At 71.1% G+C, this 114,574-nt stretch carries 100 protein-coding genes, 3 tRNA genes, 1 pseudogene and 1 riboswitch (2 of these 105 only partly in view); of the genes and pseudogenes, 70 read left to right on the top strand and 34 right to left on the bottom strand.

Annotation, left to right across the window (positions count from 1 at the left end):
• From AB0K67_RS15325 to AB0K67_RS15305, 5 genes are all read left to right on the top strand, one after another.
• Positions 1–1,285, top strand: partial view of a protein kinase gene (locus AB0K67_RS15325; RefSeq protein WP_364059129.1) — the 3' portion only. Its footprint begins 938 nt before the window's first position; the window shows 1,285 of its 2,223 coding nt (coding positions 939–2,223); the start codon falls outside the window, past its left edge; the stop codon is at positions 1,283–1,285.
• 16 nt (positions 1,286–1,301) lie between these two features.
• Positions 1,302–3,116, top strand: coding sequence for a serine/threonine-protein kinase (locus AB0K67_RS15320; RefSeq protein ID WP_364059126.1), 1,815 nt, complete (start codon positions 1,302–1,304; stop codon positions 3,114–3,116).
• A 35-nt stretch (positions 3,117–3,151) separates the two neighbouring features.
• Entirely contained in the window at positions 3,152–4,369 is a 1,218-nt protein-coding gene (locus AB0K67_RS15315) for a serine/threonine-protein kinase (RefSeq protein WP_364059123.1), read from the top strand.
• A gap of 216 nt (positions 4,370–4,585) precedes the next feature.
• Entirely contained in the window at positions 4,586–5,365 is a 780-nt protein-coding gene (locus tag AB0K67_RS15310) for an electron transfer flavoprotein subunit beta/FixA family protein (protein ID WP_364059120.1), read from the top strand.
• Positions 5,366–5,385: 20 nt separating this feature from the next.
• Positions 5,386–6,339, top strand: coding sequence for an electron transfer flavoprotein subunit alpha/FixB family protein (locus tag AB0K67_RS15305; RefSeq protein WP_364059117.1), 954 nt, complete (start codon positions 5,386–5,388; stop codon positions 6,337–6,339).
• Positions 6,340–6,742: 403 nt separating this feature from the next.
• On the opposite strand, the gene AB0K67_RS15300 is transcribed toward AB0K67_RS15305, so the two are convergent.
• The 6 genes from AB0K67_RS15300 to AB0K67_RS15275 all read right to left on the bottom strand — a co-directional run bounded on the left by AB0K67_RS15300 (position 6,743) and on the right by AB0K67_RS15275 (position 12,689).
• Complete coding sequence (locus tag AB0K67_RS15300) at positions 6,743–8,191, bottom strand: HAMP domain-containing sensor histidine kinase (protein WP_364059114.1); 1,449 nt, start codon at positions 8,189–8,191, stop codon at positions 6,743–6,745.
• A complete protein-coding gene (locus AB0K67_RS15295) occupies positions 8,188–8,892 on the bottom strand; it encodes a response regulator transcription factor (RefSeq protein WP_364059111.1) in 705 nt (234 codons plus the stop codon). Before AB0K67_RS15295 ends, AB0K67_RS15300 begins: the two co-directional genes overlap by 4 nt.
• Positions 8,893–8,919: 27 nt before the next feature.
• Positions 8,920–9,684 (bottom strand): hypothetical protein, encoded by a 765-nt coding sequence (locus tag AB0K67_RS15290; protein ID WP_364059108.1) that lies wholly within the window; start codon positions 9,682–9,684, stop codon positions 8,920–8,922.
• On the bottom strand, positions 9,681–10,580 hold the full coding sequence (locus AB0K67_RS15285; RefSeq protein ID WP_364059105.1) for an ATP-binding cassette domain-containing protein: 900 nt from the start codon (positions 10,578–10,580) through the stop codon (positions 9,681–9,683). Before AB0K67_RS15285 ends, AB0K67_RS15290 begins: the two co-directional genes overlap by 4 nt.
• 119 nt (positions 10,581–10,699) lie before the next feature.
• Complete coding sequence (locus AB0K67_RS15280) at positions 10,700–11,905, bottom strand: MFS transporter (RefSeq protein ID WP_364059102.1); 1,206 nt, start codon at positions 11,903–11,905, stop codon at positions 10,700–10,702.
• 274 nt (positions 11,906–12,179) lie between these two features.
• Positions 12,180–12,689: a TetR/AcrR family transcriptional regulator gene (locus tag AB0K67_RS15275; RefSeq protein ID WP_364059099.1), complete on the bottom strand. Its 510-nt coding sequence runs from the start codon at positions 12,687–12,689 to the stop codon at positions 12,180–12,182.
• A 53-nt stretch (positions 12,690–12,742) separates the two neighbouring features.
• On the opposite strand from AB0K67_RS15275, the gene AB0K67_RS15270 reads away from it, so the two are divergent.
• Positions 12,743–13,906, top strand: coding sequence for a cysteine desulfurase family protein (locus AB0K67_RS15270; protein WP_364059096.1), 1,164 nt, complete (start codon positions 12,743–12,745; stop codon positions 13,904–13,906).
• 214 nt (positions 13,907–14,120) lie between these two features.
• On the opposite strand, the gene AB0K67_RS15265 is transcribed toward AB0K67_RS15270, so the two are convergent.
• Positions 14,121–15,170: a DUF695 domain-containing protein gene (locus tag AB0K67_RS15265; RefSeq protein ID WP_364059093.1), complete on the bottom strand. Its 1,050-nt coding sequence runs from the start codon at positions 15,168–15,170 to the stop codon at positions 14,121–14,123.
• 66 nt (positions 15,171–15,236) lie between these two features.
• Here AB0K67_RS15265 and mnmA point away from each other — a divergent pair, with 66 nt between their 5' ends.
• Positions 15,237–16,295, top strand: coding sequence for a tRNA 2-thiouridine(34) synthase MnmA (gene mnmA, locus AB0K67_RS15260; RefSeq protein WP_364059090.1), 1,059 nt, complete (start codon positions 15,237–15,239; stop codon positions 16,293–16,295).
• 16 nt (positions 16,296–16,311) lie between these two features.
• Here the strand turns inward: mnmA and AB0K67_RS15255 are convergent, their stop codons facing one another.
• Positions 16,312–16,944, bottom strand: a complete 633-nt coding sequence (locus tag AB0K67_RS15255; protein WP_364059087.1) for an MBL fold metallo-hydrolase — start codon at positions 16,942–16,944, stop codon at positions 16,312–16,314.
• Between the two features lie 24 nt (positions 16,945–16,968).
• Between AB0K67_RS15255 and AB0K67_RS15250 the strand changes: the two genes are divergently transcribed.
• From AB0K67_RS15250 to gatB, 6 genes are all read left to right on the top strand, one after another.
• Positions 16,969–17,955 (top strand): methionine synthase, encoded by a 987-nt coding sequence (locus tag AB0K67_RS15250; protein ID WP_364059084.1) that lies wholly within the window; start codon positions 16,969–16,971, stop codon positions 17,953–17,955.
• A gap of 65 nt (positions 17,956–18,020) precedes the next feature.
• Positions 18,021–20,210 carry an NAD-dependent DNA ligase LigA gene (gene ligA, locus AB0K67_RS15245; protein ID WP_364059081.1) on the top strand — a complete coding sequence of 730 codons (2,190 nt, stop codon included), beginning with the start codon at positions 18,021–18,023 and terminating at the stop codon, positions 20,208–20,210.
• Between the two features lie 614 nt (positions 20,211–20,824).
• Complete coding sequence (locus AB0K67_RS15240; protein ID WP_364059078.1) at positions 20,825–22,888, top strand: EAL domain-containing protein; 2,064 nt, start codon at positions 20,825–20,827, stop codon at positions 22,886–22,888.
• Between the two features lie 87 nt (positions 22,889–22,975).
• Entirely contained in the window at positions 22,976–23,275 is a 300-nt protein-coding gene (gene gatC, locus AB0K67_RS15235) for an Asp-tRNA(Asn)/Glu-tRNA(Gln) amidotransferase subunit GatC (RefSeq protein ID WP_364059075.1), read from the top strand.
• Positions 23,272–24,765 carry an Asp-tRNA(Asn)/Glu-tRNA(Gln) amidotransferase subunit GatA gene (gatA, locus tag AB0K67_RS15230; protein WP_364059072.1) on the top strand — a complete coding sequence of 498 codons (1,494 nt, stop codon included), beginning with the start codon at positions 23,272–23,274 and terminating at the stop codon, positions 24,763–24,765. The genes gatC and gatA overlap by 4 nt, the downstream gene beginning before the upstream one ends.
• Positions 24,766–24,796: 31 nt before the next feature.
• Entirely contained in the window at positions 24,797–26,302 is a 1,506-nt protein-coding gene (gatB, locus tag AB0K67_RS15225; protein WP_364059069.1) for an Asp-tRNA(Asn)/Glu-tRNA(Gln) amidotransferase subunit GatB, read from the top strand.
• Positions 26,303–26,395: 93 nt separating this feature from the next.
• Here gatB and AB0K67_RS15220 read toward each other — a convergent pair whose 3' ends face one another.
• The 3 genes from AB0K67_RS15220 to AB0K67_RS15210 are packed head-to-tail and all read right to left on the bottom strand — an operon-like array spanning position 26,396 to position 29,392.
• Positions 26,396–27,931, bottom strand: coding sequence for a tripartite tricarboxylate transporter permease (locus AB0K67_RS15220; protein WP_364059066.1), 1,536 nt, complete (start codon positions 27,929–27,931; stop codon positions 26,396–26,398).
• A gap of 1 nt (position 27,932) precedes the next feature.
• Positions 27,933–28,418: a tripartite tricarboxylate transporter TctB family protein gene (locus AB0K67_RS15215; protein WP_364059063.1), complete on the bottom strand. Its 486-nt coding sequence runs from the start codon at positions 28,416–28,418 to the stop codon at positions 27,933–27,935.
• Positions 28,418–29,392, bottom strand: a complete 975-nt coding sequence (locus AB0K67_RS15210) for a tripartite tricarboxylate transporter substrate binding protein (protein ID WP_364059060.1) — start codon at positions 29,390–29,392, stop codon at positions 28,418–28,420. The genes AB0K67_RS15215 and AB0K67_RS15210 overlap by 1 nt, the downstream gene beginning before the upstream one ends.
• 150 nt (positions 29,393–29,542) lie before the next feature.
• Between AB0K67_RS15210 and AB0K67_RS15205 the strand changes: the two genes are divergently transcribed.
• The 3 genes from AB0K67_RS15205 to AB0K67_RS15195 all read left to right on the top strand — a co-directional run bounded on the left by AB0K67_RS15205 (position 29,543) and on the right by AB0K67_RS15195 (position 33,890).
• On the top strand, positions 29,543–31,117 hold the full coding sequence (locus tag AB0K67_RS15205) for a sensor histidine kinase (protein ID WP_364059057.1): 1,575 nt from the start codon (positions 29,543–29,545) through the stop codon (positions 31,115–31,117).
• A complete protein-coding gene (locus AB0K67_RS15200) occupies positions 31,114–31,800 on the top strand; it encodes a response regulator (RefSeq protein ID WP_364059054.1) in 687 nt (228 codons plus the stop codon). The genes AB0K67_RS15205 and AB0K67_RS15200 overlap by 4 nt, the downstream gene beginning before the upstream one ends.
• A gap of 92 nt (positions 31,801–31,892) precedes the next feature.
• Positions 31,893–33,890, top strand: coding sequence for a VanW family protein (locus AB0K67_RS15195; RefSeq protein WP_364059051.1), 1,998 nt, complete (start codon positions 31,893–31,895; stop codon positions 33,888–33,890).
• A gap of 168 nt (positions 33,891–34,058) precedes the next feature.
• Here the strand turns inward: AB0K67_RS15195 and AB0K67_RS15190 are convergent, their stop codons facing one another.
• Positions 34,059–35,126 (bottom strand): PQQ-dependent sugar dehydrogenase, encoded by a 1,068-nt coding sequence (locus AB0K67_RS15190; RefSeq protein WP_364059048.1) that lies wholly within the window; start codon positions 35,124–35,126, stop codon positions 34,059–34,061.
• A gap of 65 nt (positions 35,127–35,191) precedes the next feature.
• On the opposite strand from AB0K67_RS15190, the gene AB0K67_RS15185 reads away from it, so the two are divergent.
• From AB0K67_RS15185 to AB0K67_RS15135, 11 genes and pseudogenes are all read left to right on the top strand, one after another.
• Positions 35,192–36,073, top strand: a complete 882-nt coding sequence (locus AB0K67_RS15185; RefSeq protein WP_364059045.1) for a 2-hydroxyacid dehydrogenase — start codon at positions 35,192–35,194, stop codon at positions 36,071–36,073.
• Positions 36,074–36,300: 227 nt separating this feature from the next.
• The gene (locus AB0K67_RS15180) at positions 36,301–38,934 is read left to right on the top strand and encodes a GGDEF domain-containing protein (protein WP_364059042.1); all 2,634 of its coding nucleotides are present in this window, start codon (positions 36,301–36,303) and stop codon (positions 38,932–38,934) included.
• Between the two features lie 198 nt (positions 38,935–39,132).
• Positions 39,133–40,878 (top strand): annotated as a pseudogene (locus AB0K67_RS15175) (acetolactate synthase large subunit); the annotation flags it as partial.
• 60 nt (positions 40,879–40,938) lie between these two features.
• On the top strand, positions 40,939–41,463 hold the full coding sequence (ilvN, locus tag AB0K67_RS15170) for an acetolactate synthase small subunit (RefSeq protein ID WP_364059039.1): 525 nt from the start codon (positions 40,939–40,941) through the stop codon (positions 41,461–41,463).
• A 23-nt stretch (positions 41,464–41,486) separates the two neighbouring features.
• A complete protein-coding gene (gene ilvC / locus AB0K67_RS15165) occupies positions 41,487–42,470 on the top strand; it encodes a ketol-acid reductoisomerase (protein ID WP_364059576.1) in 984 nt (327 codons plus the stop codon).
• 269 nt (positions 42,471–42,739) lie between these two features.
• A complete protein-coding gene (locus AB0K67_RS15160) occupies positions 42,740–43,132 on the top strand; it encodes a hypothetical protein (protein WP_364059036.1) in 393 nt (130 codons plus the stop codon).
• Complete coding sequence (locus AB0K67_RS15155; protein WP_364059573.1) at positions 43,129–43,440, top strand: zinc-binding dehydrogenase; 312 nt, start codon at positions 43,129–43,131, stop codon at positions 43,438–43,440. Before AB0K67_RS15160 ends, AB0K67_RS15155 begins: the two co-directional genes overlap by 4 nt.
• 10 nt (positions 43,441–43,450) lie before the next feature.
• Positions 43,451–43,981 carry a PadR family transcriptional regulator gene (locus AB0K67_RS15150; RefSeq protein WP_364059033.1) on the top strand — a complete coding sequence of 177 codons (531 nt, stop codon included), beginning with the start codon at positions 43,451–43,453 and terminating at the stop codon, positions 43,979–43,981.
• Between the two features lie 46 nt (positions 43,982–44,027).
• Positions 44,028–44,750 (top strand): siderophore-interacting protein, encoded by a 723-nt coding sequence (locus AB0K67_RS15145; protein ID WP_364059030.1) that lies wholly within the window; start codon positions 44,028–44,030, stop codon positions 44,748–44,750.
• A gap of 81 nt (positions 44,751–44,831) precedes the next feature.
• Positions 44,832–45,599, top strand: coding sequence for a type I methionyl aminopeptidase (gene map / locus AB0K67_RS15140; protein ID WP_364059027.1), 768 nt, complete (start codon positions 44,832–44,834; stop codon positions 45,597–45,599).
• Positions 45,600–45,844: 245 nt separating this feature from the next.
• Positions 45,845–46,087, top strand: a complete 243-nt coding sequence (locus AB0K67_RS15135; RefSeq protein ID WP_364059024.1) for a hypothetical protein — start codon at positions 45,845–45,847, stop codon at positions 46,085–46,087.
• 69 nt (positions 46,088–46,156) lie between these two features.
• Here the strand turns inward: AB0K67_RS15135 and AB0K67_RS15130 are convergent, their stop codons facing one another.
• Positions 46,157–47,083, bottom strand: a complete 927-nt coding sequence (locus AB0K67_RS15130; RefSeq protein WP_364059021.1) for an adenosine deaminase — start codon at positions 47,081–47,083, stop codon at positions 46,157–46,159.
• 88 nt (positions 47,084–47,171) lie between these two features.
• On the opposite strand from AB0K67_RS15130, the gene AB0K67_RS15125 reads away from it, so the two are divergent.
• Positions 47,172–48,326, top strand: a complete 1,155-nt coding sequence (locus AB0K67_RS15125) for a helix-turn-helix domain-containing protein (RefSeq protein WP_364059018.1) — start codon at positions 47,172–47,174, stop codon at positions 48,324–48,326.
• On the opposite strand, the gene AB0K67_RS15120 is transcribed toward AB0K67_RS15125, so the two are convergent.
• The gene (locus AB0K67_RS15120; RefSeq protein WP_364059015.1) at positions 48,291–49,478 is read right to left on the bottom strand and encodes an amidohydrolase family protein; all 1,188 of its coding nucleotides are present in this window, start codon (positions 49,476–49,478) and stop codon (positions 48,291–48,293) included. The two genes, AB0K67_RS15125 and AB0K67_RS15120, sit on opposite strands and share 36 nt — an antisense overlap.
• Positions 49,479–49,695: 217 nt before the next feature.
• On the opposite strand from AB0K67_RS15120, the gene AB0K67_RS15115 reads away from it, so the two are divergent.
• Genes AB0K67_RS15115 through AB0K67_RS15100 form a run of 4 tightly spaced genes read left to right on the top strand, consistent with a single transcriptional unit; the run spans position 49,696 to position 53,039 of the window.
• Positions 49,696–50,751 carry an ABC transporter substrate-binding protein gene (locus AB0K67_RS15115; RefSeq protein ID WP_364059013.1) on the top strand — a complete coding sequence of 352 codons (1,056 nt, stop codon included), beginning with the start codon at positions 49,696–49,698 and terminating at the stop codon, positions 50,749–50,751.
• Complete coding sequence (locus AB0K67_RS15110; RefSeq protein WP_364059010.1) at positions 50,748–51,497, top strand: ABC transporter ATP-binding protein; 750 nt, start codon at positions 50,748–50,750, stop codon at positions 51,495–51,497. Before AB0K67_RS15115 ends, AB0K67_RS15110 begins: the two co-directional genes overlap by 4 nt.
• A gap of 13 nt (positions 51,498–51,510) precedes the next feature.
• A complete protein-coding gene (locus AB0K67_RS15105; protein WP_364059007.1) occupies positions 51,511–52,263 on the top strand; it encodes an ABC transporter permease subunit in 753 nt (250 codons plus the stop codon).
• Positions 52,260–53,039, top strand: a complete 780-nt coding sequence (locus AB0K67_RS15100; protein ID WP_364059004.1) for an ABC transporter permease subunit — start codon at positions 52,260–52,262, stop codon at positions 53,037–53,039. Before AB0K67_RS15105 ends, AB0K67_RS15100 begins: the two co-directional genes overlap by 4 nt.
• Before the next feature lie 429 nt (positions 53,040–53,468).
• On the opposite strand, the gene dacB is transcribed toward AB0K67_RS15100, so the two are convergent.
• The 4 genes from dacB to AB0K67_RS15080 all read right to left on the bottom strand — a co-directional run bounded on the left by dacB (position 53,469) and on the right by AB0K67_RS15080 (position 58,196).
• Positions 53,469–55,013, bottom strand: coding sequence for a D-alanyl-D-alanine carboxypeptidase/D-alanyl-D-alanine-endopeptidase (dacB, locus tag AB0K67_RS15095; protein ID WP_364059001.1), 1,545 nt, complete (start codon positions 55,011–55,013; stop codon positions 53,469–53,471).
• A gap of 190 nt (positions 55,014–55,203) precedes the next feature.
• On the bottom strand, positions 55,204–55,752 hold the full coding sequence (locus tag AB0K67_RS15090; protein ID WP_364058998.1) for a DUF1707 and FHA domain-containing protein: 549 nt from the start codon (positions 55,750–55,752) through the stop codon (positions 55,204–55,206).
• Between the two features lie 129 nt (positions 55,753–55,881).
• Positions 55,882–57,243, bottom strand: coding sequence for an MFS transporter (locus AB0K67_RS15085; RefSeq protein WP_364058995.1), 1,362 nt, complete (start codon positions 57,241–57,243; stop codon positions 55,882–55,884).
• Positions 57,244–57,458: 215 nt separating this feature from the next.
• Positions 57,459–58,196, bottom strand: coding sequence for a hypothetical protein (locus AB0K67_RS15080; RefSeq protein ID WP_364058992.1), 738 nt, complete (start codon positions 58,194–58,196; stop codon positions 57,459–57,461).
• 360 nt (positions 58,197–58,556) lie between these two features.
• Here AB0K67_RS15080 and serA point away from each other — a divergent pair, with 360 nt between their 5' ends.
• Positions 58,557–60,146 (top strand): phosphoglycerate dehydrogenase, encoded by a 1,590-nt coding sequence (gene serA, locus AB0K67_RS15075; protein ID WP_364058989.1) that lies wholly within the window; start codon positions 58,557–58,559, stop codon positions 60,144–60,146.
• A 670-nt stretch (positions 60,147–60,816) separates the two neighbouring features.
• Here the strand turns inward: serA and AB0K67_RS15070 are convergent.
• Positions 60,817–61,221 carry a C40 family peptidase gene (locus AB0K67_RS15070; protein ID WP_364058986.1) on the bottom strand — a complete coding sequence of 135 codons (405 nt, stop codon included), beginning with the start codon at positions 61,219–61,221 and terminating at the stop codon, positions 60,817–60,819.
• 213 nt (positions 61,222–61,434) lie between these two features.
• A riboswitch (cyclic di-AMP (ydaO/yuaA leader) is annotated at positions 61,435–61,576 on the bottom strand.
• Between the two features lie 99 nt (positions 61,577–61,675).
• On the opposite strand from AB0K67_RS15070, the gene AB0K67_RS15065 reads away from it, so the two are divergent.
• Both AB0K67_RS15065 and AB0K67_RS15060 read left to right on the top strand, forming a co-directional pair.
• Positions 61,676–62,722, top strand: a complete 1,047-nt coding sequence (locus AB0K67_RS15065) for a 3-isopropylmalate dehydrogenase (protein WP_364058983.1) — start codon at positions 61,676–61,678, stop codon at positions 62,720–62,722.
• A gap of 245 nt (positions 62,723–62,967) precedes the next feature.
• The gene (locus AB0K67_RS15060; protein ID WP_364058980.1) at positions 62,968–64,065 is read left to right on the top strand and encodes a branched-chain amino acid aminotransferase; all 1,098 of its coding nucleotides are present in this window, start codon (positions 62,968–62,970) and stop codon (positions 64,063–64,065) included.
• Between the two features lie 83 nt (positions 64,066–64,148).
• On the opposite strand, the gene AB0K67_RS15055 is transcribed toward AB0K67_RS15060, so the two are convergent.
• Positions 64,149–65,132, bottom strand: a complete 984-nt coding sequence (locus tag AB0K67_RS15055; protein WP_364058977.1) for an aldo/keto reductase — start codon at positions 65,130–65,132, stop codon at positions 64,149–64,151.
• A 146-nt stretch (positions 65,133–65,278) separates the two neighbouring features.
• On the opposite strand from AB0K67_RS15055, the gene AB0K67_RS15050 reads away from it, so the two are divergent.
• Together AB0K67_RS15050 and cimA are read left to right on the top strand one after the other, a co-directional pair.
• Complete coding sequence (locus AB0K67_RS15050; protein WP_364058974.1) at positions 65,279–65,923, top strand: thioredoxin domain-containing protein; 645 nt, start codon at positions 65,279–65,281, stop codon at positions 65,921–65,923.
• Between the two features lie 235 nt (positions 65,924–66,158).
• Entirely contained in the window at positions 66,159–67,733 is a 1,575-nt protein-coding gene (gene cimA / locus AB0K67_RS15045) for a citramalate synthase (protein WP_364058971.1), read from the top strand.
• Between the two features lie 148 nt (positions 67,734–67,881).
• On the opposite strand, the gene AB0K67_RS15040 is transcribed toward cimA, so the two are convergent.
• Positions 67,882–69,438 (bottom strand): heparinase II/III family protein, encoded by a 1,557-nt coding sequence (locus AB0K67_RS15040; RefSeq protein WP_364058968.1) that lies wholly within the window; start codon positions 69,436–69,438, stop codon positions 67,882–67,884.
• 281 nt (positions 69,439–69,719) lie between these two features.
• On the opposite strand from AB0K67_RS15040, the gene AB0K67_RS15035 reads away from it, so the two are divergent.
• Complete coding sequence (locus AB0K67_RS15035) at positions 69,720–70,316, top strand: HD domain-containing protein (protein WP_364058965.1); 597 nt, start codon at positions 69,720–69,722, stop codon at positions 70,314–70,316.
• A gap of 211 nt (positions 70,317–70,527) precedes the next feature.
• On the opposite strand, the gene AB0K67_RS15030 is transcribed toward AB0K67_RS15035, so the two are convergent.
• The gene (locus AB0K67_RS15030) at positions 70,528–70,911 is read right to left on the bottom strand and encodes an antibiotic biosynthesis monooxygenase (protein ID WP_364058962.1); all 384 of its coding nucleotides are present in this window, start codon (positions 70,909–70,911) and stop codon (positions 70,528–70,530) included.
• A gap of 265 nt (positions 70,912–71,176) precedes the next feature.
• Here AB0K67_RS15030 and AB0K67_RS15025 point away from each other — a divergent pair, with 265 nt between their 5' ends.
• The gene (locus AB0K67_RS15025; protein WP_364058959.1) at positions 71,177–71,953 is read left to right on the top strand and encodes a fumarylacetoacetate hydrolase family protein; all 777 of its coding nucleotides are present in this window, start codon (positions 71,177–71,179) and stop codon (positions 71,951–71,953) included.
• Positions 71,946–73,319, top strand: a complete 1,374-nt coding sequence (gene gltX / locus AB0K67_RS15020; protein ID WP_364058956.1) for a glutamate--tRNA ligase — start codon at positions 71,946–71,948, stop codon at positions 73,317–73,319. Before AB0K67_RS15025 ends, gltX begins: the two co-directional genes overlap by 8 nt.
• A gap of 88 nt (positions 73,320–73,407) precedes the next feature.
• On the opposite strand, the gene AB0K67_RS15015 is transcribed toward gltX, so the two are convergent.
• A complete protein-coding gene (locus AB0K67_RS15015) occupies positions 73,408–75,378 on the bottom strand; it encodes a M3 family metallopeptidase (RefSeq protein ID WP_364058953.1) in 1,971 nt (656 codons plus the stop codon).
• A 164-nt stretch (positions 75,379–75,542) separates the two neighbouring features.
• Here AB0K67_RS15015 and AB0K67_RS15010 point away from each other — a divergent pair.
• Positions 75,543–75,614 (top strand) — tRNA-Gln (locus AB0K67_RS15010).
• 38 nt (positions 75,615–75,652) lie between these two features.
• Here AB0K67_RS15010 and AB0K67_RS15005 read toward each other — a convergent pair.
• Positions 75,653–76,579: an alpha/beta hydrolase gene (locus tag AB0K67_RS15005; RefSeq protein ID WP_364058950.1), complete on the bottom strand. Its 927-nt coding sequence runs from the start codon at positions 76,577–76,579 to the stop codon at positions 75,653–75,655.
• A 284-nt stretch (positions 76,580–76,863) separates the two neighbouring features.
• On the opposite strand from AB0K67_RS15005, the gene AB0K67_RS15000 reads away from it, so the two are divergent.
• The 5 genes from AB0K67_RS15000 (at position 76,864) to AB0K67_RS14980 (ending at position 79,748) form a co-directional block, all read left to right on the top strand.
• Complete coding sequence (locus AB0K67_RS15000; RefSeq protein ID WP_364058947.1) at positions 76,864–78,147, top strand: sensor histidine kinase; 1,284 nt, start codon at positions 76,864–76,866, stop codon at positions 78,145–78,147.
• A gap of 40 nt (positions 78,148–78,187) precedes the next feature.
• Positions 78,188–78,808 carry a response regulator transcription factor gene (locus AB0K67_RS14995; RefSeq protein WP_364058944.1) on the top strand — a complete coding sequence of 207 codons (621 nt, stop codon included), beginning with the start codon at positions 78,188–78,190 and terminating at the stop codon, positions 78,806–78,808.
• 540 nt (positions 78,809–79,348) lie between these two features.
• A complete protein-coding gene (locus tag AB0K67_RS14990; protein ID WP_364058941.1) occupies positions 79,349–79,498 on the top strand; it encodes a hypothetical protein in 150 nt (49 codons plus the stop codon).
• A gap of 82 nt (positions 79,499–79,580) precedes the next feature.
• Positions 79,581–79,656 (top strand) — tRNA-Glu (locus AB0K67_RS14985).
• Positions 79,657–79,675: 19 nt separating this feature from the next.
• Positions 79,676–79,748: transfer RNA gene (locus AB0K67_RS14980), tRNA-Glu, on the top strand.
• 405 nt (positions 79,749–80,153) lie between these two features.
• Here the strand turns inward: AB0K67_RS14980 and AB0K67_RS14975 are convergent.
• Both AB0K67_RS14975 and AB0K67_RS14970 read right to left on the bottom strand, forming a co-directional pair.
• Positions 80,154–81,869, bottom strand: a complete 1,716-nt coding sequence (locus AB0K67_RS14975; RefSeq protein ID WP_364058939.1) for a hypothetical protein — start codon at positions 81,867–81,869, stop codon at positions 80,154–80,156.
• Between the two features lie 58 nt (positions 81,870–81,927).
• Entirely contained in the window at positions 81,928–82,644 is a 717-nt protein-coding gene (locus AB0K67_RS14970) for an IclR family transcriptional regulator (protein WP_364058936.1), read from the bottom strand.
• A 61-nt stretch (positions 82,645–82,705) separates the two neighbouring features.
• Here AB0K67_RS14970 and leuC point away from each other — a divergent pair, with 61 nt between their 5' ends.
• The 4 genes from leuC to AB0K67_RS14950 all read left to right on the top strand — a co-directional run bounded on the left by leuC (position 82,706) and on the right by AB0K67_RS14950 (position 85,312).
• Complete coding sequence (leuC, locus tag AB0K67_RS14965; RefSeq protein ID WP_364058933.1) at positions 82,706–84,091, top strand: 3-isopropylmalate dehydratase large subunit; 1,386 nt, start codon at positions 82,706–82,708, stop codon at positions 84,089–84,091.
• 15 nt (positions 84,092–84,106) lie between these two features.
• Positions 84,107–84,694: a 3-isopropylmalate dehydratase small subunit gene (gene leuD / locus AB0K67_RS14960; RefSeq protein WP_364058930.1), complete on the top strand. Its 588-nt coding sequence runs from the start codon at positions 84,107–84,109 to the stop codon at positions 84,692–84,694.
• A complete protein-coding gene (locus AB0K67_RS14955) occupies positions 84,673–84,912 on the top strand; it encodes a hypothetical protein (RefSeq protein ID WP_364058927.1) in 240 nt (79 codons plus the stop codon). The genes leuD and AB0K67_RS14955 overlap by 22 nt, the downstream gene beginning before the upstream one ends.
• Positions 84,913–85,012: 100 nt before the next feature.
• A complete protein-coding gene (locus tag AB0K67_RS14950; protein ID WP_364058924.1) occupies positions 85,013–85,312 on the top strand; it encodes an HU family DNA-binding protein in 300 nt (99 codons plus the stop codon).
• Positions 85,313–85,402: 90 nt separating this feature from the next.
• Here the strand turns inward: AB0K67_RS14950 and AB0K67_RS14945 are convergent, their stop codons facing one another.
• Both AB0K67_RS14945 and cofC read right to left on the bottom strand, forming a co-directional pair.
• Positions 85,403–85,618 (bottom strand): hypothetical protein, encoded by a 216-nt coding sequence (locus AB0K67_RS14945; RefSeq protein ID WP_364058921.1) that lies wholly within the window; start codon positions 85,616–85,618, stop codon positions 85,403–85,405.
• Positions 85,619–85,663: 45 nt separating this feature from the next.
• Complete coding sequence (gene cofC, locus AB0K67_RS14940) at positions 85,664–86,314, bottom strand: 2-phospho-L-lactate guanylyltransferase (protein WP_364058918.1); 651 nt, start codon at positions 86,312–86,314, stop codon at positions 85,664–85,666.
• A gap of 131 nt (positions 86,315–86,445) precedes the next feature.
• On the opposite strand from cofC, the gene AB0K67_RS14935 reads away from it, so the two are divergent.
• The 3 genes from AB0K67_RS14935 (at position 86,446) to AB0K67_RS14925 (ending at position 89,281) form a co-directional block, all read left to right on the top strand.
• The gene (locus AB0K67_RS14935; protein ID WP_364058915.1) at positions 86,446–87,105 is read left to right on the top strand and encodes a lysophospholipid acyltransferase family protein; all 660 of its coding nucleotides are present in this window, start codon (positions 86,446–86,448) and stop codon (positions 87,103–87,105) included.
• A gap of 4 nt (positions 87,106–87,109) precedes the next feature.
• Positions 87,110–88,120, top strand: coding sequence for an NAD(P)H-dependent glycerol-3-phosphate dehydrogenase (locus tag AB0K67_RS14930; protein WP_364058912.1), 1,011 nt, complete (start codon positions 87,110–87,112; stop codon positions 88,118–88,120).
• A 63-nt stretch (positions 88,121–88,183) separates the two neighbouring features.
• Positions 88,184–89,281: a D-alanine--D-alanine ligase family protein gene (locus AB0K67_RS14925; RefSeq protein WP_364058909.1), complete on the top strand. Its 1,098-nt coding sequence runs from the start codon at positions 88,184–88,186 to the stop codon at positions 89,279–89,281.
• Between the two features lie 10 nt (positions 89,282–89,291).
• On the opposite strand, the gene AB0K67_RS14920 is transcribed toward AB0K67_RS14925, so the two are convergent.
• Positions 89,292–89,723 carry a DUF3515 family protein gene (locus tag AB0K67_RS14920; protein WP_364058906.1) on the bottom strand — a complete coding sequence of 144 codons (432 nt, stop codon included), beginning with the start codon at positions 89,721–89,723 and terminating at the stop codon, positions 89,292–89,294.
• 80 nt (positions 89,724–89,803) lie between these two features.
• Positions 89,804–90,037: an Lrp/AsnC ligand binding domain-containing protein gene (locus AB0K67_RS14915; protein ID WP_364058903.1), complete on the bottom strand. Its 234-nt coding sequence runs from the start codon at positions 90,035–90,037 to the stop codon at positions 89,804–89,806.
• 47 nt (positions 90,038–90,084) lie between these two features.
• On the opposite strand from AB0K67_RS14915, the gene AB0K67_RS14910 reads away from it, so the two are divergent.
• Both AB0K67_RS14910 and AB0K67_RS14905 read left to right on the top strand, forming a co-directional pair.
• Positions 90,085–91,062 carry a thiamine-phosphate kinase gene (locus AB0K67_RS14910; protein ID WP_364058900.1) on the top strand — a complete coding sequence of 326 codons (978 nt, stop codon included), beginning with the start codon at positions 90,085–90,087 and terminating at the stop codon, positions 91,060–91,062.
• A 267-nt stretch (positions 91,063–91,329) separates the two neighbouring features.
• Positions 91,330–92,946, top strand: a complete 1,617-nt coding sequence (locus tag AB0K67_RS14905) for a hypothetical protein (protein ID WP_364058897.1) — start codon at positions 91,330–91,332, stop codon at positions 92,944–92,946.
• A 783-nt stretch (positions 92,947–93,729) separates the two neighbouring features.
• Here the strand turns inward: AB0K67_RS14905 and rpmB are convergent.
• Positions 93,730–93,915, bottom strand: coding sequence for a 50S ribosomal protein L28 (gene rpmB / locus AB0K67_RS14900; protein ID WP_043618345.1), 186 nt, complete (start codon positions 93,913–93,915; stop codon positions 93,730–93,732).
• A gap of 277 nt (positions 93,916–94,192) precedes the next feature.
• Between rpmB and AB0K67_RS14895 the strand changes: the two genes are divergently transcribed.
• The 9 genes from AB0K67_RS14895 to mutM all read left to right on the top strand — a co-directional run bounded on the left by AB0K67_RS14895 (position 94,193) and on the right by mutM (position 103,149).
• A complete protein-coding gene (locus AB0K67_RS14895) occupies positions 94,193–95,737 on the top strand; it encodes a DAK2 domain-containing protein (RefSeq protein ID WP_364058894.1) in 1,545 nt (514 codons plus the stop codon).
• A gap of 121 nt (positions 95,738–95,858) precedes the next feature.
• Positions 95,859–98,033, top strand: a complete 2,175-nt coding sequence (gene recG, locus AB0K67_RS14890; RefSeq protein ID WP_364058891.1) for an ATP-dependent DNA helicase RecG — start codon at positions 95,859–95,861, stop codon at positions 98,031–98,033.
• A gap of 238 nt (positions 98,034–98,271) precedes the next feature.
• A complete protein-coding gene (locus AB0K67_RS14885) occupies positions 98,272–98,487 on the top strand; it encodes a hypothetical protein (RefSeq protein WP_364058888.1) in 216 nt (71 codons plus the stop codon).
• A 427-nt stretch (positions 98,488–98,914) separates the two neighbouring features.
• Complete coding sequence (gene rsmD / locus AB0K67_RS14880) at positions 98,915–99,481, top strand: 16S rRNA (guanine(966)-N(2))-methyltransferase RsmD (protein ID WP_364058885.1); 567 nt, start codon at positions 98,915–98,917, stop codon at positions 99,479–99,481.
• 14 nt (positions 99,482–99,495) lie between these two features.
• Entirely contained in the window at positions 99,496–99,972 is a 477-nt protein-coding gene (gene coaD, locus AB0K67_RS14875; RefSeq protein WP_364058882.1) for a pantetheine-phosphate adenylyltransferase, read from the top strand.
• Between the two features lie 72 nt (positions 99,973–100,044).
• The gene (locus AB0K67_RS14870; RefSeq protein WP_364058879.1) at positions 100,045–100,596 is read left to right on the top strand and encodes a YceD family protein; all 552 of its coding nucleotides are present in this window, start codon (positions 100,045–100,047) and stop codon (positions 100,594–100,596) included.
• A 1-nt stretch (position 100,597) separates the two neighbouring features.
• A complete protein-coding gene (gene rpmF / locus AB0K67_RS14865; protein ID WP_082535183.1) occupies positions 100,598–100,777 on the top strand; it encodes a 50S ribosomal protein L32 in 180 nt (59 codons plus the stop codon).
• Between the two features lie 243 nt (positions 100,778–101,020).
• The gene (rnc, locus tag AB0K67_RS14860; protein ID WP_364059570.1) at positions 101,021–101,713 is read left to right on the top strand and encodes a ribonuclease III; all 693 of its coding nucleotides are present in this window, start codon (positions 101,021–101,023) and stop codon (positions 101,711–101,713) included.
• Between the two features lie 590 nt (positions 101,714–102,303).
• Positions 102,304–103,149 (top strand): bifunctional DNA-formamidopyrimidine glycosylase/DNA-(apurinic or apyrimidinic site) lyase, encoded by an 846-nt coding sequence (gene mutM / locus AB0K67_RS14855; protein WP_364058875.1) that lies wholly within the window; start codon positions 102,304–102,306, stop codon positions 103,147–103,149.
• Here mutM and AB0K67_RS14850 read toward each other — a convergent pair.
• Positions 103,097–104,272 carry an MFS transporter gene (locus AB0K67_RS14850; protein ID WP_364058872.1) on the bottom strand — a complete coding sequence of 392 codons (1,176 nt, stop codon included), beginning with the start codon at positions 104,270–104,272 and terminating at the stop codon, positions 103,097–103,099. The genes mutM and AB0K67_RS14850 overlap by 53 nt on opposite strands.
• Before the next feature lie 93 nt (positions 104,273–104,365).
• Between AB0K67_RS14850 and AB0K67_RS14845 the strand changes: the two genes are divergently transcribed.
• From AB0K67_RS14845 to AB0K67_RS14820, 6 genes are all read left to right on the top strand, one after another.
• Positions 104,366–105,268 carry a LysR family transcriptional regulator gene (locus AB0K67_RS14845; RefSeq protein WP_364058869.1) on the top strand — a complete coding sequence of 301 codons (903 nt, stop codon included), beginning with the start codon at positions 104,366–104,368 and terminating at the stop codon, positions 105,266–105,268.
• Between the two features lie 34 nt (positions 105,269–105,302).
• Positions 105,303–105,590 carry an acylphosphatase gene (locus AB0K67_RS14840; RefSeq protein WP_364058866.1) on the top strand — a complete coding sequence of 96 codons (288 nt, stop codon included), beginning with the start codon at positions 105,303–105,305 and terminating at the stop codon, positions 105,588–105,590.
• 190 nt (positions 105,591–105,780) lie between these two features.
• Positions 105,781–105,975, top strand: coding sequence for a hypothetical protein (locus tag AB0K67_RS14835; protein WP_090938435.1), 195 nt, complete (start codon positions 105,781–105,783; stop codon positions 105,973–105,975).
• 175 nt (positions 105,976–106,150) lie between these two features.
• On the top strand, positions 106,151–109,831 hold the full coding sequence (gene smc, locus AB0K67_RS14830; RefSeq protein WP_364058863.1) for a chromosome segregation protein SMC: 3,681 nt from the start codon (positions 106,151–106,153) through the stop codon (positions 109,829–109,831).
• A 234-nt stretch (positions 109,832–110,065) separates the two neighbouring features.
• Positions 110,066–111,241 carry a signal recognition particle-docking protein FtsY gene (gene ftsY / locus AB0K67_RS14825; RefSeq protein WP_364058860.1) on the top strand — a complete coding sequence of 392 codons (1,176 nt, stop codon included), beginning with the start codon at positions 110,066–110,068 and terminating at the stop codon, positions 111,239–111,241.
• Between the two features lie 258 nt (positions 111,242–111,499).
• Positions 111,500–113,185, top strand: coding sequence for a tetratricopeptide repeat protein (locus AB0K67_RS14820; RefSeq protein WP_364058857.1), 1,686 nt, complete (start codon positions 111,500–111,502; stop codon positions 113,183–113,185).
• 60 nt (positions 113,186–113,245) lie between these two features.
• On the opposite strand, the gene AB0K67_RS14815 is transcribed toward AB0K67_RS14820, so the two are convergent.
• Entirely contained in the window at positions 113,246–114,037 is a 792-nt protein-coding gene (locus AB0K67_RS14815; RefSeq protein WP_364058854.1) for an ABC transporter ATP-binding protein, read from the bottom strand.
• A protein-coding gene (locus AB0K67_RS14810; protein ID WP_364058851.1) for an iron chelate uptake ABC transporter family permease subunit crosses the window boundary here: on the bottom strand, positions 114,034–114,574 show its 3' portion. It continues 503 nt past the right edge of the window; 541 of the gene's 1,044 nt are visible here — the last part of the coding sequence; its start codon lies off the right edge, out of view — the gene reads right to left on this strand; its stop codon occupies positions 114,034–114,036. Before AB0K67_RS14810 ends, AB0K67_RS14815 begins: the two co-directional genes overlap by 4 nt.

Below are 114,574 nucleotides of genomic sequence, written 5' to 3'. Positions count from 1 at the left end.
GGCGGGCACGCCCGCGCCGTCGCAGCCCGAGCAGCAGTACGTCTCGCTGCTGCCCGACCAGGGCGACCCGTGGCCGACCCGCCGGGTCTCGCCCGAGGAGCTGCGGCGCATCCAGCGCGAGGCGGCCGCCCAGCCGCCGCAGGGCGCCGCCGCGCCATCGCAGAGCGGGCCGTCCCAGGGCGTGCCGCAGCAGGGCTTCCAGCAGAGCCCGCCCGTGCCGCCGCCGAGCGAGGGCGACGTGCCCACCCGGCGCGTACGCCCCGACTCGCCCGAGTTCCGGCGGCTGCTGCAGCCGCCGGCGTCCGGCACGAGCCAGCCCAACGCGCTTCCCCACGCCGGGCCGCCCGGCCCGCCTCCCGTCGCGCCGCCGGCCACGAGCGGCCCCCACGCGGTGCCCCCGCGCACCAGCGGGCCCAACGCCCTGCCTGCGAGCGCGAGCGGGCCCAACGCCGTGCCTCCACAGGCGGGGCCTTTTCCGCACGCCGCGGCGGCGCCCCACGGGAGCCGGCCCGACCTGAGCAGGCCCAACGCGGGCCCGCCCGAGTACGCGCGGCCCAACCCGGTGCCGCTGCAGCCGCCGCCCTACATCCCGGCGCAGCAGCCACCGTATGTGCCGCCGCAGTCCGACCCGAGCACCATGCGGGAGCCGTACGTCCCGAGCGTGCCGCCGGGCAAGGTGCTGCAGCGCTCCCGCGCGTACGGCATCTCCGCGGCCATGCTGCTGGTCCTGATGATCGTGGCGGCCGTGCTCGCGCCCGTCATCGTGGCGGCCGTCGCGCTGCCCGCGGTGATCCTGCTGCGCGCGGCCGACCTGGCGCAGCCGCAGCTCGTGGCCCGCAGGGCCGCGGGAGCGGCGGCGCTCGACGTGGTCAGGGTGCTCGCCTTCCCCGCCGTGCTCGCCAAGTCGGCGGGCATCACGCTGGCGCTCACGCTCTACGCGCTGATACTCGGGCTGCCGGTGACGCTGCTGCTCACCGTGGTGGTCCACATGAGTCCCTACTACGCCCTGTCCTGGGGTGCCTCCATCGCCCTGTGGACCCTCTGCGCGGGCCCCGGAGTCGAAGGTCCGGGCAAACAGATGCGCAGAACGCTCTCATCGCTCGTACCCTCGAGAACAGCGGCGATGGTGATGGCAGGGGTGCTGGTGGTCGCGGCCGCGCTCTCGCTGATCCTCGCCTACGGCACGTTCGGGGACAAGCCAGAGGGGGCTGGGGTATGGACTCCACTGAACGTCGATTTCGTGGTGGAGCAACTGGAAGGACTGAGGGGGAATTCGGGGGGATGACGCGGGGAAGGTGGCGATGAACACCCAAGCACCAGAACGCCTCGGGCCCTACCGCCTGGTCAGGAAGATCGGCGAAGGTGGCATGGGGGTCGTCCACCTCGGTCTCGACGGCGAGGGCCGGGAAGTCGCCATCAAAGTCCTGCATCCCCACGTCGCCGCCGACCTCAAGGCGCGCGACCGGCTCACCCGCGAGGTCGAGACCATGCGGCGGGTGCGCAGCCCTTACGTCGCCGAGGTCATCGACGCCGAGCTGGTGGGCGGCCAGCCGTACATCGTCACCCGGTTCGCGCCCGGCCGCACGCTCGAGGACACCGTCCTGACCGAGGGGCCGCTGGAGGCCCGCCAGGTCATCAGGCTCGCCCAGGGGCTGTGCCAGGCGCTCGTGGCCATCCACGCCGCCGACGTGATCCACCGCGACTTCAAGCCGTCCAACGTCATGCTGGTCGACGGCGAGCCGCTGGTCATCGACTTCGGCATCGCCCACCTGGTCAACGCCACCCGGCTGACCCAGACCGGCATGTTCGTCGGCACGCCCGGCTACCTCGCCCCCGAGATCATCCGCGACTCCGACATCACCCAGGCGGCCGACGTGCACGCGCTGGCCTCCACCGTGTTCTTCGCCGCCACGGGGGCGCCGCCGTTCGGCACGGGGACGTTCGAGTCGGTCTGCTTCAACATCATGGAAGGGCGGGCGCAGCTCGACAAGGCGCCGGTCTGGCTGCGCGGCTGGCTCAGCAAGGCGCTGCAGGTCGACGCCGCGGCCCGGCCCACCGCGCCCGAGCTGCTGCGCATGGCCAACCAGCTCGACCCGTCGGTGACGACGTTCAACGAGGCGTCCTTCGACGGCCCGACGGGCACCAAGCGGCTGACCGACCGCACCCGCACCATGGACACCTTCTCCGACCTGCTGCCGCCGGTCGAGTACGGCGAGCCCGCACCGCCGCCCGCGCCGTCACCGACGCCGACCAGGCGCGAGGAGCGCCCGCCGCTGACGCCCACGAGGCGTGAAGAGCGTCCGCCTCCCTACATCCCCGCGCCGGCGGCGGCCAGGCCGCCCGCGCCGCGCCCCGACCAGCGCGTGGCCGGCTACCCCGCGCCGCCGCAGAGCGCCCCGGCGCAGGCCAGGCCCTACCCGCCGCCGCCGCAGTACACCCCGCCCGCCGAGCGCAAGCGCTACCTGTTCGGTGCCCAGGTCACGGGGCTGCTGCTGCTGGTCACGCTGGTGGCGCTGTCGGTGGTGATGCCGGTCGTGGCGGGCGCCATCGCCGTCGCGCTCGCGCTCGTGCTGCGCATCGGCGAATACCTGTTCGGCGACATGGTCAAGCGGCGGCAGATACGCGGCAGCAGCGCCGCCGACCCGCTGCTCGTCCTCGTCGGCACGCCATGGGCGCTGATCAAATCGGCGCTCGTCACGGTCGTCCACGTGCCGCTCGCGCTGCTGTTCGGCGTGTGCGTCTGGGGCGTGCTCTATTGGGCCGGGTCGATGACCGTCAACGAGGCGGCCGCGTACGCCGCGGGCGCCTTCGCCGCCGGCCTGTTCGTGCTGCCCGGCGGCGGCGCGCCGCGCAGGGCCGTCACCCGCTCGCTCACCGGCATGCTGCGCAGCCCCGGCGCGGCGCTCGTCGCGGTCCTGCTGGTGGGCACCGCGGCGCTGTTCGCGGTGATGTTCGCGATGGGGCAGCCGACCGACTGGTACCCGTGGCGGGCGCCCGAGTCGGTCATCGACGACCTCGCCAGCGACGCGAGGCAGAGCACCATCGGTCTGATCACGGGCCTGATCGGCAGCCTGATGGACGGTCTGGGGCTGAGCTTCCTGAACTTCTGGTCCTGAGTGTCCGCCTGGTCCCACGGGGGGAGAGAGGAAGTATGAGCGAGCACCTCGGCCCGTACGAGCTTCTCTCCCGTCTCGGGTCAGGCGGCTTCGGCGAGGTGCACCTGGCGCTTGACCCCGAGGGGCGCACGGTCGCGGTCAAGGTCCTGCACCCCCACGTCGCCGCCGACAGCGCGGCGCTGGCGCGGCTGGCCCGCGAGGTCGAGACCATGCGCAGGGTCGGCGGGGCGCACATCGCCGAGGTGCTCGACGCCTCACTCGAAGGCGATCGCCCGTACATCGTCACCCGCTACGTGCAGGGCCGCCCGCTCAGCGCGGTGCCCGTGCCGGTCGCCGACCTGCGGCGGCTGGCCGCCGGGCTGGCCGACGCGCTGCAGGCCATGCACCAGGCGGGCGTGATCCACCGCGACCTCAAGCCGGCCAACGTGATCGTGACCGAGGGCGAGCCGGTCGTCATCGACTTCGGCATCGCCAGCGCGCTCGACTCGCTGTCCGTCACCGCCTCGGGGGCGGTCGTCGGCACGCCCGGCTACCTCGCGCCCGAGGTGCTGGAAGGGCGGCCCGCCGGGATGGAGGCCGACGTGTTCTCCTTCGGCGCGACGCTCGCGTACGCGGCCACCGGGCGGCAGCCGTACGGACAGGGGCCCGCCTCCGCCGTCGCCTACCGCGTCGTGCACCACCCGCCCGACCTGGAGGGCGTGCCCGACTGGCTGGAGCCGCTGTTACGCGCGTGCCTGTCCACCGATCCGGCCAAGCGGCCCACGGCCGCGGAGATCTGCGACCGGCTCGGTGTGGAGCCCGTCGCCCAGATGCCCTCGCCCCGCCCGATGCCCGCACGGTCCCGTGCGTCCGAGCAGGACGAAATGGCCACCAGGGAGTGGCGGCCGGGCAAGGAGCAGTACCGGCGGTCGGTGGAGGAGTCCAGGGCCAGGCACCGGGAGAAGGTGCGCAGGTGGTGGCTGACCGGGTCGGCGCTGTTCGTGGCGCTGCTGGCCGCCGCGGCGCGGGAGCCGCTGCCCGAGGTGTCGCTGTTCCTGCTGGCGGCGTACTCGCTGGCCGTGGTGATCGACGCGGGCGTGGCGCTGTTGTCGAAGAGTCCCTACCGGCGCGGCCGGATGATCGCCGATCTGGTCGCCGTGGCGGGGACGGTGGGGCTGTGCTTCGGGCTCGCGGCGTGGTTCAGCACGTTCACGCTGGCCCTGTTCGGGGTCACGGCGCTGGTGGTCGGGATCGTCTTCCTGCTGTCGGCGTAAGAGATGTCACAGGTGCTGACCGAATAAAGTTCGGTATGGTGGGGAGAGCTTTCGTGCCGGTTTGCGCGAAAGCTACCCATGGGTAACATAACGGCGAAACCACGGCAGACCCTCTGTCGGATGCCCCCGGGGCACCTGGCAGTCTGGACAGATGGATTCGGCGCCGCCGCAACGAGGCGGAGGCGCACGCGAACTACGGGAGGTCGGCCACCGGCCATGAACATCGTCGTCTGCGTGAAGCAGGTCCCCGACACGGCGACCGAGCGCAAGCTGCGGTCCGATGACAACACGCTCGACCGGGACGCCGCCGACGGCGTGGTCAACGAGCTTGACGAGTATGCGGTCGAGGAGGCGCTGAGGATCAAGGAGGCCCACGGCGGTGAGGTCACCGTCCTGACCATGGGCCCCGCCAAGGCCACCGAGACCATCCGCAAGGCCCTGGCCATGGGCGCCGACAAGGCCGTCCACCTCAGCGACGACGCGCTGCACGGCTCCGACGCGCTGTCCACCTCGTACGCGATGGCCCAGGTGCTCAAGAAGATCGGGTTCGACCTGGTCATCCTGGGCTCCGAGTCGACCGACGCCCGCACCGGCATGCTGCCCGCCATGCTCGCCGAGCGGCTCGGCGCGCCGCAGCTCACGCTCGCCAACAAGGTCGACATCCAGGACGGCACCATCACGGTGCAGCGGCTGGCCGACTACGGCTACGACCGGGTCGAGGCCACGCTGCCCGCCGTGGTCTCCGTGGTCGAGAAGATCAACGAGCCTCGCTACCCGTCGTTCAAGGGCATCATGGCGGCCAAGAAGAAGCCGGTCGAGACGCTGGCCATCGGCGACGCCTCCATCGACCCCGGCCAGGTGGGCCTGGGTGCCGCCTGGTCCGAGGTGGTCGACTTCGCCCCCGCCCCGCCGCGCGCGGCCGGCACGATCGTCAAGGACGAGGGCGACGGCGGCGTGAAGACGGCCGACTTCCTGGCATCCAAGAAGTTCATCTGAGAACGGGGGGTTTAACTGATATGTCGGACGTTCTCGTTCTCGTCGAGCAGGTCGACGGTGAGGTCAAGAAGGTCACGCTCGAACTGCTGACCCTGGCCCGCACCCTCGGCACGCCCGCCGCCGTCTGGGCCGGCCCCGGCTTCACGCCCGAGGCCAAGGCCCGCCTCGCCGAATATGGCGCAGAAAAGATCTACGTGGCCGCTTCCGGCGACCTCGTCGACCACGTCGTCGCCCCCAAGGCCGAGCTGCTCGCCAAGCTCGTCACGGAGAAGTCGGCGGCCGGCGTGCTCATCGCCGCCACCGCCGAGGGCAAGGAGATCGCCGGCCGGCTGGCCATCAAGACCGACTCCGGCGTCATCACCGACGCCGTCGGGGTCGGCGAGGGCTTCGTCGCCGACCAGTCGATCTTCGGTGGCGGTATCAACGTGCACTCCAGGGTCCGCAAGGGTACGCCGATCATCGCCGTACGTCCCAACTCCACCGCTCCCGTCCCGTCCGCCGGCGCGGGCGCGGAGGAGGAGGTCACGGTCGCACTCTCCGACGCCGCCAAGGCCGCCCGCGTCGTCGAGCGCGTCAAGCAGGAGAAGGGCGCCCGTCCCGAGCTGACCGAGGCCGCCATCGTCGTCTCCGGCGGTCGCGGCGTCGGCTCCGCCGAGAACTTCGCCGTCATCGAAGAGCTCGCCGACGCGCTCGGCGCCGCCGTCGGCGCCTCCCGCGCCGCCACCGACGCCGGCTGGTACCCGCACCAGTTCCAGGTGGGCCAGACGGGCAAGACCGTCTCGCCGCAGCTCTACATCGCGGCCGGCATCTCCGGCGCCATCCAGCACCGGGCCGGCATGCAGACGGCCAAGACGATCGTCGCCATCAACAAGGACCCGGAGGCGCCGATCTTCGAGCTGGCCGACTACGGCGTGGTGGGCGACCTCCACCAGGTGGTCCCGCAGCTCACGGAAGAGATCAAGAAGCGCAAGTAGCGCACGTGGAAAGGGCCGGGGCCTGTCACCCCGGCCCTTTCGCTTGCCCGGTAGTGGGACCCCTCGCTGCTCGGTGGTGGGTCTGGCCCGATGGTGGTGGGTCCGGCCCGCTGCTCGGTGGTGGGTCCGGCTCGCTGCTCGGAGGTGGTCCAGCTCGGTGGCGGGTCCGCTTCAAGCGCCCGATGAGTGCCTGCTGCCGGCGGCCGGCAGGGGCCCGCTTTCGCCGTCCGGCGGTGTGCCCACGCTCCGAGCCCGGGCCGGATGTGCCCGCGTCGCGGCCACGCCGCTGGTGGTCGCGTTGCGGTGCGCGCCTGGCCGCGTGGCCGCCTGCCCGGGGGTAGTGGTGCGAGCGTCCCGGCGGGTCCTCAGCCGGGAGGGTGGCGCTCGTGTGCGGAGCGAGGGGTCAGGGGGTGGTGGTGGGGAGGCGGATGGTGAAGGCGGCGCCTTGGCCGGGGGCGGTGCGGAGGTCGACACGGCCTCCGTGGGCGGCCACGATCGAGCGGACGATCGCCAGCCCCAGCCCCGCGCCGCCCGTCGCGCGGGCGCGGGAGGCGTCGGCGCGGTAGAAGCGGTCGAAGACCCGGGCCGCCTCCTCGGGGGCGAGCCCGGGGCCTTGGTCCTCGATGATCAGCACCGAGTCGCCGCCCTCCGTGCCCACCCCGATTCTGACCGGTGTGCCGGCGGGGGTGTGGGTGACGGCGTTGCCGACGAGGTTGCTGACGACCTGCCGCAGCCGGGCCTCGTCGCCCAGGACGGGTGCGGTGGCGGCGGGCCCGCCGGAGGGGCCGGTGAAGGTGATGGGGCGGGTGGGGTCGAGGGCGGTGAGGTCGTGGCGGGCGTCGGCGGCGAGCGTACGGAGGTCCATGGGGGTCAGCTCAAGCCCGGGCCCGTCGTCCTCTTCGATGCCGGCCAGGAGCAGCAGGTCGTTGACCAGCTTGGCGAGCCGCCCCGACTCGCTCTCGATGCGGGCGAGCGCGGTCGCGGCCTCGATACCGCCCATGCGGTACAGCTCGGAGAAGCCCTTGATGCCGAAGAGCGGCGTGCGCAGCTCGTGGCTGACGTCCGCGACGAACCTGCGCATGCGCGCTTCGGAGTCGACCTTGGCGGCGACGCCCTGCTCGATCTGGGCGAGCATCGTGTTGAGCGAGCGGGCCAGGCGGCCGACCTCGGTGGTGGGCGGTCCCGGCTCGGGTACGCGTCTGGACAGGTCGCCGCCGGCGATGGCGGCCGCGGTCTCCTCCACCCGCCGCAGCGGGGCGAGCCCGGCGCGGATGGCCAGGCCGCCCGCCAGGGCGAGTACGGCGAGCAGGATCGCCCCGGCGACGAGGCAGACGGCCCGCATGCGATCGACGGTGGAGCGCAGGCCGTCCAGCGACACCGCCGCCACCACGCCCGTGTACGCGAACTCGGCGCTGGCCCGCCGGGCCGGCAGCGCCACCGCCCGCCACTCCGTGCCGTCCGCGTCCCGCACGGTGAACGGCCGCCCGTCGCGCTGGGCGATGCCGGCCGTGTCGAGGCGGGGCCAGGCGATGCCGGCGGCGCCGCCGTACGCGCGCAGCACGCGGCCGTCGGGCGCGAGGTAGGCCGCGTACCCCTGGGTGGCGAGGTCGAGGCCGGTGAAGACGGTCCCCGCCCCGCCGAGCCGGGAGCCGAGCGCGGAGGCCAGCTCGGGCGGCACCATCGACATGGCCGTGCCCATGGGCGTGAGCTGGGCGTCCGTGCGGGCCATGAGCTGCGTTTCGAGCTGCCGTACGAACACCGAACCGATCAGCGCCAGCCCCGCGACCAGCAGCAGGACCGTGATGGCGAGCAGCCGCGCGCGCAGCGAGAGCCCGCGCAGAAGCCCTCTCACGGCTTCGGCCGCCGCAGGACGTAGCCGACCCCGTGCACGGTGTGGATCAGCTTGGGCGAGTCGCCGGTGTCGAGCTTGCGGCGCAGGTAACTGATGTAGGTGTCGACGATGCTGGTGTCGCCCGCGAAGTCGTAGCGCCACACGGCGTCGAGGATGGACGCCTTCGGCAGTACGCGGCCCGCGTTGAGCATCAGGTGGTGCAGGAGCCGGTATTCGGTGGGCGACAGGCGTACCGGACGTCCTGCCCTGGTGACCTGGTGGCCCTCGGGGTCGAGCTCCAGGTCGCCGACCACCAGCGTGTGATCGTCGGGGGTCCCGCCGGTGCGCCGCAGGATGGCGCGGATCCTGGCCAGCAGCTCTTCCAGGTCGAACGGCTTGGTGACGTAGTCGTCGCCGCCCAGCCGCAGCCCGTTGACCTTGTCGGCCTTGGCGTCGCGCGCGGTCAGGAACAGCACCGGCACGGGGCCGGGACGACCGCCGGCCCTGGGCAGGGCACGCAGCCTGCGCAGCACCTCGAAGCCGTCGAGGTCGGGCAGCATCACGTCGAGCAGCACCAGGTCGGGCGGGTCGCGCCGGGCCTCGTCCAGCGCCTGCAGGCCGTCGGCGGCCGAGCTCACGGTGAAGCCCGCGAAGCGCAGCGTCGCCGAGAGCAGCTCTCTGACGGTGGGCTCGTCATCGACCACCAGCAGCCGCTCGGCCATGTGAGCCACCTCCCGATCTCACACTAATCAGGCGTCCTTCCGGGTGAACCGGACGTAGGCCGCTGCCAGCATGACCACGACAAACGCCACAATAAGCCCATATCCCAACAAATCAGGCACGTTCTCCGCTCCGTACATGGCCTGGAACGGCGCCGCGTTGGGCCAGAAGAACCTGACGACCACCTGCAGGAAGCCCGGCATCACGCCCGACAGGATGGGCAACAGCAGGAAGACGACGGAGAAGTTGACCGCGGCGGCCGTGCTGCGCAGCAGCACGCCGAGTGTCAGCCCGAACAGCGAGATCAGCGTCAGCACGATCGGCCCGCCGAGCAGCAGCTGAATCGCCGTCGTATCGCCCGGGGTCGCGGCCGGGGCGCCGCCCGCCGCCAGCGTGCTCTGGCTGACCGTGAACATCAGGACGATGGAGGCCACGCTCACCGGCAGGGCGCTCAGCACCGTCATGCCGGCCTTGGCGGCCAGCAGCCGGCCGCGCCTGCCGACGGCGGCCATGCTCGCGGTGATGGTGCCCGAGCCGTACTCGGTGGAGACGATCAGCGCCCCCAGGCCCGCGAGCAGCACCTGGACCAGGAAGATGCCGCGCATGCCCAGCTCGACGGGGTTGAAGCCGAGCCGCTCCTGCGGGGTGAGCGTGGCGTACTCGGCGGCGGCGGCGTTGGAGAACATCCAGCCGAACAGGCCCGACACCAGCACCGCCGCCACCGACAGCGCCATGGTCGCCCGGAGGCTGCTGAACTTGGTCCACTCGGCCTTGAGCGCTCCTGCGTCGATCATCGGGCCGCACCCCACTCGACGGCGTCGCGGGTCAGTTCCATGAATGCCTCCTCCAGTGAGGGCTCTCGGATGCTCAGCTCGTAGAGCGTGACGTTCTCGGCCGCGGCCAGCCTGCCGACATCGGGCGGTGACATGCCTTTGACGAGCAGTTCGCCGGTCTCTCCCGGCTCGACGAAGGCGCCCGCGAGCGCGAGCCGCCGGGCGAAGTGACCGGCGTCGGGCGTACGGACGACCACGACCGACCCCCTCGCGGTGAAGTCCGCGATGTCGCCTTCGGCGAGCAGCCGTCCCCTGCCGATCACCACCAGCCGGTCGGCGGTCAGCGCCATCTCGCTCATGAGATGGCTGGAGACCAGCACGGTGCGTCCCTCGGCGCCCCACCCGCGCATGAGGTTGCGCGCCCACAGCACGCCCTCGGGGTCCAGCCCGTTGATCGGCTCGTCGAGCAGCAGCACCGGAGGGTCGCCGAGCATGGCGGCGGCGATGCCCAGCCGCTGGCCCATCCCGAGGGAGAATCCGCCGGCCGGCCGGTCCGCCGCGTCCGCCAGGCCGACCAGCTCCAGCACCTCGCCGACGCGGGATTCCGGGATGCCGTTCGACTGCGCCAGGTAGAGCAGGTGCTTGTACGCGCTCCGCCGCGGGTGCACGGCCCGCGCATCCAGCATGGCGCCGATCGTGCGCAACGGGTGCCGCAGCTCGTGGTAGCGCCGGCCGGTGATCGTGACCGTGCCGGACGTGGGCAGGTCGAGGCCCATGATCATCCGCATGGTCGTGCTCTTGCCGGCGCCGTTGGGACCGAGGAAGCCGGTGACCAGGCCCGGCTGCACGGTGAAGGTGAGGTGGTCCACAGCGACGGTCTCGCCGTAGCGCTTGGTCAGTCCATTGAGCTGGATCATGCGATCCAGCCTGAAGCGGCTGATTGGAGGCGCTCTGAGGGTTTCTGTGAGTTCTCTGTGAGCGCGGGCGGCGCATGTGGCGAGATGCCAGGCCGCCCGCGCCGATCCACAGAGAACTCTCAGGCGGCGGCCCTGACCGGCTCGGGCTCAGGCTCGGGCTCGGGCTCCGGCAGGCGGGTCACCTGGGCCGGCTCGCCGTGCGGGAGCAGGCGCGCGGCCAGCGCGATCAGCACGCCGAGACCCACGCCGATGCTCAGCGCCGTACGCAGGCCGGCCGCGTCCGACAGGAACCCGATCACCACGGGGCCGAGCAGCAGCCCCGCGTAGCCCATGGCGCCGGCCTGCGCGATCGCCGGGCCGGGCGCGTCGGTCGCGGTGCCCGCAAGCGACAGCGTCAGCGGCGAGATCGTCGCCACGCCGAGCCCGACGAAGAACATCGCCGGCACGGCGACCATCGCGGCGGGGGCGAGCAGCACGACCGAGAAGAACCCGGCCGTCGCGACGCCCGACACGGTGAGCATGCCGCGCACCCCGAACCTGACCCGCAGCCGGTCACCGGTCACGCGGGCGATGAGCATGCCCACCTCGAACACCGGGTAGCCGAGCGCCGCGACGGCCTCGGGCGCGCCGAGCTCGTTGCGCATGTAGAGGCCGTTCCAGTCGGCCACGGTGCCCTCGACCATGAACGCGAAGAACATGATCGCGCCCAGCAGGTAGACGACCGGCGGCATGCGGCGCCGCCCCTGCGCCGCCGTGGCCACGGCGGGCCGCTCCGGCAGGTACGTACGGCCGAGCAGCGCGATGACCGGCAGCGCGAGCAGCGCGATCAGCGTGACGTGCGTGGTGAACGGCAGTCCTGCGGCGATCGCGAGGCTGCCGAGCGCGCCCGCCGAGATGGCGCCCACGCACCAGCCGGCGTGCATGCCGTTCATCAGTGGCCGCCGGTAGGCCTGCTCGACGGCCGAGCCCTGGGCGTTCATGGCGACGTCCATGACGCCGAACGCCATGCCGAACAACACCACGGCCGTCAGCAGCAGCGGCAGGTCGGGAGCGAGGCCCACGCCGAGGAGGCTCAGCGCCGTCAGTGGACCACCTGCCCGCAACACCGCCCGGCTGCCCACGCGCGCCATGACGCGCCGCATGGACTGCATCGTCACCAGGGCGCCCAGGCCCCATGCCAGCAGGATCGTCCCGACCATGGCCTCGGAGAGGCCGAGCTTGTCGGTCAGGGCGGGGATGCGCACGGTCATCGTGCCCACCATCAGGCCGGCAAGGACAAAGGTGAGGACCGCCCCGTAACGGGCACTCCTCAGCTCGCGGGTCATAAGGCCACACCTCACTGAAGTCGTCGTACGTGTACGTCTTGGGTCACTGCTTGCGGGCATGCCGGAGCCGCAGGCCCGGCAGCAGGCAGGGGCCGCGTTTCGGCATGCCGAGCGCCGCACCGGAATCCGGCACGGCGCACGTCAAAGCGGGCGCCCCTGAAGGCGCCCTTGGGGGGATGAAGGGGGTGAAGGGGGGTGAAGGGGGATGAGCCGGCGGCGCCCGCCACGAGGGCACGACGAGGCGTCAGTCGTGGCGGCGCGCCGGGGCGGCGGGTCAGCTCGGAGCGAGCATCGCCGTCAGGCGGCGCTCCAGGGCCTGAAGGTCCTCTTCGCTGTAGAGCTCGGGGTCGTGGCTGGCGACGTCCCACAGCCCTTCACACGCCAGCCGGACGACCTGGGAGGCCAGCGGATCGGGCTCGTCGTCCAGCCCCTCGCGGTGCCAGCGGGCCATCGCCTCGCGGAGCGGAGCGAGCAGCAGCACGTTGCCCGACGCCCCCGTGACGACGGCCCAGCGTCGCAGGCGGCCGGAGCGCACGGCGGCCAGCGTGGCGGCCAGGTAGCGCTCGGTGTAGGTCGCGCCCGTCTGGGCGGCCACCAGCTCGTCGAAGTCGTCGATCAGCCGCTCCACCATGCCCTTGATCAGGGCTTCCTTGGAGCCGTAGTGATACAGCAGGCCACCTTTGCTGACGCCCGCCCGTTCGGCCACCGCGGCCAGGGTGAGCGCGGTCGAGCCCTGGTCGCAGAGGATCTCCTCCGCCGCGTCCAAAAGCTCGTCCCTTCGCATACCTCTACTGTACCGTCCGGACGGTACAGTCGCAAACGAGATACCCTGAACGGGTGACCAGACCGTCGGCCTATCTTGATCACGCGGCGACCACCCCCATGCTGCCCGAAGCGATCGAGGCCATGACGGTTCAACTCAAACGCGTGGGAAATGCTTCCTCGCTGCACGCGGCCGGTCGTCAGGCACGCAGGGTGGTCGAGGAGTCACGGGAAACGATAGCCGACGCGCTCGGCGCGCGGCCGAGCGAGGTCGTCTTCACCTCGGGCGGCACCGAGGCCGACAACCTCGCGGTCAAGGGCCTCTACTGGGCGCGCCGCCCGCGCCGCCGCGTGCTCATCAGCTCCGTCGAGCACCACGCCGTGCTCGACCCCGCCCACTGGCTGGCCGGCAGCCAGGGCGCCGAGGTCGAGCTGCTCGAGGTCGACGAGCTCGGCCGGGTCCACCCCGAGACGCTGCGCGCCGCCATCGAGCGCGACCCCGACGACGTCGCCATGATCAGCGTCATGTGGGCCAACAACGAGGTCGGCACCGTTCAGCCCGTCCAGGTGCTGGCCGCCATCGCCCACGACCACGGCATCCCGTTCCACAGCGACGCCGTGCAGGCCGTCGGGCAGCTTCCGGTGTCGTTCTCCGGCTCGGGCGCCGATGCGATCACCATCAGCGGCCACAAGGTCGGCGGTCCTGTCGGGGTCGGCGCGCTGCTGCTGGCCAGGGGGCTGACGCCGGTGTCCGTGCAGCACGGCGGCGGTCAGGAGCGCGACGTGCGCTCCGGCACGCTCGACGTGCCCGGCATCGCCGCGTTCGCCGCCGCGGTCAGCGTCGCCGTACGCGAGCAGGAGGCGCTCGCCCGCCGCCTGTCGGAGCTGCGCGACGAGCTGATCAGACGGGTACGCGAGGTCGTGCCCGACGCCGTGCTCAACGGCGACCCAGACGACCGGCTGCCCGGCAACGCCCACTTCTCCTTCCCCGGCTGCGAGGGCGACGCGCTGCTCATGCTGCTCGACGCCAAGGGCGTGGAGTGCTCCACCGGGTCGGCCTGCTCGGCCGGGGTCGCGCAGCCGTCCCACGTGCTGCTCGCCATGGGCGCCGACGCGGCCGCCGCGCGCGGCTCGCTGCGCTTCACGCTGGGCCACACCTCCACGCGCGACGACATCGACCGCCTCATCGAGGTGCTGCCGGCCGCCGTGGAGCGCGCCCGCCGCGCCGGCCTCGGCTGACCCGCGCGGCCGTGGGCGGCCCGTCATGAGGGTCACATGCAGGGCCGGCTCCACATGAGGCGGTGAGGGGCGGCTCCGCATGAGGCGGCCGGGACCGGCTCCGCATGAGGTGGTCAGGGGTGGCTCCGCATGAGGCCGCCTCAGCCGGGCCGGCACGGGGGCGCTCATGAGACCGCCTCAGCCGGGCCGGCACCGGGGCGGACGTCAGCGGACGTCAGGTGAGGAACGGGGCGACGGCCGTCCAGGCCGGGTCGCGTGAGACGTCCACCAGCGCCTTGCCCTCCCGCCAGCCCGAGGCCAGCTCCTTGGCGATCGCGGCGGCGCCGGCGTCCGGGTCGGCGTAGACGTGGATGACGCGGTGGCCGTCGGCGCTCAGGTGCACCGCGAGCAGCGCGTCGGCGGGGTGCTCGCCCAGGCGTGCGGTCAGCCGTTCCTCCAGGTCGCGCAGCGCCTCCAGCGAGCCGCCCGCGGGCAGGTCCTGCTCGTCGCGCTCGGCGTACGGGAGCGTGATGGCGATGTGCTCGTCGCACAGCGGATGATCGACCGGCCGCAGCGGGTAGCGGGCGGTGGCCGCCAGTGGCTTGCCGCCGGCCTGCCCCTCCAGCAGCACCCACTCGTCCTCGCCGATCCCCGAGGCCACGTCGGCGACCACGGCGGGCAGGTGGACGGCCGCGACGGCGTCGATCGGCTCGAACGCGACCGCCGTGATCTCGCCCACCCACCGGGCCACCTCGTCCTCGCCGAGCAGCGCGTCGAGGGCGCGCAGCGCGGTCTGCATCCGGTCTTCGGGGTCGAGCTCGCCGAAGACCGGATGGTAGGCGGCCACGTCGACCCTGGCCTGATTGCGCGGCACGCGCAGCCCGAGCGTCATCCTGTCGATCCCGACCGTGTACTCGCCGACGTCGATCGTGCGCTCGGCGGCGCGCGGGTCGGCCTGGCGCGACGGGTGGAACTCCCACAGCAGGTCGGCCGGCGGCGCCGCCTTGGCCCAGCGGTGGGCGAGCGGGCGCAGCTCGGCGTCGCCCTCCGCGGTCACCACGAGGGCGTGCGCGGCCTCCTTGCCCGGCGCCACCTCACAGACCAGCGCCGGATCCATCGCGGCGACCGGGGCCGCCAGCAGCTCCTCCAGCTCGCCGGTCTCGCCGGAGGCCATCATCGCCTCCAGCCGCGGCCTGTTCTCCTGCCACCAGGTCCAGAATCCGGCGATGGCCGCTTCCCCCTGGCCCGCCCTTTCGTCTGCGTCTTTGCGCCCGAACAGTCGCATGGACGAATCCTTCCAGACCCATGCCATGGTCGCGCACTCCCGCCCGGACAGTACGCTGGATGAGTCATGGGATTGCGTGTGCTTGCCGCCATGTCGGGCGGCGTCGATTCAGCGGTGGCCGCCGCCCGCATCGCCGAGGCCGGCCACGACGTCACCGGTGTGCATCTCGCGCTGTCGGCCAACCCCCAATCCCACCGCACCGGCGCCAGAGGCTGCTGCACGATCGAGGACTCGCGTGACGCGCGCCGCGCCGCCGACGTCATCGGCATCCCGTTCTACATCTGGGACATGGCCGAGCGCTTCCAGCGTGACGTGGTGGAGGACTTCGTCTCCGAGTACGCCGCGGGCCGCACGCCCAACCCGTGCCTGCGCTGCAACGAGAAGATCAAGTTCGCGGCGGTGCTCGACAGGGCGCTCGCGCTCGGCTTCGACGCGGTCGCCACGGGCCACCACGCCAGGCTGGTCGACGGCGTGCTGTCGCGCAGCGTCGATCAGAGCAAGGACCAGTCGTACGTGCTGGGCGTGCTCACCCGCGAGCAGCTCAGCCACGCGATGTTCCCGCTGGGCGACTCCACCAAGGCAGAGGTGCGCGAGGAGGCCGCGCGGCGCGGCTTGACCGTGGCCGACAAGCCCGACAGCCATGACATCTGCTTCATCGCCGACGGCGACACCCGCGGCTTCCTGGCCAAGCGGCTCGGCTCCGCCGAGGGCCCGATCGTCGACCAGAACGGCGAGGTCGTCGGCACCCACCAGGGCGCTCACGGGTTCACCGTGGGCCAGCGCAAGGGCCTGCGCATCGACCGTCCCGCGCCCGACGGACGTCCCCGCTACGTGCTGTCCATCGAGCCGGTCTCCAACACGGTCACGGTCGGCCCGCGCTCGGCGCTCGAGGTCACCACGATCACCTGCGGCCGCCCTGTCTGGAACGGCCCGTCCCGCTACGACGACCTGACCGTGCAGCTCAGGGCGCACGGCGAGGTCTATCCGTGCCGGTTCGAAGAGACCGGCGACGGCCTGACGATCGAGCTCGACCGGCCCGCCACGGGCGTCGCCGCCGGGCAGGCGGCCGTGCTCTACTCGGGCGACACCGTCATCGGGTCGGCCACCATCGTGTCCGCCGGCTGATCTTCTAGCTGATCGGCTAGCCGATCGTCACCGACTCGCCGACCGGGATGCGGCGGATGTCGGCCTGCTGCTTGTCGGCCTCCATGCGCAGCCAGTTGTCCACCAGGCCGAGGCCGATCTCGCCGTAGAGGCCGTCGTGCGTCGAGTACGCCCGCGCCGGGCGGAGCTTGCGCAGATACTCCACGGTCTCGGCGAGCTTGAGCCACGGCGCGCCGGTCGGCACCAGCAGCGTCGGCACCTCCACACCCGGGTCGGTCAGCGCGTCGCCCGGGTAGAAGACCTCGTCGTCGATCAGGAAACCGACGTTCTGCACGACCGCCATGTCGGGGTGGTTGTAGGCGTGCCACTCGCCGAACACCCTGACACGGAAGCCCGCCACGTCGAAGCCGTCGCCCTGGCGTACCACCTGGACCTTGCCCGGCACCTCGGTCAAGAGGGCCGCGACGCCCTCGCACGTGTAGATCTCCAAGTCGGGCGATGCGGCCTTGAGCCGGTCGACGTCCACATGGTCGGCGTGCTCGTGGGTGATGAGCACCGCGTCGGCGCCGTCGAGCACCGGGCCCCTGGTGAACGCGCCCGGGTCGATGACCAGCACCTTGCCGTTCTTCTCCACGCGGACGCAGGCGTGATCGTGCTTCGTGAGCTTCATGCGGCAGAGCCTACGCTTGTGCCCATGTCTATGTGGGAGGCCACCGGGGTCGGCTCGCACCCCGGTTCCGATCATCTTGAGGCGATCAGGGTCGTGTTCGGCGAGGTGCCGGGGCTGCCGTACCTTCCCGAGCTGCCCGCGCGGGGCGTCGGCGCCGACATGGTGGGGCGCAGCGCGGGGCTGCTGATCGACCTGCCGGTGGAGGTGCAGCCCTCGGGATGGCGGCTGACCGACCGGCCCGGACGCGACCACCAGCGCGCCGTCGATCACCTGCGCCGCGACCTCGACGGCCTCGAGGAGGTCGGCCACGACTACGCGGGGCCGCTGAAGCTGCAGGTCTGCGGGCCGTGGACGCTGGCGGCGTCGATCGAGCTCAAGCACGGCGACAAGATGCTGTCCGACGCGGGCGCCGTACGCGACCTGATCGCCTCGCTGGCGCAGGGCGTGGCCGACCACTGCGCCGAGGTGCGCAGGCGGCTGCCCGGGGTGACGGAGATCGTGCTGCAGCTCGACGAGCCGGGGCTGCCCGGCGTGCTGGCCGGTACGGTGCCGACCGCGTCCGGGTTCGGGCGGCTGCCCGCGGTCGAGGAGTGGCGGGTCGAGGAGTCGCTGCGCCACTTCGAGTCGCCGGTGGTGCACTGCTGCGCGCCGGATGTGCCGTTCGCGCTGCTGCGCCGGGCCGGCGTGCGCGGCGTGTCGGTGGACGCCTCGCTGCTGCGGCGGCGCGACGAGGACGAGCTGGGCGAGCTGTTCGAGGCGGGGCTGACGCTGTTCATGGGCATCGTGCCGGGCGTGGACACCCGGCTGCCGGACATCGGCGTGGTGGCCAAGCCCGCGCTGGAGCTGTGGCGGCGGCTGGGGTTCCCGGCCGACCGGCTGACCGAGCAGGTCGTGCTCACCCCGGCGTGCGGGCTGGCGGGCGCCTCTCCCGCCTACGCGCGCCAGGCGCTAGGCGCGTGCACGAAGGCGGCCCAGGTGCTCAGGGACGATCCCGCGGGCGAGGGCGGCTGAGACATGGTTTTGTCGGTGGCCGGCGGTAGCGTTTGCTCAGGTCGTCGTACGGAAGGAGACGTCGCGTGAGTGAGCCGGGCGGCGAGGTCGAGGGTGTGCCGGTGACCGCGCTCAAGCGGCATGCCGAGCTGAGTGAGCTGGTCAAGGAGGCGCGCTGGCGCTACTACGTGCTCGACCAGCCCACGGTGAGCGATGCCCAGTTCGACGAGTGGTTCAAAGAGCTGCTCGCGCTGGAGGAGCAATATCCCTCGCTGCAGACGCCCGAATCGCCCACGCAACAGGTGGGCGCGCCGGTGTCGGGCGACTTCGCCAAGGTTCAGCATCTCAACCGGATGGAGAGCCTCGACAACGCGTTCAACGCCGACGACATGGCCGCCTGGGCGTCGCGGGCCGAGCGTCTTGCCGAGGGCCACCCCGGTCCCTTCCTGTGCGAGCTGAAGATCGACGGGCTCGCCGTCGCGCTGGTCTACCGCGACGGCAAGCTGGAGCGGGCCGCCACCCGCGGCGACGGCCGCACCGGCGACGACGTCACCGACAACGTCCGCACGATCAAGGGCGTCCCGCACCGGCTCGAGGGCGACGACGTGCCGAGCCTGGTCGAGGTGCGCGGCGAGGTCTACATCCCGGTCGAAGACTTCAAAAAGCTCAACGAGCAGCTCGTCGAGCAGGGCAAGGCGCCGTTCGCCAACCCGCGTAACTCCGCGGCCGGCACGCTGCGGCAGAAAGACCCGCGCATCACCGCCCAGCGGCCGCTGCGCATGCTGGTGCACGGCATCGGCGTGTGGGAGGGGTCCGAGGAGCCGCGCGCGCAGTCGGAGTGCTACGAGCGGCTGCGCGAGTTCGGGCTGCCGGTCAGCGACCTCTACAAGGTGGTGCCGACGCTCGACGAGGTCAACGAGTTCATCGAGCACTACCGCGTGCACCGCCACGACCCGCCCTACGAGATCGACGGCGTCGTGGTGAAGGTCGACGACTTCCGCACCCAGCGGGAGCTGGGCTCCACCTCGCGGGCGCCGCGCTGGGCGATCGCGTACAAGTACCCGCCGGAAGAGGTCAACACCAAGCTGCTCGACATCCAGGTCGGGGTGGGGCGCACCGGGCGGGTGACGCCGTTCGGGGTGATGGAGCCGGTCTCGGTGTCGGGCTCGACGGTCGAGCGGGCCACGCTCCACAACGCCGCGATCGTCAAGAAGAAGGGCGTGCTCATCGGCGACACCGTGGTGCTGCGCAAGGCGGGCGACGTCATCCCGGAGATCGTCGGGCCGGTCGTGCCGCTGCGCGACGGGTCCGAGCGCGAGTTCGTGATGCCGACCCACTGTCCCGAGTGCGGCACCGAGCTGGCGTACGAGCAGGAGGGCGACGCCGACCTGCGCTGCCCCAACGCGCGCGGCTGCCCCGCGCAGATCCGCGAACGCCTGTTCTTCGCCGCCGGGCGGCGCGCGCTCGACATCGACGGGCTCGGCTACGTCGCGGCCACCGCGCTCACCCAGCCGCTGCCGCCGCAGGAGCCGGTCGTGCGCACCGAGGCCGACCTGTTCGACATCACCCTCGACCGGCTCATCCCGATCAAGTCGGTGGTCCGCGACCAGGAGACCGGGCTGCCCAAGATCGACCCGAAGACCGGCAAGGAGAAGGTCGTCACGTTCTTCTCCAACGTCAACGGCGAGCCCAGCCAGAACGCGCTGCGCCTGATGGAGGAGCTCGAGCGGGCCAAGCAGTCCTCGCTCGCGCAGGTGCTGGTCGCGCTCTCCATCCGCCACGTCGGCCCGCCCACCGCCCGCGCGCTCGCCGACGCCATGCGCTCGATCGACGCGATCATGAACGCCTCCGAGGAGGAGCTGGCCGCCGTCGAAGGCATCGGGCCCAAGGTGGCGGCCACGATCAAGGAGTGGTTCGAGGTCGACTGGCACCGCGAGATCATCGATCGGTGGCGGGCCGCCGGGGTCCGCATGGAGGACGAGCCCGCGCCCGAGAAGGGGCCGCAGACGCTGCAGGGCCTGACGTTCGTGGTGACCGGCACGCTCGACGGCTACACCCGCGACTCGGCCGCCGCTGAGCTCACCGGCCGGGGCGGCAAGGTGTCGAGCTCGGTGTCGAAGAAGACGTCGTTCCTGATCGCGGGGGAGAACGCGGGGTCGAAGTACGACAAGGCGGTGGACCTCAAGGTGCCGATCCTGGACCGGGCCGGCTTCGAGGTGCTGCTGAACGAAGGCCCCGAGGCGGCGGCCCAGGTGGCGACCACACCGGAGGACTGAACCGGGGGTCAGTTGAAGGGGGCGGCTCGCGGGCGCGGGCGGCCCCCTTCCGCGTTATCGCGCTCGTGCGCTCCCGCTGTGTCTGGCGGGTTGCTGCGGGATGCGCTCATGCTGCCCGTTGTAGGCCCGTCCTGGTCTGGCCGTTGCGGGCGCGAGCTGTCGCTCGAACCGCCGAGTGACCCGAGCGCCCCCTGGTTTCCGCCCTCACATCGGGGGAGTGCCGTCTGCGCGTCATCTCCTTCGACATCTCCTTCGAAGGAGGTGTCCGCTCTTCGATGGAGTTCGTGGGAGTCCGTGGACGTGACCGGGAGCGGCCCCGACGGTCGTGCTCCGGCCCCTCCGAGAACGGGGAGTGCGGATCTTCTTACGGGTTGTTTGCGGGGGTGGCAAACCGTTTGCGGGGGTTGGTCGTCTTCTATGCGAGCCGTGTGGGCGCTGCCAGGGTTCCGGCTGCTTCGGCGTAGGTTGGGGTCGCTGTGTGCTCGGTTTGCTACACAGGGTGCTTTTTGGGTATATGTCGGAAAGGAGAAGTGACGGAACGTACGCGCTTGGTTTCGCGAAGTGGGGTGAAGGTCGTACCCTCCCATAGTGACCTAATGGGGGTTCTGTTACCGATGACTGACCCAACCGACACCCGCGACAAAGGGCCACGCGTCGGCACGCCGTTGTGGGGTTATCTCGCGGGCGTCACCGTGATCGGCTTCACCGGTCTGGTGGTGGCCATGCTGCGGCTGGACCCGTCCGGTCTGGTGGAGCTCGCCCGCACCCCGCTGTTCTGGGTGCTGGCGGTGCTGGTGATCCTGGGCGAGCTGCGGCCCGTCATGGTGTCGTCGGCCACCGCCGTGGGCGGCACGTACCCGTCCACCATGTTCACCTTCGCGGTGCTGCTGCACCTCGGATTGCCCGTCGCGGTGCTCATGCAGGCCGTGGCGGTGGCGATGAACGGCGTGGTGACGCGCAAGGCGTGGCATCGGGTCATGTTCAACATCGCGCAGTCCTCCCTGGCGCTGATCGCGGCTGCCGTGGTGCTGAGCCTGTTCGGCATCGTGCCGAGCCCGGCCGCGCCCTGGGTGCCCGCGGGTGACGACCTGCTGGCCATCGCGCTGGCGGGGATCGCGTACTTCCTGGTCAGAGGCGCGCTGGTGTGCGGCGCGGTGGCGCTGCACGAGCGGCGCTCGCTGGTACGCGTGCTCAGGGCCAGCGTCGGCCCCCAAGCACTGGTGTACATCGGCCTGCTGGGCCTCGCGCCCCTGGTGGTGGTCGTCATGGACCACTCGCCGGGGCTGGTGCCGCTGTTCGTGGCCCCGCTGGCCGCCGTCTACTTCACCGCCACTCTCTCCTTGCGCCGCGACCACCAGGCCATGCACGACGAGCTGACCGGCCTGCCCAACAGGAAGATGCTCGTGGTCAGCACCGAGGAGGCGCTGGCCGAGGTGCGCCAGGACGAGCGGGTGGGGCTGTTCCTCCTCGACCTCGACCGGTTCAAGGAGGTCAACGACACGATGGGCCACCCGGTCGGCGACCGGCTGCTGCAGCTCGTCGCCCACCGGCTCACTCATGCCGTACGCCCGGGAGACGTCGTGGCGCGGCTCGGCGGCGACGAGTTCGCCGTGCTGCTGCCCTCGATCAGGGACGCCCACGCGGCCAGGGAGGTCGCAGCGAGGCTGCGCGCGGCGCTCACCGAGCCGGTGCGCCTGGAGGGCATGACGTTCGACCTCGACGCCTCGGTGGGCATCGCGCTCTATCCCGACCACGCGCCCGACTTCGAGCTGCTGCTCCAGCGGGCCGACGTGGCGATGTACCTGGCCAAGGAGGGGCGTACGGGCGTCGAGCTCTACCAGCCCGACAAAGACCGCAATTCTCCCGAACGCCTGACCCTGCTCGGCGACCTGCGCCGCGCCATCGACAACCGCGAGCTGCGCCTGCACTACCAGCCCAAGGTGGCGCTCGGCACCGGCGACGTGCAGGGCGTAGAGGCGCTGCTGCGCTGGCGGCACCCCGTGCACGGGCCCGTGGCGCCGGCCGACTTCGTGCCGCTGGCCGAGCAGTCGTACCTGATGCGGCAGCTCACCGCCTACGTGATCGAGGAGGCGATGCGACAGGCCGCCGCCTGGTGGCACACGGGGCTGCGGGTGCAGATCTCGGTCAACATCTCGGCCCGCGACCTGCTCGGCTCCGCCCTGCCCGAGCAGCTCGGGGTGGGCCTGGCCAAGTACGCGCTGCCGCCCGCCGCCATCCAGCTCGAGGTCACCGAGCGCATCCTGACCGGCGATCAGGCGTACACGCAGGAGACCATCAAGGCGCTGGCCGCGCTCGGCGTGCCGCTCGCGATCGACGACTTCGGCACCGGCTACTCCTCGCTGATCCGGCTCCAGCGGCTGGCCGTCTCGGAGGTCAAGATCGACGCCTCGTTCGTCCGCAGGATCGCCGAGTCGGAGGACGACTACCGCATCGTCCGCTCCATCGTCGACCTCGTACGGAGCCTGGGCCTGCGCTCGGTCGCCGAGGGCGTCGAGTCGGAGGAGGTCGCGATGCGCCTCGTCGAGCTGGGCTGCGACGCCGGGCAGGGCTGGCTGTTCTGCGAGCCGATGCCCGCCGAGGAGGCCGCGGTCTGGCTGCGCGACCGCACGGGCGGCTCGGTGGAGTACGAGTACCAGCCCGAAGTCAGCTCCGCCTGAGCGGATAATGCGTTCGGGGCTGCTACGTCAAGACCCCTAGGATGGCAGTGTCCAAAGACTCCATCCACGAAACGGGTTCAACGACTCATGTCCGCCATAACCCGCGACGAGGTCGCACACCTGGCCCGGTTGTCCAGGCTGGCGCTCAGCGACGACGAACTCGATCACTACGCCACCCAGCTCGATGCGATCATCGAGTCGGTCGCGAAGGTGGCCGAGGTCGCCGCCGAGGATGTGCCGCCTTCGTCGCACGCGCTTCCGCTGACCAATGTCTTCCGTGCCGACGAGGTGCGACAGTCTCTGACGCCCGACCAGGCGCTCGCCGGCGCGCCCGCCGTCGAGGACGACCGCTTCCGGGTGCCGCGCATCCTCGGGGAGGAGGCATGAGCCTGATCCGCAAGACCGCCGCCGAGCTCGGCGCGATGATCGCCGCGGGCGAGGTGTCGGCCGTCGAGGTGGCCGAGGCGCACCTCGACCGCATGGCCGAGGTCGAGCCGAAGGTGCAGGCGTTCCTCCACGTCGATCGGGAGACCACGCTGGAGCAGGCCCGCGCGGTGGACGCCCGGCTGCGGGCGGGGGAGAAGCTGGGCCCGCTGGCCGGTGTGCCGGTCGCCCACAAGGACATCTTCACCACGCGCGACATGCCGACGACGGCCGCGTCCAAGATCCTCGAAGGCTGGCGGCCGCCGTACGACGCCACCGTCACCGCCCGCCTGCGCGAGGCCGGCCTGGTCATCCTGGGCAAGACGAACCTCGACGAGTTCGCCATGGGCTCATCGACGGAGAACTCCGCCTACCAGGTCACCCGCAACCCGTGGGACCTGAGCAGGGTGCCCGGCGGTTCGTCCGGCGGGTCGAGCGCCGCCGTGGCCGCCTACGAGGCGCCGCTGTCCACCGGCACCGACACCGGCGGCTCCATCCGGCAGCCCGCCGCCGTCACCGGCATCGTCGGCATGAAGCCCACCTACGGCGGCTCGTCCCGCTACGGCCTGATCGCGTTCGCCAGCTCGCTGGACACGCCTGGCCCGTTCGCGCGTAACGTGCTCGACGCGGCGCTGCTGCACGAGGCGTTCTCCGGCTACGACCCGATGGACTCCACCTCCATCGACGCGCCGGTGCCCTCGGTGGTCGAGGCCGCCAAGCACCCCGACGTCGCCGGCATGCGCATCGGCGTGGTCAAGGAGTTCTCCGGCGAGGGCTACCAGCCGGGCGTGCTGGCCCGCTACAACGAGGCCGTGCAACTGCTGGAGTCGCTCGGGGCCAAGGTCGTCGAGGTCTCCTGCCCGTCGTTCAAGACCGCGCTGCCCGCCTACTACCTGATCGCGCCGTCGGAGTGCTCGTCCAACCTGGCCCGCTTCGACGCCATGCGCTACGGCCTGCGCGTCGGCGACGACGGCACCCGCAGCGCCGAGGAGGTCATGGCGCTGACCAGGGCGGCCGGGTTCGGTCCGGAGGTCAAGCGGCGCATCATGCTCGGCACGTACGCGCTGTCCAGCGGCTACTACGACGCCTACTACGGCCAGGCCCAGAAGGTGCGCACGGTCATCGCCCGGGAGTTCGAGGCCGCCTACCAGCAGGTCGACGTCCTGGTCTCGCCCACCACGCCGACCACGGCGTTCCCGATCGGCGAGCGCACCGACGACCCGATGTCGATGTACCTCGCCGACCTGTGCACCATCCCGTCCAACCTGGCGGGCAACGCGGCCATCTCCGTGCCGGTGGGTCTGGCCGACGAGGACAACCTGCCGGTCGGCCTGCAGATCATGGCCCCGGTCCTGGCCGACGACCGCTGCTACCGCGTCGGCGCGGCCGTGGAGCAGGCCCTGGAGAGCCGCTGGGGCGGCAGCCTGCTGTCCAAGGCACCGGAGCTGGCGTGACACGCAACGAGCTGAAACTGAGGACCTCACCATGACTGCCGGTACGCTCATGCCGTACGACGAAGCGCTCGAGCGCTTCGAGCCGGTGCTCGGCCTCGAGACGCATGTCGAGCTGGGCACCAAGTCGAAGATGTTCTGCGGTTGCAAGACGACCTTCGGCGCGCCGCCCAACACGCAGGTCTGCCCCACCTGCCTGGCGCTCCCCGGGGCGCTGCCGGTGGCCAACCAGAAGGCCATCGAGTCGACGATCCGCATCGGCCTGGCGCTGAACTGCTCGATCGCCGAATGGTGCCGCTTCGCCCGGAAGAACTACTTCTATCCGGACATGCCGAAGAACTACCAGATCTCCCAGTACGACGAGCCGCTCTGCTACGACGGCTACATCGATGTGGAGGTCGAGGGCAAGACGGTCAGGATCGGCATCGAGCGGGTGCACCTGGAGGAGGACACCGGCAAGTCCACCCACGTGGGCGGTGCCACCGGCCGCATCCACGGCGCCGACTACTCGATCGTCGACTACAACCGCGCCGGCATCCCGCTGGTCGAGATCGTGACCAAGCCCATCCCGGGCGCCGACCGGCTCGCGCCGGAGGTGGCCAGGGCCTACGTCACCGAGCTGCGCGAGATCATGCGTTCGCTGGGCGTCTCCGACGTGCGCATGGAGGAGGGCTCGCTGCGGTGTGACGTCAACGTCTCGCTGATGCCGCGCGGGTCGTCGGAGTGGGGCACCCGTACGGAGACCAAGAACGTCAACTCCCTGCGCAGTGTCGAGCGCGCCGTGCGCAGCGAGATCGAGCGGCAGGCGGCGGTGCTGGCCGGGGGCGGGAAGGTCATCCAGGAGACCCGCCACTTCCACGAGGACACCGGCACCACCACCTCCGGCCGGTCCAAGGAGGAGGCGCAGGACTACCGCTACTTCCCCGAGCCCGACCTGGTGCCGATCGCGCCCGACAAGGCGTGGGTGGCCGAGCTGAAGGCCGCGCTGCCCGAGCTGCCGTCGGTCAAGCGCAAGCGGCTGCAGGCCGAGTGGGGCCTGTCCGACCTCGACATGCAGGCCATGCACAACGCCGACGCGATCGACCTGGTCGAGGCCACGGTCGCGGCCGGTGCCCCGCCGGCCGACGCCCGCAAGTGGTGGATGGGCGAGCTGGCGCGGCGGGCCAACGAGACCGGCGTGGCGCTGGCCGACCTGCCGATCACGCCCGAGCAGATCGCCCGGGTGACCGAGCTGGTCGCCTCCGGCGCGCTCAACGACAAGCTGGCGCGCGAGGTGCTCGAAGGCGTGCTGGCCGGCGAGGGCACGCCGGACGAGGTCGTCGAGCGGCGCGGCCTGCGCATCGTCAACGACGAGGGCGAGCTGTCCGCGCTCATCGACCAGGTGCTGGCCGAGAACGCCGACGCGGCCGAGAAGGTCCGCTCCGGGAAGATCGCCGCGGCCGGTGCGCTGGTCGGCGGCGTGATGCGGGCCAGCAAGGGCAAGGCCGACGCGGCCAGGGCCCGCCAGCTCATCCTGGAGAAGCTCGGCGTCCAGGAGTGACCGCGGCGAAGACGGCCCCTCCCCGCGGGTGAGGCCGTCTTGGCGAAAGGCCGTCAAGGAGGGTCCCGCGTGGGCGGGGCCCTCCTTTCGCGTTCAGATGCCTGCGGGCGCCTTCCTTTCCGGCTCCGTACGTGCGGGCGCGTTGCGCCGGGCGTACCACCGCCTGATCAGCGGGCTGAGCAGGGCGAGCAGGGACAGCGCGAGCAGGACGACCGCGACCGGGCTGCGCACGAGCACGGTCACGTCGCCCGCCCCGATGGCCAGTGCCCGGCGGAGCTGGATCTCGGCCATCGGCCCCAGGATCATCCCGATCACGGCGGGCGCGATCGGCAGGCCGAAGCGGCGCATGGCGTAGCCGAGCAGGCCCAGGACGTACAGGACGAACAGGTCAACGACGGTGCCGTTGAGCGCGTAGACGCCGAGCGCGGCGAACAGCACGATCCCGGCGTACAGGTACGGGCGGGGGATGCGCAGCATGCGCGCCCACACCGGGGCCAGCGGCAGGTTGAGCACCAGCAGCATCGTGTTGCCGAGGAACAGCGACGCGATCATGCCCCAGACCAGCGCCGGGTTGTGGTCGAAGAGCTGCGGGCCGGGCTGCAGGCCGTACTGCTGGAACGCGGCCAGCATGATCGCGGCCGTGGCCGAGGTCGGCAGGCCCAGCGTGAGCAGCGGGACCAGGGTGCCGGCCGCGGAGGCGTTGTTGGCCGCCTCGGGACCGGCCACGCCCTCGATGGCGCCCTTGCCGTACTCCTCCTTGGCCACGCCCTTGGCCAGGCGCTTCTCGGCCGCGTACGACAGGAACGTCGGGATCTCGGCCCCGCCGCCGGGCAGCGCGCCGAACGGGAAGCCCAGGGCCGTGCCGCGCAGCCATGGTTTCCACGAGCGCCGCCAGTCGGAGCGCCCCATCCAGGCCCGGCCCACCGGTACCACCTCGGGAGGCGCGTGCCGCAGGCGGCTGGCGACGTACAGGGACTCGCCGAGCGCGAACAGGCCGACCGCGACGATCACCACGTCGATGCCGTCGAGCAGCTGCGGGATGCCGAGCGTGAGCCGCGCCTGCCCGGTCTGCTGGTCGATGCCGATCAGCCCGATCACCAGGCCGAGCCCCAGCGATGCCAGGCCGCGCACGATCGAGCGCGACAGCACCGAGGAGACGGCGGTGAAGGCGAGGATGGCGAGCGCGAAGTAGTCCTCGGGACCGAACGAGATCGCGAAGCTCACCACCGCGGGCGCGGCCACCACGAGCAGCGCCGTGGCGATCGTGCCGGCCACGAACGAGCCGATGGCGGCCGTGGCGAGGGCCTGCGCCGCCCGCCCGCGCCTGGCCATCTTGTTGCCCTCAAGCGCCGTGATCATCGACGATGACTCGCCGGGCGTGTTGAGCAGGATCGAAGTGGTCGAGCCGCCGTACATGCCGCCGTAGTAGATGCCGGCGAACATGATGAACGCGCTGGTCGGCGGCACGGTGAAGGTGATCGGCAGCAGCAGCGCCACGGTCATCGCGGGCCCGATGCCGGGCAGCACGCCGACGAGCGTGCCGAGCGTGACGCCGACGAGCGCGTACAGGAGGTTGACGGGGGTCAGCGCGGCGGCGAAGCCGTCGAGCAGGAGCTGGAACGAGGTCACCTCAGATCAGCCCCTCCAGCGGCCCGGCGGGCAGCGAGACGCCGAGCCCCTTCACGAACAGCAGGTACGTCACCACGCCCATGACCACCGCGATCCCGGCCGCGCGCAGCCGGTGCCCGGCCCCCAGCACGACGGCCAGGCCGAAGAACAGCAGGCTCGCGCCGATGATCCAGCCGAGCAGGTCGAGCAGCGCGGCGAAGGCCAGGAAGACGCCGCTGACCAGGCTCAGCGTGCGCCAGTCCGTGGGCGCGTCGGCGTCGACGTCCTCGCTCTCCTCAGGGTCGGCGCGGCCGCCGCGCAGCACGTCGGCCACGTAGAACAGGCCGATGAGCACCATCGCGCCGCCCACCAGCATGGGGAAGAACCGCGGCCCGAGGCCGAGCTGGGAGGCCGCGGCCGACACGTCGAGCGTGCCGACCACGACGAGCACGCCCAGCAGCAGCACCACGAGCGCCAGCCCGAGCTCGGGCCGCCACCAGCGAGCCATCAGGACACGAGCCCCATCTCGGCGATGATGCCCTTGACCCTGGTCTGCTCGGCGGCGAGGAAGTCGGCGAACTCCTGCCCGGTCTGGAACGAGTCGATCCAGCCGTTCTTGGCCACCGCGTCCTTCCACGGCTGCGCGTCGTGCATCTTGGTGACCAGGTCGGTCAGGGCCTTCTTGTCGGCGTCGGAGAGCCCGCCGGGGGCCACGAAGCCGCGCCAGTTGGACAGCTCGACGTCCAGCCCGGCCTCCTTCAGGGTGGGCGCGTCGAGGTCGGGCAGCCGCTCGCCGGAGGTGACGCCCAGCGCGCGGAGCTTGCCGGACTTCACGTGCTCGGCGAACTCGCCCACCCCCGAGATGCCGGCGCTGACCTTGTTGCCGAGCAGCTCGTTCAGCGCCTCGCCGCCGCCCGAGTGCGCGATGTAGTTGACCTGCTTGGGGTCCACGCCTGCGGCCTTGGCCATCAGCCCGGCCACGATGTGGTCGGTGCCGCCCGCCGAGCCGCCCGAGATCGACACCTTCGCCGGGTCGGCCTTCCAGGCGGCGACCAGGTCGGCCAGCGTCTTGAACGGCGACTCGGCCGGGACGACGACGATCTCGTACTCCTCGGTCAGCTTGGCGATGGGCGTGGTCTCGGCCAGCGTGACCTTCGACTTGTTCTGCTCGATGGCGCCCACCATGACCAGGCCCATGGTCATCAGCAGGTTGCCGTTGCCCTTCTCGCCGGCGAGCTGGGCCAGGCCGATCGTCCCGCCGGCGCCGGGCACGTTGTACACCTCGACCTTGCGGTCCGGCACGGCGGCCTTGAACGCCTGCTCGGCCACGCGGGAGGTCTGGTCCCAGCCGCCGCCGGGCGAGGCGGGGGCCATGATGCGCAGGGTGGCGTTCGCGGACGCGCCGCCTCCGCCGGCGCCGCCGCAGGCCGTCAACGCGCCCAGGGTGAGTGCCGCGAGGGCGGCGAATACGCGCAAGCGCATGTTCACTCCAAGGTGGGGGAATTCACAGTCGTCGGGAGTGGCATGGTGAGGTCCTATTCCCCGCCACGTCGAGGCTTTGCGTGGTTGCCGTCGTAGTGGTCGTATTGGTCGCGACCCGGACGTGACCTGCTTTTGTTTCGATGAGCCTCGATGAACAGGCTGAGAAGGGTTCGTGACGCCTCGCTCGGCACGCAGCTCTTCGCGCTCCAGATGGTGATCGTGCTGCTGGCCGCCGGCGGCACGGCCGCCGTGTGGGCGGAGCACACCCGCGACCAGCTCGACTCGCTGCACCAGCAGCGGGCGCTGGCGATCGCCCAGTCGGTGGCCGCGCTGCCGCAGGTACGCGAGGCGTTCAAGCTGGAGCACCCGGAGAGCGTGCTGCAGCCGCTGGCGCTGAGCGTCCAGGCCGAGACCGGCGCCGACTACGTGGTCATCGCCAACACCGAGCAGCGGCGTTACGCCCACCCCAACGCCTCGCTGATCGGCGAGAAGCTGTCCACCGACGGCAGCACGGTCCTGCGTACCGGCCGGAGCTGGGTCGGCATCGAGACCGGCACGATCGGCACCACGCTCAGGGGCAAGACGCCCATCAGAGACGAATACGGCGAGGTCATCGGCCTGGTCTCCGTCGGCGTGCTGGCGACCACCGTCACCGGCCAGCTCTTCGACGCCCTGCCGCCGCTCATCTGGACCGCGCTCGCGGTGCTGCTCGCGGGGCTGGCGCTGGCGGCGTTCATCACGGCGCGGGTGCGCAGGCAGACGTTCGGGCTGGAGCCGCGGGAGATCGCCGCGCTGCTGGAGCAGCGCGAGGGCGTGCTGCACGGAGTGAAGGAGGGCCTGATCGCCTTCGACATGGAGGGCAGGGTCACGCTCGTCAACGACGCCGCCCGCGAGCTGCTCGGCGACGTCGGCGAGGACCTCGCCACGATGCCGGTCTCCGAGCGCATGCGCGACGTGCTCGGCGGCGCCGACCCGGGCGAGGACCGCATCGTGCTGCACGGAGAACGGGTGCTGGTGCTCAACCGCACCCCCGTCTGGGTACGCGGCCGCCAGCTCGGCTGGGTGGTCACCCTGCGCGACCGTACCGAGCTGGTCCGCCTGGCCCGTGAGCTGGACGACACCAGCAGCGCCACGGAGGCGCTGCGGGCGCAGGCGCACGAGTTCGCCAACCGCATGCACACCGTGGTCGGCCTGCTCGAACTCGGCGAGCACGAGGCCGCGATCGGCTTCATCACCCGCACCACCCACGACACCAACGCCACCGACCTGCGCGAACGCGTCCAGGATCCGACGCTGGCCGCGCTGCTCATGGCCAAGTCGGCCGAGGCGGCCGAGCGCGGGGCCAGGCTGGTGCTCTCCGACGACTCCTCGGTGCCCGAGGGCGCGCTCGGCGACCCGCGCGATGCGGTGCTGGTGGTCGGCAACCTCGTCGCCAACGCCATCGACGCGCTCGACGGCGCGGAGGGCACGATCGAGGTGTCGGTACGCGCCGACGCCGACGGGCTGCACGTACGGGTCGGCGACTCCGGCCCCGGCATCGCACCCGAGCTGGTGGAGGAGGTCTTCAGGGAGGGTTTCACCACCAAGGCCGCGCATTCGGGGCCGCGCGGGCTGGGGCTCGCGCTCACCCGGCAGGCGTGCCTGCGCAGGGGCGGCTGGGTGCGCGTACGCAACGACGGCGGCGCCGTCTTCACCGCACTGCTCCCCGCGAGGGCCGCCACATGACCGCGACCGAGGGCCGCAACGACGCCGCGATCCGGGTGCTGGTCGTGGACGACGACTTCATGGTGGCCCGCATCCACAGCGGCTACGTGGCGAGGGTGCCCGGCTTCGAGGTCGTCTCGGTCGCGCACACCGGCGCCGAGGCGCTCGCCGCCGTGGCCGAGCTGCGGCCCGATCTGGTGCTGCTCGACATCTATCTGCCCGACATGTCGGGCCTGGAGGTGCTCAAGGCGCTGCACGACGTGGACGTCCTCATGATCAGCGCCGCCCGTGACGTGCCCACCGTCAGGGAGGCCATGCGCGGCGGGGCGGTCAACTACCTCATCAAGCCGTTCACCGCCGCCGCGCTCACCGAACGCCTGCGCCAGTACGCCGACACCCGCGAGCGCCTGACCGCCATCGGCCCCGAGGCGCGCCAGGACGACGTGGACCGGCTCTTCGGAGTCCTGCCGTCCGCCGCTCCCATGCCCAAGGGGCTGTCGGCGGCCACCTGTGCGCTGGTCGCAGACACGCTGCGGGAGGCCGGGCGCGACCTGTCCGCGGCCGAGGCCGCCGAGCTCACGGGCCTGTCGCGGGTGAGCGCCCGCCGCTATCTGGAGTACCTGTGCGCGGTCGGCCAGGCCGAGCTGAGGCCCCGTTACGGGACCGCCGGACGGCCCGAACATCGCTACCGGTGGCTAGGTTGACACACTTCCGTAGCCATTTCCCGTGACATATGCCGATCTGCGTGCCTTACTGTTGCCTGAGACTTGGCTGCGGACCGGGAGGAGATTGAGGCGTGCGAAACGCCGGACCGATCGAATCACCGACCGACCCGTTCGCCTCGGTGCCTCTACCCACGTCGAAGGTCTCCAGGAAGCCGCGGATCGAAGGGCTGCCCCCCGGGGTCTCCCGGGACATCTTCGGCCCGCCGGACCGTCAGGAGACCCGACCGGCCCAAGGCCCGAGCGCCGCGGGCGGCACGGCGGGCAAGGGCGGGGCGCTGCCACCGGCCGCTCCGCCCGCGCAACCCTGGCCCATGGCCTCCGAGAAGGAGCCCGCGCAACCCGCGCCCGTCTTCGGGACGCCGGAACGCCCGTCGTCCTTCGAAGAGCCCGAGCCGCCACGGCGCCGTCGGCTGCTGCCCGCGATCGTCTCGCTGGTCGTGATCCTGGCCGCGCTCGCGTACGTGGTGCCTGCCGTGCTCATGTCCGGCTCCGTGCTGCGCGGCACCCGGGTGGCCGGGGTGGACATCGGCGGCCTGACGGTGACCAAGGCCGCCGACAAGCTGCGTACCGAGCTGGCCACCAAGCTCAGCAAGCCCGTCATCGCGGACATCGGCGGCAAGAAGGAGACGATCCAGGCCGACGAGGCCGGGCTCGAACTCGACGTCGTCGGCACCATCGGGCAGGCGCCCAGCGGGTTCCCCACCCCTGAGGAGGTCTGGCGGGGGCTCACCGGCACCACCGAGCTCACCCCCAAGATCACCCTCGACGCCGCCCAGCTCGCCAGGACCGTCGAAGGGCTCGCCGGCACCGTCGACAAGCCCGCCCGCGAGGGCCGCATCGTCTTCAACGGGCTCCAGCCGCGCGCCCGCATGCCCGAGAACGGCGTGCTGCTCGACCGCGACGACGCCATCCGCAGGATCAGCAAGGCCTTCCTCAACGGCGGCGGCAACGTCGTGCTCACCCTCAGGCCCGCCAAGCCCGCCACCACCCCGGGGGCCGTCGAAGAGGCGCTGACCAAGGCCAGGGCCGCCGTCTCCGCGCCGCTGACGCTCACCCTCGGGCCCAAGCAGGTGCAGATCCCGCCGGCCATGATCGCGGCGAACCTCACGTACCAGGTGGACGGCGAAGGGCGGCTCGTGCCGCGGTTCAACGCCAAGGCCGTGCTGCGGCAGGTCGAGAACAACCTGGTGGACGAGGCGCAGCAGCCCAGGGACGCGACGTACGAGATCGTCAACGGCAAGCCCGTCCTCGTGCCCTCGCGGCCCGGACGCGGCGTCAACGACAAGCTGCTCGCCAGGGACGCCGAGAAGGTGTTCGACCAGGGCGGCAGCCGGGTCATCCCGGTACGCCTCGGCACCGTCGCCCCCACCGTCGAGACCTCCCGCATCCAGGGGCTCGGCATCAAGGAGATCGCGGCCTCGTTCACCACGACCTTCGACTGCTGCCAGCCGCGCGTCACCAACATCAAGCGCATGGCCGAGAAGCTCGACGGTTACGTGGTGCGGCCCGGCGAGACGTTCTCGCTCAACGAGGCGCTCGGCGAGCGGACCGTCGAGGAGGGGTACGTCCAGGCCGGTCAGGTCGTCGGCGGGCGCACGGTCAACGTCGTCGGCGGCGGTGGCGGGCAGTTCGCGACCACGCTGTACAACGCGGCGTACTTCGCCGGGTTCGAGGACGTCGAGCACCAGCCCATGGACTACTACTCCGCCCGCTACCCCGCCGGGCGCGACGCGACGCTCCTCTGGCCGGACCCCGACCTCAAGTGGCGCAACGACTCGGAGAACGGCGTGCTCATCAAGACCGCCTCCACCCCGACGTCGGTCACCGTCACGCTGTGGGGGGTCAAGCGGTACGACAAAATCGAGGCGGTGGAGTCGGAGCGGCGGGACTTCACCCCGTTCCGGCGCGAGGTCAGCACCGCGCCCGACTGCGTACCGACGACGGGGGAGCAGGGCTTCACCATCGACGTGACCCGCGTCTTCCACAAGGACGGCAAGGTGGTCAAGAAGGACAAGAAGGTCACCACCAAGTACCGCCCCCGCCCCCAAACGGTCTGCACCGGCCGCTGACGCGCGGACGGAGGAATCTCAGCCAGGGCCCTCCGTTCCGCCGGAAGGGCCTCAGCCGCCGCCCCTTCTCCCCACCGGAAAGGACCTCCGCCGATCACCCCGAAGTCACGCGTTCGACGAACGCCCCGAGCGGGAAGGACGGGCCGGGTTCCCACAGGGAGGGTGCGGTCAGGACGGGGTGACGGTGAGGAGGCGGTCGTCGCCGGGACGGGGGGAGCCGCGGCCGTCCTTGTTGCTGGTCCCCACCCACAGCGACCCGTCGGGGGCGGTGGCCACGGCGCGCAGGCGGCCGTAGCGGTCGGTGAAGTGGGCGACCGGCGACCCGGCGGATCCATCGGCGCCCAGCGGGATCTGCCAGAGCCGCTCGCCGCGCAGCGCGCCGACCCACAGGGAACCGCCGGCGTACGCCATCCCGGACGGCGACGCCTCCGACGTGGGCCAGGTGAGGATGGGGTTGACGTAGCGGGGATCGTCGCCGCGTCCCTCGACCTCGGGCCACCCGTAGTTGCCCCCTGGCTTGATCAGGTTCACCTCGTCGTAGGTGTTGGCGCCGAACTCGGAGGCGTACAGGCGCCCGGACGGGTCCCAGGCGAGGCCCTGGACGTTGCGGTGGCCGTAGCTGTAGACGAGGGTGCCGAACGGGTTGCCGGGCGCGGGCGCGCCGTCCGCGGTCATGCGCAGGATCTTGCCGCCGAGGGAGTCGCGCTGCTGGGCGAGGTCCTGGTCGCCGGTCTCGCCGGTGGTGGCGTACAGGAAGCCGTCGGGGCCGAAGGCGAGCCGGCCGCCGTTGTGGATGCCGCCCTTGGGGATGTCGCGGACGAGCAGCCGCTCGTCGGTGAGCGCGTCGCCGGCGAGGCGGTAGCGCACGATGCGGTTGTCGTTCTCGGCGGTGTAGTAGAGGAAGACCTGCTGGTCCTTGACGGCGACGCCCATGAGGCCGCCTTCGCCGTCGGGCCGCGCCTCCCTGATGGTGGCCAGCTCGGTGACCTGGCCCGCGGGGGTGACGCGCAGCAGCCGGGCGGTGTCGCGTTCGGTGACGAGCGCGTCGCCGCCGGGCAGGAACGCGATCCCCCACGGCACGGAAAGCCCGGTCGCGACGTCCTTCGGCTCGCCCGGGGCGGCATCGGCTTGCACGGCCGCGGTGGGCTTGACCGCGCCGCCGCTCGCCGAGCACGCTGTGAGAGCCGGGCACGCCGTCAGAACGGCCAGCAGCATGATCGTCCAGAGCCTCCTCATGTGTTCCATCCTGCCCCCGCAGTCGTAAGGTTCTCGGCATGAAGACCTGGGTTCCGTCCGAATCGGTGGCAGCTGCACTTTCCGACCTTCCCGGCATCGAATGTGCCGTCTACAACAGCACGACTCCGATGCCCGAGGGGGTGGAGGAGGTCGAGGTCTGGGTTCCGCCGCTGGTCACGGTGCCCGACGTGCCGGGGACGCTGGCCAGGATGACCTCGTTGCGGCTGGTGCAGACGGTGACGGCCGGTGTGGAGCCGTACCGTCCGCACATGCCGGAGGGCGCGGTGCTGTGCAACGCGCGCGGCGTGCACGACGCGGGCACCGCCGAGTGGGCGGTGGGCGCGATGATCGCGGTGCTCAGGGAGTTCCCCGGTTTCGTGGACGCGCAGCGCAGGGGCGAGTGGACCTACCACCACACCGACGTGCTGGCCGACTCGCGCGTGCTGATCGTCGGTTACGGCTCGATCGGGTCGGCGCTCGAGCGCCGGCTGGAGGGGTTCGAGGTGGAGGTCGTCCGGGTGGCGAGGAGGGCGCGCGACGGCGTGCACGCCATGGACGAGCTGCCCGCCCTGCTGCCGGACGCCGACGTGGTGGTGCTGCTGGTGCCGGCCACCCCCGACACCGCCGGCATGGTGGACGCCGCGTTCCTCGCGCGCATGAAGGACGGAGCCGTGCTGGTCAACGCGGCCAGGGGCACGATCGTCGACACCGACGCCCTGGTCGCCGAGCTGAAGACGGGCAGGCTGCGCGCGGCGCTCGACGTGACCGCGCCGGAGCCGCTGCCGGAGGGCCACCCCCTCTGGAGCGCGCCCAACGTGCTGATCACGCCGCACATCGCGGGCAGCACCCCCGCGTCCGAACGGCGGACGCTGCGTCTCATCCGGGCCCAGCTGGAGCGTTACCTCGCCGGTGAAGAGCTGGTCAACGTCATAACCGACGCGTACTGAGAGGATTCCGGAACGTGGCTGGTCCGTGACCTCAGCTGCGTACGGTTACCTTTGCCAGGAGTTCCTGACTCACTGTCAAGGATCTCTTGGCAGCGGCAATTGGTCTGTCTGGTTATCAGATCGGTGACGACATCGGCGTTGTCACCACCCGCGCACCTACGACCGCACACACTGGCAGAGGTGATCGTCCGGGCTTCGGCGGTCGCGGGTGCAGAGTTCGAGACGGGATGGGCAACGACTTGATCCGCTGGCGTGATCCACGGGTGCCGCCGGCCGCCGCGGCGGTGGCAGGCGCGGTGGCGTTCGCCACCGTCCTGCTGGCGCAGGCCCCTGCCACGATCACCGGTGCGGTCGCCGGCGGGCTCGCGGCACTGATCGCCGCGGCCTCCCTGCTGATCGCCTCGGTACGACATGCCGCGACGCACCGCCCCTCGGCGGCGAGCGCCCGCTGGATGGGCGGCGGCGCGGTCATCTGGGCCGCCGGGGTGACCCTGCGGCCGTTCGCCGACGGGTTCGTGGTCAACTTCGCGGACATGTTCGTCCTGCTCGGCACCGTGGTCACGGCCGGCGGCGCGCTGATCGCCGCCGACCGCAGGTTCCCGGCCAGGACGGCTTTACGGCAGCTCACGGACGCCTACCTGTGCGCCGTGTCCCTCCTGCTCATCGGGTGGGTGACGGCGCTGCGGCATGTCTACGCGGAGGCCGCGGACCCGGTCGGGTTCACGCTGGCCATGCTGCCGCCGATGATCGCGCTGCTGGTGACGTGCGCCGTGATCCCCTCGGTGGTCACCAGCAAGGCGCAGTCGTGGCTGCTCGGCCTCGCGGGGCTGGGCGTGCTGGTCACCATGACGGTGGCCGCGGTGGGCTCCGCCGTGGGACGGCTGCTGGAGGGCGAGCCGCAGCTGTGGAGCGTCATGCTCGCGCCGGTCGCGTTCCTGATGCTGGCCGCGGTGCCATGGGGACCGAAGGGCCGGGCGGCGGGCCGTCCCGCCGTGGGCCACGCGGTGGGCCTCGCGCCGCTGGTGCTGGTCGCGGTGGCGGTCTGTTCGATGGCGGCCCATCAGATGGGCAGCCATCCCGACCCGCCCAACGCGGGCGTCGCGGCGCTCAGCGCCTCGGTCGTGCTGCTCCTGCTGGTGCGCCTGTTCGTCGCCTCGGCCACCAACCTGCGCCTGCGCGGCCAGGTCAAGCTGGGCCGCCGCCAGCTCATGGACCTGGCGGAGAGCACCGGCGACGTGGTGTTCACCTGCGACTACCAGGGCGTCGTACGGGAGATCGGCGCCGGCGTCGAGGCGACGTACGGCTACAAGCCCGCCGACGTCGTGGGCGGCTCGATCTTCGACTACATCCACCCGGAGGACGTGCCGGGCATCCAGGTCGCCATGCGCGCCCTGACGCTCGACGACGAGGCGGCGGCCACGCCGGGCGCCTGCCTGATCGCCTGCCGGGTACGCGCGGCCGACGGCACCTGGCGGCCCACCGAGTCGGTGGCCACCCGCCAGGTCGGCGGCGACGAGCTGATGCTGGTCACCACGCGCGACGTGAGCGACGAGGAGGCCCTGCGCAACCAGGTGGCCCACCTGACCTTCCACGACGGCGTGACGGGGCTGCCGAACCGCGCCTACTTCGAGGAGCGCACCAGGGAGGTGCTGTCGGGCCGCACGTCGGGCAACGTCGCGGTGATCTTCCTTGACCTCGACGGCTTCACCTCCGTCAACGACTCGGTGGGGCACGCCAGCGGCGACTACCTGCTCGGGCAGGCGGCACGCAGGCTGCGCAGCGCCGTACGCGCCGACGACACGCTGGCCCGCTGGGGCGGCGACGAGTTCGCGGTGCTGGTGGAGACCGGCGGCGAGGCGCAGGTGGCGGTCGATCTGGCCGAGCGGCTGGTACGCGCGGTCTCGCAGGAGCCGTTCCGGGTGGCCGACCGCGACGTGGCGCTGACGGCGAGCGTCGGGGTGGCCTTCACCGAGGAGGGCATGCCCGCCGGCGACCTCATGCGCAACGCCGACGTCGCCATGGCGCGCTCCAAAGAGCTGGGCGGACGCCGGGTCGAGGTGTTCGCCGCGCAGATGCACGCCGACGTGGTGCGCCGCCTGGAGCTGGCGGCCGACCTGCAGCGGGCGCTGATCGAGCAGCAGTTCGCCATCGAGTACCAGCCGGTGGTGGACCTCGCGACGTCGCGGGTGACCGCGGTGGAGGCGCTGGTGCGGTGGTGGCGCGGCTCGGTGTTCGTGCCGCCCGAGCAGTTCCTGGGCCCGGCCGAGGACACCGGGCTGATCGTGCCGCTGAGCGAGTGGATTCTGCGCGAGTCGTGCAGGGAGGTGGCGGCCTGGCGGGCCTCGTCGTGGGACATCGGGCTGTCGCTGAACCTGTCGGCGCGGCAGATCATGGCGCCCAGGTTCGTCGAGACGGTCGAGGAGGCGCTGCGCGAGAGCGGCCTTCCCGCCTCGTCGCTCACGCTCGAAGTGATCGAGGAGATGCTGGTCGAGGACGCCGAGGAGACGATCAAGCGGCTGTCGGAGCTGCGCTCGCTCGGCGTGCGGCTGGCCATCGACGACTTCGGCACCGGCTACGCCTCGCTGGCCTTCCTGCGCCAGCTCCCCGTGGACATGATCAAGATCGACCCGTCGTTCGTGTCGGGGCTCGGCAAGGACGACACGCTGACCCTGCTCACCCGCACGATCGTGCAGCTCGGGCACGACCTCGGGCTTATCGTGGTGGCCGAGGGGATCGAGCGTCCCGAGCAGCTCGAACTGCTCAAGCAGATGGGCTGCACGAGGGGGCAGGGCTTCCTGGTGGCGCGGCCGATGGCGGCGCGCGGCGTCGACTCGCTCATGCGGACGAGTCTCACTGTTTGAGACATGTGTCCACCAAGTTGACACCGGGGCGTTCGGAGCGGCTATCGTGTAGGCCATGCTCCGCAGTGAGATTCTCGTAGTACTTCGCCGGCGCGCAGGCCGATAGCGAAGCACTACGACCTGCGCGCCGCCCCAGACCCACCATTCGGTGGGAAGGGGCATTTTTTATGTCCTTAAGCGAGTAGCCACGCAAGGAACGAGCCGATGACCGAACGGATGACAGGTGCACAGGCCCTGGTCAGGGCACTGGAGCACGTCGGAGTCGACATAGTGTTCGGGATCCCGGGCGGTGCCATTCTCCCGGCCTACGATCCCCTCTACGACTCGACCAAGGTCCGGCACGTGCTCGTACGCCACGAGCAGGGTGCGGGTCACGCGGCCGAGGGCTACGCGCAGGCCACCGGCAAGGTCGGGGTGTGCATGGCGACCAGCGGCCCAGGTGCCACGAATTTGGTGACACCGCTGGCCGACGCGTTCATGGACTCGGTGCCGATCGTGGCGATCACGGGACAGGTGGCCTCGCCCATGATCGGCACCGATGCTTTTCAGGAAGCCGACATCTCCGGCATCACCATGCCGATCACGAAGCACAACTTCCTGATCACCGAGGCCGGTGACATCGCGCGCACGATCGCGGAGGCGTTCCACATCGCCTCCACGGGACGCCCCGGCCCTGTGCTGGTGGACATCTCGAAGGACGCGCTGCAGGCGGAGACCACGTTCAGCTGGCCGCCCGTCATGCAGCTCCCCGGCTACCGCCCGGTCACCAAGCCCCACAGCAAGCAGATCCGCGAGGCGGCCAAGCTCATCGCCGAGTCCCACCGGCCCGTCCTGTACGTCGGCGGCGGCGTCCACAAGGCCCGCGCGTCGGAGGAGCTGCGGGAGCTCGCCGAGCTGACGAACATCCCGGTCGTCACCACCCTGATGGCCCGCGGCACGTTCCCCGACAGCCACCCGCAGCACATGGGCATGCCCGGCATGCACGGCAGCGTCTCGGCGGTCGGCGCGCTGCAGAAGTCCGACCTGATCATCGGCCTGGGCGTGCGCTTCGACGACCGGGTGACCGGCGACCTGTCGACGTTCGCCCCCCACGCCAAGGTCGTGCACGCCGACATCGACCCGGCGGAGATCTCCAAGAACCGCCACGCCGACGTGCCGATCGTGGGCGACGCCAAGGAGGTCATCAGCGACCTCGTCGCGGCGATCAAGGCGTCCGGCCAGAAGGGCGACTACACCGAGTGGTGGAAGCTCCTCAACGGCTACAAGGAGACCTACCCTCTCGGCTACGAGCCGTTCGAGGACGGCTCGCTGGCCCCGCAGTACGTGATGGAGCGGCTGAGCGCCATCGTCGGCCCCGACACCTACTACGTCTCGGGCGTCGGCCAGCACCAGATGTGGGCCTCGCAGTTCATCGACTACGAAAAGCCGGGCACGTTCATCAACTCCGGCGGCCTCGGCACGATGGGCTTCGCCGTCCCGGCCGCGATGGGCGCCAAGATGGGGCGGCCCGACGCCACCGTGTGGGCGATCGACGGCGACGGCTGCTTCCAGATGACCAACCAGGAGCTGGCCACCTGCGCGCTCGAAGGCGTGCCGATCAAGATCGCGGTCATCAACAACGGTAATCTCGGCATGGTCCGCCAGTGGCAGACCCTGTTCTACGACGAGCGTTACTCCAACACCGACCTGCAGACGGTCCGGCGGATCCCGGACTTCGTCAAGCTGGCCGAGGCCTATGGCTGTGTGGGCCTACGATGCGAGCGTCCGGAAGACGTGGACGCCGTGATCAAGAAGGCCATGGAGATCAACGATGTGCCCGTCGTGGTCGACTTCGTCGTCCACCAGGACGCCATGGTCTGGCCCATGGTGGCCGCGGGCACGAGCAACGACGACATCAAGATCGCCCGTGACATGGCGCCGAAGTGGGAGAACGAGGATGACTAGGAGCGGACCCGGCGCGACGACGCAGCGCCCGCGCGGCGCACGAAGGAGGGTGAGCGAGCGATGAGCCGTCACACGCTGTCGGTGCTGGTCGAGAACCGGCCCGGTGTCCTCGCCCGCGTCTCGGCGCTGTTCAGCCGGAGGGGGTTCAACATCGACTCCCTCGCCGTCGGGCCCACCGAGCACGACGACATCTCCCGCATCACGATCGTGGTGAACGTCGAGGAGCTGCCGCTTGAGCAGGTCACGAAGCAGCTCAACAAGCTGGTGAACGTGCTCAAGATCGTCGAGCTGGACCCCGCGCAGTCGGTGCAGCGCGAGCTGATGCTGATCAAGGTCAAGGCCGACGCGGAGAGCCGCTCCCACGTGCTGGAGCTCGTGCAGCTCTTCCGGGCCCGCTGCGTCGACGTGGCGGCCGACGCGGTGACCATCGAGGTCACCGGCACTCCCGACAAGCTTGAGGCGTTCGTCAGGGTCCTCGAGCCGTTCGGGATCAAAGAACTCGTCCAATCGGGCATGGTGGCCATCGGCCGCGGTGCCCGCTCCATCACCGACCGGTCCCTCAGGGCACTGGACCGTACCGCCTGAAAGGTTTTTAGCAAGTGACCGAGATCTACTACGACGACCAGGCCGACCTCTCGATCATCCAGGGACGTCACGTGGCCGTGCTGGGGTACGGCAGCCAGGGCCACGCCCACGCGCTCTCCCTGCGTGACTCGGGTGTCGATGTGCGCGTCGGGCTGCCCGAGGGCTCCAAGAGCCGGGAGAAGGCGGAGAACGACGGCCTGCGGGTGCTCACCCCGTCCGAGGCCGTCGAGGAGGCCAACCTCGTGATGATCCTCGCGCCGGACCACGTCCAGCGCGACCTGTACAACCAGCACGTCGCCCCGAACCTGGTGGAGGGTGACGCGCTCTTCTTCGGCCACGGTCTCAACATCCGCTACGGCCTCATCGAGGCGCCGGAGGGCGTCGACGTCTGCATGGTGGCCCCCAAGGGCCCCGGTCACCTCGTGCGCCGCCAGTTCGAGGCCGGCCGCGGCGTTCCGGTGCTCGTGGCCGTCGAGAAGGACGCCTCGGGCAAGGCGCTCGACCTCGCGCTGTCGTACGCCAAGGGCATCGGCGGCACCCGCGCCGGCGCGCTGCGCACCACGTTCAAGGAGGAGACCGAGACCGATCTGTTCGGCGAGCAGGCCGTGCTGTGCGGCGGCGTCTCCGAGCTGATCAAGGCCGGTTTCGACACGCTCATCGAGGCGGGCTACCAGCCCGAGGTCGCCTACTTCGAGTGCCTGCACGAGATGAAGCTGATCGTCGACCTCATGTACGAGGGCGGCATCTCCAAGATGTACTGGTCGGTCTCCGACACCGCCGAGTACGGCGGCTACACCCGCGGCCCGCGCGTGATCAACGACCAGACCCGCGAGGAGATGCGCCGCATCCTGGGCGAGATCCAGGACGGCAGCTTCGCCCGCCAGCTCGTCAGCGAGTTCGACAGCGGCCAGAAGGAGTTCAAGCGCTACCGCGAGGAGCTCGCCGAGGACGCGATCGAGAAGACGGGCGCCAAGCTGCGCCCGATGATGAGCTGGCTCAAGGGCTGAGAAGGGGCGGCCGGCGCGGGGTGGCTGACGCCTGAGCCTCGCCGGCCTCACCAAGCGCCGTCAAGCGCCTTGCGCGCGGGGCCACGCGCCCGGCGATGTCGCCGGGCCTTGGCGCCCGGTCTTACCGCCGGGCCCGCGAGCGGCCCGCCGGTGGCCCGCGGGTGGCCTCGTGAAACCGCTGAGCGCGGCGGGCGAGGGGGAGAACCCCTCGCCCGCCGCGCTTTTTTCGTGCCCGCTCGCGCCGGACCACGGAGAGGTGAAGTCGTCACATGCCAGAGATTCCTGCCGCGCTTACGGCCCGCCTGAGGTCGTCGAAGCTGCACGACGTCGCCACGCCCGCGCCCGGCGATGGCGGGGTGCTGGTCAGAGCGCGCGCCGCCGCGGTCAACCCGGGTGACCGGCACCTGATGCGCGACAGCCCGTCCGTCTTCCGCGCCGTCGCCGGCCTGACCCGGCCGAAGGACCTCACGCTGGGCAACGACTTCGCGGGCGATGCCGAGGCGGTGGGCAAGGGCGTCAGCGTGCCGGCCGGGCGACCGGGTCTTCGGGTGCCGCAGGGGCGCGTTCGCCGAGCGCGTCACCGTGCCCGCCGGCGGCCCGCTGGCCGCGATGCCGCCGGGGCTGATACGAGCAGGCGGCTCTCGCGCCGGGCGGCGCGCTGATCCCCGACAGCGGGTCGGACGGCCGCCGGCTGGGCCCTGCGGGGCGGATGGTGGCGGGGCACCTCACCTCGCGGTTCGCTGGCCACCGCTTCGTCACGTTCGTCACCAGCGAGAACGCCGCCGACCTCGCGACGCCGCGCGGGCCGGTCGCGTCAGGGGCGATCACCCCGGGCATCGATCGCACCTGTCCGCTGGAGGAGGCCGCCGCGGCGATCGCCCAGGTGGAGGGCGGTCACGCCGGCGGCAAGGTGCTCGTTCTCCGGAAGTCGAGTTATTACGTCTTTACGGCGATATATCGTTCGATATAGCATCCGAGGCATGATGAACGCGCGCCGCAATCCGGGCGCGGGCGGGCTCGGCCCCACGGGCCGCTTCTTCGGGCCAGGCGAGCTGCGCCTGGCCGTGCTCGCCCTGATCGCCGAGCAGCCCGGTCACGGTTACCAGGTCATGACCCGTCTCGCCGACCGCTTCAACGGCACCTACGAGCCCAGCGCCGGCTCCATCTACCCCACGCTCCAGCTCCTGGAGGACGAGGGCCTCGTCCGTGCCGAGGCCGGAGGGGGTCGCAGGGTGTACCACGCCACCGAGGAGGGCCTGCGGGTCGCTGAGGAGCAGCGGGAGGAGATCGAGCGGCTGTGGGGCCGCGCGGCCAGCAGGGGCCAGTGGGGGATGTTCGGCGAGCCAGAGGCCGCCGAGATCATCGGCCCCGCGCTGCGCCTGGTCAAGGCGGCGGTGAAGACGCTCGCGCACGCCCACGGCGACTCCCGGGTGATCGAGGGCGTGCTGGAGGTGTTCACGGACGCCCGCCGCAGGATCGAGGAGCTCGACCCGAAGCGGAGGTCGTCATGAGGCATCCGCTCGCCCGCCGCCTGCCCGACCCGAAGCGGAGGTCGTCATGAGCCGCCCGCTCGCCCGCAGGTTGCTCGACCCGTGGCTCGTCAAGGGACGGGTCGCCGAGACCGAGCAGGTCGCGCCGCGCATGCGGCGCATCAGGATCGCCGGTGCCGGCATCGCCGGCCTGAGCTGGACTCCGGGCCGGCACGTACGGGTGCTCGTCGGCGGCGGGAGCGTGCTCGGCGGCGTGCTGCGGACGTACTCGGTCTGGCGGCTCGACCCCGAGCGGGAGTCGATCGAGCTGATCGGGTACGACCACGGCGGCGACGCGCCAGGTACCACCTGGGTCAGGAGCGTCGAGCCCGGCCATGAGGTCGCCTTCACCCGCCCGGAAGGCGCCTTCGTGTTGTGTCCCGATGCCCCGTACCACCTGTTCGCGGGGGAGGAGACGGCCTCGGTGGCGTTCGGGGCGATGCTGCGGGCGCTGCCCGAGGACGCCAGGGTCTACGGGGCCGTGGAGGCCGAGGGGCCGGGCGACCACCTCGACCTGCCGGGCGGCCTGGTCACGGTGTGCAGGAACGGCGCTCCGGCGGCCTCGTCCGAGACCCTGCTGGAGGCGGTCAGGAAGCTGGACCTGCCGGACGAGCCGGGCGTGGCCTACCTGGCGGGTGAGGCCCGCACCATCCAGGCGATCCGCGCTCACCTGGTGACAGAGCGCGGCTGGCAGCGCAGGGACGTGCGGACGAAGCCCTTCTGGACGCCCGGCAGGAGGGGGATGGACTGACCGCATCGCGCTCCTCCCCGGTGTCGCCGCGCCCGCTGGGCGTGATAAAAATACCGGTATAGTTATCGACGAGGAGGGGCCGTGATCGAGCTCAAGTCAGCCGGGGAGATAGCCGCGATGCGCGAGGCGGGCCGGGTCGTGGCCGCCGTGCACGCGGCGACGCGGGAGCAGGCCGGCGTCGGAGTGACGCTGAAGCACCTGGACGAGGTGGCCAGGACCGTCATCGAGGAGGCGGGGGCTGGGGCGTCGTTCTTCGGCTACCACCCGTCGTTCGGTGCGACGCCCTATCCGGGCGTCATCTGCACCTCCGTCAACGGGGTGATGCTGCACGGCCTGCCGACGCCGTACCGGCTGCGCGACGGCGACCTGATCAGCATCGACTGCGCGGCGTTCGTCGAGGGCTGGCACGCCGACGGCACGGTGAGCTTCACCGTCGGCACGCCGCGCGACGAGGACCTCAAGCTCATCAGGGTCGCCGAGGAGACGCTCGCCGCGGGCATCGAAGCGGCCCGGCCCGGCAACAAGCTGGGCGACATCGGTCACGCGATGGCCACGGTCGGCCGCGGCGCCGGTTACGGCATGCAGAACGACTTCGGCGGCCACGGCATCGGCCGGGCCATGCACGAGTCGCCGTTCGTGCCCAACGTGGCACCTCGTGGGCGCGGGCTGCGGCTGCGGCCCGGCCTGGTCATCGCGATCGAGCCCAGCCTGATGGCCGGTGGCCGCGACGACTACTACATGGCCGACGACGGCTGGTCGGTGTGCTCGGGCGACGGCAGCAGGAGCGTTCACGTCGAGCACACGGTCGCCATCACGGAGGACGGACCGGTCGTGCTGACTTGTCCGTGAAACCCCGCTTGTACGGGCTCGGCGGGCCCCGCGGGCCGGTCATGGACGGGCAAGCTCAAAGGCCGCCCGCGTTCAGCGCGGCACACTGATTCGTCAAGTAAGGCGACCGAGGGTATCCGTTCGGCCAGACGCCGTATTCGGCCTGGTCAACAGCGAAAATATGGGCGTTTGTCGAACTTGGGCGAGGGGCAGATCTTCCTCCGGTAGCTACGGAGAGTAGTCGAGAGGTATCAGGGGGAAACACTATGTATCGCAAGGGACTCGTCCTGGCCGGGCTCGTCGGCGGGATGGTCATGTTCGGAGGTTCCGCGCTCGCCGCGTCGCCCGTCGTCACGGCCGAGTCGTCTCAGGCTCGCATCCTTCCTGGCCCGAACCACGGCAAGGATGCCACATGGGACTTCGGCGAGTGGAACAACTTCGGTGAGGACAACGACTTCCTCGACCTGGACCTCCTGAACCAGCTCCTCTCGCGCGTGCTGAGCGCCTGACGAGAAACGGACGCACAAGGGGCCCGCCCAGCCGAGGGCGGGCCCCTTCGCCTTGTCCCGGGAGTGGCTTCAGCCCTCGTACGCGAACGACGCCTCGAAGGAGTTGCGCGCGATCGCGTCGAGCTGCTCCTCGCTCAGCCCCAGCTCCCGCCGCAACGCGGCGTAGTTGTCCTCCACGTAGCCGCCGAAGTAGGCCGGGTCGTCGGAGTTGACGGTCACCAGCAGGCCCTCGTCCAGCATCGCGGGCAGGATGTGGTCGCGCAGCGACGGCACCACGCGCAGCCGCACGTTCGACAGCGGGCACACCGTCAGCGGGATCCGCTCCTCCCGTAGCCTGGCCACGAGCTGCGGATCCTCCATCGCCCTGATGCCGTGGTCCACCCGCTCGACGCGCAGCACGTCGAGCGCCTCCCACACGTAGTCGGGCCCGCCTTCCTCGCCCGCGTGCGCCACCCGGTGCAGCCCCTCGCCCCCGGCGATCTCGAACACCCGGCGGAACAGCGACGGCGGATGCCCCACCTCCGCCGAGTCCAGCCCCACCCCGATGAAGTGCTCCCGGTACGGCAGCGCCGCCCGCAGCACCTGCTCGGCCTCCTCCGGCCCCCGATCGCGGAGGAAGCACAGGATGAGCGCCGCCGAAAGAGGGCCGTCCTTGAGCGCGGCGGACAGCCCGCCGAAGACGACGTCAAGCGGCACGCCCCTGCTCAGATGCGCCTGCGGGTCGAAGAAGATCTCCGCGTGCCGCACCCCCTGGGCGGCCGCCCTGCGCAGGTAGGCGGCGGCCAGGTCGTAGAAGTCCTGCTCGGCGCGGAGCACGGCGAGGTTCTCGTAGTACACGTCCAGGAACGACTGCAGGTTCGCGAACGAGTACCGCGCGCGGATGGCCTCCACGTCGTACGTCGGCAGCTCGATCCGGTTACGCCTGGCCAGCTCGACGACGAGCTCCGGTTCGAGGGTGCCCTCGATGTGCAGGTGGAGTTCCGCTTTGGGACGCATGCCCACGAGTAAACAGGACCTGTCAGGGCCTAGGTATCGTGCGAACCTCTGAACTCTCACGTGTTGACCTGGCATAACATCAGATTTCATGAGGCTGGAGGATCTGCTGGCACGCGAGGACCTGCGGCTGACGCTGGTGACGGGCTCCGACGCGCTCGGCAGAGAGATCCTCAGGGCCTATCCGACGGACCTGCCCGATCCCCGCCGCTACCTGCGCTCCGGTGACCTCGTGCTGACCAGCGGCGTCTGGTACTCCGAGCCTTCCGACTGCGAGCGCTTCGCCGACGCGCTGTGGGCGAGCGACGCCGCCGGCCTGGTCGTCGGCCTGGTCGTGCTCGGCGAGCTGCCGGCCGAGCTGGTCGAGGCGTGCGAGCGGCGCCGCCTGCCGCTTCTGCTCGCCGCCCCCGACCAGGCGTTCGGCGCGATCACCGAGGTGGTGACCGCCGAGGGCTTCGCCGCCGAGCAGCGCAGGGCCGAGCGGGCCAGGGCGCAGACCCTGCTCGACGTGCTCGGCCGCATACCGCCCGGCGAGGTATCCGCCCACTTGCGGCTGCTCGGAGCCGACCCGGGATTGCCCACCGCTGCCATGGCGGTGACGCTGACCGGCGGCCCCGAGCTGGATCTGCCCGAGCTGCTGCACGAGGGTCTGGCGAGGAAGGGCCGCCACCTGATCGTCGGCGGCACCCCGGACGAGGCGATCGTGCTGGTCAACGGCCGCGCCTCGCGCAAGAGCCTGGCCGACGAGCTGCGCGCGCTGATCGCCGGCCGCCCCGGCACCAGCATCGCCGCCGGGATCAGCGAGATGGCGGCCAGCGTCTCGCAGCTCGGCGAGGCGCTGGAGACGGCCAGGCGCGGCATGGAGTCGGCGCGCGGCGGCCCGGGCCCCGTCTCGATCATGTCGCTGGCCGACATCGACAGCTTCGACATGCTGCTCGCCGCGCTGCCCGCCGCGACCCGCCGCTCGTTCCGCGACCACCTGCTCGGCCCCGTCGAGGAGTACGACGCCCGCCACGGCTCCGAGCTGCTGCGCACGCTGGACACGTTCCTGGAGACGTGCGGCTCCTGGCAGCGCACCGCCGACGAGCTGTACGTGCACGTCAACACCCTGCGCTACCGGATGCAGCGCATCGAGGAGCTGACCGGGCGGCGCATGTCGTCGATGCGCGACCGTACGGACCTGTATCTCGCCCTGCGCTCAGGGCAGGGCTCAGGGCAGCCGGCCCGCGACGACGCGGCCCCGTGACACCACGGCCACGATGTTCTCCGCGGCCAGGTCCTCGATGTTCTCCCACGGGCGGCCGCGCAGCACGATCAGGTCGGCGCCCAGGCCCTCCTTGATCCGGCCCACCGGCATGCCGAGCGCGTCGGCGGCGTCGGAGGTTGCCGCGCGCAGCGCCGACTCCGCGTCCATGCCGAGGATGCGCGTCATGCGGACGACCTCGGCGAGCTGGTCGCCGAACTGCACGTGGTGGCCGTTGGCGTCGGTGCCGAGCACGAACCGCACGCCCAGCGCGGCGGCCTGGGCGAGCAGCACGTCACGGGTGGCGACCAGCTCGGCTGCCTTGGCCTTGGCCTGCGGCGTCACCGGCACCCGGCCCTCGGCGATGGCCTCGTTGATGAGCAGCGTGGGCGCCACAGGCGTGCCCCTGGCGGCCAGCGTCTCGGCCAGGTCGCGGCTGAGCAGCGTGCCGTGCTCGATGGAGTCGACGCCCTCCTCGACGGCCACGCGGATGCCCTCTTCCGAGTGGGCGTGCGCGGCGACCGGCATGCCGAGCGCGTGCGCCTCGTCGATCACGGCCCTGATCTCGTCGCGGGTGTAGTTGCGCCAGGCGTTCTTATCGCCCATGGACAGCACGCCGCCGCTGGTCGTGAGCTTGATGCCGTCCATGCCGGCCCTGGCCCAGGTGCGCACGAGCTTGCGGCACTCGTCGGGCCCGTCGGCCACCGGCTTCCTGAGCGGCGACGGCACGGCGGGCGGCACGAACAGGTCGTTGTGCCCGGCGGTCATCCCCACCACGCCGTGCACCAGGACGCGCGGCCCGGGCAGCACCCCGGCGTCGAAGACCCGCCGCAGCGCGACCTGCGCCTCGTCGCCCGCGAGGTCGCGCAGCGTGGTGACGCCGTGGCGCATGGCCTTCTGGGCGTGCGCGACGCCGTGCAGCACCTGCTCGTCGCGGGTGGTGGTGAGCGGCCAGGTGGCGAAGTCGGGCGGCTCGCCGTCTCCGGCGTAGCCGACCAGGTGGACGTGCGTGTCGACCAGGCCGGGCAGCACGCACAGGTCGGCGTGTCCGGCGGGGGCGGCGTCGATGCCGGTGATCCGGTCGGGCTCCCATGTCAGGTCGACCGGGCCGCGGAATTCGGTACCGTCCCAAAGGGGGATTCCGTCGAGTCTCATCTTCCGTTCGACGGTACCGGAGCGGCCGGGCGGCTGGAGGGATCTACGGTCCTCGCGGGGCGCTCTCGTAGGGACCTACAGGGACGGCCAGCGGTTTTCCGGCGATATGCGCATACGGCAGGATTTCGCGGCCATCGTCCGAAATGACCGTCACACTTTGGTAATAATCGACAGATACCGTCCTGACCTGCTGGTTCACTGCCGTTCAAGGAGAATTATGGCTACCTTCGACCGTCGCGCGTTCCTGCGGACGACAGGTCTGGCCGGTCTTGCGCTCGGTCTGGCCGCCTGCGGCGACAACGGCACCGCCACGTCCGGCTCCTCCTCGGGCGGGGACGGCTTCGGCGCGGTCAAGCTCCAGCTCTCCTGGAAGAAGAACGTCGAGTTCGCCGGCGAGTACTTCGCCGACACCAACGGCTACTACAAGGCGGCCGGGTTCACGCAGGTCGAGCTGCTGTCCGGCGGCGGCTCCGGCACCTCGGTCGAGTCGGGCCTGGCCACCGGCCGCTGCTGGGCCGGCCTGTCGGCGCCCACGATCACCGCGCCCGCCGTGCTCCAGGGCGCCCCGCTGAAGATCGTCGGCGCGACGTTCCAGAAGAACCCGTTCGCGATCATCTCGCTGAGCAAGAACCCGATCAAGGAGGCCAAGGACCTCGCCGGCAAGCGGATCGGCGTCCAGGACTCCAACGAGCTGGTCTGGAACGCGCTGCTCAAGGCCAACGGCCTCGACGCCTCCAGCGTCACCAGGGTGCCGTTCCAGTCGGACCCGTCGATGCTCACCTCCGGCCAGCTCGACGGCTACGTCGGCTTCGTCACCAGCGGCCCGGTCAACCTGCGCATGCAGGGCCACGACCCCGAGTACCTGCTGCTCTCCGACGCCGGGCTGCCGCTGGTCGCCGAGACGTTCACGGTCACCCAGGAGACCATCGACAACGAGCGCGACAAGCTCAAGGCGTTCCTGACCGCCGAGATCAAGGGCTGGAAGGACGCCGTCGCCGACCCGGCCAAGTCCGCCGAGCTGGCCGCCACCGTCTACGGCAAGGACCAGAACCTCGACGTCAAGGAGCAGACGGAAGAGGCCAAAATGCAGAACGAGCTGGTCGTCACCCCCGACGTCAAGCAGAACGGCCTGTTCACGATGACGCCCGAGCTGATCGAGCAGAACATCGCCTCGCTGGCCAAGGCCGGGCTGAACATCAAGGCCGAGCAGCTCTTCGACCTGTCGATCCTCGACGAGGTCTACCAGGCGGACCCGAGCCTGAAGCTGTCATGAGCGGCATCAGCATCACCGGGCTGAGCAAGACCTTCGGCAAGGGACTGACGGCCGTCCAGGACGTCGATCTGCAGACGCCGAAGGGCTCGTTCCTGTCGCTGCTCGGCCCGTCCGGCTGCGGCAAGTCCACGGTGCTGCGCATCCTCGCCGGGCTGGAGGAGCCCACCACCGGCGAGATCCGGGTGAACGGCCTGACGCCGCAGGAGCTGCGCAAGGGCCACCAGCTCGGCATCGCCTTCCAGGACTCCGCGCTGCTCGCCTGGCGCAGCGTCGCGGCCAACATCCGGCTGCCGCTCGAGGTCGCCGGCATCAAGCCGGAGCCCGGCGTGATCGACGACCTCATCAAGCTGGTCGGGCTCGAAGGCTTCGAGAAGGCACGGCCGTCGGAGCTGTCCGGCGGCATGCGCCAGCGGGTCTCGATCGCCCGCGCACTGGTGGTCAAGCCCAGCGTGCTGCTGCTCGACGAGCCGTTCGGCGCCCTGGACGACATGACCCGCCAGCGCCTGAACCTGGAGCTGCTGCGCATCTGGACGGAGAAGCCCGCCACCACGCTCATGGTCACCCACGGCATCGGCGAGGCGGTCTTCCTCTCGGACGTGGTCGCCGTCATGAGCCCGCGCCCCGGCCGGGTGATCGAGCTGGTGGAGATCGACCTGCCCCGCCCGCGCACGCCCGAGATGATGCGCACGCCCGAGTTCCACGCACTCCACGACCACCTCAGCGACCTGCTGTTCGGGCACGGTTGAGAGGGCAGGGCTCATGAGACGGATCCAGGGCCTGATCGGCGTCGTCGTCCTCGTCGCGCTGTGGTGGCTGCTGGCCGCCACGGTCTTCGCCGGCGGGGGAGCGGTGCCCACCCCGGCCGCGGTGGTCGCCTCCATGGCCGAAGACGGCTGGTCCTTCTACGGCCCCAACGCCTCGGCCACCCTGTCGGCCGCCGTCCAAGGCTTCCTGTGGGGCAATGGGCTGGCCATCGCCGTGGCCCTGCTGGTGCTGCTCGTGCCCAGGCTGGAGGCCGTGGCCACGCAGCTCGCGGTGATCAGCTACTGCATCCCGCTGCTCGCCATCGGGCCGATCGTGCTCGTCGTCTTCGGCGGCGAGGCGACCGTGGTGTTCCTCGCCGCCATCTCCGTCTTCTTCACCACGCTCATCGGCGCGCTGCTCGGACTGCGCTCCGCCGACCGGGCCAGCCTCGACCTCATCACCGTCTACGGCGGCGGCCGCCTGGCCAGGCTCAGGTACGTCCAGGTCATCGCGGCGCTGCCCAGCACGTTCGCCGGGCTGAAGATCTCGGCCCCGTCCGCGCTGCTCGGCGCCATCATCGGCGAATACCTCGGCAGCAACGACCAGGGGCTCGGCGTCTCCCTGATGATCTCGCAGCAGCAGTTCCAGGTGCCGCGCACCTGGGGGCTCGCGCTGGTCGCCGGCCTGATCGCGGGTCTCGGCTACGCGATCGTCGCGCTCGTCGCCCGCGTGGTCACGCCGTGGTCGAGAGGGGAGGCCCAGCGGTGATCGGGCGTACCGTGCTGCGGATCGTGGGCCCGCTCGTGCCCTCGGTCGTCATCGTCGTGGCCGCGTGGTGGCTGGCGCTGGAGGCGTTCGGCATCAGCCCGCTGGTGGGCAAGCGGCCGCCGCAGGTGTGGGAGTACCTGACGTCGTCGCAGGAGCATCGGGACGCCGTGTTCGGCGCGCTCGGCATCACGATCAGGGACGCGGCCACCGGCTTCGTCTCCGGCATGGTCGCGGCGAGCGTCGTGGCCGTGCTGTTCGTGCTGTTCCGGACCGTCGAGCAGACGTTCATGCCGGTCGCGATGCTGCTGCGCTCGGTGCCGCTCGTGGTCATGACGCCGCTGATCACGCTGATCTTCGGCCGTGAGCTGCTCGGGGTGGCGGTCATCGGCGGCATCGTGGTGTTCTTCCCCGCGCTGGTGAACATCGCCTTCGGACTGCGCTCGGCCTCGCCGCAGGCCACCGATCTGATCATGGCGTACGGCGGCACCCGGATGACCGTGCTGCGCAAGGTGGCCGTGCCGACCGCGATGCCCTCGGTCTTCGCCTCGGCCAGGATCTCCGTGCCCGCCTCGATCATCGGTGCGCTCATCGCCGAGTGGCTGGCCACCGGCCAGGGCATCGGCGCGGAGATCCTGCGCGCGATCGGCGGGTTCCGCTACGACGAGGTGTGGGCGGACATCGTGGTGGTCACCGGAGTGTCGATCCTGGCGTACGCGGCGGTCGGCGTGGTCGAGGCGCTGGTCCTCGCCCGCTTCTCGGACCGGCCGCAGGACTGACCTTCGCCGGGATCGCGAACCTGGCTCGTGTTATGCGGACCCGGCCGCGGTCCTGTGTGCGGGGGGAGGCGCGGCCGGGTCCGCCCGAAGGGGAGCGCTGCGGGCGTGCGGTGGGAGACCGGCTCGGGGTGGCCGGTGAAGCCCTGTCGCTCCCATGGTCCGTACGAGCGCCTGAGGCGGGCGGCGTTGGCGCTCAATCACGAATTCTGTCCTGACTGAGCCGCGTTTGTAGGCAAATGGCCGACTAACTTGGAGCTCCAAGTGGCCGAATCGTGATGACATACCGCCTGATCTCGGTAAACCCCGGCGGCCTCCCGCGCGTCAGGGAAACGCCGGGGTCGTGCGCCGGCCGTGGGCCGGTCATGGATCAGCCGTGCACCGGCCGTGGAATCGGCCCGTGCACGGCTGCCAGGAGCCGTCGGCCGGCCGTCAGCAGGAGGCCGGCTTGAGCCAGGAGCACTCCAGCTCGCCCGCCTGCGGCGCCTCCGTCGCACGGAGCTGGACGGTCTCATCGACCGCCGCCGTACGCGAGAACTGCGCCAGCCGGACCGCGATCTTGTCCTCGATGTCCTTCGGCGAGCCCGACAGGTACTGGTTCAGCATGATCGAGAAGATCAGCGGCTCGCCGTCCGCGCTCGTGACGTAACCGGACAGCGAGGTGACGCCGGTCAGCGAGCCGGTCTTGGCGTGCACATTGTCGGCCGCGGGCGTGCCCTGCATGCGGCTGCGCAGCGTGCCGCCGGTGAACCTGTCGCTGTTGCCGGCGATCGGCAGCGACTCGTACCAGGTGCCGAACCACGGCTTGTCGCGTACGGCCGACAGCAGCTGCACGATCGAGGCCGGCGAGAAGCCGTCGCGGCGCGACAGGCCGGAGCCGTCCCGCATGTTGATCACCTCGACGCCGTGCGCCTTGGCGAAGTCCGTGGTGACCTTGAGCCCGGCCGACCACGTGCCCTGGTTCGCGACCTTGCGGCCCATCGCCTTGGTGAGGATCTCGGCGTGGATGTTGTTGCTCAGCTTCATGAACGGCACCAGCAGCTCGCCGAGCGTCATCGACTCGTGCTTCGCCAGCTCCTTGGCGCCCGACGGGGCCGCGCCGGTCGTGGTCGGGCCGAGCACCTTGACGCCGTGCCGCTTCAGGCCGTCGCGGAACAGCGAGGCCGCGTACGCGGTGGGGTCGTCGACCGCCACCCACTCCTGGTACGGGTCCTTCACCGTGCCGGTGATGACCACCGTGCGGGTGCCGTGCTGCCGCTCGATGAGCACGTTCGTCGAGTCGCCGACCGTCGCCTTGTTGACGATCTTCAGGTAGTCGGTCTCCGGCGTCGTGGACACCTTGACCTTGCCGCCGCTCGCCGAGACGGCCACGACCACCGAGCCAGCGTCGTAGTCGCGGTCGGGCGCGGCGGTCAGCGCCGAGATCGGGGCGGCGTAGTAGGCGGTCTCGTCGTCCCAGGCCCAGTCGTTGCCGAGGCGCTGCGCGTCGAACCAGGTGTCGTCGGCCACCAGCTTGCCGGTGACGACCTTGATGCCGGCCTTGGCGACCTGGGCGGCCAGCGCGTCGTAGTCCTCGGCCAGCATCGTCGGGTCACCGGTGCCGCGCAGCACCAGGTCGCCGGTCAGCACCGAGCCCGCCTTGCGTCCGGTGCTCAGCACGCTGGTGGTGAAGCGGTAGTCGAGGCCGAGCGTCTCCGCGGCGGCGGCCGAGGTGAACAGCTTGGTGTTGGACGCGGGGATGAGCAGCTTGCCCGCGTCGGTGGCGTACAGCTCCTCACCGGTCTTCGCGCTCTTCACCACGACGCCCGCGCGGGCGATCGTGAGCCGGGAGTCGCTGAGGATCTGGTTGATGTCCTGAGTCAGGTCCGCCACGCCCACGTCGGGGTCGCGTGCGATGGCGGGGGAGGAGGGGGCTGACGCCCACGCGAGGGCCGCGACGAGCGCGCCCGCGATGAGTGAGGCTGAGGTGCGCCGCATGGGGTCTCCAAGTGACTGGGGAATCGCCAGAAGAGCATGAATCACCGCAGGCAGCCTGTAATCCGCAAATACACGTATTTATCGGCTGTGGCGGCGTTGTGAGAACGGGCGGGCCGCGTACGGACGGCTCTTTTCTCAACACGCCGGAACGGCGCCGTCCGGCGCGTCAGGACAGACGGCTGAGAACGTGTCAGGATGGGCGCTCGGCCGTGAGCAGGAAGCCGCAGTCGCCGAACGCCACCTCGTCGCCCGACTTCACCCGCGCGGGCCCCACCAGCCGCCACCCGTTGAGCCGGGTGCCGTTGAGCGAGCCGAGATCGACCAGCATCCACGCGCCGTCGCCCTCGCGGCGCAGCTCGGCGTGCACGCGGGAGACGGTCAGGTCGGTGAGCACGAGGTCGCAGGAGGACCCGCGCCCGACCACGTAACGCTCGCGGTCGTCGTCGGGGAGCGCCAGGCGGGGCAGCCGGGGCCGCCGCCACGCGGCCTGGATCTTGGTGGTGAACTCCGACAGCGAGGCGACCGCGTCCGTCAGCCGTTGCCGGAGAGTGGGCCGCCTGGGCAGGTCGGCCACGAGTTCATCGAGCTCGTGCCGGTTACGCGCGCGCAGTGCCTGATCGACCCGGCCCACGAAGGTGTCATGGGAGATGCGGCCCTCGACGGCGCGGTGCTTGAGCTCCTCGATCGCACGGTCACGTTCCCCATCTGAGGCGCGAAAAGGCGGATGAGTGGAGCTCATAGAGCGAGTATCGGCCTGAACCTCGGTTGCTGTCCAGAATACGGGGATCGGTTGCAAATGGCCCCAGGACAGGGGCCATCCGGCGCGCCGCCCGCCCCGCTGGGACGTGCCGGAGCCCCGCGGTGACGGTCACTCGGCGGTCGCGGAGGCAGGTACGGCGGGCGGCTTGAGCCGGTACTTCAGCGTCATCAGCACCGAGGCGAAGATGATCAGTGCGGGGATCAGCGTCTGCCCGATGAGGACCGCGCTCAGCGCGCTCTCCGGCTGCTCGACCGGCCGGCTCGGCTCCGACTCGATGAAGCCGCCGATCGACAGCACCACGCCGAAGATCAGCGCGCCGAACGAGCTGACCCCGCTCTCGATGGCGGTCCACAGCCCGGTGAGCACGCCGGCCCGCCGCTTGCCGGACGCCGCCGCGTCCGTCGCGATCACGTCGGCCAGCATCGAGAACTGCAGCAGCTGCAGCCCGGCGTAGCCGATGCCGACCAGCAGGATCCAGCCGTGCGCCCACGGCGAGCCGAACATGGGCGTGGCCAGCGCGGCCATGGTGCCGCCTCCGTACATCAGCGCCGCCAGCACCATCGCGCCGCGCTTGTCGAGGCGCTTGGCGAGGCGCACCCACAGCGGCATGGTCAGCAGGATCGGCCCGACGAGCGCGGCGAACAGCGTCTGCGTGGCCCCGGGGTCGCCCAGCGTGTACGTCGCGAAGTACGGCGCCGCGGCCAGCATCATGCTGACCGCCAGCATCTGCGTGCAGGACAGCACGGTCAGCCACAGGAACGCCGAGTTGCCCTTGATCGCCGCGAACTGCTCGCGCCATCCGCCGCGATCGGGCTCGGGCGCCCCCGTCATGGGCGCGCGTGCGGTGCCGAAGAACGAGGCGAGCATGGCCACGAGCATGATGACCGCGATCGTCAGCCCCATCATGCGGTAGCTGTCCAGCGTGCCGTGCTCGCCCTCGCCGGTGGCGATCGCCGGCGCGAGCACGCCGCTGATCGCGGTGGCCGCGCCGATGAAGACCATCCGCCACTGCAGCAGCGACGTGCGCTCGTGGTAGCTGTGCGTCATCTCGCCGGGCATCGCCTTGTACGGCACCTCGAACAGCGCGTACGCGGTGGCCGTGGCGAGGAAGCAGGCGCCGACGTACAGCGCGGCGGGCACCCCGGACAGCGGGGGACCGGCGAACACCAGGAAGAACGCGGCCGGCATCGTGCACGCGCCGGCGAGCAGCCAGGGCCTGCGCGGCCCCCAGCGCGAGACGGTCCGGTCCGACCAGCGGCCGACCAGCGGGTTGATGATGAAGTCCCAGACCTTCGGCGCGGTCACCACCACGCCGGCCAGCCACGCCGGCACGGCCAGGAAGTTCGTCATGTAGTACAGCAGCAGCAGGCCGGGCACCGTGTTGACGGTGGCGGTGCAGAAGGAGCCGATGCCGTAGCCGAACCGCACGCCCTTCGGGACGGTGGCCTCGCCCGCGCCCGGTGTGATCATTACCTCATTGAATCCGAGCGAGGCCTTGTTGGGGAGGGCCCAGTTTCGCGGTAACGGCCTGAATCAACCGGCCCCGGTCCGGTGGTGAGGGCCCGGTGCGGCGAGGGCGTGGCCGGTCGGCGCGAGCCCGGTCCCAACGGTGAGGGCGCTGCGGTGAGGGAGCTGCGGTGAGGGCGCGGCGGGGGAGGGCCCGGGCGGAACGGACCCTCCGCCGGTCAGTCGTTGACGCTGGCGCAGACGACGTGGGCGCCGATCTCGATCATGCGGCGCTCGCTTCGCGCGTCGGCGACCCTGGCCATCAGGATCGGCGCGCCGGAGGCGGCGAACTGCGGCAGCCGGGCGCGCACGAGGCGGTGCAGGTCGCGTACGACGTCCTCGGCCGCGGACATGTGCACCTTGACGTGCAGCATGATCCCGGTGGCGCCGGAGGCCGTGCGGGCCTCGCTGATCCACACGTGGTGCACGAGCGGGAAGTCGACCAGCAGGTACGCGATCGCCTTGCGCAGCGCGGGCAGGATCGGATGCGTGCACCGCCGGTAGCCCGGGTCCACCTGCTGCATCGGCCCCGACAGATGCGGGCGGGGAGCGGGCACCCACGGCAGCGCGGGCGCTTCGGGCGAGGGAGGAGCCACCTGGGCCAGCGCGGCGCCGCGTGACACGGTGGCCATCGCGCCCGTGGCGTAGGCGGCGGGAGCCGCACCCGACAGCACGGGTGTGGGTCCCGTGCGCGTCGTGGTGATGAAGCGGTGCAGATCCTCGATGGGCACGGCCGCGGCGGCTGGGCCGGCCGCGTCGATCACGATCTCGCGCACCCCGGTGACGCGCTGGATGTCCAGGATGGTGTCGGCGTCGCAGGCCGAAAGGGAATGGCTGCCGCGGTGCCGGGCATAGGTGGCGGGGCTGGTGTAACCCAGCAGCACCCGGTCACCCACTTGCGTGGTCCCGAGGACCACGGAACGATCTGGTCGCACTGCCACCAGGACTCCACCGTCGGCAAGAGCGCCCAGGAGGCGGTGAGGAGTGCCATGCTGGGCGAGCACGTCGGCAAGCGCAGGATTCCCGATGCTCATATGACGCACCATAGGTAGTCGGCCACGGCTTATCAGGCTAACGGCGAATAAATCTCCCGATCAAGACAAAGATGGGAGCCGCGTGGATGACTTTGCCGCCTGGTGGGTACTCAGGTCCGCGTCTCACATCGTGAGTCCCTCGTGAACGCGTTCACAAGCGCCCGATAGACTCTGTGGGACCGCCGGGGGGGATCCGTGGACGTGTCCCTCCCCCAGCCCGCCTTGCCTTAAGGATCCACACCAGTGAACAAGCCCGTCGTTCTGGTCGCAGAGGAGCTGTCCGAGGCCGGTCTCGCCGTTCTCGGCGCCGATTTCGAGGTCCGCCACACCGACGGCGCCGACCGTTCCCAGCTGCTGCCCGCCCTCGCCGACGTTGACGCGCTCATCGTCCGCTCCGCCACTCAGGTCGACGCGGAGGCCATCGCCGCGGCGCCCAAGCTGCGCGTGGTCGCCCGCGCGGGGGTCGGTCTCGACAACGTCGACGTCGAGGCGGCCACCAAGGCCGGTGTCATGGTCGTCAACGCTCCGACCTCCAACATCACCAGCGCCGCCGAGCAGACCATCGCGCTGATCCTGGCCAGCGCGCGCAACACGCCCCAGGCGCACGCCGCGCTGAAGAACGGCGAGTGGAAGCGCTCGAAGTACACCGGTGTCGAGCTGGACGGCAAGACCGTCGGCATCCTCGGTCTCGGCAAGATCGGTCAGCTCGTGGCCCAGCGGCTGGCGCCGTTCGGCGTCGAGCTGATCGCCTACGACCCCTACCTCCCGCCGGCCCGCGCCGCGCAGATGGGCGTCCGGCTCGTCAGCCTCGAAGAGGTGCTCAAGCAGGCTGACTTCATCACCGTCCACCTGCCCAAGTCCAAGGAGACCATCGGGCTCATCGGCGACCGCGAGCTGCACCAGGTCAAGCCCAACGTGCGGATCATCAACGTGGCCCGCGGCGGCATCGTCGACGAGGGTGCGCTCTACGCGGCGATCAAGGAGGGCCGGGTCGCGGGGGCCGGTCTGGACGTCTTCGCCAAGGAGCCGTGCACCGACAGCCCGCTCTTCGAGCTCGACCAGGTCGTCGTCACGCCGCACCTCGGCGCCTCCACCCACGAGGCCCAGGAGAAGGCCGGCACCCAGGTGGCGCGGAGCGTGAAGCTGGCGCTGGCGGGCGAGTTCGTGCCCGACGCGGTCAACGTCCAGGGCGGCGTGGTCGCCGAGGACGTCAAGCCGGGCCTGCCGCTGGCCGAGAAGCTGGGCCGGGTCTTCACCGCGCTGGCCGGCGAGGTGGCCACCAAGCTCGACGTCGAGGTGCGCGGCGAGATCGCCTCCCAGGACGTCCGGGTGATCGAGCTGGCCGCGCTCAAGGGCGTCTTCACCGACGTGGTGGAGGAGCAGGTCACCTACGTCAACGCGCCGCTGCTGGCCAAGGACCGCGGCATCAACGTCGAGCTGGTCACCAGCTCCGAGAGCCCCGACTGGCGCAACGTCGTCACCGTGCGCGGCGTGCTGGCCGACGGCCGCACGGTCTCGGTCTCGGGCACGCTGTCCGGGCCGCGCCAGATCACCAAGATCGTCGAGGTCAACGGCTACGAGATGGAGATCGAGCCGACGGCCCACCTGTGCTTCTTCACCTACACCGACCGCCCCGGCATCGTCGGCGTGGTCGGCCGGCTGCTCGGCGAGCACGGCATCAACATCGCCTCGATGCAGGTGGCCCGCGACGTCAAGGGCGGCAAGGCGCTCATCGCGCTGACCGTCGACTCGGCGATCCCGGCCGACGTGGTCGAGCAGATCGGCGCCGAGATCGGCGCCGAGAGCGGCCGCTCGGTCGACCTGGAGGACTGAGCCTGAGCCCGGCCGGGCGGATGGGCCGGGCCCCCGGTTGATCCGGAGGACTGAGCCTGAGCCCGGCCGGGCGGACGGGGCGGGCCCCCGGTTGATCCGGAGGGCCGCGCCTTTCGGCCGGCCGGCTTGGGGTCAATACCCCTTTGACCTGCGAAGGGCCGTCACCCGTTTCGGGTGGCGGCCCTTTTCCGTCTCAGGATGCGAGATAGTAGGACATCCAAGCTTCATCCTCGGGTACTGTAGCCGGTGATGCGCCAGGTTCTCGTACTCATTACCTGCCGCGGCGGGGCCTGTTAGGGCAGGTCGACATACCCGCCGCGGTGAGCGGCGCATGTGTCGGCCGTTAAGTCCCTTCGCCCGGTCCGCAACCCGGACCACGAGATCAGGCCCGATCGGGCTCGCGACCGGAGCCCGGCTTCCCCCTCTCTTTCAGGAACGCGTCCGCGAAGCGAGATGAGTCACATGTACGAGATGTATGCCTACAACCGTGCCGAGGACCACGAGGACGAGGCCACCGAGGCCGTCCAGATGGCCCTGGACCGGCGCGACAACGGCGGAGCCCCCCAGAGCAGGTGAGTACGAGCGGCCCCGCGCTGGTCGCACGGGGCCGGTCGTCGCCGGAGTGCGGCCGGAGTTCATGGGTGTGGTCCGGTGGTCGCAGGGGTGAGGTTCAGAGGGTGGCGGTGAGCATCGGCGGTGCGGGTTCCTTGCGCCGTTCGAGCACCTTGGCCCACTGGCGGACGCCCTTGGGATCCGGTCTGACCGCGCCGACGAACGCCTGACGGCGCCACTCGGAGAGCTTCTCCTCCTTCACCACGTCGCCTGAACGTGGCGCGTGCACCATGTATCCGGGCTTGGAGATCATGCCCACGTGACCGAGGCCGCTGAAGAAGACCAGGTCACCGGGCTTGAGCTGGTTCCATCCGATCTTTCTTGAGAACGCGTGGTACTGCTCGGCGGCGGTACGCGGCAGGTGGATCCCCGCCTTCCTGTACGCCCTGAGCATCAGCCCGGAGCAGTCGTAGCCGCCGTTGCCGGTGCCGCCCCACACGTACGGGGTGCCGCGCTGGCGCATGGCGAACTTGAGCGCGACCTTCCAGGCGGGCCTAGGCCGGCGCTTCTCCAGGATGCGCTTGACCTGAGGACCGGTGAGGGTGATCGAGCCGGCCGGGCTCGTGTCCGGGCCGGCGGGGTCGCGGCTCTCGCCGGGGTCGGCGAAGGCCGGAGAGGGGAGTGCGATGAGCCCGGCGGCGACGCCTGCCAGGGCGATGGCGATGCGAGACAGGGGTCTGTCCTTCCATGCGGCCGACCGGGTTAGCTGACGGGCTCGGGCCTGGAAGGCAGCCCTACGGCGTGCGCCGATTCGCCCCTGGGGGAGGTTGGGTCCCCGGCTCCACGCAGCTGCTGCGTGGATTAGGCCTGACGGACTCTAACGAAACGGTCAAAAGGTCGCAATACGTCTAAAATCGGACGTCCGGACAGTGAGATGATGTGTTCGTCAGTCGAGACGAGCCGGTAAGGTACCGCCCATGGAGTCGCGTAACATCCGCTTGGCTGTCATCCCCGGTGACGGCATCGGCACCGAGGTCGTCGCAGAAGGACTCAAGGTCCTGGAGGCGGTGGGCACGAAGATCGAGCCCACCCACTATGACCTGGGCGCCGCACGCTATCACCGCACCGGCGAGACGTTGCCCGACTCGGTGCTCCAGGAGCTGCGCGGCTACGACGCCATCCTGCTCGGCGCCGTCGGTGACCCCAGCGTGCCGCCCGGCATCCTGGAGCGCGACCTGCTGCTTCGGCTGCGGTTCGAGTTCGACCACTACGTCAACCTGCGTCCGGTCAAGCTGTTCCCCGGCGTGCGCACCCCGCTGGCCGACACGCCGCCCGAGAACATCGACATGATCGTCGTCCGCGAGGGCACCGAGGGCCTCTACGCCGGCACCGGCGGCGCCATGCGGCGCGGCACCCCGCACGAGATCGCCACCCAGGAGTCGCTCAACACCGCCTACGGCGTCGAGCGCGTGGTGCGCTACGCCTTCGACAAGGCGCAGTCGCGCCCTCGCAAGAAGCTCACGCTCGTCCACAAGACGAACGTCCTCACCTACGCGGGCGACCTGTGGCAGCGTACGGTCAACCGCGTGGCCGCCGAATACCCCGAGGTCAGCGTCGACTACTCCCACATCGACGCCGCCTCGATGTTCTTCGTCACCCAGCCCGAGCGCTTCGACGTGGTGGTCACCGACAACCTCTTCGGCGACATCATCACCGACCTCGGCGCCGCCATCGCGGGCGGCATCGGCCTGGCCGCCAGCGGCAACATCAACCCCACCGGCGCCGCGCCCAGCATGTTCGAGCCCGTCCACGGCAGTGCGCCCGACATCGCCGGCCAGGGCAAGGCCGACCCGACCGCGACCATCCTGTCCGTCGCCATGCTCCTCGACCACCTCGGCCTGAGCGCCGAGGCGGCCAAGGTGGAGCAGGCCGTCGCCGCCGACATCGCGGCGCGTGCTGAGGGTGCCGCCCCGCGCAGCACGCAGCAGATCGGCGACGACATCACCGCGCGAGTAGCCGGCTAGGGTCGCCTAGCCGATTCACGAGCGCCCGGCGGCCCTAGGAGGACTGCCGGGCGCTTTTTGGTGTCCCCAGCACCAGGGGGAAAGTGCGCTTAATGCACCATTGACCCCTTGCCATCCCATATAGCGAGACAATAGGAAGGACGGACTGCCTTCCGGCGCGGCCGCCCTGCGGCGGCCGCGCAGAACCGCAGCCGGCGGGCAGTTCCGTTAGATTTCGGTAGATCGCAGAGAGAAGGATCGTCGTCATGACCGTCGCTCAGAAGCTCAGCTTCGACGTGCAGCTATCCGACCACGCTCGCACCGCGGCCGAGCGGGAGCAGGTACTGGCGAACCCGGGTTTCGGGCAGATCTTCACCGATCACATGGTCTCGATCGACTACACCGAGGGCCGGGGCTGGCACGACGCGCGGCTCACGCCGTACGGGCCGCTCACCCTCGACCCCGCCACTGCGGTCTTCCACTACGCCCAAGAACTGTTCGAGGGCCTCAAGGCGTACCGGCAGGCGGGCGGCTCGATCGTGATGTTCCGCCCGTACGCCAACGCCCGCCGCTTCAACCGCTCGGCCCAGCGCATGGCCATGCCCGAGCTGCCGGAGGAGACGTTCGTCGAGTCGCTCGAGCTGCTCGTCGACACCGACAAAGAGTGGGTGCCCACCACCGAGGGGCACAGCCTCTACCTGCGCCCCTTCATGATCGCCACGCAGGTCGGGCTGGGCGTCAACTGGCCGTCGAAGACCTACCGGTACATGGTCATCGCCTCGCCCGCGGCCTCCTACTTCACCGGCGGCATCAAGCCCGTCTCCGTCTGGCTGTCCACCGAGTACACCAGGGCCGCGCCCGGCGGCACCGGCTTCGCCAAGTGCGGCGGCAACTACGCCGCGGCCTTCGTGGCGCAGCGGCAGGCCGTCGAGAACGGCTGCGACCAGGTCGTCTGGCTCGACGCGCACGAGCACCGCTACGTCGAGGAGATGGGCGGGATGAACCTGTTCTTCGTCATCGGCGGCAAGCTCGTCACCCCCGCGCTCACCGGCACGCTGCTGCCCGGCATCACCCGTGACTCGATCCTCCAGCTCGCCGGCGACCTCGGCCTGGAGACCGAGGAGCGGCTGATCAGCGTGGACGAGTGGCAGGCCGGCTGCGAGAGCGGCGAGCTGACCGAGGTGTTCGCCTGCGGCACCGCGGCCGTGGTGACGCCGGTCGGCTCGGTCAAGGGCGCCGACCGCTCCTGGACGGTCGGCGACGGCACCCCTGGCCCGATCACCATGCGGGTGCGCGAGGAGCTGGTCGGCATCCAGTACGGCGCCCGCCCCGACACCCACAACTGGATCCACAAGATCGCCTGAACCCCCGGCGGCGGGCGCGGCCGGCGAGCACCGAGCCCGGCGAGGTGGCGGGGCCGGCCAGGGCGACGTCTCCGCGTGCGGCGTCAGGTGTCGAGGTTGGCCAGGTAGGCGGCGTTCCCCCGCTCACCGGCCACCGCGCCCGGCGGCACCAGCGCCTCGAGCCGCCGCACCGTCTCCTCATCGAGGAAGACGTCGGCGGCCGCGGCGTTGGACCGCGCGTTCTCCGCCCGGCGGGTCCCCGGGATCGGCACGGTCCCGCGGCGCACGAGCCAGGCCAGCGCGAGCTGCGCCACCGGCAGCTCCAGCTCGGCCGCGAAGCCCGCCACGGCGTCGGTCAGCTCCACGTTGCGGTCCACGTTGCCCTCGGCGAAGCGCGGGTTGCCCCTGCGCCAGTCGCCGTCCTCCAGCGAGTCCCGGCCGCGGATCGCGCCGCCGAGCAGGCCGCGCCCGAGCGGGCTGTAGGCGACGAACCCCACACCCAGCTCGTCGCAGGCCGGGATGACGTCCTGCTCCGGGTAGCGGTGGAACAGCGAGTACTCGCTCTGCAGGGCGGTGACCTGATGGACGGCGCAGGCGCGGCGCAGCGTCCGCGCCGACACCTCCGACAGGCCGATGTAGCGGATCGACCCTGCCTGCACCAGCTCGGCCAGCGCGCCCATCGTCTCCTCGATCGGCGTCGTGGGGTCGAGCCTGTGCAGATAGTACAGATCCACATGATCGGTACGGAGGCGGTCGAGGCTGGCCTCCAGCGCCCTGCGTACGTACTCGGGCCGGCCCATGCCCGGCACCAGCCTGCCCTGCTCGTCGGAGTTGCCGCCGAACTTCGTGGCCAGCACCACCTCGTCCCGCCGGCCCCGCAGCACCCGCCCGATCAGGGTCTCGCTGTGCCCGGCGCCGTAGATGTCGGCGGTGTCGACGAACGTGACGCCCGCATCCAGGGCGGCCAGGAGCGCCTGCGTGGCCTCAGGCTCGCTCACGTCGCCGTAGACCCTGGGCGCCAGCGTCATCGCGCCGAAGCCCAGCGCCGAGACCGCCGGCCCGTCGCGGCCGAGTGTCACGTACCGCATGATCCCCCCTTGCACACCTGCCGTGTCCCCTGAGGACGACCCCTGAGAACCACACTGCCCGCCGCGCCGACCGGCTACGCGTGTGATGGGCGTTGTCACCGCTTCCGGTAGGGTCTGCGCGATCGAATAAAGGTGAGAGTGGGCTCATGAGGAAGCGGTTGATGGCGGTAGCGGCGGCCTTCGCGGCGATCGCCGTACTCGGGGTGCTGGCCTTCGCCCGGCCCGGCGTGTCGTCCGACGGGGTGGAGCTGACCAGGCAGGCGGACGGCTCGATGATCCTGGCGGACCTGGGCAGCGACGCCCCGGTGCTCGACGTGTTCGAGGATTTCGACTGCCCGGTGTGCAAGGACATGCACAACAGGGTCGACGCGACGATCCAGCGCCTGGCCAGGGAGGGCAAGGTGAAGGTCGTCTTCCACGCGGTGACGATCTTCCGTGACGAGCCGATGCGGTCCAACTCCATCCGTGCCGCCGCGGCCGCGCGCTGCGTGCCGGAGCAGAACTGGCTGGCCTTCAGAGACGCCCTGTACGCCATGCAGCCCGCCCCGCACGGCGTGGCCTCGGGCTTCACGGTGGAGGAGCTCGTGGCGGCGGCGAGGAAGGCGGGCGCCTCGGTGGACGCGTGCGTGGAGTCGCAGACGTACGCGGACGAGCACCTGGCGGAGACGGCCAAGATCCCGCTGGAGGGCACGCCGACCGTGCTGCTCGACGGCCGGATCCTGGGCGGCGAGGTCTTCGACCCGGTCGCGCTGGAGCGTCTGATCACGGACGGTGGCGGCGTCCGGGTGTGACCGTCCCCCTCCCTGCCGTGTCCCAAGGAGTGAGATCGGTGTGCCAGATGGTGAATCCATGTGGCACACTGGACGGCACCATGTTCTACGGTCTGCTCATTATCGGCAGGCGCGCTGGCTGAAACGGGACACCGCCAGCGCGCAGACCTCTCACGTCCGTGAGGGGTCTTTTTGTTTTCCCGGACAACCGACCCTTCGCCCTCGACAGAGAAGCACCCGCAGAGAGAAGAGACTCATGGCCGACGACCGCTTCCACGTCTACGACACGACGCTACGCGACGGCGCACAGCAGGAAGGGCTCAACCTCACCGTCGCCGACAAGCTCGCCGTCGCACGTCACCTGGACAGCCTGGGCGTCGGCTTCATCGAAGGGGGCTGGCCGGGCGCCAACCCCAAGGACACCGAGTTCTTCAGGCGCGCTCGAACAGAGCTGGACCTGAAGCACGCGCAACTCGCCGCGTTCGGCGCGACCCGCCGGGCAGGCGTGAAGGCCGCGGACGACCCTCTGGTGGCCGCCTTGCGCGAATCCGGCGCGCCGGTCGTGACCCTTGTCGCCAAGAGCCACGACCGGCACGTGGAGCTGGCCCTCCGCACGACTCTCCAGGAGAACCTCGCGATGATCCGCGATACGGTCACTCACCTTCGTGCGGAGGGTCAGCGCGTCTTCCTCGACGCCGAGCACTTCTTCGACGGCTACAAGTCCAACCCAGCGTACGCGCTGGAGGTCGTCAGGACCGCCGCCGAAGCCGGGGCCGACGTCATCGCCCTGTGCGACACCAACGGCGGCATGCTGCCCGACGAGCTGGCCGAGATCGTGCACGAGGCCGTGCAGACCAGCGCCAGGGTCGGCATCCACTGCCACGACGACACCGGCTGCGCCGTCGCCAACACCCTGGCCGCGGTCAAGGCGGGCGCCACCCACGTACAGGGCTGCGCCAACGGCTACGGCGAGCGCTCCGGCAACGCCAACCTCTTCACCGTCGTCGCCAACCTCCAGCTCAAGCGCGGCTACGACCTCGTGCCCGAGCAGTCGCTGGCCGAGATGACCCGCATCGCGCACGCCATCACCGAGGTGACCAACGTCACCCCCAACTCCCACGCCCCGTACGTCGGCACCTCCGCCTTCGCCCACAAGGCCGGCCTGCACGCCAGCGCCATCAAGGTCGATCCCAACCTCTACCAGCACATCGACCCGGCCCTGGTCGGCAACGACATGCGCATGCTCGTCTCCGACATGGCCGGTCGCGCCTCCGTCGAGCTGAAGGGCCGCGAGCTGGGCTACGAGCTGACCCCCGACGACACCAAGACGCTCGTCGAGCGGGTCAAGGACCTCGAGGCCCGCGGCTTCACGTTCGAGGCCGCCGACGCCTCCTTCGAGCTGCTGCTGCGCGACACCGTCGAGGGCGAGCGCAAGCGCCACTTCGAGGTCGAGTCGTGGCGGGTCATCGTCGAGCGCACCAAGGGCGGCGAGCTGGTCAGCGAGGCCACCGTCAAGCTCCACGCCAAGGGCGAGCGCATCGTCGCCACCGGCGAGGGCAACGGCCCCGTCAACGCCCTCGACAAGGCCGTACGCCTCGCGCTCGAACGGCTCTACCCCGAGCTGGCCAAGCTGGAGCTGGTCGACTACAAGGTCCGCATCCTGGAGGGCACTCACGGCACCGACGCCGTCACCCGCGTCCTCATCACCTCAAGCGACGACGTCTCCGAATGGGCCACGGTCGGGGTGGCGGAGAACATCATCGACGCCTCCTGGCAGGCGCTGGAGCAGGCGGTCACGTACGGGCTGCTGCGCGCCGGTCACGACTGCTGACCGGCTCTTTCGGCATCGGGCCCCCGCGAAGGGGGCCCGGTCCAACAGCGCCCGATCTCGTAGGGCCCGATCTCGTAGGGCCCGGTCTGGTGGGGCCCGGTCTGGTGGGCCCGGTCTCATAGGGCTCGGTCTCGTCGGTGCTCGGCCTCTAAAGCACCTTGGCCGAGAACGACACCCCGTTCACCTTGACCTTGCCGCCCGAGCACGACACCTTGGGCGCGTCCGTGCCCGGCACGATCACCGTCAGCACCGACTTCGCCGCCGGCGAGACCACCACGTTGGCCCGCTCCTTCGACAGGTACGTCGGCGACACCCAGCCGAGCTTGCCGCCCCGCTCGACCTTCTGCCCGCCGAGCCGGGAGCAGGACGCCGTGAACTGCAGCAGCGTCACCCTGAACTTGCCGTCGCCCAGCACCACCTTGCCGCGCTCCTTCGAGACGAGCTTGAGCGAGGGGGCGAAGCGCCAGATGTTGCGGACCTTCTTGCCGCCCGACGCCGTGTCGTAGACCGCCATCAGGTCGTCGTCGTGGTTCACCAGCACCGACCTGGTCCTGCTCACCCCGTACGCCTTGTCGGTCAGCCGGAACGCCTGGCGGTCGCTGCCGTACGAGGTCTTGACGAGCTTGCTCGCCGTGCGCGGGCGGAACTTGGCGCCCACCACGGTCGGCACGTTGTGCGCCTCGGGGGAGAGCGTCCAGTAGCGGTAGGAGCTCTTCTCGTAGGAGTGGAAGCCGCCGTCCATGAGGATGTCGCGGCCCTGCGCGTAGTAGGTGACGCCCAGGTGGTCCTCGTGGCCGTGCCACTTCATGCCTGGGCCGAACCTGATCGAGTAGTACGCCGACTCGGGCTCGTCCCACTTGGTGCGGCCGAAGACGTAACCGGCCCGGTACGCCTTGACCTTCTGCTTCGGCGTGCCCGTCTCCATCTTGGGCTCGGTCTCCGCGCTGCCGTCGCCGATCGGCACCATGTAGCCGTTGGGCATGGTGGCGTGCGCGATGAAGTCCTTCAGCGCCTCGGCCCGCTTCGAGATCGTGCCGGGCACCTTGCGGCCGCACGCCTTCATATTGCTCATCGCGACCTGGAGGCGGCCGTAGACGTAGACGGCGTAGCGCGGCGCCTGCTCCATCAGCGCGCCCTGCGCGTCCACGTCGAGCTTGACGGTGCCGGTCAGCCGCTTGACGGCCAGGTTCGCCCAGTCCTTACGGCCGTAGCGGCAGCCGATGCCCATGAGCGCGATGTCCTGGTCGATGCCGTGGTTGTGGCCCTTCTTGTACAGCCGCGGGTTCGCCAGGAGCTTGGCATGCACGGCCAGGCTGTCCTTCAGCCAGCTCGCCTTCACATGCCTGCTCAGGCAGAGCAGCGGCTGGGTGCGCAGCGAGACCGGGTGGTCCTTCCACACGTACGAGGGGGTGCCGCGGGCGCCGTACTTGTTGCGCGCCACCCAGTCCTTGGCGATCTCGGTGGCGCGGTCGAGGTAGCGCTGCTCGCCGGTGTTCTCGTACTCCACGACGAGCGTGCCCATCCAGCGCAGCGACTGGAAGACGTACTCCCAGGAGCGGTTGCGGTACGGGCTCGCCGTCCACTTGATCTTCTTGCCCAGCTTGTACGCGGGCAGCCCGACCAGCGAGATCTCGCCCTTCATGACGTCCTCGGCGGTCGGCGTGGCGGGCAGCCAGTCGCCCTGGCACTCGGCGGTGCGGGCCACCTTGTCGCCTGCCGCGCCCCCCGTAGTGCCCCCCGTAGTGTCCGCCGTCGTCGCCGTCTGCGTCGCTGCCTGTGCCGGGCATACCGAGGCACCGAGTACGAGCGTTAAGGCAAGAGGTATCGCGAGCCGGCGCACGCCAGTTCCTTCCAGGGACAAAAAGGTGAGGGCGGGACATGCTTTCGAAACGACGATCATAGGGTCAAGCCGAATGGCCGTTTCGTTAGGTCCCCGATGCCCCGCCACAATCCTCAGCGGCCGGCCGGCAGGGCATGCTGGTCCATGTGAAACTCGACGACCTGGTGATGCCCGACACGCCCGCGTGCCGGGGCGCGCTCGAAGTGGCCACCCGCTACCACACGCCCTCGCTGCTCAACCACTCCATACGTGCCTACCTCTGGGCGGCGGCCTACGCCCAGGACAACGCCATCGCCTTCGACGCGGAGCTGCTGTACGTGGCGGCGATGCTGCACGACATCGGCCTGGCCGCCGAGTACGACAGCCACGCGGTGCCGTACGAGGAGGCCGGCGGGCACGTGGCCTGGGCGTTTTGCGCGGGTGCCGGCTGGTCGCCGGAGCGGCGCGACCGGGTCGCCGAGGTCATCGTCCGGCACATGTGGGACGAGGTGCCCGTGGACGAGGACCCCGAAGGGCACCTGCTCGAACTGTCCACGGGCATGGACATCTCGGGCCGTGACACCGATAGGATCCCGGCCCGCGTGCGCGCGGAGGCGCTGGAGCGCTATCCGAGGCTGGAGATCGCGAAGGAGTTCAGCGTCTGCATCGCCGACCAGGGCGCGCGCAAGCCGTCGAGCTACGCGGCCCGGTTCGTCCGCAACGGCATCGTGGACCGGATCATCCGCAACCCGCTCGACGACTGATCGCAGGCTCCGCCCCCGGCCCTTGGCACTCGCCCCGGCCCTCGGGCCCCGGCTTTCGGCCCGCCCGGCTTTCGGCTCTCGGCGAGGGCCCCAGGGCCGGGCGTTCGCGAGCGAGTGGCCCGGAGCGGGGTGTTCGCGGGCGAGTGGCCCGGGGCCGGGTGTTCGCCGGGCGAGTGGCCCGGGGCCGGGCGTTCGCGGACGAAGGGCCGGGCTACGCCTTGGGGCCCGCGTTCTCGACCACCTCGAAGCTCCACACCTCCGAGCCGGTCGCGGCCGGGCCGCCATGCCCGTGCCCCTGCCCGTGACCATGACCGTGCCCCTGCCCGTGTCCGGCGGCGCCGGCGGGACGCTCGCCGGCGGCCTGGGCGTGGCCGCGCTGGAACGCCTCGCCCTGCTGCCACTTCTGGAAGTCCTCCTCGCTGCGCCAGCGGGTGTAGACGAGGTAGCGGTCGGTGCCGTCGACCGGGCGCAGCAGCTCGAACCACTCGAACCCGTCGGCGGCCTCCACCATCCCGGCCCGGCCGGCGAAGCGGCGTTCGAGCTCCTCGCGCATCTCGGCGGGCACGGTCAGTACGTTGATCTTCACGACGGACATCGCAGGTCCCCTCTCGTCGGCGCACGGCTCAGCGCAGTGACTCAGCCCAGTGACTCAGCGCAGTGACTCAGCAACGACTCAGCGCACGGCACGGTGCGGCGCAGGTGCGGCTCCAGGCTAACGCGGGCCGCCTCCGGTGCCCGGTCAGGCCCCAGCGCGTCGCGCACCCACCGGGGTGGCGGCTCTTTCGCAGCTCAGGGGACGCGACGCGCAGCGAACGCCCGAGGTGGGCGGACCCCTCCGGCGGCGGCGATAGCCTTGACGGGTGCGTATAGCGAGGTTCTCCACAGGCGAAGGCGTCTCGTTCGGCGTGGTCGAGGGCGGTCCAGGCGAGGAGTTCGTCTCCGCGATCTCCGGCCACCCGTTCGGCCAGGTGCAGTTCACCGGCGAGCGGTTCCCGCTCTCCCAGGTGAAGCTGCTGGCCCCGATGCTGCCGAGCAAGGTGGTCGCCATCGGCAGAAACTACGCCGAGCACGCGGCCGAGCTGGGCAACGAGGTGCCCGAAGAGCCGCTCATCTTCATGAAGCCGTCCACCTCGGTGATCGGTCACGGCGAGAACATCGCCTACCCCACGTCGCTGTCCGACCGCGTCGACTATGAGGGCGAGCTGGCCGTCGTCATCGGCAGGCTCTGCCGCGAGGTGCCGGTCGAACGCGTCAAAGACGTCATCTTCGGCTACACGTGCGCCAACGACGTCACGGCCCGCGACCTGCAGAAGAAGGACGTGCAGTTCACCCGGGCCAAGGGCTTCGACACGTTCTGCCCGCTCGGGCCGTGGATCCAGACCGATCTCGACGCGAGCGACCTCGCGCTGACCACCACGGTCAACGGCGAGATCCGGCAGAGCGGCCGTACGAGCCAGCTCATTCACGACATCCCCGCGCTGGTCGCGTACGTCAGCGCGGTCATGACGCTGATCCCCGGCGACGTCATCCTGACCGGCACCCCGGCGGGCGTCGGCCCCCTGCAGATCGGCGACGAGGTCAGCGTCGGCATCGAAGGCATCGGCACACTCACGAACAAGGTGGTCTCCCGTGACTGAAGTACGGGTGCGGTTCGCGCCGTCCCCAACCGGCATGTTTCACGTGGGCGGCGCGCGTACGGCGCTGTTCAACTGGGCGCTGGCCCTGCAGTCGGGCGGCCGGTTCGTGCTGCGCATCGAGGACACCGACGCGTCGAGGAACCGTCCCGAGTGGACGGAGGGCATCATCTCCGCCCTCGACTGGATCGGCATCAACGGATCCAACCCCGCCTTCGAAGGCCCCTACTTCCAGTCGGCGTACGAGCCGCAGCACCGCGAGGCGGTGGCCAAGCTGCTCGCCGACGGCCGCGCCTACTACTGCGACTGCACCCGCGAGACGCTGGTCGCCCGCACCGGCTCCGAGCACCGCGGCTACGACGGCTACTGCCGCGAGCGCGGCCTGACGCAGGGCGCCGTGCGCTTCCGCACCCCCGACGAGGGCGTCACGGTCGTGGAAGACCTCGTACGCGGGAACGTCGAGTTCCCCAACGAGGCGCAGGAGGACTTCGTCATCGCCCGCTCCGACGGCTCGCCCCTCTACGTGCTGGCCAACGCGGTCGATGACATCACCCAGAACATCACCCACGTCGTACGCGGCGAAGAGCACCTCGGCAACGCGGCCAAGCAGATGCTGCTGTGGCCCGCGCTCGGCGCCACCCCGCCGGTCTGGGCCCATCTGCCGGTCATCGTCAACGAGCAGCGCAAGAAGCTGTCCAAGCGCCGCGACAAGGTGGCGCTGGAGAGCTACCGCGACGAGGGCTACCTCGCCGAGGCGATGGTCAACTACCTGATGCTGCTCGGCTGGGGCCCCGGCGACGACCGCGAGATCATGCCGTGGTCGGAGATGGTGCCGCTGTTCCGGCTGGAGAACGTCAACTCCGCCAGCGCGTTCTTCGACGAGAAGAAGCTGCGCGCGTTCAACGGCGAGTACATCAGGGCGCTGCGGCTGGAGACGTTCGAGGAGCGCTGCGCGCCCTTCCTCGACCCGTCGTGGGACCGCGAGCTGTTCAGCAAGGTCGCCGCGCTGGCCCAGACCCGCATCTCGGTGCTGTCGGAGATCCGGCAGAACGTCGACTTCCTCTTCCTCGACGAGCCCGTCTTCGACCAGGCGTCGTGGGACAAGGCGATGAAGAACGCCCCCGAGGAGATCCTCACCGGCTACCTCGAGCGGCTTGAGACCGTGAGCTGGGACCCCGAGTCGCTCAAGCAGGCGCTGGAGGAGGTCGGCGCGGCCCAGGGGCTCAAGCTGGGCAAGGCGCAGGCGCCGGTCCGCGTGGCCGTCACCGGCCGTACGGTCGGCCTGCCGCTGTTCGAGTCGATCGAGGTGCTGGGCCGCGAGCGCACGCAGGAGCGGCTGCGCGCCGCCCTGGCCCGCCTGCGCGGCTGAGCACACCTTTGTCGTAGTACGGCTCTCGTAGTACGGCTCTCGTCGTACGGCCGGTGCGGCGGAACCCCCGCACCGGCCGTGGCGCGTTCTAGACCAGGCCGCGGCGGGCGAGCAGCGGCCCGATGCCGGGCTCGCGCCCGCGGAAGTTCTTGAACGCCGTCAGCGGGTCGAGGCTGCCGCCCCTCGACAGCAGCTCGCGGCGGAAGTGGTCGCCGTTGGCCCGGGTGAGCCCGCCGTTCTCCTTGAACCACTCCACGCTCTCGGCGTCCAGCACCTCGCTCCAGATGTAGGAGTAGTAGCCGGCCGCGTAGCCGCCGGAGAAGATGTGCGCGAAGTAGTTGGTCCGGTAACGCGGCCGGATCAACGGGTACGCGACCCCCGCGGCCTCCAGCGCTGCGGCCTCGAACGCCTCGGGGTCCTCCACGGTCTCGCCGGGCGCGAGCTTGTGCCAGGCCCAGTCGAGCAGCGTGGCGGCCAGGTATTCGACGGTCTTGAAGCCCTGGTTGAAGGTCTCGGCCGCCTTCAGCTTCTCGACCAGCTCGGCCGGCATCGGCTCGCCCGTCTCGTGGTGCTTGGCGTAGTTGGCCAGCACCTCGGGCCAGGTCGCCCACATCTCGTTGACCTGCGACGGGTACTCGACGAAGTCGCGCGGCACCTTGGTGCCCGACACGCGGGGGTAGCGCACCTGCGAGAACAGCCCGTGCAGCGCGTGGCCGAACTCGTGGAAGGCGGTGGTCACCTCGTCGTACGTCAGCAGCGTCGGCCCCGAGGCCGGCTTGGTGACGTTGAGGTTGTTCATCACGACCGGCTTCGTGCCGAACAGGAACGACTGGTCCACCAGGTTGTTCATCCACGCGCCGCCGCGCTTGTTCGGCCGGGCGTACGGGTCGAGCACGAACAGGCCGAGCGGGCTGCCGTCCTCGTTCGACACCTCGAACACGGTCACGTCGGGGTGGTAGCCGCCGAGGTCGGGCCGCTCGGTGAAGGTGATGCCGTACAGCTTGGTCGCCGCGAAGAACACGCCGTCGCGGTAGACGCGGTTGAGCTCGAAGTACGGCCGCATGGCCGCGTCGTCGAAGTCGTAGCGGGCCTGGCGCACCTTCTCGGTGTAGTACGGCCAGTCCCACGGCTCGATCGGGAACCCGGCCTGCTCCGCCAGCGCCTCGGCCTCCTTCTTCGCGTTGCGCATGGCCGGGCCGACGAGCTGGCCGAGCATCTCCTCGACCGCTTCGACGGTCTTGGCGGTCTGGTCGGCGACCACGTACGCGGCGTGGTTGGGGAAGCCGAGCAGCGCCGCCCGCTCGGCCCGCAGCGCCGCCATCTTGGCCGCGATCGCGAAGTTGCCGGGGGCGCGGCCGACGCTCAGCTCGTACAGGCGGCGGCGCACGTCACGGTCGGTGAGCTGGGACAGGCCCGGCTGGGCGGTGAAGTTCAGCAGCGGCAGGACGTACGTGCCGTCGTCCTTCCGCAGCGATTCGATCTTGGCCTCGTCGAACCCGTCCAGCTCCTTGGGGTCGGTCACGACCAGGGCCGACTCCGTAGTGGCCTTGAGCAGGCTCTGCGCGAACTCGGTGGACAGCCGCGACAGCTCCTCGTTGAGCTCGCGCAGGCGCTCCTGCTGGGGCTCCGACAGGTCGGCGCCGGCCCTGATGAAGTCCTGGCGGTACTTCTCCAGCAGCCACGACTCCTCGGGGTCGTCGGTGGTGACCTGCTTGATGCGCTCCCACAGCCGCCTGTTGAGCAGGATCGCGTCGCTGTGCCGGGTCAGCTGCGGGGAGATCTGCTTCTCGATCTCCATGATGCCGTCCGTGGTGTTGGACGAGGCGACGCTGAAGAAGACCGTGGTCGTGCGGTCGAGGATCCTGCCCGACCGTTCGAGCGCGGTGATCGTGTTCTCGAACGTCGGCGGCTCGCTGCTGCCGGCGATGGCTTCGACCTCCTCGAGCTGCTCCGCCATGCCGCGCTCGAAGGCGGGCAGGTAGTGCTCTTCCCGGATCTCGGCGAAGGGCGGCAGCTCGTAGGGCAGATCGCTTGGGGCGAAGAACGGATTCTCGGCCAACGCTTGGGCTCCTCCACGTGGTGTTTTGTCCCCTTCAGCTTGGCACGTCCGGGGGTCCGGTGGGGCAGCGCAGAGCGGGCCGGAGGATTCGTTTTGGCCTTAGCCCCGGAGCTGGGCTATTCTTTCGGACGTCGCCAACGCGCTCCGCGAGGAGATCGCAGCGGTGGGGTATGGTGTAATTGGCAGCACGACTGATTCTGGTTCAGTTAGTCTAGGTTCGAGTCCTGGTACCCCAGCATCTGAACGGATGTCTCCCGGTGAGACGTCCGTTTTTTCATTTCGCCAACCGATGCAGAATTTCGGAGATCTCCTTGTACGCCTGCCTTGTCGGCGCGTGCGAGGTGGCCACCGTGAAAACCTTGAACCTGTTGCCCGGCGTGGCCGCGTCCGCCTCCCTGATCATCCGGTCCTGCAGCGCGATCGGGATCATCCGGTCCTTGGTGTGGCGGATGTAGACCCGGCGCACCCGGCCCCACCTGTCCTTCCGGCCGCGGGCGTCGGCGCCCTGCACGAGCATGCTCTCGTCCGGCAGCAGCCCGTTCAGCAGGGCCATGAACTCGCCCTCGCCGCCCTCGGCCATGAACGCCTTCTTGGCCGCGTCCAGGAACTTCGGGTTCGCCGAGCGCCAGTTGATGCGCACCGCGCCGATCACCGTGGGGTCCGCCACGATGCCGTCCACCAGGCTCGCCGCCAGGCTCGTCCGCCCCTCCGGGGCGGCGGCGTAGTCGTTGGGGGAGCGCAGGCGGGTGCAGCAGTACGCGGCGTCGTACACGAGCGTGTCGATCAGGTCCGGCACCTCGTCGGCCACCTTCGTGATCGTCGCGCCGCCCAGGCTGCCGCCCACCAGGATCACCGGCCCGTACTCGGCGACCCGGCGCACCACCTTGACCGTCGCCTCCACGTAGTCCTCCAGCCGCACCTTCGCCATCGGCGACTTGAGCGTGGCCAGCGCCTTCAGGTCCTGCGGCGCCTGGTAGGCGCGGTGGAACTGCGCGTCCAGCGCGTGCCCCGGCAGGTCCACGCCGACCGTGCGGTGGCCGCGCAGCACCAGCTCGGAGTCGGCCGTGGTGCCGCCGTTCGAGCCGCTGACGAAGACGTACGTGGTGATCTCCTTCTTCGGCCGGGCCACCGACGTTGCGGCCACCGCCCCGGCACCGGCGGCGGCGAGCTTGAGAACCGTTCTGCGAGTCGTGTCCTTCATGTCTTCGATGCTCGCCTCGGCGGGGCATGCCGCACATCGCCTGACCGGCCGCAGAAGCGGTGGACGCCGGCCATCCACCGATCGGTCGATGCTGTGCCAGGCTCGACACCATGACCAGCCACAACGGCCACGGACAGCCCGCTCGGGGGACGGCCGACGAGCGGGAACCGCAGGCGGTCGGGGAGGGCCGCGGGCGGACGCGGAGGAACACGGTGGCGGAGGGGCGGAGGCTCGGGCGGAGGATCACGATGGGGGAGGGCCGTTGGCGGGGGCGAAGGATGGCGGTGGGGGAGGGCCGCGAGCGGTGGATCTTCGCCGGGCTGGGCTACGGCCTGCTCGCGCTCGGCTCGCTCGCGACCGTCCTCGGCGCCCCACCGGCTTTGAGCACTCCCGAACGTCTGCCGTCCTGGCTGGCGGGCCCGCTCGCGATCTGGACGTCTCAGGAGCGCCCTCAAGGGCCTGGAGAGGCGGATCCGGTGGCGGCGGCGTGGGCGGGCGTGCCGTGGCCGTTCCTGGCGCTGCTGGCGGCGGTGTGGCTGGCGCCCGTCGCGTGGCTTCATCCCGTACGTGAACGGCGGCGGGCACTGGTCGTCGGCCACTTCGTCGTCCTGCAGGCCATCGCCGCCGGGCTGACGCTCAAGGCCCCGGGATTCGTGGTGTTCGCCTCGATCGGCTACCCGCTGGCGATCGGCATGTTCCCGGCCCGCCTGGTCATGGCCGGGGTCACGCTGACCGCCCTCGTCTGCGTCGCCGCCCAGGCCGGTCCCGGCGACCGCGACACCCTGCTCACGGTGCTCGCCGGCGTGGCCGTGCCGCTGGTGGCCGCGGGCTGGTACGTCGCCGCCGAGCACGACAAACGCCGCCGCCTCGTGGAGCGCCTGCGCGCCGCCATGGACGAGAACGCCGAGCTGAACGCCCGCCTCCTCGACCAGGCCAGGCGGGCGGGCGTGCTGGACGAGCGGCACCGCGTTGCCGGGGAGATCCACGACACGCTCGCCCAGGACCTCGTGGCCCTCATCGGCCAGCTCGACGCCGCCCGCGCCGCCGCCGGACCGGGCAGCGAGCACCTCGACAGGGCCGCCGAGCTGGCCCGCCGCGGCCTGGCCGAGACCCGCCGCTCCATCAGCGCCCTGCGTCCAGAGCCCTTGGAGTCGACCGAGCTGCCCCAGGCCCTGCGGCACATGGCCGACTCGTGGGCCGAGACGTCGGGCGTGAACCTGCGCTTCGAGGTCGCCGGCACACCTGTCGCCCTGGCTCCCGACGTGGAGTCCGCCCTGTTCCGCATCGCCCAGGAGGCATTGGCCAACGTCGCCAAGCACGCCCAGGCCACCAGAACGGCTCTCACCTTGACGTACACCGACGAACTCGTCCTTCTGGACATCCGCGACGACGGGCGCGGGTTCGTGCCGCAGCGGCGATCTGACGGCTTCGGCCTGGACGGCATGCGGCAGCGGGCCGGCGGCGTCGGCGGCACGCTGACCGTCGAGTCCGAGCCGGGCTCCGGCACCGCGATCGCCGCCGCCGTACCCGCCATCCCGCCTCCTGACGGAACGGACGGCGGCCGGTGACGGGACGCTGCGACAATCGTCACATCGGGAGGGAGCTTTGATGCCGGTGCGGGTGCTGATAGCCGACGATCATCCGATCGTCCGCGACGGCCTGTGCGCGGCGCTCGCCCGCGAAGCCGCCGATGACATCGTGGTGGTGGGGGAGGCGGGCGACGGCGAGGAGGCCGTCCGCCTGGCCGCCGACCTGTCGCCCGACGTCATCCTCATGGACCTGCGCATGCCCGGCATGGACGGCATGACCGCCATCCGGCGGCTGGCCGGCACAGGTCCCCGGGTGCTGGTGCTGACCACGTTCGACAACGACGTCCTGCCCGCGCTCGAAGCCGGCGCCACCGGCTACCTCCTCAAGGACGCCCCGCCCGCCGAGCTGGCCCGCGCCGTCCTGGCCACTCACCGAGGCGAGACCGTGCTGGCTCCCGCCGTGGCCGGCCGCCTCGCCGACCAGGTACGCAGACCCGCCCGTGGGCGATTGAGCCCGCGCGAGCTCGAGGTTTTGCGCTTGGTCGCCGAGGGCGCCACGAACAAGGAGGCCGCCGCCGCCCTGTTCATCAGCGAGGCCAGCGTCAAGACACACTTGTTGCACATCTACGCCAAGCTGGACGTCCGCGACCGCGCGGCCGCCGTCGGCGAGGCCTACCGCCGCGGCCTCCTGACCACCTGACACCCCGGCCCCCGCACACCCACCCCGCCCTCGTCCGTGGCCGGGCGACTCCAGACGGACATTGGGCCGCCGCAGCCGATGGCCGCGCCCTTCGCGCAGCCCCATTTCGCCCCTCGTCTGAGGTCGGATGGCTCTCGACGGACACCGGGTCGCCGCAGCCGGTGATCGTCCCCCCACGCCAGCTGAGCGGCGCCCGCTGCCTGCCGCCTGTGCGGTGCGGTCGGTGGGTGCTCGGCGCCGTTCGACTGAAGGCCGCTGGCCGGCGCACGGCTGTTGACGACGACTCACACCCTCCGGTAGACGGAGGTCGGCGGGTTGCAGGCGGCCGGGGCGATGCACGGTGAAGGCCGTCACACGCGAGGCACCCGTCGTTCCGCGGCCCTCGGCCGGTGAGTCGCGGTGGGCGCGAGACAGGACGGCGAGGTCGCGCTGCGGCCTTCGGCCGGTGCAGCACGGTGGCCACGCGCTCGTTGGGGCGCTGCGCTCGGCCGGGCTCATCGGCTGGGGCAGCGTACGGTGCCACCGCGCATCCCGTCCTGGATGCGCGAGCGCCTGGCCCGCGTGCCCGTGGACCAGGCGACGGGCCGGCCGGAGGTGACGATTCCGCTGGGCGAATTCGACCCGGCCTGGCAGCGCGGCCCCATGGGGGACTGGGTCCGCCGTTACAGGCCCGATCTGATGGGCCATTAAGCGGTTTGGAGTGGTCTTCCAGGTGCGGTAGAGTTACCTGCGTCGCCGGGGCGAGCCCCCGGCACACGCAGCTTGTGGACAGGGTCCCGTCGTCTAGTGGCCCAGGACGCCGCCCTCTCAAGGCGGTAGCGCCGGTTCGAATCCGGTCGGGACTACCACTGCACGCAAGCGCACCAAGGTCCCGTCGTCTAGTGGCCCAGGACGCCGCCCTCTCAAGGCGGTAGCGCCGGTTCGAATCCGGTCGGGACTACTGTCAGCAGCAATCAGCTCCGGTGCTCAAGGCCCGGGGCTTTTTGTCTGCCCGCGTGTATGCCCATTCGCCCGCTTTCGCTGGCCGGGCGCCCTCCCGTTTCGGTCAGCTTGGCCGCCCCCGTTTCCGTCTCCTGGGCTCGCCCGTTTCCGTCCGCCGAGTAGCCCTCCCATTCCGTCCGCCGAGCACTCGCCCGTTTCCGTTCGTCTGGCGCCCTCGCGCCTTCGCCGGTTTCCGTTCGCAGGGGTGCTGCCGCGGTTTCCGTCCGCATGGCGGGATTCCGCCCACGGGCCTCCGCTTCCCGAGAACCGTGGTGTGAGCTTCGTCTCTCGTACCGGAAATTCCCGGAAAAACCTCGTGGGTGCCGACGCGCTCGTCAGGCGGGGCGGCGGCACCCGGCGGGTGTCACTTCTTCTTGGAACGGGCCTTGAACAGCGCGCGCCGCGCCGCCTTGGCCACCTGCTTGTCGGGGTGGACCTGCGAGATCAGGTCGAGCAGCTCCTCCACGTGAGCATGCGGAATCTTCCAGATCACATCGAGCAGGTTGCCGACCATCTCGGGCCCGATGTCGCGCAGGCTGCTGACGAACTCGGCGCGGCCGAGCCCGGCCGAGATCGTCCACATGTCGAGGATCAGCCAGTGGGTGTCGTCGGGAGTCGGCTCCGGCGCGCCCTCGACGCCGAGCTGGCTGAGGTGGGTGGCCGCGTACGGGCGCAGCGACGGCTGGTCGAGCGCCGCCTGCCAGGCCGGGATGGCGGCCTCGCCCAGGGTGCCGACCACGCTGGCGGCCTGCACCCTGATGAGCGCGTCGCTGTCGTCCTCGGCGGCGGCCGCAAGCAGCTCCTCGGCGGCCTTGGCGGGCTCGCGCAGCCGCATCCACGCGGCGAACTCGGCGTCGGCCTCGTCCTCGGGCAGTTCGGCGCTGAGCGCGAGCAGATCGTGCGCGCTCATGGAGTCGATCGCCGGGCGGGCGTCCACTTCGAGGTCGGCGTCGTCGATCAGGTGGACGACGCCTTCGGTGCCGAGCGGGGTGAGGCGCAGCACGTCGCCGTCGCGCTCGAGCATGCCGTAGCCGGTCAGCCACTCGATCGAGGAGGCCAGCGGGTCGCCGGCCGCCTCCCAGGCATCGGTGCCCAGCTCGTCGAGCTCGGCGGCGGCCTCCTTCAGCTCGCGGGCGAGCCCGTCGAGCTCGCGCGAGCCGCCGGCGAGCAGCAGCCGGACGAGCAGGCCCCGGGTCAGGCCGGCCAGCGCCATCGTGAGATCGTCGTCGTCGAGCTCGGGGTCGCCGTAGTCGACGGAGTGGATGCCGAGCATCCAGGCGTCGAGCACGTCGTCGTCGTCCTCGAACGGCCACTCGGCGGTGTCGTCCTGGACGGTGACGGTGCCGCCTTCGCCTGGCTCGAGGAATTCGAGATCGACGGCGAGGTTCCAGATGTTCCACAGCTCGGGAACGGCCTCGGAGACGGGCCCGTCGGTCTCGGGCTCGGGCAGCCCGACGGCCTCCAGCGCCTCCAGGACCTCGGCATCGGTGAGCAGCGTCTCCTCGCCCACCTTGCGTCCTGTGCCCACCCACACCGCGAGGTCGCGGGCCTTGGCGATGAGCGGCACCTGGCGGGCCGCCGCGGCGAGCTCTGCGTCGGGGCGCAGCCTGACCGTGTCCAGCTCGGCCAGCTCGTCGGCGAACGGCTCGAAGTCGCCGAGATCGCCGGTCTCGTCCTCCTCGTCGCCGCCCTCGCCGTCCTCGATCAGCTCCTCCATGAGATCGACGAACTCGTCCTCGACATCGTCGAGCTCGGCCTGCAGATCGGCGAGGGAGTCGGAGCCCTTGTTGAGCCGGCCTGTGCTGGACAGGAAGGTCAGGTAGGCGTCGACGGCCGGGAGCATCCCGTCGGCGGCCGCGTCGGGGTCCTCCACGACCTTCGGCATGCGGTCGAGCAGCAGGTTACGCAGGTCGGCGCGCTTCCACGTGCCGAGGTCCTGCGAGAAGGCGAGACGGTGCCACAGCGCGGCGGGCCCCACCAGCTCCGGGTCGCTCTCGGGCGCGTTCGTACGCGCCCACACGATGAACTCTTCGAGCAGGGGTCGCAGCTCAGTGGCGGCTACCTCGATGCGATCTGTCACGCACTCAGGCTAGTGCGCCCGCGAGGCTGTCGGCTCCCGAAATACCGCCTTTCACGGATCATGATGAGCGGCGCATGGCCTCGGTGATCCGCTCGGCGGCGGCCATGACCGGCACCGCGTGGAGCCTGCCGGGCGCCCTCGTCAGCCGCTCGATGGGCCCCGAGACCGACACCGCCGCGATCACCTTGCCGCCCGCGCCCCTTATCGGCGCCGAGACGCTCGCCACACCCTGCTCACGCTCGCCGACGCTGTGCGCCCACCCGCGGCGGCGTACGGAGGCCAGGGTCGCCGCGGTGAACTTGGCGCCGCGCAGACCGCGGTGCAGCCGGTCGGGCTCCTCCCACGCCAGCAGGATCTGCGCCGCCGAGCCCGCCGTCATGGGCAACGCGGACCCGACGGGCACCGTGTCGCGCAGGCCGCTGGCCCGCTCGGCGGCGGCCACGCACACGCGCTCGTCGCCCTGGCGCCGGTAGAGCTGCGCGCTCTCCCCGGTCAGGTCACGAAGCTGCATCAATATGGGTCCCGCGACCGCGAGCAGCCGGTCCTCGCCGGCGGCGGTGGACAACTCCGACAGCCTCGGTCCGAGGACGAACCGTCCCTGCGTGTCGCGGCTCACGATGCGGTGGTGCTCAAGAGCGACGGCCAGCCGGTGGGCAGTGGGGCGGGCCAGACCGGTGGCCTGGACGAGCTGGGCCAGTGAAGCGGGTCCCGCTTCAAGGGCATTGAGTACAAGAACCGCCTTGTCGAGTACTCCGACTCCGCTAGAGTTGTCCATACACCGATACTGCAGTCTCGACATATGAGAAAGCAAGTCGGAGATTCTCAAGGAGGAGATCATGGGCCGCACACTGGCCGAGAAGGTCTGGGAGCAGCACGTAGTCCGTCGTGCGGAGGGCGAACCGGACCTGCTCTATATCGACCTGCACCTCATCCACGAGGTGACCAGTCCGCAGGCGTTCGACGGGCTCAGGCTCGCCGGGCGCAAGGTGCGACGGCCCGATCTCACCATCGCCACCGAGGACCACAACGTGCCGACCGTGCTCGGCCCCATCGCCGACCCGGTGTCCAAGACGCAGGTGGAGACCCTGCGCAAGAACGCCGCCGAGTTCGGCATCCGGCTCCATCCGATGGGCGACGACGGCCAGGGCGTGGTCCACATCATCGGCCCCCAGTTCGGGCTCACCCAGCCCGGCATGACCATCGTGTGTGGCGACTCTCACACCTCCACGCACGGCGCGTTCGGCGCGATCGCGTTCGGCATCGGCACCTCCGAGGTCGAGCACGTGCTCGCCACGCAGACGCTGCCCGCCTACCGGCCCAAGACGATGGCCATCGAGGTCAGCGGCGAGCTGCCCGTCGGCGTCACCGCCAAGGACCTGATCCTGGCCATCATCGCCAAGATCGGCACCGGCGGCGGCCAGGGCCACATCGTGGAGTACCGCGGCGAGGCCGTGCGCAAGCTCTCCATGGAGGGCCGCATGACCATCTGCAACATGTCGATCGAGGCGGGCGCGCGGGCCGGCATGATCGCCCCCGACGAGACCACGTTCGCGTACCTGAAAGGCCGCCCCCACGCGCCGAAGGGCGAGCTGTGGGACCAGGCGGTCGAGTACTGGAAGTCGCTGTGCACCGATGAGGACGCCGTCTTCGACAAGGTCGTGGAGATCGACGCCTCCACGCTGACCCCGTACGTCACGTGGGGCACCAACCCCGGTCAGGGCCTGCCGCTGGGCGAGTCCGTCCCCTCGCCGGAGAGCTTCTCCGACCCGGTCGAGCGCGCCGCCGCCGAGCGGGCCCTGGAGTACATGGGGCTCACCGCCGGCACGCCGCTGCGCGACATCGTGGTCGACACCGTGTTCGTCGGCTCGTGCACCAACGGCCGCATCGAGGACCTCCGCTCCGCCGCCGAGATCCTCAAGGGCCGCAAGGTCAAGACCCGCACGCTGGTCGTGCCCGGCTCGATGATGGTCAAGAAGCAGGCCGAGGAGGAGGGCCTGCACGAGATCTTCCAGGCCGCGGGCGCCGAGTGGCGCGCGGCCGGCTGCTCGATGTGCCTCGGCATGAACCCCGACACGCTCAAGCCGGGCGAGCGCAGCGCCTCCACCTCCAACCGCAACTTCGAGGGCCGCCAGGGCAAGGGTGGCCGCACTCACCTGGTGTCGCCGCAGGTCGCCGCCGCGACCGCCGTCACCGGCCGCCTCACCGCACCCGCCGACCTGTAAGGGAGACCACGTTCCATGGAAGCCTTCACCACCCACACCGGTACGGCGGTGCCGCTGCGCCGCAGCAACGTCGACACCGACCAGATCATCCCGGCCGTCTGGCTCAAGCAGGTCAGCCGCACCGGCTTCGAGAAGGGGCTGTTCGCCGCCTGGCGCGAGGACCCCGATTTCGTGCTCAACAACCCCGCCTACGAGGGCGGCTCGATCCTGGTCTCCGGCCCCGACTTCGGCACCGGCTCCTCGCGCGAGCACGCCGTGTGGGCGCTGCAGCAGTACGGGTTCCGCGTCGTGATCTCGGCCCGCTTCGGCGACATCTTCCGCAACAACGCCACCAAGATGGGCCTGCTCCCGGTTGTCCTGCCGGGCGAGAAGGTCGAGGAGCTGCAGGCCGCCGTCGAGGCAGACCCGAAGCTGGAGGTGACCGTCGACCTGGTCGAACGCCAGGTCCGCTGGGGCGGCCAGACGGTCCCGTTCGAGATCGACGACTACACCCGCTGGCGGCTGATGGAGGGTCTCGACGACATCGGCCTGACCCTGCGTCACGAGAGCGAAGTGGCGGCGTACGAGAATGGTCGGCAGCCATGGCTGCCGACGACCGTCTAGACGACGACGAACTGGCGCGGCGGTTGCGCGATGCGCACCGCCGCGTCCGCATGCTGCCCGCCGACCGCAGGGAACGCCTCGCGCGCCGCTATCTCGCGATCTGCGACCTGGCCAAGCACGACCGGGAAAGGGCCGCGATGCGCCTCGACGCGTTTCTGCGCGCCCTTGACGAGGCTTTCGACACGCCACGTAGTGAAGAAAACCCGCTCGGTGATTGAGTTCATACGCGATCCCGCCTACTTTCAGAGCCCGTAAGGGGTTTCTACGTCGAACTCGTGAGCTGGAACCCCGAGCCGTAACTGGGGGAGCAGGACTTTCATGAACAAGCGAGAACTCGTCGAGGCCATCGCGGATCGGGTGGGCGACAGGAAGACGGCCACGGAGGCCGTCAACGCGGTCATCGACACCATCCAGAAGGCCGTGGCCGGCGGCGACAAGGTCTCGATCACGGGCTTCGGCGCGTTCGAGATGGTGAACAAGCCCGCCCGCACGGCGCGCAATCCGTCCACCGGCGCGGAAATCAACGTGCCGGAGAGCTGGGCGCCCAAGTTCCGTCCCGGTTCCGATTTCAAAGAACTGGTGAACGAGGGCGGCAAGAAAATCGGCAAGAAGAAGTAAATACAGCGGACCGCTGAACGCCCGGGCCACGCGGCCCGGGCGTCCGCGTGTCCGGACGCCTTGAGACGGACCTGCGGACGGGCCGGCGCGTCAGGACGTGAAGGCCTCCGGCACCGGGAACGTGGACAGCGTGATGTAGGTGATCTCGCCGTCCCTCATGCCGAGATTGACCCGCTGGCCGGAGCGGAGCAGCCGCAGCGGGCCCGCGTCGAACGCGGCCGTGCCGAACGGGAGCACGGCACCGTCGTCGAGGAAGACCGTGCCGGAACGGGTGGCCTGGTCGAAACTGCGTACGGTCGCCTGCACGCCACCAGCTTAAGCGCCGGCCCGCCGCCCGAGGAGCCGAGGGATTCAGGCGGGGTCCAGACCGGCGTCCGGCCACAGCTCGGCGACCACGGCGGCCGTGTGCCGCCCGAGGCCCAGCCGGATGGCGGCGCGCAGGTCGTCGGGGGTGTCCACGTCGCGGCGCACGGAGTCGATCCCCGGCACGCACAGCTCCTTGGCCCCGACCGCCAGGTGCTTGGCCCGCGACTCGCCGCCGAACCTCGGCGTGAACGGCTGCCCCGGCCGTACCCCGTAGAACGTGGTGCCGACGTCGAGCGCGTCGGGCACGAACGCCTGGTCGAACTCGGCCGCCGCCTCCAGCGCCACCGCCAGCTCGGCCGGGCGCAGCGCGGGCAGGTCGGCCTGGAGCGCGCCCACCGCGTCATCGGGCGCGACGCGTACGGCGTGCGCGGCGCCCGTGCGCAGGGCGGTGTTCAGCCCCCGGTCGGGATCCGGCACCACATCGGCGCCCAGCGCGGCCAGCGGCCCCGCGGCGGCGGGATCGGCCGTCACCACGATGACCCGCGCGACCGGCGGGCAGGCCAGCGCGGCGGCCACGGTGTCGCAGGCCACGGCCACGGCCAGCCGCGTGCGATGGGGCCCCGTCGCGGCCGCCAGCCGGGTCTTCGCCGCGACCAGCGTCTTCACCGGAATCACCAGGGACCAGCGGATGCTCATAGGGTAAGCATCGCGCCTCGACAGCCCGCGCGGCCAACCGGGAGACTTGGGGCGCATCCCGTACGTGTTGGAGGAAGACCATGAGCCGCCCCACGAGACCACCGCGTTTCTGGGAGACCCTGGCAGTCGTCGTGGTGAAACCACTGTCCTGGCTCCTGGTCAAGAAGGACTGGCGCAACGGCGACCGCATCCCGAGGACCGGCGGCGTGATCATCGCGGCGAACCACCTGTCGTGGACCGATCCCGTGCTGCTGTCGCACTTCCTGTACAACCACGGCCGCTGGCCGGTCATTCTGGCCAAGTCGGGGCTGTTCAAGGTGCCGTTCCTCGGCCGGGCCATCTCCTCGCTGCTCGCCATCCCCGTCGAGCGGGGCAGCAGCGAGGCCGCCAAGTCGCTGCGGATCTCAGAGGAGCGGCTGGCCAACGGGTGCGCGATCCTCTTCTACCCCGAGGGCACCTGCACCCGCGATCCCGACCTGTGGCCGATGGTCGGCAAGACCGGCGCGGCCAGGCTCGCGCTGCAAAGCGGCGCCCCGGTCATCCCCGTGGCCCACTGGGGCGCACACGAGCTGCTGCCGTACGGCTCGAAGCGGCCCAGGCTGTTCCCGCGCAAGACGTTCCACGTGAGCGTGGGCCCGCCGGTGGACCTGTCGAAGTACGAGGGCAAGCCGTTGCGCGCCGACGTGCTGCGCGCGGCCACGGCCGACATCATGGCCGCGGTCACCGCGCAGCTCGCCGAGCTGCGCGGCGAGAAGGCCCCCGATACCCCCTACGACCCGTCGAGGCGGTGAGCGCATGACGAAGGCAGCCGTGTTCGGCACGGGTTCGTGGGGCACCACGTTCGCGATGATCCTGGCGGAGGCGGGCAACGAGGTCACGCTGTGGGGCCGCAGGAAGGAGCTGGTCGAGGCCATCGACCGCGACCACGCCAACCCCGACTACCTGCCCGGCGTGCCGCTGCCGCCCTCCCTGCGGGCCACCACCGACCCCGAGCGTGCGCTGGCGGGCGCCGACTTCGTGGTGCTCGCGGTGCCGTCACAGCAGCTTCGGCCCAACCTCACGGCGTGGAAACCGTACATCCCGCCGCGCGCGGTGCTGGTCAGCCTGATGAAGGGCATCGAGCTGGGCACCACCAAGCGGATGAGCGAGGTGATCCGCGAGGTCGCCGAGGTGCCCGGCGAGCGGGTCGCCGTCGTCTCCGGGCCCAATCTCGCCCAGGAGATCGCCCACCGCCAGCCCGCCGCGACCGTGGTGGCCTGCACCGACGAGAGCGTGGCCGAGCGGCTGCAGGCGATCTGCCACCTGCCGCCGTGGTTCCGGCCGTACACCAACCCCGACGTCGTCGGCGTCGAGCTGGGCGGCGCGGTGAAGAACGTCATCGCGCTCGCCGTCGGCGTCTCCGCGGGCATGGGCATGGGCGACAACGTCAGCGCCATGCTCATCACGCGCGGCCTGGCCGAGATCTCCCGGCTCGGCGCGGCGCTCGGAGCCGACCCCCACACCTTCGCCGGCCTGGCCGGCATGGGCGACCTGGTCGCCACCTGCACCTCCCCGCTGTCGCGCAACCGCACGTTCGGCGAGAACCTCGGGCGCGGCATGACGCTGGAGGAGGTCGTCGCCGCCACCAAGCAGACCGCCGAGGGCGTCAAGTCGTGCGAGTCGGTGCTGGAGCTGGCGAGGAAGCACGACGTGGAGATGCCGATCACGGAGGTCGTCGTCGGAGTCGTGCACGACGGCATGTCTCCGGCCGAGGCGGGCATGCTGCTGATGTCGCGCTCACCGAAGCCGGAACGATACGGGTTGTGAAATGACCTGAATACGGCGTGCTCGGCTCGCTGTGACCGGTACACCCCGGTAGATTCGGACACCATGAGCAAGCCACGCGTCGCCGTCGTTTTCGGAGGTCGCAATTCCGAGCACGCCGTGTCCCTGATGGGCGCGGGCAGCGTGCTGGAGGCGATCGACAGGACCAAGTACGAGGTGATCCCGATCGGGATCGCCCAGGACGGCAGGTGGGTGCTGGCCGCTTCCCACCAGCGGTTCGCCATCGAGTCCGGCGAGCTGCCGGTCGTCGACACCTCAGGTGCGGCGCTCGCGCTGCCCTCGGGCGGCGGCGGCAGTCTCGTGGCGTACGACCAGGGCAGCATCCCGGTCGAGCTCGGCACGGTCGACGTGGTGTTCCCCGTGATGCACGGCCCGTTCGCCGAGGACGGCACCATCCAGGGCTTGCTCGAGATGGCGGGCGTCCGCTACGTCGGCTCCGGCGTGCTGGCCAGCGCCGTCGGCATGGACAAGGCGTACATGAAGACCGTGATGGCCGCGGCGGGCCTGCCGATCGGCCGCTACGTCGTCGTACGCGACCGCGACTGGCGGCTCAACCGCGAGGCCGTGCTCAAGGAGGCCGAGGAGCTCGGCTACCCGGTCTTCGTCAAGCCCGCCAGGGCCGGCTCGTCCCAAGGCATCTCCAAGGCGCACGACCGCGCCGAGCTGGAGGAGGCCGTCGAGTTCGCCAGGGAGCACGACCCCAAGGTGCTCATCGAGGCGGCGATCGCCGGCCGCGAGATCGAGTGCGCGGTGCTGCAGTCGCTGGGCGACGAGCGAGCGGCCGCGTCGCTGCCCGGCGAGGTGAAGGTCGAGGGCGGGCAGGAGTTCTTCGACTTCGAGGCGAAGTACTACCCCGACCAGATGTCGCTCACGGTGCCCGCCGACATCCCGCCGGAGACCACCGAGGAGCTGCGGGCGATGGCGGTGCGGGCGTTCGAGGCGCTCGACTGCGAGGGGCTCGCCCGGGTCGACTTCTTCTACACCCCCGACGGCAAGCTCATCTTCAACGAGATCAACACCATGCCGGGGTTCACGTCGCTGTCGGTGGCGCCGCAGCTCTGGGCCGCCTCAGGGCTGTCGTACCCGGAGCTGGTCGACCGGCTCATCCAGCTCGCGCTGCAGCGACGGGCCGGGCTGCGCTGAAGATCTCGGGTCAGGCCGCCGGCGCGGTGGCCTGCGCGATCGGCTTCGACAGGTCGGTGAGCACCTCGGCCGGTACGTGCTCGCCGCCGATCGTGACCTCGACGTACGCGGTGTCGGTCACGGCCGTGAACAGCGCGGGCTTGTCCGGGTCGGAGAACCAGCCCACGCCGCCGATCTCCTGCAACTGGTCGGTGGGCGCCATGCGCGCCGGCCGCGGCACGCCGCAGCGCAGCGCGATGACGCCCGAGCCCCAGACGGCGACGTACGGGGAGGCCGGCTCCGAGGTGCCGCGCTCCTCGCCGTCGAGCGTCTCGGGCAGCAGCGGCGCCAGCCGGTCGCAGGCCGCCGCCGCCTCGCCCTCGGGCCTGGGCGGCTCGACCTGCACCGTGCCGCCGCAACCGGCGAGTGCGAGGAGAACGAGCAGGACGGCGGCGACACGCATGCGACGACCACTACCTCCGCGACAGGGGCGCGTGCGCGCCCGTCAGATGTTTTCGTCAGATGTTTCCGTCAGATATGCCGTCAGATATGGACGATCGGACACGTAAGCGTACGCGTGATGCCCTGCACCGCCTGAATCTGGGCCACGACGAGCTTGCCCAGCTCATCGACGTTGTTGGCCTCCGCGCGCACGATCACGTCGTAGGGCCCCGTCACGTCCTCGGCCCGCGTGACCCCGGGGATGCCGGAGATTTCGCGCGCCACGGCGGCGGCCTTGCCGACTTCGGTCTGAATAAGGATGTAGGCCTGCACCATCACGTCCTCCCGGGCGATTGGATCACGCCGAAGGGCCACCGTACCCTGTGTGCGTCAGGAGGTGCGTCATCACAGTCGGAGATCTCGGCGAATTCGGTGTGGTAAAACGCATCACCGGACGTCTGCCCCAAGGCGACGCGGTGATGCTCGGCCCGGGTGATGACGCCGCCGTCATCGGCGCCCCGGACGGGCGCGTCGCGGTCTCGACGGACCTGCTGATCGAGGGCCGCCACTTCCGCCGCGACTGGTCGGGCGGCTATGACGTGGGCCGTAAGGCCGCCGCTCAGAACCTCGCCGACGTCGCGGCCATGGGTGCCCGTCCCACCTGCCTCGTGGTCGGCCTCGGCCTGCCCGCCGACCTGCCGGTGGACTGGCTGGACGAGCTGACCGCCGGGTTCGCCGACGAGTGCGCCACCGTGGGCGCGAGCGTGGCCGGCGGCGACGTGACCCGCTGCGACCTGGTCGTTCTCGGCGTGACCGCGCTCGGCGACCTCGGCGGGCGCGCTCCCGTCACCCGGTCGGGGGCCCGGCCTGGGCACGTGGTGGCGGTGGCCGGCCGGCTCGGCCGCTCGGCCGCCGGGCTGGCGCTGCTGTCGGCCGGGGTTCCGGTGGCCGCTCCCGCGCTGGCCGAGGCCGTGGCGGGGCATCGGCGCCCGTGCCCGCCGTACGAGAGCGGGATCGAGGCGGCCGAGCTGGGCGCGAGCGCCATGCTGGACGTCAGCGACGGGCTGCTGCAGGACCTGGGGCACATCGCGCAGGCGAGCGGCGTGCACGTGGAGCTGGATCCCGCCGCCTTCGCCCCCTTCACCTTGGACGAGCCGGTGGCGGCGGCGGCCAAGGAGCTGGGGGCCGATGCGCTGGAGTGGGTGCTGTCGGGTGGCGAGGATCACGCGCTGGCGGCGGCCTTCCCCGCCGAGGTACGGCTGCCGGAGCCGTGGCATATCGTGGGCCGGGTGACCGAGGGCTCCGGGGTGAGCGTGCTCGGGAGAGAAATCGGACAGCGCGGGTGGGATCACTTTCGGTGACGACTTGTCCTGATTTACGTGAAATTTTCCCGGTTTGGGGTATGACTAGTGGGATTGCTGTGACAACGGCGTAGCAAAGGTGTTATGAAGAGTGGCGGCCACTGTAACCGGGAAGAAAGGGCAGCCATGGGCCGCCACGGCACAGGTGGATCCGAAGACGGGGACGAACGGGGGCACAGCGCTTTTTGGGGTCCTGACGAGCAGGCCGAGCCGCCGGGCTGGCCCTCGCTGCCGGACCAGCCCGAGGTGACGGGGCAGTGGGCCCCGATGCCGCGGCGTACCGACGCACCGCCACCGCGCGCGACGCAGTCGGAGCCGTTCGAGACCACCGGGGCCTTCGCGCTGCCGACCAACGTCCCCGGCGGGTTCCCGCCGGGCAACGACCCCGCGGGCGCCTACCCGCAGCAGCCTGGGCGCGACTCCAGGCCGGATGAGGCCGGGCCGTTCGAGACGACGGGCGCATTCGCCCGCCCGCCGGAGTGGAACCAGCCCGCTCCCGGCCCCGCCGACCAGACGGCCGTCTTCGGCGGCGGCCCCGGCCAGACGAGCACGCAGCCCGGCCTCTCGTACGCGCAGAGCGGTGACACACTGTCCGACCTGTCCGCCGAGCAGCGCGGGCTGTTCGACCCGCCGAGGGACCAGCGCGGCGCCTTCGACGACGACCAGCGGGGCTCGTACGAGGAGCGGACCAGGACGTTCGACGGGCCGATCGACCAGCAAGGGCCGTTCGACGCGGACCGGCGTGAGCCCTTCGGCTCCTCCTTCGATGGAGCGCCGGACGACCGTACGGCGAGATTCGACTCGCCCTCGGGGCCCAGCCCCGTCTACGGCGGCCCGCCCGAGCCCGGCGACGTCAAGGTCGCCGGCGAGCCGACCGCTGCACCGACCCCAGCCTGGGCGAACGCCGAGACCTCCTTCCTCGGCGCCGACCCGGGCTGGCCCGACGAAGACGACGAGCCGCGCGGCCGCCGTGGCCGCCGCAGGCAGGGCCGTGGCGGCGGCGGAGACGACGACGCGCTCGCGGCCGCGCCCTCCGGGGCCGGCAAGGGCCGCGTGGCGCTGCTGTCCGTGGCCGCCGTGGCCGTCGTGCTCGGCGGCACGGTGGCGGGCGTCAAGTTCATGAGCTCCAGCGACCCGGCCAAGTGCGAGGGCACGACGTGCGCCGCCGTACAGGCTCCCAACCAGCGCCCCGCGCCCGCCGAGTCCGGGCCCGCCGAGGAGGAGACCGAGGCCGCGCCCGAGGAAGAGCCGGTGGAGGAGGAGCCGACGGAGAGCGAGGAGCCCTCCAAGTCCGCGGCCCCGACCCCCACGATGAACGCCGGGGTGCCGCGCCGCACCGCCGACCCGTCGCCGACGCCCACCAGGACCAGGGCGAAGAAGCAGGAGGAGAAGCCGGTCTCCGAGCCGTCGCCGGACATCCAGGAGACCGCCTCCGAAGAGCCCAGCGAGGAGGTCTCCCAGCTCGACGACGCCGGCACCAACAACAACACCGGCACCACCCCGCAGGACCAGCCCTCCCCGACGCCCAGCGACGACAGCGTCGGCGTGGGCGACGACTTCGGGTTCGAGCAGCCGTTCGGCAACACCGGTGCGCTCAACGTCAAGCAGACCATCCAGCAGCGGCTGACGACGTACCAGGCGAACCTGACGCTGTCGAACGAGTCCGCGCAGCCGCTGCAGAGCCCGACCGTGTCCGTGCCGGTCGAGGGCAAGGTCGTGAAGGTGGACGGCGCGCAGTGGACCCAGGACGGCGACCTGCTGATCCTCGACCTGTCCACCACGCTTGCCGCCGGCGACTCGGTCAAGGTGTCCTTCACCGCCACCGGCAGGGGCGCCAAGGCCCGCAACTGCGGCATGGTCTCCGGCCAGTGCGCCATCAGCTGACCCTCCACGCCCCGGGCGGAGCCTCTCTCCGCCCGGGCTTGCCGGGGTCGGCGCGTCTTGGACGGGTGGACGTTTCGCGCGGTTCGTGACGCCCGCTTGATGGCGGTTCGTGACGCCCGCTTGATGTTCGTGACGCCCGCTTGATGGACCGCCGCGCAGCCGTCTGCGGCGATCGTCCCTGCGCGCCTTCAGGTGAGTGGTGGACAGGTGCTACCGCGCACTGCGCGCGTCGCGGCTCTCCTCCGCGCATCGCCGACGTCGCCTCAGCCTCGCGGTCGTCGCCGAGAGGCTGTGCTGTGCGCCCCTGTACCGGGTGATGGCCGTCATGGGCGCGTCTCAGCGCCACACAGAGCGCGTGGGGACGGCCGTGGGTACCCGATTGCCCGGAATGGCGGAAAACGCCGCTGTCAGGACGTGTCCACGGCCTGAGGCGACGCCGTGGACGGTGCCGCCTCAGGTCGAGGCGACGCCCATGGATGGTGCCGCCTCAGGTCGCGCCGCGCGTGGACGGTGCCGCCTCAGGTCGAGGCGACGCCCGTGGACGGTACCGCTGTGGGGGACGCGTCGCTCGTGAGCCTGAGGAAGGGCGTGTGGCACGCGGCACCCTCGGCCGCGTGAGCCCTGCCGCGATCCGGCCGGGCCGGGCGGAGCGCCGACCCTGCGCCGACTGGTGAGGCCGGCGGCGCCGCCGGCGTGCGTGATGCGTTTCTCTGACGTTGGCCGGGCATGACGAAGGCCCGCTGCTCCCGAAGCGGGAGGCGGGCCTTTCGTCGGAAGTGTGAACTAGCGGGTGACCTTGCCCGCCTTGATGCACGAGGTGCACACGTTCAGCTTCTTCGGCGTGCCGCCGACGACCGCGCGAACCGTCTGGATGTTGGGGTTCCAGCGCCGACGGGTGCGGCGGTGAGAGTGAGACACGTTGTTGCCGAAGGTCGGGCCCTTGCGGCAGACATCGCAGACGGAAGCCACGGTATCGCTCCTTTAAAACAGTCGATGTAGCCCTGTCCGCTGATGCTTTCCGGGCGGAGGGCATGCCGGGACGACCGGCCAGCCAGATGAGAATATCCGATCCACGCCGATGGGCGCGAACCAGAGCACCTGGACCGGATCCCGGGCGGCGATATTCTCCTCGCACAACCGTAGCGCATCCCGGCGGTGAGCTCGGACGTCCCGGCCCATCCCGGCCGGTCGCTCGCCGCCGACCTGTCAGGGCAGTCGGTCGGGGGACGTACGTCGGAGGCACCACATGAAGATCCTCGACCCGCCCACCGTACGACGCTGGGCCCGCCTGGCCGCCGACGCGCTGGGCCAGGCCAGGTCGGAGATCGACGCGCTCAACGTCTTCCCGGTCGCCGACGGCGACACCGGCACCAACCTGCACCTGACCATGCTGTCCGCGGCCGAGGCCGTCGAGTCGCTGCCGGAGGACGTGGACGCCGCCGTGGTGTGGCAGACGCTCTCGTACGGGGCATTGGTGGGCGCGCGCGGCAACTCGGGAGTGATCGTCAGCCAGGCGCTGCGCGGCATGGCCGAGGTGCTGAAGGACGGCTCCGACCTGCGCGCCGGGCTGATGAGGGCGGCGGTGCTCGCCAGGGAGGCGGTGGCCAGGCCGGTCGAGGGCACGGTGCTGAGCGTGCTGGAGTCGGCGGCGCGGGCCGTACAGGAAGTGGAGGGCGACCTGCCCGAGGTGGCGCGGCAGGCGGCGGGGGAGGCGCGGGCGGCGCTCAGCCGTACGCCCGGCCAGCTCGACGTGCTGGCCCGCAGCGGTGTGGTGGACGCGGGCGGCGCGGGAGCGGCGATCGTGCTGGAGACGCTGGCCACGGCGATCGCGGGCGAGTCCGGCGGACACTACGAGGTGCCCGCGCCGTCCTCGCGGGTGTCGCCGATGACCGAGGCGGGGGCGGGCTACGAGGTGATGTTCCTGCTGGACGCCGGCGACCGGGCCGTCGCGGAGCTGCGCGAAGAGCTCGACGCGATGGGCGACTCGCTGGTCGTGGTGGGCGGCGACGGGCTGTGGAACGTGCACGTCCACGTCCCCGAGGCGGGCCCGGCGGTGGAGGCGGGGATCAAGGCGGGGCGGCCGCACCGGATCCGCATCACGTACCTGGCCGAACGCACCCACGCCGGCGGCACCGGGCGCGGCGTCGTGGCGGTCGCGGCGGGCGACGGGATCGCGGCGCTGTTCGAGGAGTGCGGCGCGGTCGTGGTGCGGCGCGCGCCCGGCACCCGGCCCACGCTCCCCGCGATGCTGGCCGCGATCAGGCAGGCGGGCGGCGAGGTCGCGGTGCTGCCCAACGACGACGGCGTACGCGCGGTCGCCGCCGCTGCCGCCGAGATCGCCCGCGAGGAGGGCGTGACGGTCAGCGTGCTGCCCACCGAGTCCACCGTGCAAGGGCTGGCCGCGCTGGCCGTACACGATCCGCTGCGGCGCTTCGACGACGACGTGGTGGCGATGACCGACGCCGCGGGTCACACCCGCTGCGGGCACGTCACGGTGGCGGACCGGGAGGCGTTCACCAGCGCGGGTGTGTGCCGGCCCGGCGACGTGCTCGGCCTGATCGGCGGGGACGTGGCGGTGATCGGCGACTCGGTGGCCGGGGTGGCGGTCACGGTGGTCGATCGCATGCTGGCGGGTGGCGGCGAGCTGGTCACGCTGGTCACGGGGGCCGGCGCGGAGAAGGGGCTCGCGGAGGAGGTGGAGCGGCATCTCGGACGTACGCGGCCGGACGTGGACCTGGTCGTGTACGACGGCGAGCAGGGCGGCTACCCGCTCCTCATCGGCGTCGAGTGATCCACCGGCGTGCCCGCCGGTGTCCGAGGGGCTTGCCCGCCCGCTCCTTACGACTTCACGGGCGCTGCGTCCCCGCGTCGCTGGGGATTCCTGTCGGTCGCAGGCGGTAGAACTGAATGCCGTGAGTCGTTTCGACGAGCCTTTGACGAAGGCGCTCGACCCGAAGACCGCCAAGCTGCTGAAGAGCGTGCTCGGCTTGGAGACGGTCGGCGACCTGCTGCGCCATTATCCGCGCCGCTACGCCGAGCGCGGCGAGCTGACGTCGCTCGACGCGCTGGAGGTCGATGAGCACGTCACCGTGGTGGGCGAGGTGACCAGGCTCATGCGCAAGCCGATGCGCAACCGCGGCGGCACCTGGCTGGAGGTCGAGGTCGTCGACGGAAACGGCAACAAGATCTATCTGTCGTTCTTCGGCAAGGGCTCCCACGTGGCCGAGTCGCGGCTCAAGCCGGGCAGGCGCGGTATGTTCGCGGGCAAGGTGGGCCTGTTCGGGGCGCGGTCGAGGCCGCGCTGGCAGCTCGCGCACCCGGAGTTCGAGCTGTTCGAGGAGAGCGAGGCGAGCGCCGAGGAGTTCGCGGCCGCGCCGGTGCCGATCTACCCGGCGGGCAAAGACCTCACGCCGTGGGCGATCAGGCGGGCCGTCGGCGTCGTGCTCGACACGCTGGGGCCGCTCGACGACCCGCTGCCCGCCGAGCTGCGAGCCCGCCACGGCCTGCAGGACCTCGGCGACGCGCTGGTGGCGATCCACCGGCCCAAGGATTTCTCCGACGTCGGGCGGGCGCGCAAGAGGCTGAAGTTCGACGAGGCGTTCGTGCTGCAGGCCGTGCTGCTCCAGCGGCGCCAGGCGGCCACCGCGCTGCCGGCCAAGCCCAGGCCCCGGCGTCCCGACGGCATACTCGCCGCGTTCGACGAGCGGCTGCCGTTCTCGCTGACCGAGGGGCAGACGAAGGTCGGCGAGGAGATCGCCGCCGACCTGGCGAGCGAACATCCGATGCACCGGCTGCTCCAGGGCGAGGTCGGCGCGGGCAAGACGGTGGTGGCGCTGCGGGCGATGCTGCAGGTGGTCGACGCCGGCGGGCAGGCCGCGCTGCTCGCGCCCACCGAGGTGCTGGCCCAGCAGCACCACCGCTCGATCACCACGATGCTGGGCGATCTCGCGCAGGGCGGCATGTTCGGCGGCACGGCGGTCACGCTGCTGACCGGCTCGATGGGGGCCGCCGCCCGGCGTTCCGCGCTGCTCGACGCCGCCTCCGGCACGGCCGGCATCGTCGTCGGCACCCACGCGCTGCTGCAGGAGCACGTGCAGTTCGCCGACCTGGGGCTGGTCGTGGTGGACGAGCAGCATCGGTTCGGGGTCGAGCAGCGTGACGCGCTGCGCGAAAAGGCCGACGGCGGGCGCCCTCACGTGCTGGTCATGACCGCCACGCCGATCCCGCGTACGGTCGCCATGACCGTCTTCGGCGACCTTGAGGTCTCGACGCTGTCCCAGCTTCCGTCCGGCCGCGCCCCGATCACCACCCACGTCGTGCCGGCCGCCGAGAAGCCCCACTATCTCGAGCGCACCTGGCAGCGGGTCAGGGAGGAGGTGGCGCTGGGGCGGCAGGCGTACATCGTGTGCCCGCGCATCGGCGACCTGGAGGGCGACGAGGGCGACATGGGGGCGGCGGCCGACGACGAGCGCCGGCCGCCGCTCGCGGTCCTCGACGTCGCCGAGATGCTCACCCAGGGGCCGTTCAGCGACCTGCGGGTGGGCACCCTGCACGGCAAGCTGCCTCCTGAGGAGAAGGAGGCGATCATGCGGGCCTTCACGCGCGGCGAGCTCGACGTGCTGGTCGCCACCACGGTGATCGAGGTCGGCGTCGACGTGCCCAACTCCTCCGTTATGATCATCATGGACGCCGACCGCTTCGGCGTCTCCCAGCTCCACCAGCTCCGCGGCCGGGTCGGCCGGGGCGGGCTGCCCGGTCTTTGCCTGCTGGTCACCGACTTCCCCGAGGGCACCCCTGCCCGCGCCCGCCTCGACGCGGTGGCGGCCACGCTCGACGGCTTCGAGCTGTCGCGGGTCGACCTTGAGCAGCGGCGCGAGGGCGACGTCCTGGGGGCGGCGCAGTCCGGCAAGCGGTCGTCGCTGAAGCTGCTGCAGCTGCTGCGCGACGAGGAGGTCATCGCCACCGCCCGTGAGGAGGCGGCGGCGCTGCTGGCCGGCGACCCGGAGCTGAAGCGGCACGAGGGGCTGCGCGCGGAGATCGGACGCCTGCTGGCCGACGAACGCGCCGAGTACCTCGAGAAGACATGACACCGGTCCCGCTGCTCGGCGGAGGTCGCGTCTGGAGGGACCGACCCTGCCGATCTCCGCAGGGCCGGCCCTGCGGCCTGCCGTCGATCCGCTTGGGCGTCTTGGGTCCGGATGGCCCTGGTGGCGTGGGCGTTGCGGATTTGATCGGCCCTGCGGCCTGAGCGTCGCGACAACGGCCAACCGGGGGTGCTGCTGCGGCGCTCGTGGTGGGTTGCCGGTGCGTGGGGCGGGGTGTCCGGTGAGCAGCTCGATGGCCTCGCCGGTCGGCGACCTCGTCGCAGGAGGGCCGCCGCGCTCGGGCGGGAGGGCCGGCGGGTGGCTGGTGGTCGGGGTGCGTGAGGTGGGGAGGTCGATCAACCGCGCGGTCGGGCTGCTGCGGTCGGGTGTGTGGGGTGGGAGGTCGATCAACCGCGCGGTCGGGCTGCTGCGGTCAGGCCGGTTGTCGCCGATGTGAGCAGGTCGCATTGCCGGAGGCTGGGTGCCGTCGCGCAAGGCGCTCGGAGGTCCGGTGGGTGAGGCGCTTGATGGAAGCGAAGCCGGGAGCCGAGGTGAGCGGGCGTGTCGGGTGCCTGGTGAGGCGAGAAACCGAAGCCGGCGGGGTGCCGGTGCCGGGGTGAGGTGGCGGTGAAGTGAGGCCCAGCCGCCGGGGACGGCCTCCCCCCGAATGCCGTCCCCGGCTGGGCCCACCCTCGGGTCAGGTGCCGAGGGAACCGGCGTGCGGAAGGGCTCACGATCACGCCGGTCGGCCTTCATGTGGGTCACCTTGAAGGCCGCAGTCATCATCATGCGGGCCGGTCCGCCCGATGTGAATCACCCTTGCGTAGTCGAGGCCGACACTTGTCCACTCTTGACCTGCATGAACATGCGGGACAATGGGGGACATGACGCGGATCATCGCAGGCACGGCGGGTGGGCGGCGGCTGGCGGTGCCGCCGGGGCGCGGCACGCGGCCGACCAGCGACAGGGCCAGAGAAGGCATCTTCTTGACGCTGGACTCCCTCTACGGCCTGCACGAGGCCCGCGTTCTCGATCTTTATGCGGGTTCGGGCGCGATCGGCTTGGAGGCGCTGTCGCGGGGTGCGGCCGAGGCGGTGCTGGTGGAGTCCGATCCCAAGGCGGTGCGCACGATCAAGGCCAACGTCGCCTCGCTCGGTCTCGACGGGGCCCGGGTGGTGGCCGACAAGGTGGAGCGGGTCCTCGGCAGGCGGGCCGACACGCCGTACGACATCGTCTTCGCCGACCCTCCGTACGCGCTGCCCGATGACGACGTGCGCACGGTGCTCGAGCTGCTGCGAGACAACGGGTGGCTGGTCGAAGAGGGATTGGTGGCGTTCGAGAGGGAAAGTCGGGGAGGGCCACTGATGTGGCCTAAAGGGTACGTTGAGGAGAGGGTCCGTCGTTATGGCGAAGCGTCCGTTTGGTACGGTCGCGCCGCCGGGAACCCGTAGACCTGGGAGGCGTCTTGCGCCGCGTAGTCTGCCCGGGGTCGTTCGACCCCGTCACCAATGGTCACCTCGACATCATCGGCCGCTCCGCCCGGCTGTACGACGAGGTGACGGTGGCAGTCCTCATCAACGTCGAGAAATCCAGCCTGTTCACGGTGGATGAACGCATCGACATCCTGCAGGCCGTGACCAAGGACATTCCGAACGTCAAGGTGCGGAAGTTCCACGGACTGCTCGTCGACTTCTGCCGGCAGAACGAGATCCCCGCCATCGTCAAGGGCATCAGAGTCGTCAGCGACTTCGACTACGAGCTCCAGATGGCGCAGCTCAACTACCGGATGTCCGGAGTCGAGACGCTGTTCATGCCCACGAATCCCGAGTATTCGTTCCTGTCGTCGTCCCGGGTGAAGGAGATCGCCCGGTATGGTGGTGACGTCTCGGGTCTCGTGCCCGACCTCGTCCACAAGCTGCTCATCGAGCGGCTTAGAGGCTAGTCGCAAGCTGCTATCCTTACTTTTCGGCCTTGTACGACGGCGATGCTTTTCGCCATGCCTAGCGAGAGCAGGATGACTCAGCACCTGGACCCCCGCTCCCCGTGGGTGATCTCCACACACGACCTGGGGAAGCGGCCGGGCACGATGCGGCAGTTGACCCTCGCTCTCCCGGCACCGGCGGATCTCGGCGTCGACATGATCGGTGTCCCCAAAGACGCCGAAGTCGAGCTGGATCTCCGGCTCGAGGCAGTGATGGAAGGCGTGCTCGTGTCAGGCACGGCGCAGGCCCCGCTCGCCGGGGAGTGCGCGCGGTGTCTCGATCCGGTCTCCTCGGAGATCCGGGTCGATCTGCAGGAGTTGTTCTTCTATTCCGACGAGGACGCCTCGGAGGAGGATTCGCTGCTCGACGGCGAGCTGCTCGACCTCGAGCCGACGTTTCGCGACGCGGTGGTGCTCGCACTGCCGTTGAGCCCTGTGTGCAGGGAAGACTGCGCCGGGCTCTGCGCGGAGTGCGGAATCAAGCTGGCCGAGGCCGGCGAGGATCACCGGCACGAGAAGATCGACGCTCGCTGGGCGTCGTTGCAAGGTTTGTTCACCGACAAAGATAACGATCAGGAGAAGTGACGTGGCCGTCCCGAAGCGAAAGATGTCGCGGAGCAACACCCGCGCCCGTCGCTCCCAGTGGAAGACGACTGCTGTCGCCCTGGTGAGCTGCCCGCAGTGCCGGTCGCCCAAGCAGCCGCACATTGCGTGTCCCACCTGCGGCACCTACAACCGTCGTCAGGTCGTCGAGCCGTCCGCCTGATCGCCGGCAGTTGACGTGATGCCGACCGGGTGCCATTGTGCCTCGGTCGGCGTTAACGTCTCAGATGCGTGCGGCGGCGGTTCGCCCGCGGCCGTGGTGGACGCCGGGGCTAACGCGTTTACCCCGACGCCCACCACGTTTTCGGGCATCTTCCGCAGTCGGCGCGCCATGTGAAGATGTCCGAGGAGGAAGCACGTGGGCGCAGGTCCTAAGCCGGTGGCCGTCGAGGTCGCCCGAGACGAGCTGGAGCGAGTTCTTTCCGTCTCCCTTGAGACGACGATTCTCGAGCGGGCGCTGACGCACCGCTCCTACGCGTACGAGAACGGTGGCCTGCCTACCAACGAGCGCCTGGAGTTCCTGGGCGACTCGGTGCTGGGCCTGGTCGTCACCGACACGCTTTACCGCAACCACCCCGATCTGCCCGAGGGCCAGCTGGCCAAGCTGCGGGCCGCGGTGGTCAACATGCGAGCGCTGGCCGACGTCGCCAGGGGCCTCGGCCTCGGCCGCTTCCTGCGGCTCGGCAGGGGCGAAGAGGGCACCGGCGGGCGCGACAAGTCGTCCATCCTGGCCGACACCCTTGAGGCGCTGATCGGCGCCATCTACGTCGACAAGGGCCTCGACGAGGCCTTCCGCGTCGTCCACCTGCTGTTCGACCCGCTGATCGTGCGCTCTGCCTCGCTCGGCGCGGGGCTCGACTGGAAGACCTCCCTGCAGGAGCTGACCGCCTCCGAGGCGCTCGGGGTTCCCGAGTACCACGTCGAGGAGAGCGGGCCCGACCACGCCAAGTCCTTCACCGCGATGGTGCGGGTCGGCGGCGAGTCCTACGGCTCGGGCACCGGCCGCAGCAAGAAGGAGGCCGAGCAGCAGGCGGCCGAGGCGGCCTGGACCCGCATCCGCGCCCGCCGCGAACAGCGCGAAAGCCAGCCGACCGCCTGACGGCGACCCGCCGGCGGCCCCGGCTTGCGTGACCTTCTGCCGGCTGGTGACGCTTGGCGGGCGGCGCGCGGTGCGTCGATGCCGGGCAGGCCACGTGAGGTCCTTGTGGCGGCGGGCAGCGTGCGGGCCGCCGGAAGGCGAGTGGCGGAAGCGCCCGTCGGGCCTCGCCGATCGGTAGGCGGTCGGGCGCCGAAGATCCAGCCTGCGGGTGCGTGGCGGCTGCGGCGCTAGCACAGGGATCGCCCGCCCCTGGTGAATGTGCGGTACTTCGCGCCTCGTGAGTCTGGTGCGGAGGGTGGTGCGGTACCGCTGGCACAACCCCGGCCGTGCGCTGGGCACTCGAGTGCCGCTCGTTCGGCAGGAGCGGCGGTGCAGAAACGGGCTGTGAGGGCGTTTCGGGCGTGACGCCTGTGGCGTGGGCGGGGTTTCGGTCAGGGGAGGGGCTACCGGCGGAGGAGGGGTCTGCTCGAAGATGGTGGGCCTGATGCGCGTGATCGTGAGCAGGGCGCCGGGAAGGGCCGGGGCGGCGTCCGATGTTGTCCGGAGGGTGAGACTTACGTTCCCTCCGCTGTCGAAGGGCGGGGTCCGAGGTGCCTGAGCTGCCGGAGGTCGAGGTCGTCAGGCGGGGCCTCGCGCAATGGGTGATCGGGCGCGAGATCGCCGCCGCCGAGGTGCTGCACCCGCGTGCGATCAGGCGCCACGTGCCGGGCGCCGACGAGTTCGCCGCCCGCCTCAAGGGCCGCACGCTGCTGTCGGCCGAGCGGCGCGGCAAGTACCTGTGGCTGCCGCTGTCGGGTGCGGAGGAGGCGCTGCTCGCCCACCTGGGGATGAGCGGCCAGCTCCTCGTCGCCGATCCCGGCAAGCCGCCGGAGAAGCACCTGCGGGTGCGCCTGCGCTTCGAGGACGGCGGCCCCGACCTGCGCTTCGTCGACCAGAGAACGTTCGGCCACGTCATGCTGACGCCGCTGGTGTCGGGCGTGCCCGCGCCGATCGCGCACATCGCGCCCGACCCGTTCGAGCCGGCGTTCGACGAGGCGGAGTTCGCGCGCAGGCTGCGGGCAAGGCGTACGGAGATCAAGCGGGCCCTGCTCGACCAGTCGCTGATCAGCGGCGTCGGCAACATCTACGCCGACGAGGCCCTGTGGATGGCGAAGCTGCACTGGGCGCGTCCGACGCAGACGCTCACCCGGCCCAAGATCGCCGAGCTGGTGTCGGCGGTGCGCACCGTGATGAGCGCGGCGCTGGAGCAGGGCGGCACCTCGTTCGACAGCCTGTACGTCAACGTCAACGGCGAGAGCGGCTACTTCGAGCGCTCGCTTGAGGTGTACGGCCGCCGCGACCAGCCCTGCTCCCGCTGCGGCACGCCCATCAGGCGCGACCCCTTCATGAACCGGTCGTCCTACTCCTGCCCCAGATGCCAGCGACGACCGCGCTGACCGCGGTGAGCGCGGCGCCCGTCCACATCACGGCGGGCACGGACACCGCGTCCGTGATCCGGCCGCCGGCGAGGGCGCCGAGCGCGATCGAGAGGTTGAACGCGCTGACGTAGAGCGCCGTGCCGCGCTCGCCGCCGCCTTCGCGCATGAGCCAGAGCTGCAGCGCGACGCCGACGCCGCCGTAGCCGACGCCCCAGACGAGCAGCGCGGCCAGGGGCGGCATGCCGGTCAGCGCGAGCGCCAGCATGGCGGCGGTCATCAGGACGACCAGCACGATGAACGTGGACCTGGGGTTCCTGCCCGCGCGGGCTCCGGAGGCGAAGTTGCCGATCACGCCGGCGACGCCGTACAGCAGGAGCGCGGTGCCGATGAAAGCGGGACCGGCCTGGGAGACCTGCTCCAGGAACGGGCGTACGTAGGTGTAGGCCGCGAAGTGCCCCGAGACGGTCAGGGCCGTGAGCACCAGAACGAGCACCAGCGGCCCTGTAAGCCACGCCAAGCGCTTCTCCCGAGCGGCAGACCCAGAATCATCGGCCTCGGGACGCAACGGCGGCAGCGTCGCCGCCAGCAGCGCGAGCAACGCGATCGACAGCGCACCGGCGGCGGCGAACGCGCTGCGCCAGCCCGCGAACGACGACACGAACGTCGCCGCGGGCACGCCCAGCACGGACGCCACGGACACCCCGCCCAAGATGATCGAGGTGGCCCTCCCCACGGAGCGCTCCGGCACCAGGCGGGCGCCCAGGGCGGCGGCGAACGCCCAGAAACCGCCGATGCTCACGCCCGTCAGCACCCTCGCGGCCAGCATCACCGTGTTGTCGGGCGCGGCGGCGGCCACCACGTTCGCCACGCCGAGCAGCGCCATCAACCCCATCAAGATCAGCCGCCGGTCCAGGCCGCGCGCGGTGAACGCGAGCACCGGCGCGGCGACGGCAGCCACCAGCCCGGGAGCCGTCATCGACAGGCCGGCCGTGCCCGGCGACACGCCGAGGTCGTCGGCGATCGAGGTCAGCAGCCCGACGGGCAGCATCTCACTGGTGACCACGGTGAACGTGCCCACCGCGACCGTGGTCACGGCGAGCCAGCGCGCCCGTACGGCGCTTGAGACTTCGGTCATCGTCATGCCGCTCAGCCTCGTGCGGCGGGCGGGCGGGAACAATGACGAGACCCGAAGGCTTGGTTTAGTCAGGCTAAGCGTTCGCCCAGGGAGGGGCGCATGGAGTTCAGGGAGCTGGAGTGCTTCGTCGTCCTCAGCGAGGAGCTGCACTTCGCGCGTACGGCCGAGCGTCTGTACCTGTCGCCAGGCCGGGTGAGCCAGCTCGTACGTTCGTTGGAGTCGAGGATCGGCGGGCGGCTGTTCGAGCGCACCAGCAGGCGGGTACGCCTGACGCCGCTCGGCGAGCGGTTCCTGGCCGACCTGCGGCCCTCCTTCGACGGCCTGGCGCAGGCGGTGAGCAGGGCCAGGGCGGCGGCCAGAGGGGTGACGGGGGAGCTGAGGGTGGGCTTCCTGGCCACGCCGACCGAGCTGGTGGCGGGCAGCGTACGCGCCTACGAGCGGCGCAACCCCGGCAGCGTGGTCAAGCTGGTCGAGATCCCGCTGTCCGACCCCTTCGGCAAGCTGCGGGCCGGCGAGGTGGACATCACGTTCACGCTGCTGCCCGTGGACGAGCCCGACCTGGCCGCGGGAGAGGCGCTCAACCGCGTCTCCTACCGGCTCGGCCTGTCCGTACGCCACCCGATGGCCAAGCGGGCGGTCATCGAGGCGGAGGAACTGGCCTCGATCCCGCTCATCGGGCTGGACGGCCCGGCGCCGCGCGGCTGGCAGGAGCGCATCGCGCCGTCGGCGACCCCTTCCGGGAGGAAGATCCCGCTGGCGGGTAAGGTGGCGACCACGCAGGAGGGCCTGACCCAGGTGGCGCTCAACCGCGGCGGCATGCTCTTCTGCACGCCCACGGCGGCTCAGTATCCCCGGGCCGACGTCGTGTTCGTACCGGTCACCGGGTTGCGCGCCTCGATACTCGGCCTGGCCTGGACGAAGGCGGGCGAGACGGCCGCCGTCAGGGCGTTCAACGAGGCGGCGGTCGCCCATGCGAACGCGGCGCCCGTCCTGGTGGCCTGATCACTCAGCGTGACTGCGGCATGGAGGAGTGCGGATGTCTGACGGCGGTTCGGACGCCCGGTTGACCGCCTGGGTGCGGGGCCGGGTGCAAGGCGTGGGCTTTCGCTGGTGGACCCGGTCGCGAGCGCTGGAGCTCGGACTCACCGGGTGGGCACGCAACATGGAGGACGGCCGCGTCGAGGTGGTCGCCGAGGGTCCGCGCGAGGCGTGCGTCAAGCTGCTGGAGCAGCTCAGAGGTTGCGACACGCCGGGCAGAGTGGATGGAGTAGTAGAACGCTGGAGCGAACCCCGAGGTAGTTTGGGGGGGTTTGTGGAAAGGTAGCTCGTTTCGCTAAACCGCCCAAATAGGGTATAGTTGTATGTCGGGAGTGCCCATCAGTAGGGCTCAGCGGTTCGATCGACTTGACCGCCCACACTGCCGGTGCGACTCTTGTTAGGTACCACGCGCACCCCTCCCGCGGAATAGAAGTGCGCGAACCAGTCTGGTCACTCAGCGTGGAGGACCCTTTACCATGGCGAAGGCTCTACTCGGCCACGTCGGCGGTCCTGACCCTCGAATGGTCTCGGAAATGCGCCGCCTGCAGCAGCGCATACGAGACCTGGAGGCAGAACTCATCCGACTCCAGGCCACCAATGACGCTCTTGCGGCGCAGACCCGCGACGAGGCACTAAGCCGCATGCAGGAGCGCGAGCCGGCACTCACCTGAGAGTGATCGGAGCGCAAGACCCAGGGACGTCTCGATGAGGCGTCCCTTGTTACGTGCCTCATACCTCACCCCACACCTCACCCCGGAGACCAGGTCCCGGCCATGATGCCCACTCGCGGCCCTTCGGACCAGTAGGCTTTTCCGAGTCCGTTCCGGGGAGAGGGGGGTCGCGCTCGTGTATCTGAAGACCCTCACCCTGCGCGGCTTCAAGTCCTTCGCCTCGGCGACCGTCCTCCGCTTCGAGCCGGGCATCACCTGCGTGGTCGGCCCCAACGGCTCCGGAAAGTCCAATGTCGTCGACGCCCTGGCCTGGGTCATGGGCGAGCACAGCGCCAAGTCGTTGCGCGGCGGCAAGATGGAGGACGTCATCTTCGCCGGCACGGCCAACCGGCCGCCGCTCGGCCGCGCAGAGGTCACGCTGACCATCGACAACAGCGATGGCGCGCTGCCCATCGACTACACCGAGGTCACGATCAGCCGGCTGATGTTCCGGTCGGGGCAGAGCGAATACGCGATCAACGGCGACACCTGCCGCCTGCTCGACATCCAGGAGCTGCTGTCCGACTCCGGCATCGGCCGTGAGATGCACGTCATCGTCGGCCAGGGCCAGCTCGACACCGTGCTGCACGCGGGCCCCGAGGAGCGCCGCGCCTTCATCGAAGAGGCCGCGGGCGTGCTCAAGCATCGCAAGCGCAAGGAGAAGGCGCTGCGCAAGCTCGACGCGATGCAGGCCAACCTGACCCGCGTCCAAGACCTCACCACCGAGCTGCGCCGCCAGCTCAAGCCGCTGGGCCGGCAGGCCGAGATCGCCCGTAAGGCCGCCGTCATCCAGGCCGACCTGCGCGACGCCAGGCTCAGGCTGCTCGCCGACGACGTGTGCACGCTGCGGGCCAAGCTGGAGCGCGAGGCCGCCGACGAGGCCGCGATCATGGCCAGGCGGCAGCAGGTCGAGGCCGAGCTGGCCGAGGCACAGCAGCGCGAGGCGGCACTCGAGGCGGCCGAGGCCGAGACGCAGCCGCGCCTGGCCGCCGCGCAGGAGGCGTACTTCAGGCTGTCCTCGCTGCGCGAGCGCATCACCGGCCTCGAACAGCTCGCCATGGAGCGCCACCGCCACGCGCTCGACGCCGCCTCCATCGAGCGGCGCGGCCGCGACCCGGAAGACCTTGAGCGCGAGGCCGCCGAGGTGCGCGAGCGCGAGCAGCTGCTCAGGGCCGAGCTGGAGCAGGCGCAGGAGCTGCTGGAAGAGGCCGTGCAGGCGCGGACGGCGGCAGAGGCCGAGCTGGCCGCCGAAGAGCAGCGGCTCGCGCTGGCCGCCAGGGCCGCCGCCGACCGCCGCGAGGGGCTGGCCAAGCTGCGCGGCCAGGTCGACTCCGTACGCAGCCGCGCCAGGGCCGCTGAAGAAGAGATCGGCCGGCTCACCCAGGCGGTCGCCGACGCCACCGAGCGCGAGCGCCGGGCAAGGGAGGAGCTGGAGGCGCAGCGGCAGGAGGTGCCGGCCGCCGACCCCGCGCTGGCCGAGGAGCTGGCCGCGGCGCAGGCCGCCGTCGAGGAGGCCAGGGCGGTGGCCGACGAGGCGCGCGCGGCGGTCGAGGAGGCCAAGGCCGGTCTCGAAGCGCCCCGCGCCGCGCTCAAGGCGGCCAAGGCGGGCGTGAGCAGCGCCCGCGCCGCCGACCAGGAGGCGCAGCGCAAGGTGGCCGCGCTGGCCGCCCGCCGCGACGCACTGGAGCTGAGCCTGGCCAAGGGCGACGGCGGCGCCGCGCTGCTGGACGCCGATCTGGGCGGGGTGCTGGGGCCGCTGGCCGCCTCCATGCAGGTGACGCCGGGGGCCGAGCAGGCCGTGGCCGCCGTGCTCGGCCCGGTCGCCGAGGCCATCACGGTCAAGACGCTCGACACCGCCGTTGAGGCCCTTGAGCTGCTGCGTACGCAGGGCACCGGCCAGGCGACGCTGCTCGTGGCGCTCGCCAACGGCGCGAACGGCGGTGCGCGCGGCGAGGCGCCGGGCGGCGGCCGGTGGGTGGCCGACCTGGTGACGGTGCCGGAGCACCTGCGGCCCGCGCTCGACCACGTGCTTTCCGGCGTGGTGCTCACCGAAGACCTCGACGCCGCCCGCGCCCTGGTCGAACGCCACCCCGAGCTGCGCGCGGTCACCAGGGCGGGCGACGTCGTCGGCGCCCACGTGGCCACCGGCGGATCCACCGGCGGCACCTCCGTGCTTCAGGTGCGGGCCGCGCTCGACGAGGCGCTCGCCGACCTCGAAGCGGCCGAGACCAGGGCCGAGGAGAGCGCCGTGGCGCTGGACGAGGCGGTCGCCGCCGAGCAGGCCGCCCAGGCCGCGCTTGAGGCCGCCGAGGCCCGCGTCAGCGAGGCGCAGACCGCGCTCACCACCGCCCAGGCAGGGGTGAGCGCCGCACAGGGCACGCTCGACCAGATCAGGGGCCGCCAGCGCGAGGCCGACCAGGCGAGCGCCGCGGCGGCCAGGCGGCTCGCGCAGATCGAGGCCGCCGCCGACGCCGCGCGCCAGGAGGCCGAACGCCTGACCGCGAGCGTGGCCAGGGCGGAGGAGGCCCGCGCCGAGCGCCTGGAGGAGCTTGCCGAGCTGGAGGTCCGGCTCGCCGAGGCCGAATACGCCCAGGAGCTGGAGTCCGAGCCCACCACCGACCTGCGCGACGAGCTGGCGAGCGCCTGCGAGGCGGCCAGGCAGCGCGAGATGGACACCCGCCTTCAGGTGCGCACCGCGGAGGAGCGCGTCAAGGGCATCGAGGGCCGCGCCGACGGCCTGCTCAGGGCCGCGAGAAGGGAGCGCGAGGAACGCGCCCAGGCGGCCGCTCAGCGGGCCAGGCGCAGGCGTCAGGCGGCGCTCGCCGACGCCGTCGCCAAGGGCGCGAGGAGGGTGCTGACGGCGCTGAACGACTCGGTCGCGCTGGCGGAGCGCGAGCGCGACGAGGCCGAGCTGGCCAGGGTGGCGGTCGACGCCGAGCTGAAGCAGGTCCGCGTACGCGTGCGCGAGCTGGGCCAGGAGCTCGACAAGCTGACCAACCGCGTCCACGGCAACGAGATGGCGCGCACCGAGCAGCGGCTGCGGCTCGAACAGATGGAGCAGCGGGCGCTCGACGAGTTCGGCGTCGAGGCCGAGGCGCTCATCGCCGAGTACGGCCCCGACGTGCCGGTGCCCGGCGAACCGCCGGTCCCCTACGTACGCGAGGAGCAGGAGAAGCGGGCCAAGGCCGCCGAGCGGCAGATGAACCAGCTCGGCAAGGTCAACCCGCTCGCGCTGGAGGAGTTCGCGGCCCTGGAGGAGCGCCACGCGTTCCTCAACTCCCAGCTCGAAGACCTCAAGAAGACCCGGCGCGACCTGCTGACCGTGGTCAAGGAGGTCGACGACCGGGTGGAGCAGATGTTCGCCTCCGCCTACGAGGACGTCGCCCGCGAGTTCGAGCAGATCTTCACCCGGGTCTTCCCCGGCGGCGAGGGCCGGCTGGTGCTGACCGACCCCAGCGACATGCTGACCACCGGCGTCGAGGTCGAGGCCAGGCCGCCGGGCAAAAAGGTCAAGCGGCTGTCGCTGCTGTCGGGCGGCGAGCGCTCGCTGACGGCGGTGGCGTTCCTGATCTCCATCTTCAAGGCGCGGCCGTCGCCGTTCTACGTGATGGACGAGGTCGAGGCGGCGCTCGACGACACCAACACGCAGCGCCTGCTCACGCTGTTCGAGGAGCTGCGACAAAGCTCACAGCTCATCGTCATCACCCACAACAAGCGCACGATGGAGATCGCCGACGCGCTCTACGGCGTGTCCATGCGGGGCGACGGCGTGACGCAGGTGGTCAGCCAGCGGCTCAGGGAGCGCGAGTCGGCCTGAGGTTCAGCGCGTGAGTCGGTCTGAGGCTCAGGGGGTGTGAGTCGGCTTGAGCCGGTGGCCGGGCGGCGGTTCCGGAGGGCGTGAGTCGGCTTGAGCCGGTGGCCGGGCGGCGATTCCGGAGGGCGTGAGCCGGTCTGAGCCGGTGGCCGGGCGGCGATTCGACGGGCGCCGGTCCGCCTGATCGGTGTGGCCTTGTGCGTGACCATGCCGTTCGATCTGGAAAACTGACATCTTGTGGATTACCTCGGCGTCATCGTGATCGTGGCCGTCGTCGCCATCTTGGCGGTCGGCGGTCTTTTCCTGCTGTTCAGGCCGGGCCGCAAGGCTGCGCCGCCGGTCAAGCCGCCGGAGGCCCCCGTGCTGCCGGAGGAGGGCGAGAAGAAGCCCGCCGGCGCGGGTGAGGAGGCCGAGGGCGCGACCACCACGCTGCCGCCTCCGGCCAAGCCCGCCGAGCCGGTCGTCAAGGCGCCCGAGGTCGAGGTGCCGCCGCCGTCTGCGGGCCGCATGGTGCGGCTGCGCTCGCGGCTCGCCCGTTCGCAGAACGCGCTGGGCCGCGGGCTGCTCGAGCTGCTGTCGCGCGACCACCTCGACGACGAGGTCTGGGACGAGATCGAGGAGCGCCTGATCACCGCCGATGTGGGGGTGGCTCCGACCCGCGCCATAGTGGAGGAGCTGCGCACCCGGGTGAAGGTGCTGGGCAGCCGCAGCCATGAGGAGGTGCGCGGCCTGCTGCGCGAGCAGCTGCTCGCCCAGGTCGGCCCCGACCTCGACCGCACGCTCCACGTGCAGAAGCACGGCGAGCGGCCGGCCGTCGTGCTGGTCGTGGGCGTCAACGGCACCGGCAAGACCACCACCACGGGCAAGCTCGCCCGTTCGCTCATCGGTGACGGGAAGAAGGTCGTGCTGGGCGCGGCCGACACGTTCCGCGCCGCCGCCGCCGACCAGCTCCAGACGTGGGGCGAGCGGGTCGGCGCCGACACCGTGCGCGGCCCCGAGGGCGGCGACCCGGCGTCCGTGGCGTTCGACGCGGTGGCCAGGGGCATCGAGGACAAGGCCGACGTGGTCATCGTCGACACCGCGGGCCGGCTGCACACCAAGACCGGCCTCATGGACGAGCTGGGCAAGGTCAAGCGGGTCATCGAGAAGAAGGCCACGGTCGACGAGGTGCTGCTCGTCCTCGACGCCACCACCGGCCAGAACGGCATGCGCCAGGCCCAGGTCTTCGCCGAAGTGGTCAACATCACCGGCATCGCGCTGACCAAGCTCGACGGCACCGCCAAGGGCGGCATCGTCATCTCGGTGCAGCGGGAGCTGGGCGTTCCGGTGAAGCTGGTGGGGCTGGGCGAGGGGCCCGACGACCTCGCGCCGTTCGACCCCGAGGTCTTCGTGGACGCCATTCTGGGCGAATGATTTACGGTTACGCCGTAAATATTCGTGAAGGAGCCCTTACCAGATAAGCCTTGATCGACCTCTTTTTCATGTGTTGACATATATCGTCATCAAAGATCGTTCGATCGCTTTGGTACGTGAAAGGCCGCTCATGAAGAAGATCGTCGTCCACCGGCCAGGAACTGTGAAGCCGACCGCTGCGGCGGCTCCGAGGCACAGCGCCTGAGCTGCGGGGGCCGGCGTCTCGGTGGGGGCGCCGGCCAGGGCAGAACGATCCACGTGGAGACGATCCTCATTGACGCGGACCGCCGGATCGGCGGGCCGTATACGCTGGCCGCGGCATTGCTGGCGCGGCTCGTTCCCGGTGCGCTGAAAACCGCGCCGGACCTGGTCGCCGCACACGACATCGAGATCAGGGCGGCGGCGCCCGCGCTGCGCGCCGCGGTGCCCGCGCGCAGGCGCTCGCTGGCCGACGACCTGCCCAGAGCGCAGCGGGTGCTCGTGCCGGGTGCACGGCGCAGCCTGCGCATCGCCAACGGGCTGGCCGAGTTCGTGCGCGACTACCTGACCGCCGCCGGGCCGCTCACCCTGCGGGTGACGAACCTCGGCGAGGCCGACTACACCGACAGCGAGCTGGTGAAGGTGCTGCGCCGCCGGCTCGACCCCGAGCTGCTGCGCATCGAGGAGGGCCCGTCGGCGCCGGGCAGCGGGCCGCTGCGGGCCGACTTCGGCCGTTACCGCGACGAGGGCTTCCACCACGCCATGGCGGAGTCGGGGCTGGAGGTGCTGCGCGGGCTGGCGTACGACGACGACCCCGAACGCTGGCAGCTCCTCGTGCAGCGGGTCGCCGCCGCGCTGGAGGCGATCGAGCGCGAGGACGAGGCCCGCGACCTGTACGACAGGGCCAGGCGGCTGAGCACCGACCCCAAGCACCGCGCCACGATCGCGTACGCCACCGCCATGATCCTCGTACGCCACCACGACCCGGCGCAGCGCGACCCGGAGCAGGCGCTGTCGTGGATCAACGAGGCCGTCACCATCACCTCGCTGCTGCCCGACCCCCGTGAGCGCGCCTTCCACCTGGGCTTCGACCTCAACGGCAAGGCCCTGGTCGAGCTGCGCAGAGGCCGCAGGGAAGCGGCCATGGAGCTGGTCGAGCAGGCGATCGAGCTGGCCGAGACGCACCTCCAGGACGAGCACCCGATCCACCGGCTCATCCTGTACGCCAACAGGGGACAGCTGCTGGCGCTCGGCGGGCGGCGCGAAGAGGCGCTGGCCGACTACGACAGGGCCATCGCGGCCGACCCCGGCTACCCCGACTACTACCTCGACCGGGGCAACCTGCTGCACGCCATGGGCCGCTCGGACGAGGCCCTGGCCGACTACGAGGCGGTGATGCGGCTCAGCCCGCCGTTCCCCGAGGCGTACTACAACCGCTCGGAGGTCCGCTACGCGGCCGGCGACCTGGCGGGAGCGCGCGCCGACCTGGACCACACGCTGGAGCTGGACCCGGACTTCGCCCCCGCCTATGTCAACCGCTGCGGCCTGCACGTCGCCGCGGGCGACTACGTGCGGGCGCGGCAGGACGTGGAGCGCGGGCTCGCGCTGGCCCCTGAGGATCCTTACCTGCTGTGCGTGCTCGGGCAGGTCGAGCTGGCCGAGCAGCGCTACCCGGAGTCGCGGCTGGCCTTCGACCGGGCGCTGGAGATCGACCCCGAGCTGGTCGCGGCCTGGGCGGGACGGGCGGAGCTCGCGTTCGAACGCGGCGACAACGAGCTGGCGGTGTCGGATCTCACCCGGGCGCTGAAGCTGGGAGAGACGGCCGAACTGCTCTACAACAGGTCGCTGGCGTACCGGGCGGCGGGGCTGGCCGAGCAGGCGCGCCAGGACCTGCTGCGGGCCGCGGAGCTGGACCCGGACGACGCGGACGTGCGCGCGGCGCTGTCGGAGCTCGGCGACGCCTGACGCGCCGCCGGGGGCCGCCCAAGGGTTCCTGTGACGGCGGGCCGAGGCGGTCCGGCGGTGTCAGGACGCGTGGGAGAGCGGGCGGATCGGGACGACCAGCGGGGTGCCGGCCACCGGGTCGGGGATGACCTTGGCGTCCAGCTCGAACACCTCGCGCAGCAGCTCCTCGGTCAGCACCTCGTGCGGGGTGCCGGAGGCGATCACCCGGCCGGCGCGCATGGCGACCAGGCGGTCGGCGTAGCGGGCGGCCAGGTTGAGGTCGTGCAGGACCATGACGACCGTACGGCCGCCCTCCTCGTGCAGGTGCCTGACCAGTTCGAGCACCTCCACCTGATGGGCCAGGTCGAGGAACGTGGTCGGCTCGTCGAGCAGCAGCAGGTCGGTGCCCTGGGCGAGCGCCATGGAGATCCACGCCCGCTGCCGCTGCCCGCCGGACAGCTCGTCCAGCGGCCGCTCGGCCAGGTCGGCGAGGCCCGTCATGTCCAGGGCCGCCGCGACCGCGCCCTCGTCGTCGGACGACCACTGCCGGTACCACGTCTGGTGCGGGTGGCGTCCCCTGGCCACCAGGTCGGCGACCGTCAGCCCCTCGGGGGCGGTGGGCGACTGGGGGAGCACGCCGAGGACCTTGGCCACCTCGCGGGTGGGGATCTTGTCGATGCGCTTGCCGTCGAGCAGCACCTCGCCGCCCTGCGGCTTGAGCAGCCGGCCGAGCGCGCGCAGCAGCGTGGACTTGCCGCAGCCGTTGGGGCCGATGATGGTGGTCACCGTGCCCGCCTCGATGCCGAGGTCGAGCCCGTCCACGATGAGGCGGTCGCCATACCCGAGCTTGACGTCGGCGGCCTGCAGTCTCACTTTCGCGACCTCCAGATCAGGTGGATCAGGTACGGTGCGCCCAGCACGGCGGTGACGATGCCGACGGGCAACTCGATGGGGGAGAACAGCGACCTCGCGATCAGGTCGGCGGCCGTGGTGAGCACGGCGCCGACGACCGCCGAGCACAGCAGCGGCGGCTGCCCCGAGCGGACCAGCCGCAGCGCGATCTGCGGCGAGGCCAGCGCCACGAACGCGATCGGCCCGGCCGAGGCGGTGGCCACGGCGGCGAGCAGCACGGCGGCCAGGATCATCAGCGCCCTGGCCAGGTTCGTACGCACCCCGAGCGCGGTGATGGTGTCGTCGCCGAAGCGCAGCGCGTCGAGCGAACGGGTGCCGAGCAGGGTGAGCGGCACCAGCACGGCCAGCGCCACCCCGGTCGGCACGACGTGCTCCCAGCCGCGGCCGTTGAGCGAGCCGCTGATCCACACCATGGCGCGGCCGGTGTCGTTGACGTCGCCGACGGTCAGCAGCCAGAACTTGACGTTGGTGAACACCGCGGCCACGCCGATGCCGACC

It is taken from the genome of Nonomuraea sp. NPDC052634 (assembly GCF_040678535.1).
In the GTDB taxonomy this organism is placed as follows: Bacteria; Actinomycetota; Actinomycetes; order Streptosporangiales; family Streptosporangiaceae; genus Nonomuraea; species Nonomuraea fastidiosa.
The sequence above is the reverse complement of the archived record's forward strand: the minus strand, read 5'-3'. Positions and strand labels throughout refer to the sequence as shown.

Bases quoted from the DNA above. Each gene is read 5' to 3' on its own strand.
- AB0K67_RS15320 (WP_364059126.1), top strand. From the start codon at position 1,302: ATGAACACCCAAGCACCAGAACGCCTCGGGCCCTACCGCCTGGTCAGG.
- AB0K67_RS15315 (WP_364059123.1), top strand. From the start codon at position 3,152: ATGAGCGAGCACCTCGGCCCGTACGAGCTTCTCTCCCGTCTCGGGTCA.
- AB0K67_RS15310 (WP_364059120.1), top strand. From the start codon at position 4,586: ATGAACATCGTCGTCTGCGTGAAGCAGGTCCCCGACACGGCGACCGAG.
- AB0K67_RS15305 (WP_364059117.1), top strand. From the start codon at position 5,386: ATGTCGGACGTTCTCGTTCTCGTCGAGCAGGTCGACGGTGAGGTCAAG.
- AB0K67_RS15295 (WP_364059111.1), bottom strand. From the start codon at position 8,892: ATGGCCGAGCGGCTGCTGGTGGTCGATGACGAGCCCACCGTCAGAGAG.
- AB0K67_RS15290 (WP_364059108.1), bottom strand. From the start codon at position 9,684: ATGATCGACGCAGGAGCGCTCAAGGCCGAGTGGACCAAGTTCAGCAGC.
- AB0K67_RS15285 (WP_364059105.1), bottom strand. From the start codon at position 10,580: ATGATCCAGCTCAATGGACTGACCAAGCGCTACGGCGAGACCGTCGCT.
- AB0K67_RS15280 (WP_364059102.1), bottom strand. From the start codon at position 11,905: ATGACCCGCGAGCTGAGGAGTGCCCGTTACGGGGCGGTCCTCACCTTT.
- AB0K67_RS15275 (WP_364059099.1), bottom strand. From the start codon at position 12,689: ATGCGAAGGGACGAGCTTTTGGACGCGGCGGAGGAGATCCTCTGCGAC.
- AB0K67_RS15265 (WP_364059093.1), bottom strand. From the start codon at position 15,170: ATGCGACTGTTCGGGCGCAAAGACGCAGACGAAAGGGCGGGCCAGGGG.
- mnmA (WP_364059090.1), top strand. From the start codon at position 15,237: ATGGGATTGCGTGTGCTTGCCGCCATGTCGGGCGGCGTCGATTCAGCG.
- AB0K67_RS15255 (WP_364059087.1), bottom strand. From the start codon at position 16,944: ATGAAGCTCACGAAGCACGATCACGCCTGCGTCCGCGTGGAGAAGAAC.
- AB0K67_RS15250 (WP_364059084.1), top strand. From the start codon at position 16,969: ATGTCTATGTGGGAGGCCACCGGGGTCGGCTCGCACCCCGGTTCCGAT.
- AB0K67_RS15240 (WP_364059078.1), top strand. From the start codon at position 20,825: ATGACTGACCCAACCGACACCCGCGACAAAGGGCCACGCGTCGGCACG.
- gatC (WP_364059075.1), top strand. From the start codon at position 22,976: ATGTCCGCCATAACCCGCGACGAGGTCGCACACCTGGCCCGGTTGTCC.
- gatA (WP_364059072.1), top strand. From the start codon at position 23,272: ATGAGCCTGATCCGCAAGACCGCCGCCGAGCTCGGCGCGATGATCGCC.
- gatB (WP_364059069.1), top strand. From the start codon at position 24,797: ATGACTGCCGGTACGCTCATGCCGTACGACGAAGCGCTCGAGCGCTTC.
- AB0K67_RS15215 (WP_364059063.1), bottom strand. From the start codon at position 28,418: ATGGCTCGCTGGTGGCGGCCCGAGCTCGGGCTGGCGCTCGTGGTGCTG.
- AB0K67_RS15210 (WP_364059060.1), bottom strand. From the start codon at position 29,392: ATGCGCTTGCGCGTATTCGCCGCCCTCGCGGCACTCACCCTGGGCGCG.
- AB0K67_RS15205 (WP_364059057.1), top strand. From the start codon at position 29,543: ATGAACAGGCTGAGAAGGGTTCGTGACGCCTCGCTCGGCACGCAGCTC.
- AB0K67_RS15200 (WP_364059054.1), top strand. From the start codon at position 31,114: ATGACCGCGACCGAGGGCCGCAACGACGCCGCGATCCGGGTGCTGGTC.
- AB0K67_RS15190 (WP_364059048.1), bottom strand. From the start codon at position 35,126: ATGAGGAGGCTCTGGACGATCATGCTGCTGGCCGTTCTGACGGCGTGC.
- AB0K67_RS15180 (WP_364059042.1), top strand. From the start codon at position 36,301: ATGGGCAACGACTTGATCCGCTGGCGTGATCCACGGGTGCCGCCGGCC.
- ilvN (WP_364059039.1), top strand. From the start codon at position 40,939: ATGAGCCGTCACACGCTGTCGGTGCTGGTCGAGAACCGGCCCGGTGTC.
- AB0K67_RS15160 (WP_364059036.1), top strand. From the start codon at position 42,740: ATGCCAGAGATTCCTGCCGCGCTTACGGCCCGCCTGAGGTCGTCGAAG.
- AB0K67_RS15150 (WP_364059033.1), top strand. From the start codon at position 43,451: ATGATGAACGCGCGCCGCAATCCGGGCGCGGGCGGGCTCGGCCCCACG.
- AB0K67_RS15145 (WP_364059030.1), top strand. From the start codon at position 44,028: ATGAGCCGCCCGCTCGCCCGCAGGTTGCTCGACCCGTGGCTCGTCAAG.
- AB0K67_RS15135 (WP_364059024.1), top strand. From the start codon at position 45,845: ATGTATCGCAAGGGACTCGTCCTGGCCGGGCTCGTCGGCGGGATGGTC.
- AB0K67_RS15130 (WP_364059021.1), bottom strand. From the start codon at position 47,083: ATGCGTCCCAAAGCGGAACTCCACCTGCACATCGAGGGCACCCTCGAA.
- AB0K67_RS15125 (WP_364059018.1), top strand. From the start codon at position 47,172: ATGAGGCTGGAGGATCTGCTGGCACGCGAGGACCTGCGGCTGACGCTG.
- AB0K67_RS15120 (WP_364059015.1), bottom strand. From the start codon at position 49,478: ATGAGACTCGACGGAATCCCCCTTTGGGACGGTACCGAATTCCGCGGC.
- AB0K67_RS15115 (WP_364059013.1), top strand. From the start codon at position 49,696: ATGGCTACCTTCGACCGTCGCGCGTTCCTGCGGACGACAGGTCTGGCC.
- AB0K67_RS15110 (WP_364059010.1), top strand. From the start codon at position 50,748: ATGAGCGGCATCAGCATCACCGGGCTGAGCAAGACCTTCGGCAAGGGA.
- AB0K67_RS15105 (WP_364059007.1), top strand. From the start codon at position 51,511: ATGAGACGGATCCAGGGCCTGATCGGCGTCGTCGTCCTCGTCGCGCTG.
- dacB (WP_364059001.1), bottom strand. From the start codon at position 55,013: ATGCGGCGCACCTCAGCCTCACTCATCGCGGGCGCGCTCGTCGCGGCC.
- AB0K67_RS15090 (WP_364058998.1), bottom strand. From the start codon at position 55,752: ATGAGCTCCACTCATCCGCCTTTTCGCGCCTCAGATGGGGAACGTGAC.
- AB0K67_RS15085 (WP_364058995.1), bottom strand. From the start codon at position 57,243: ATGATCACACCGGGCGCGGGCGAGGCCACCGTCCCGAAGGGCGTGCGG.
- AB0K67_RS15070 (WP_364058986.1), bottom strand. From the start codon at position 61,221: ATGCGCCAGCGCGGCACCCCGTACGTGTGGGGCGGCACCGGCAACGGC.
- AB0K67_RS15065 (WP_364058983.1), top strand. From the start codon at position 61,676: ATGGAGTCGCGTAACATCCGCTTGGCTGTCATCCCCGGTGACGGCATC.
- AB0K67_RS15060 (WP_364058980.1), top strand. From the start codon at position 62,968: ATGACCGTCGCTCAGAAGCTCAGCTTCGACGTGCAGCTATCCGACCAC.
- AB0K67_RS15055 (WP_364058977.1), bottom strand. From the start codon at position 65,132: ATGCGGTACGTGACACTCGGCCGCGACGGGCCGGCGGTCTCGGCGCTG.
- AB0K67_RS15050 (WP_364058974.1), top strand. From the start codon at position 65,279: ATGAGGAAGCGGTTGATGGCGGTAGCGGCGGCCTTCGCGGCGATCGCC.
- cimA (WP_364058971.1), top strand. From the start codon at position 66,159: ATGGCCGACGACCGCTTCCACGTCTACGACACGACGCTACGCGACGGC.
- AB0K67_RS15030 (WP_364058962.1), bottom strand. From the start codon at position 70,911: ATGTCCGTCGTGAAGATCAACGTACTGACCGTGCCCGCCGAGATGCGC.
- AB0K67_RS15005 (WP_364058950.1), bottom strand. From the start codon at position 76,579: ATGAAGGACACGACTCGCAGAACGGTTCTCAAGCTCGCCGCCGCCGGT.
- AB0K67_RS14995 (WP_364058944.1), top strand. From the start codon at position 78,188: ATGCCGGTGCGGGTGCTGATAGCCGACGATCATCCGATCGTCCGCGAC.
- AB0K67_RS14990 (WP_364058941.1), top strand. From the start codon at position 79,349: ATGCGCGAGCGCCTGGCCCGCGTGCCCGTGGACCAGGCGACGGGCCGG.
- AB0K67_RS14970 (WP_364058936.1), bottom strand. From the start codon at position 82,644: ATGGACAACTCTAGCGGAGTCGGAGTACTCGACAAGGCGGTTCTTGTA.
- leuC (WP_364058933.1), top strand. From the start codon at position 82,706: ATGGGCCGCACACTGGCCGAGAAGGTCTGGGAGCAGCACGTAGTCCGT.
- leuD (WP_364058930.1), top strand. From the start codon at position 84,107: ATGGAAGCCTTCACCACCCACACCGGTACGGCGGTGCCGCTGCGCCGC.
- AB0K67_RS14955 (WP_364058927.1), top strand. From the start codon at position 84,673: ATGGCTGCCGACGACCGTCTAGACGACGACGAACTGGCGCGGCGGTTG.
- AB0K67_RS14950 (WP_364058924.1), top strand. From the start codon at position 85,013: ATGAACAAGCGAGAACTCGTCGAGGCCATCGCGGATCGGGTGGGCGAC.
- cofC (WP_364058918.1), bottom strand. From the start codon at position 86,314: ATGAGCATCCGCTGGTCCCTGGTGATTCCGGTGAAGACGCTGGTCGCG.
- AB0K67_RS14930 (WP_364058912.1), top strand. From the start codon at position 87,110: ATGACGAAGGCAGCCGTGTTCGGCACGGGTTCGTGGGGCACCACGTTC.
- AB0K67_RS14925 (WP_364058909.1), top strand. From the start codon at position 88,184: ATGAGCAAGCCACGCGTCGCCGTCGTTTTCGGAGGTCGCAATTCCGAG.
- AB0K67_RS14920 (WP_364058906.1), bottom strand. From the start codon at position 89,723: ATGCGTGTCGCCGCCGTCCTGCTCGTTCTCCTCGCACTCGCCGGTTGC.
- AB0K67_RS14915 (WP_364058903.1), bottom strand. From the start codon at position 90,037: ATGGTGCAGGCCTACATCCTTATTCAGACCGAAGTCGGCAAGGCCGCC.
- AB0K67_RS14905 (WP_364058897.1), top strand. From the start codon at position 91,330: ATGCCGCGGCGTACCGACGCACCGCCACCGCGCGCGACGCAGTCGGAG.
- AB0K67_RS14895 (WP_364058894.1), top strand. From the start codon at position 94,193: ATGAAGATCCTCGACCCGCCCACCGTACGACGCTGGGCCCGCCTGGCC.
- rsmD (WP_364058885.1), top strand. From the start codon at position 98,915: ATGACGCGGATCATCGCAGGCACGGCGGGTGGGCGGCGGCTGGCGGTG.
- AB0K67_RS14870 (WP_364058879.1), top strand. From the start codon at position 100,045: ATGACTCAGCACCTGGACCCCCGCTCCCCGTGGGTGATCTCCACACAC.
- AB0K67_RS14850 (WP_364058872.1), bottom strand. From the start codon at position 104,272: ATGACGATGACCGAAGTCTCAAGCGCCGTACGGGCGCGCTGGCTCGCC.
- AB0K67_RS14845 (WP_364058869.1), top strand. From the start codon at position 104,366: ATGGAGTTCAGGGAGCTGGAGTGCTTCGTCGTCCTCAGCGAGGAGCTG.
- AB0K67_RS14840 (WP_364058866.1), top strand. From the start codon at position 105,303: ATGTCTGACGGCGGTTCGGACGCCCGGTTGACCGCCTGGGTGCGGGGC.
- AB0K67_RS14835 (WP_090938435.1), top strand. From the start codon at position 105,781: ATGGCGAAGGCTCTACTCGGCCACGTCGGCGGTCCTGACCCTCGAATG.